103 protein-coding genes and 1 riboswitch (2 of these 104 cut by a window edge) are annotated in these 113,163 nt (G+C 71.1%); of the genes, 41 read left to right on the top strand and 62 right to left on the bottom strand.

Translation table 11 applies throughout. The features are described from left to right. A protein-coding gene (locus tag QSK36_RS30045) for a hypothetical protein (protein WP_285784681.1) crosses the window boundary here: on the bottom strand, window positions 1-265 show its 5' end (the start). The gene continues 335 nt to the left of window position 1, outside the view; 265 of the gene's 600 nt are visible here — the first part of the coding sequence; it begins with the start codon at window positions 263-265; the stop codon falls past the left edge of the window. Between the two features lie 154 nt (window positions 266-419). Further along, window positions 420-1,868 carry an amidohydrolase family protein gene (locus QSK36_RS30050; protein ID WP_285784682.1) on the bottom strand — a complete coding sequence of 483 codons (1,449 nt, stop codon included), beginning with the start codon at window positions 1,866-1,868 and terminating at the stop codon, window positions 420-422. A gap of 253 nt (window positions 1,869-2,121) precedes the next feature. On the opposite strand from QSK36_RS30050, the gene QSK36_RS30055 reads away from it, so the two are divergent. The 5 genes from QSK36_RS30055 to QSK36_RS30075 all read left to right on the top strand — a co-directional run bounded on the left by QSK36_RS30055 (window position 2,122) and on the right by QSK36_RS30075 (window position 6,486). Next, on the top strand, window positions 2,122-3,303 hold the full coding sequence (locus tag QSK36_RS30055; protein ID WP_285784683.1) for a CaiB/BaiF CoA transferase family protein: 1,182 nt from the start codon (window positions 2,122-2,124) through the stop codon (window positions 3,301-3,303). Next, window positions 3,296-4,141: a citryl-CoA lyase gene (locus QSK36_RS30060; protein ID WP_285784684.1), complete on the top strand. Its 846-nt coding sequence runs from the start codon at window positions 3,296-3,298 to the stop codon at window positions 4,139-4,141. The genes QSK36_RS30055 and QSK36_RS30060 overlap by 8 nt, the downstream gene beginning before the upstream one ends. Beyond that, window positions 4,134-4,997, top strand: coding sequence for a DODA-type extradiol aromatic ring-opening family dioxygenase (locus QSK36_RS30065; RefSeq protein WP_285784685.1), 864 nt, complete (start codon window positions 4,134-4,136; stop codon window positions 4,995-4,997). The genes QSK36_RS30060 and QSK36_RS30065 overlap by 8 nt, the downstream gene beginning before the upstream one ends. Next, window positions 4,994-5,353, top strand: a complete 360-nt coding sequence (locus QSK36_RS30070; protein WP_285784686.1) for a hypothetical protein — start codon at window positions 4,994-4,996, stop codon at window positions 5,351-5,353. Before QSK36_RS30065 ends, QSK36_RS30070 begins: the two co-directional genes overlap by 4 nt. Before the next feature lie 158 nt (window positions 5,354-5,511). After that, window positions 5,512-6,486, top strand: coding sequence for a quinone oxidoreductase family protein (locus tag QSK36_RS30075; RefSeq protein ID WP_285784687.1), 975 nt, complete (start codon window positions 5,512-5,514; stop codon window positions 6,484-6,486). 11 nt (window positions 6,487-6,497) lie between these two features. Here QSK36_RS30075 and QSK36_RS30080 read toward each other — a convergent pair whose 3' ends face one another. Next, window positions 6,498-7,298, bottom strand: coding sequence for an IclR family transcriptional regulator domain-containing protein (locus tag QSK36_RS30080; RefSeq protein WP_183537097.1), 801 nt, complete (start codon window positions 7,296-7,298; stop codon window positions 6,498-6,500). Between the two features lie 236 nt (window positions 7,299-7,534). Then, window positions 7,535-8,365: an ArsR/SmtB family transcription factor gene (locus QSK36_RS30085; RefSeq protein ID WP_285784688.1), complete on the bottom strand. Its 831-nt coding sequence runs from the start codon at window positions 8,363-8,365 to the stop codon at window positions 7,535-7,537. A 311-nt stretch (window positions 8,366-8,676) separates the two neighbouring features. On the opposite strand from QSK36_RS30085, the gene QSK36_RS30090 reads away from it, so the two are divergent. After that, complete coding sequence (locus QSK36_RS30090; RefSeq protein WP_285784689.1) at window positions 8,677-10,449, top strand: M48 family metalloprotease; 1,773 nt, start codon at window positions 8,677-8,679, stop codon at window positions 10,447-10,449. Between the two features lie 43 nt (window positions 10,450-10,492). Beyond that, window positions 10,493-11,152 carry a hypothetical protein gene (locus QSK36_RS30095; protein WP_285784690.1) on the top strand — a complete coding sequence of 220 codons (660 nt, stop codon included), beginning with the start codon at window positions 10,493-10,495 and terminating at the stop codon, window positions 11,150-11,152. A gap of 203 nt (window positions 11,153-11,355) precedes the next feature. On the opposite strand, the gene QSK36_RS30100 is transcribed toward QSK36_RS30095, so the two are convergent. The 3 genes from QSK36_RS30100 to QSK36_RS30110 form a co-directional block, all read right to left on the bottom strand. Continuing rightward, complete coding sequence (locus QSK36_RS30100; RefSeq protein WP_183537090.1) at window positions 11,356-12,135, bottom strand: CHAP domain-containing protein; 780 nt, start codon at window positions 12,133-12,135, stop codon at window positions 11,356-11,358. 167 nt (window positions 12,136-12,302) lie between these two features. Next, window positions 12,303-12,445, bottom strand: a riboswitch (cyclic di-AMP (ydaO/yuaA leader). Between the two features lie 301 nt (window positions 12,446-12,746). Continuing rightward, window positions 12,747-13,469: a GNAT family N-acetyltransferase gene (locus tag QSK36_RS30105; protein WP_221263677.1), complete on the bottom strand. Its 723-nt coding sequence runs from the start codon at window positions 13,467-13,469 to the stop codon at window positions 12,747-12,749. Between the two features lie 330 nt (window positions 13,470-13,799). After that, window positions 13,800-16,391, bottom strand: coding sequence for an MXAN_6230/SCO0854 family RING domain-containing protein (locus QSK36_RS30110; RefSeq protein ID WP_285784691.1), 2,592 nt, complete (start codon window positions 16,389-16,391; stop codon window positions 13,800-13,802). Between the two features lie 329 nt (window positions 16,392-16,720). Here QSK36_RS30110 and QSK36_RS30115 point away from each other — a divergent pair, with 329 nt between their 5' ends. Together QSK36_RS30115 and QSK36_RS30120 are read left to right on the top strand one after the other, a co-directional pair. Then, window positions 16,721-17,197 (top strand): NYN domain-containing protein, encoded by a 477-nt coding sequence (locus QSK36_RS30115; protein WP_285784692.1) that lies wholly within the window; start codon window positions 16,721-16,723, stop codon window positions 17,195-17,197. A 579-nt stretch (window positions 17,198-17,776) separates the two neighbouring features. After that, a complete protein-coding gene (locus QSK36_RS30120) occupies window positions 17,777-18,334 on the top strand; it encodes a DUF421 domain-containing protein (protein WP_285784693.1) in 558 nt (185 codons plus the stop codon). Between the two features lie 72 nt (window positions 18,335-18,406). Here the strand turns inward: QSK36_RS30120 and QSK36_RS30125 are convergent, their stop codons facing one another. The 4 genes from QSK36_RS30125 to QSK36_RS30140 all read right to left on the bottom strand — a co-directional run bounded on the left by QSK36_RS30125 (window position 18,407) and on the right by QSK36_RS30140 (window position 23,076). After that, the gene (locus QSK36_RS30125; RefSeq protein ID WP_183537080.1) at window positions 18,407-18,877 is read right to left on the bottom strand and encodes an SPW repeat protein; all 471 of its coding nucleotides are present in this window, start codon (window positions 18,875-18,877) and stop codon (window positions 18,407-18,409) included. Window positions 18,878-19,001: 124 nt separating this feature from the next. Beyond that, window positions 19,002-20,777: a glycoside hydrolase family 15 protein gene (locus tag QSK36_RS30130; protein ID WP_285784694.1), complete on the bottom strand. Its 1,776-nt coding sequence runs from the start codon at window positions 20,775-20,777 to the stop codon at window positions 19,002-19,004. 57 nt (window positions 20,778-20,834) lie between these two features. Beyond that, entirely contained in the window at window positions 20,835-22,184 is a 1,350-nt protein-coding gene (locus QSK36_RS30135; protein ID WP_285784695.1) for a D-arabinono-1,4-lactone oxidase, read from the bottom strand. 196 nt (window positions 22,185-22,380) lie between these two features. Further along, window positions 22,381-23,076: a peroxiredoxin gene (locus QSK36_RS30140; protein ID WP_139575094.1), complete on the bottom strand. Its 696-nt coding sequence runs from the start codon at window positions 23,074-23,076 to the stop codon at window positions 22,381-22,383. Window positions 23,077-23,317: 241 nt separating this feature from the next. Between QSK36_RS30140 and QSK36_RS30145 the strand changes: the two genes are divergently transcribed. Further along, window positions 23,318-23,953, top strand: a complete 636-nt coding sequence (locus QSK36_RS30145; protein ID WP_285784696.1) for a class I SAM-dependent methyltransferase — start codon at window positions 23,318-23,320, stop codon at window positions 23,951-23,953. Between the two features lie 9 nt (window positions 23,954-23,962). On the opposite strand, the gene QSK36_RS30150 is transcribed toward QSK36_RS30145, so the two are convergent. Both QSK36_RS30150 and QSK36_RS30155 read right to left on the bottom strand, forming a co-directional pair. After that, entirely contained in the window at window positions 23,963-25,222 is a 1,260-nt protein-coding gene (locus QSK36_RS30150; RefSeq protein WP_182899095.1) for an MFS transporter, read from the bottom strand. Between the two features lie 616 nt (window positions 25,223-25,838). Then, the gene (locus tag QSK36_RS30155) at window positions 25,839-26,882 is read right to left on the bottom strand and encodes a LacI family DNA-binding transcriptional regulator (RefSeq protein WP_285784697.1); all 1,044 of its coding nucleotides are present in this window, start codon (window positions 26,880-26,882) and stop codon (window positions 25,839-25,841) included. Window positions 26,883-27,189: 307 nt separating this feature from the next. Here QSK36_RS30155 and QSK36_RS30160 point away from each other — a divergent pair, with 307 nt between their 5' ends. Together QSK36_RS30160 and QSK36_RS30165 are read left to right on the top strand one after the other, a co-directional pair. Beyond that, window positions 27,190-29,547, top strand: a complete 2,358-nt coding sequence (locus QSK36_RS30160; protein ID WP_285784698.1) for a beta-xylosidase/alpha-l-arabinosidase — start codon at window positions 27,190-27,192, stop codon at window positions 29,545-29,547. A 178-nt stretch (window positions 29,548-29,725) separates the two neighbouring features. Then, window positions 29,726-31,972, top strand: a complete 2,247-nt coding sequence (locus QSK36_RS30165; RefSeq protein WP_285784699.1) for a glycoside hydrolase family 3 C-terminal domain-containing protein — start codon at window positions 29,726-29,728, stop codon at window positions 31,970-31,972. Between the two features lie 180 nt (window positions 31,973-32,152). Here the strand turns inward: QSK36_RS30165 and QSK36_RS30170 are convergent, their stop codons facing one another. Then, complete coding sequence (locus QSK36_RS30170; RefSeq protein ID WP_285784700.1) at window positions 32,153-32,746, bottom strand: dihydrofolate reductase family protein; 594 nt, start codon at window positions 32,744-32,746, stop codon at window positions 32,153-32,155. A gap of 90 nt (window positions 32,747-32,836) precedes the next feature. Here QSK36_RS30170 and QSK36_RS30175 point away from each other — a divergent pair, with 90 nt between their 5' ends. Continuing rightward, the gene (locus QSK36_RS30175) at window positions 32,837-33,289 is read left to right on the top strand and encodes a winged helix-turn-helix transcriptional regulator (protein ID WP_285784701.1); all 453 of its coding nucleotides are present in this window, start codon (window positions 32,837-32,839) and stop codon (window positions 33,287-33,289) included. A gap of 221 nt (window positions 33,290-33,510) precedes the next feature. Here the strand turns inward: QSK36_RS30175 and QSK36_RS30180 are convergent, their stop codons facing one another. The 5 genes from QSK36_RS30180 to QSK36_RS30200 all read right to left on the bottom strand — a co-directional run bounded on the left by QSK36_RS30180 (window position 33,511) and on the right by QSK36_RS30200 (window position 40,911). Next, the gene (locus tag QSK36_RS30180; protein ID WP_139575103.1) at window positions 33,511-34,476 is read right to left on the bottom strand and encodes an ABC transporter permease; all 966 of its coding nucleotides are present in this window, start codon (window positions 34,474-34,476) and stop codon (window positions 33,511-33,513) included. After that, window positions 34,473-35,423 carry an ABC transporter permease gene (locus tag QSK36_RS30185; RefSeq protein WP_139575104.1) on the bottom strand — a complete coding sequence of 317 codons (951 nt, stop codon included), beginning with the start codon at window positions 35,421-35,423 and terminating at the stop codon, window positions 34,473-34,475. Before QSK36_RS30185 ends, QSK36_RS30180 begins: the two co-directional genes overlap by 4 nt. Further along, window positions 35,416-36,945 carry a sugar ABC transporter ATP-binding protein gene (locus tag QSK36_RS30190; RefSeq protein WP_285784702.1) on the bottom strand — a complete coding sequence of 510 codons (1,530 nt, stop codon included), beginning with the start codon at window positions 36,943-36,945 and terminating at the stop codon, window positions 35,416-35,418. The genes QSK36_RS30185 and QSK36_RS30190 overlap by 8 nt, the downstream gene beginning before the upstream one ends. 119 nt (window positions 36,946-37,064) lie before the next feature. Next, the gene (locus QSK36_RS30195) at window positions 37,065-38,135 is read right to left on the bottom strand and encodes an ABC transporter substrate-binding protein (protein ID WP_183537060.1); all 1,071 of its coding nucleotides are present in this window, start codon (window positions 38,133-38,135) and stop codon (window positions 37,065-37,067) included. A 226-nt stretch (window positions 38,136-38,361) separates the two neighbouring features. Further along, entirely contained in the window at window positions 38,362-40,911 is a 2,550-nt protein-coding gene (locus QSK36_RS30200) for a PA14 domain-containing protein (protein ID WP_285784703.1), read from the bottom strand. 342 nt (window positions 40,912-41,253) lie between these two features. Between QSK36_RS30200 and QSK36_RS30205 the strand changes: the two genes are divergently transcribed. From QSK36_RS30205 to QSK36_RS30220, 4 genes are all read left to right on the top strand, one after another. After that, complete coding sequence (locus QSK36_RS30205) at window positions 41,254-42,054, top strand: DeoR/GlpR family DNA-binding transcription regulator (protein ID WP_205825793.1); 801 nt, start codon at window positions 41,254-41,256, stop codon at window positions 42,052-42,054. A gap of 66 nt (window positions 42,055-42,120) precedes the next feature. Beyond that, window positions 42,121-43,617, top strand: coding sequence for a sugar ABC transporter ATP-binding protein (locus QSK36_RS30210; RefSeq protein ID WP_285784704.1), 1,497 nt, complete (start codon window positions 42,121-42,123; stop codon window positions 43,615-43,617). A 141-nt stretch (window positions 43,618-43,758) separates the two neighbouring features. Next, window positions 43,759-44,169: an effector-associated constant component EACC1 gene (locus QSK36_RS30215; protein ID WP_183537056.1), complete on the top strand. Its 411-nt coding sequence runs from the start codon at window positions 43,759-43,761 to the stop codon at window positions 44,167-44,169. 3 nt (window positions 44,170-44,172) lie between these two features. Beyond that, window positions 44,173-47,175 carry a caspase, EACC1-associated type gene (locus QSK36_RS30220; RefSeq protein ID WP_285784705.1) on the top strand — a complete coding sequence of 1,001 codons (3,003 nt, stop codon included), beginning with the start codon at window positions 44,173-44,175 and terminating at the stop codon, window positions 47,173-47,175. A 2-nt stretch (window positions 47,176-47,177) separates the two neighbouring features. Here QSK36_RS30220 and QSK36_RS30225 read toward each other — a convergent pair whose 3' ends face one another. From QSK36_RS30225 to QSK36_RS30250, 6 genes are all read right to left on the bottom strand, one after another. Further along, on the bottom strand, window positions 47,178-48,329 hold the full coding sequence (locus QSK36_RS30225; protein WP_285784706.1) for a sulfotransferase family protein: 1,152 nt from the start codon (window positions 48,327-48,329) through the stop codon (window positions 47,178-47,180). 145 nt (window positions 48,330-48,474) lie between these two features. Continuing rightward, window positions 48,475-49,251 (bottom strand): SDR family oxidoreductase, encoded by a 777-nt coding sequence (locus QSK36_RS30230; RefSeq protein ID WP_285784707.1) that lies wholly within the window; start codon window positions 49,249-49,251, stop codon window positions 48,475-48,477. Next, window positions 49,251-50,420 (bottom strand): hypothetical protein, encoded by a 1,170-nt coding sequence (locus tag QSK36_RS30235; RefSeq protein ID WP_285784708.1) that lies wholly within the window; start codon window positions 50,418-50,420, stop codon window positions 49,251-49,253. The genes QSK36_RS30230 and QSK36_RS30235 overlap by 1 nt, the downstream gene beginning before the upstream one ends. Window positions 50,421-50,562: 142 nt before the next feature. Then, window positions 50,563-51,036 carry a nuclear transport factor 2 family protein gene (locus QSK36_RS30240; RefSeq protein WP_285784709.1) on the bottom strand — a complete coding sequence of 158 codons (474 nt, stop codon included), beginning with the start codon at window positions 51,034-51,036 and terminating at the stop codon, window positions 50,563-50,565. Between the two features lie 76 nt (window positions 51,037-51,112). Next, on the bottom strand, window positions 51,113-51,988 hold the full coding sequence (locus QSK36_RS30245) for a TIGR03619 family F420-dependent LLM class oxidoreductase (protein ID WP_285784710.1): 876 nt from the start codon (window positions 51,986-51,988) through the stop codon (window positions 51,113-51,115). Between the two features lie 54 nt (window positions 51,989-52,042). Then, the gene (locus QSK36_RS30250) at window positions 52,043-52,228 is read right to left on the bottom strand and encodes a hypothetical protein (protein ID WP_182899112.1); all 186 of its coding nucleotides are present in this window, start codon (window positions 52,226-52,228) and stop codon (window positions 52,043-52,045) included. 134 nt (window positions 52,229-52,362) lie between these two features. Between QSK36_RS30250 and QSK36_RS30255 the strand changes: the two genes are divergently transcribed. The 3 genes from QSK36_RS30255 (at window position 52,363) to QSK36_RS30265 (ending at window position 54,496) form a co-directional block, all read left to right on the top strand. Beyond that, window positions 52,363-52,674, top strand: a complete 312-nt coding sequence (locus QSK36_RS30255) for a PadR family transcriptional regulator (RefSeq protein ID WP_285784786.1) — start codon at window positions 52,363-52,365, stop codon at window positions 52,672-52,674. Further along, the gene (locus QSK36_RS30260; protein WP_285784711.1) at window positions 52,671-53,543 is read left to right on the top strand and encodes a hypothetical protein; all 873 of its coding nucleotides are present in this window, start codon (window positions 52,671-52,673) and stop codon (window positions 53,541-53,543) included. Before QSK36_RS30255 ends, QSK36_RS30260 begins: the two co-directional genes overlap by 4 nt. Before the next feature lie 98 nt (window positions 53,544-53,641). Further along, window positions 53,642-54,496, top strand: coding sequence for an SAM-dependent methyltransferase (locus QSK36_RS30265; RefSeq protein WP_285784712.1), 855 nt, complete (start codon window positions 53,642-53,644; stop codon window positions 54,494-54,496). A gap of 6 nt (window positions 54,497-54,502) precedes the next feature. On the opposite strand, the gene QSK36_RS30270 is transcribed toward QSK36_RS30265, so the two are convergent. Then, window positions 54,503-56,350, bottom strand: coding sequence for a CheR family methyltransferase (locus QSK36_RS30270; protein WP_285784713.1), 1,848 nt, complete (start codon window positions 56,348-56,350; stop codon window positions 54,503-54,505). 9 nt (window positions 56,351-56,359) lie between these two features. Next, the gene (locus tag QSK36_RS30275) at window positions 56,360-57,376 is read right to left on the bottom strand and encodes a chemotaxis protein CheB (RefSeq protein WP_285784714.1); all 1,017 of its coding nucleotides are present in this window, start codon (window positions 57,374-57,376) and stop codon (window positions 56,360-56,362) included. Between the two features lie 119 nt (window positions 57,377-57,495). Here QSK36_RS30275 and QSK36_RS30280 point away from each other — a divergent pair, with 119 nt between their 5' ends. Beyond that, a complete protein-coding gene (locus tag QSK36_RS30280) occupies window positions 57,496-58,182 on the top strand; it encodes an STAS domain-containing protein (RefSeq protein ID WP_285784715.1) in 687 nt (228 codons plus the stop codon). 105 nt (window positions 58,183-58,287) lie between these two features. Here the strand turns inward: QSK36_RS30280 and QSK36_RS30285 are convergent, their stop codons facing one another. From QSK36_RS30285 to QSK36_RS30300, 4 genes are all read right to left on the bottom strand, one after another. After that, complete coding sequence (locus QSK36_RS30285; protein WP_285784716.1) at window positions 58,288-59,535, bottom strand: ROK family transcriptional regulator; 1,248 nt, start codon at window positions 59,533-59,535, stop codon at window positions 58,288-58,290. A gap of 124 nt (window positions 59,536-59,659) precedes the next feature. Next, a complete protein-coding gene (locus tag QSK36_RS30290) occupies window positions 59,660-60,232 on the bottom strand; it encodes a hypothetical protein (RefSeq protein ID WP_285784717.1) in 573 nt (190 codons plus the stop codon). A 183-nt stretch (window positions 60,233-60,415) separates the two neighbouring features. Further along, window positions 60,416-60,673 carry a hypothetical protein gene (locus tag QSK36_RS30295; protein ID WP_285784718.1) on the bottom strand — a complete coding sequence of 86 codons (258 nt, stop codon included), beginning with the start codon at window positions 60,671-60,673 and terminating at the stop codon, window positions 60,416-60,418. 403 nt (window positions 60,674-61,076) lie between these two features. Then, complete coding sequence (locus QSK36_RS30300; RefSeq protein WP_285784719.1) at window positions 61,077-61,490, bottom strand: YchJ family protein; 414 nt, start codon at window positions 61,488-61,490, stop codon at window positions 61,077-61,079. Window positions 61,491-61,971: 481 nt separating this feature from the next. On the opposite strand from QSK36_RS30300, the gene QSK36_RS30305 reads away from it, so the two are divergent. Continuing rightward, window positions 61,972-66,318 (top strand): carbohydrate binding domain-containing protein, encoded by a 4,347-nt coding sequence (locus QSK36_RS30305; RefSeq protein WP_285784720.1) that lies wholly within the window; start codon window positions 61,972-61,974, stop codon window positions 66,316-66,318. An 80-nt stretch (window positions 66,319-66,398) separates the two neighbouring features. Here the strand turns inward: QSK36_RS30305 and QSK36_RS30310 are convergent, their stop codons facing one another. Then, entirely contained in the window at window positions 66,399-67,415 is a 1,017-nt protein-coding gene (locus QSK36_RS30310; protein ID WP_285784721.1) for a LacI family DNA-binding transcriptional regulator, read from the bottom strand. Between the two features lie 167 nt (window positions 67,416-67,582). Here QSK36_RS30310 and QSK36_RS30315 point away from each other — a divergent pair, with 167 nt between their 5' ends. The 4 genes from QSK36_RS30315 to QSK36_RS30330 are packed head-to-tail and all read left to right on the top strand — an operon-like array spanning window position 67,583 to window position 73,133. Continuing rightward, window positions 67,583-68,860, top strand: coding sequence for a sugar ABC transporter substrate-binding protein (locus QSK36_RS30315; RefSeq protein ID WP_285784722.1), 1,278 nt, complete (start codon window positions 67,583-67,585; stop codon window positions 68,858-68,860). Continuing rightward, entirely contained in the window at window positions 68,857-70,500 is a 1,644-nt protein-coding gene (locus tag QSK36_RS30320; RefSeq protein ID WP_285784723.1) for an ABC transporter permease subunit, read from the top strand. Before QSK36_RS30315 ends, QSK36_RS30320 begins: the two co-directional genes overlap by 4 nt. Beyond that, the gene (locus tag QSK36_RS30325) at window positions 70,500-71,333 is read left to right on the top strand and encodes a sugar ABC transporter permease (RefSeq protein ID WP_285784724.1); all 834 of its coding nucleotides are present in this window, start codon (window positions 70,500-70,502) and stop codon (window positions 71,331-71,333) included. The genes QSK36_RS30320 and QSK36_RS30325 overlap by 1 nt, the downstream gene beginning before the upstream one ends. Before the next feature lie 3 nt (window positions 71,334-71,336). After that, a complete protein-coding gene (locus tag QSK36_RS30330; RefSeq protein WP_285784725.1) occupies window positions 71,337-73,133 on the top strand; it encodes an alpha-amylase family glycosyl hydrolase in 1,797 nt (598 codons plus the stop codon). Between the two features lie 294 nt (window positions 73,134-73,427). Here the strand turns inward: QSK36_RS30330 and QSK36_RS30335 are convergent, their stop codons facing one another. The 9 genes from QSK36_RS30335 to QSK36_RS30375 all read right to left on the bottom strand — a co-directional run bounded on the left by QSK36_RS30335 (window position 73,428) and on the right by QSK36_RS30375 (window position 82,635). Continuing rightward, a complete protein-coding gene (locus QSK36_RS30335; RefSeq protein ID WP_183536987.1) occupies window positions 73,428-73,910 on the bottom strand; it encodes a hypothetical protein in 483 nt (160 codons plus the stop codon). A 591-nt stretch (window positions 73,911-74,501) separates the two neighbouring features. After that, on the bottom strand, window positions 74,502-75,701 hold the full coding sequence (locus QSK36_RS30340) for a YncE family protein (RefSeq protein WP_285784726.1): 1,200 nt from the start codon (window positions 75,699-75,701) through the stop codon (window positions 74,502-74,504). Window positions 75,702-76,097: 396 nt separating this feature from the next. Beyond that, entirely contained in the window at window positions 76,098-77,039 is a 942-nt protein-coding gene (locus QSK36_RS30345; protein ID WP_285784727.1) for a ribokinase, read from the bottom strand. Window positions 77,040-77,080: 41 nt separating this feature from the next. Continuing rightward, window positions 77,081-78,022 (bottom strand): nucleoside hydrolase, encoded by a 942-nt coding sequence (locus QSK36_RS30350; protein ID WP_182899125.1) that lies wholly within the window; start codon window positions 78,020-78,022, stop codon window positions 77,081-77,083. 1 nt (window position 78,023) lies between these two features. Further along, on the bottom strand, window positions 78,024-78,773 hold the full coding sequence (locus QSK36_RS30355) for a glutamine amidotransferase (RefSeq protein WP_139575127.1): 750 nt from the start codon (window positions 78,771-78,773) through the stop codon (window positions 78,024-78,026). A gap of 31 nt (window positions 78,774-78,804) precedes the next feature. After that, on the bottom strand, window positions 78,805-79,863 hold the full coding sequence (locus tag QSK36_RS30360; protein ID WP_285784728.1) for a phosphotriesterase family protein: 1,059 nt from the start codon (window positions 79,861-79,863) through the stop codon (window positions 78,805-78,807). Continuing rightward, the gene (locus QSK36_RS30365) at window positions 79,860-80,861 is read right to left on the bottom strand and encodes an ABC transporter permease (protein ID WP_285784729.1); all 1,002 of its coding nucleotides are present in this window, start codon (window positions 80,859-80,861) and stop codon (window positions 79,860-79,862) included. Before QSK36_RS30365 ends, QSK36_RS30360 begins: the two co-directional genes overlap by 4 nt. Continuing rightward, window positions 80,858-81,637 (bottom strand): ATP-binding cassette domain-containing protein, encoded by a 780-nt coding sequence (locus QSK36_RS30370; RefSeq protein WP_183536973.1) that lies wholly within the window; start codon window positions 81,635-81,637, stop codon window positions 80,858-80,860. Before QSK36_RS30370 ends, QSK36_RS30365 begins: the two co-directional genes overlap by 4 nt. A 17-nt stretch (window positions 81,638-81,654) precedes the next feature. Then, window positions 81,655-82,635 (bottom strand): substrate-binding domain-containing protein, encoded by a 981-nt coding sequence (locus QSK36_RS30375; RefSeq protein ID WP_139575131.1) that lies wholly within the window; start codon window positions 82,633-82,635, stop codon window positions 81,655-81,657. Between the two features lie 201 nt (window positions 82,636-82,836). Between QSK36_RS30375 and QSK36_RS30380 the strand changes: the two genes are divergently transcribed. The 3 genes from QSK36_RS30380 (at window position 82,837) to QSK36_RS30390 (ending at window position 86,277) form a co-directional block, all read left to right on the top strand. Continuing rightward, complete coding sequence (locus QSK36_RS30380; protein WP_285784730.1) at window positions 82,837-83,853, top strand: LacI family DNA-binding transcriptional regulator; 1,017 nt, start codon at window positions 82,837-82,839, stop codon at window positions 83,851-83,853. An 18-nt stretch (window positions 83,854-83,871) separates the two neighbouring features. Beyond that, window positions 83,872-84,960, top strand: coding sequence for a M20 family metallopeptidase (locus tag QSK36_RS30385; RefSeq protein ID WP_285784731.1), 1,089 nt, complete (start codon window positions 83,872-83,874; stop codon window positions 84,958-84,960). Between the two features lie 135 nt (window positions 84,961-85,095). After that, on the top strand, window positions 85,096-86,277 hold the full coding sequence (locus QSK36_RS30390) for a cytochrome P450 (RefSeq protein WP_183537496.1): 1,182 nt from the start codon (window positions 85,096-85,098) through the stop codon (window positions 86,275-86,277). Between the two features lie 107 nt (window positions 86,278-86,384). Here the strand turns inward: QSK36_RS30390 and QSK36_RS30395 are convergent, their stop codons facing one another. Both QSK36_RS30395 and QSK36_RS30400 read right to left on the bottom strand, forming a co-directional pair. Then, window positions 86,385-87,344: a quinone oxidoreductase family protein gene (locus QSK36_RS30395; protein WP_285784732.1), complete on the bottom strand. Its 960-nt coding sequence runs from the start codon at window positions 87,342-87,344 to the stop codon at window positions 86,385-86,387. Beyond that, entirely contained in the window at window positions 87,341-87,601 is a 261-nt protein-coding gene (locus QSK36_RS30400; protein ID WP_285784733.1) for a hypothetical protein, read from the bottom strand. The genes QSK36_RS30395 and QSK36_RS30400 overlap by 4 nt, the downstream gene beginning before the upstream one ends. Window positions 87,602-87,682: 81 nt before the next feature. Here QSK36_RS30400 and QSK36_RS30405 point away from each other — a divergent pair, with 81 nt between their 5' ends. The 3 genes from QSK36_RS30405 to QSK36_RS30415 all read left to right on the top strand — a co-directional run bounded on the left by QSK36_RS30405 (window position 87,683) and on the right by QSK36_RS30415 (window position 90,852). Next, window positions 87,683-88,315 (top strand): TetR/AcrR family transcriptional regulator C-terminal domain-containing protein, encoded by a 633-nt coding sequence (locus QSK36_RS30405; protein WP_285784734.1) that lies wholly within the window; start codon window positions 87,683-87,685, stop codon window positions 88,313-88,315. A 339-nt stretch (window positions 88,316-88,654) separates the two neighbouring features. Next, entirely contained in the window at window positions 88,655-89,773 is a 1,119-nt protein-coding gene (locus tag QSK36_RS30410; RefSeq protein ID WP_285784735.1) for a cellulose-binding domain-containing protein, read from the top strand. 452 nt (window positions 89,774-90,225) lie between these two features. Further along, window positions 90,226-90,852 (top strand): hypothetical protein, encoded by a 627-nt coding sequence (locus QSK36_RS30415; protein WP_285784736.1) that lies wholly within the window; start codon window positions 90,226-90,228, stop codon window positions 90,850-90,852. A 64-nt stretch (window positions 90,853-90,916) separates the two neighbouring features. Here the strand turns inward: QSK36_RS30415 and QSK36_RS30420 are convergent, their stop codons facing one another. Genes QSK36_RS30420 through QSK36_RS30440 form a run of 5 tightly spaced genes read right to left on the bottom strand, consistent with a single transcriptional unit; the run spans window position 90,917 to window position 95,915 of the window. Beyond that, window positions 90,917-91,804 (bottom strand): N-acetylglucosamine kinase, encoded by an 888-nt coding sequence (locus tag QSK36_RS30420; protein ID WP_285784737.1) that lies wholly within the window; start codon window positions 91,802-91,804, stop codon window positions 90,917-90,919. Further along, a complete protein-coding gene (locus tag QSK36_RS30425) occupies window positions 91,801-92,802 on the bottom strand; it encodes an SIS domain-containing protein (RefSeq protein ID WP_285784738.1) in 1,002 nt (333 codons plus the stop codon). Before QSK36_RS30425 ends, QSK36_RS30420 begins: the two co-directional genes overlap by 4 nt. A gap of 24 nt (window positions 92,803-92,826) precedes the next feature. Then, the gene (locus QSK36_RS30430; protein WP_285784739.1) at window positions 92,827-93,672 is read right to left on the bottom strand and encodes a carbohydrate ABC transporter permease; all 846 of its coding nucleotides are present in this window, start codon (window positions 93,670-93,672) and stop codon (window positions 92,827-92,829) included. Continuing rightward, window positions 93,669-94,616 (bottom strand): carbohydrate ABC transporter permease, encoded by a 948-nt coding sequence (locus tag QSK36_RS30435; RefSeq protein WP_221263669.1) that lies wholly within the window; start codon window positions 94,614-94,616, stop codon window positions 93,669-93,671. The genes QSK36_RS30430 and QSK36_RS30435 overlap by 4 nt, the downstream gene beginning before the upstream one ends. 3 nt (window positions 94,617-94,619) lie before the next feature. Beyond that, window positions 94,620-95,915 (bottom strand): ABC transporter substrate-binding protein, encoded by a 1,296-nt coding sequence (locus tag QSK36_RS30440; RefSeq protein ID WP_285784740.1) that lies wholly within the window; start codon window positions 95,913-95,915, stop codon window positions 94,620-94,622. Window positions 95,916-96,020: 105 nt separating this feature from the next. Between QSK36_RS30440 and QSK36_RS30445 the strand changes: the two genes are divergently transcribed. After that, entirely contained in the window at window positions 96,021-97,163 is a 1,143-nt protein-coding gene (locus QSK36_RS30445) for an ROK family transcriptional regulator (RefSeq protein WP_285784741.1), read from the top strand. Window positions 97,164-97,181: 18 nt separating this feature from the next. Here the strand turns inward: QSK36_RS30445 and QSK36_RS30450 are convergent, their stop codons facing one another. Together QSK36_RS30450 and QSK36_RS30455 are read right to left on the bottom strand one after the other, a co-directional pair. Further along, entirely contained in the window at window positions 97,182-98,531 is a 1,350-nt protein-coding gene (locus tag QSK36_RS30450) for an ammonium transporter (protein ID WP_285784742.1), read from the bottom strand. An 80-nt stretch (window positions 98,532-98,611) separates the two neighbouring features. Then, entirely contained in the window at window positions 98,612-99,397 is a 786-nt protein-coding gene (locus QSK36_RS30455) for a dienelactone hydrolase family protein (protein WP_221263668.1), read from the bottom strand. Between the two features lie 74 nt (window positions 99,398-99,471). Here QSK36_RS30455 and QSK36_RS30460 point away from each other — a divergent pair, with 74 nt between their 5' ends. Continuing rightward, window positions 99,472-100,308 (top strand): helix-turn-helix transcriptional regulator, encoded by an 837-nt coding sequence (locus QSK36_RS30460; RefSeq protein WP_285784743.1) that lies wholly within the window; start codon window positions 99,472-99,474, stop codon window positions 100,306-100,308. 27 nt (window positions 100,309-100,335) lie between these two features. On the opposite strand, the gene QSK36_RS30465 is transcribed toward QSK36_RS30460, so the two are convergent. Then, window positions 100,336-102,597 (bottom strand): catalase, encoded by a 2,262-nt coding sequence (locus tag QSK36_RS30465; RefSeq protein ID WP_285784744.1) that lies wholly within the window; start codon window positions 102,595-102,597, stop codon window positions 100,336-100,338. A gap of 299 nt (window positions 102,598-102,896) precedes the next feature. After that, the gene (locus QSK36_RS30470) at window positions 102,897-103,520 is read right to left on the bottom strand and encodes an NAD(P)-dependent oxidoreductase (protein ID WP_285784745.1); all 624 of its coding nucleotides are present in this window, start codon (window positions 103,518-103,520) and stop codon (window positions 102,897-102,899) included. A gap of 103 nt (window positions 103,521-103,623) precedes the next feature. Here QSK36_RS30470 and QSK36_RS30475 point away from each other — a divergent pair, with 103 nt between their 5' ends. Genes QSK36_RS30475 through QSK36_RS30485 form a run of 3 tightly spaced genes read left to right on the top strand, consistent with a single transcriptional unit; the run spans window position 103,624 to window position 104,721 of the window. Further along, window positions 103,624-104,010: a winged helix-turn-helix transcriptional regulator gene (locus QSK36_RS30475; protein WP_183536945.1), complete on the top strand. Its 387-nt coding sequence runs from the start codon at window positions 103,624-103,626 to the stop codon at window positions 104,008-104,010. 33 nt (window positions 104,011-104,043) lie between these two features. Further along, a complete protein-coding gene (locus tag QSK36_RS30480) occupies window positions 104,044-104,298 on the top strand; it encodes a hypothetical protein (RefSeq protein ID WP_285784746.1) in 255 nt (84 codons plus the stop codon). A 12-nt stretch (window positions 104,299-104,310) separates the two neighbouring features. Further along, window positions 104,311-104,721 carry an Imm10 family immunity protein gene (locus QSK36_RS30485; protein WP_285784747.1) on the top strand — a complete coding sequence of 137 codons (411 nt, stop codon included), beginning with the start codon at window positions 104,311-104,313 and terminating at the stop codon, window positions 104,719-104,721. Window positions 104,722-104,895: 174 nt separating this feature from the next. Here the strand turns inward: QSK36_RS30485 and QSK36_RS30490 are convergent, their stop codons facing one another. From QSK36_RS30490 to QSK36_RS30500, 3 genes are all read right to left on the bottom strand, one after another. Next, window positions 104,896-105,345, bottom strand: a complete 450-nt coding sequence (locus QSK36_RS30490; RefSeq protein WP_183536941.1) for a thioesterase family protein — start codon at window positions 105,343-105,345, stop codon at window positions 104,896-104,898. Then, on the bottom strand, window positions 105,338-105,898 hold the full coding sequence (locus QSK36_RS30495) for a TetR/AcrR family transcriptional regulator (RefSeq protein WP_183536939.1): 561 nt from the start codon (window positions 105,896-105,898) through the stop codon (window positions 105,338-105,340). Before QSK36_RS30495 ends, QSK36_RS30490 begins: the two co-directional genes overlap by 8 nt. Before the next feature lie 118 nt (window positions 105,899-106,016). Continuing rightward, window positions 106,017-106,427, bottom strand: a complete 411-nt coding sequence (locus QSK36_RS30500) for an organic hydroperoxide resistance protein (RefSeq protein ID WP_183536937.1) — start codon at window positions 106,425-106,427, stop codon at window positions 106,017-106,019. A 238-nt stretch (window positions 106,428-106,665) separates the two neighbouring features. On the opposite strand from QSK36_RS30500, the gene QSK36_RS30505 reads away from it, so the two are divergent. Beyond that, the gene (locus QSK36_RS30505) at window positions 106,666-107,259 is read left to right on the top strand and encodes a TetR/AcrR family transcriptional regulator (RefSeq protein ID WP_183536935.1); all 594 of its coding nucleotides are present in this window, start codon (window positions 106,666-106,668) and stop codon (window positions 107,257-107,259) included. A 111-nt stretch (window positions 107,260-107,370) separates the two neighbouring features. Then, window positions 107,371-107,883: an isochorismatase family protein gene (locus QSK36_RS30510; protein ID WP_285784748.1), complete on the top strand. Its 513-nt coding sequence runs from the start codon at window positions 107,371-107,373 to the stop codon at window positions 107,881-107,883. Here the strand turns inward: QSK36_RS30510 and QSK36_RS43580 are convergent. From QSK36_RS43580 to QSK36_RS30520, 3 genes are all read right to left on the bottom strand, one after another. After that, the gene (locus QSK36_RS43580; RefSeq protein WP_352241171.1) at window positions 107,820-108,176 is read right to left on the bottom strand and encodes a type II toxin-antitoxin system HicA family toxin; all 357 of its coding nucleotides are present in this window, start codon (window positions 108,174-108,176) and stop codon (window positions 107,820-107,822) included. The two genes, QSK36_RS30510 and QSK36_RS43580, sit on opposite strands and share 64 nt — an antisense overlap. 37 nt (window positions 108,177-108,213) lie before the next feature. Further along, window positions 108,214-108,435 carry a type II toxin-antitoxin system HicB family antitoxin gene (locus tag QSK36_RS30515; RefSeq protein ID WP_285784749.1) on the bottom strand — a complete coding sequence of 74 codons (222 nt, stop codon included), beginning with the start codon at window positions 108,433-108,435 and terminating at the stop codon, window positions 108,214-108,216. 65 nt (window positions 108,436-108,500) lie between these two features. Continuing rightward, on the bottom strand, window positions 108,501-108,707 hold the full coding sequence (locus QSK36_RS30520; protein WP_285784750.1) for a hypothetical protein: 207 nt from the start codon (window positions 108,705-108,707) through the stop codon (window positions 108,501-108,503). A gap of 115 nt (window positions 108,708-108,822) precedes the next feature. Here QSK36_RS30520 and QSK36_RS30525 point away from each other — a divergent pair, with 115 nt between their 5' ends. Further along, a complete protein-coding gene (locus QSK36_RS30525) occupies window positions 108,823-109,128 on the top strand; it encodes a hypothetical protein (protein ID WP_285784751.1) in 306 nt (101 codons plus the stop codon). A gap of 428 nt (window positions 109,129-109,556) precedes the next feature. Here the strand turns inward: QSK36_RS30525 and QSK36_RS30530 are convergent, their stop codons facing one another. The 4 genes from QSK36_RS30530 to QSK36_RS30545 form a co-directional block, all read right to left on the bottom strand. Next, window positions 109,557-110,312 carry an FkbM family methyltransferase gene (locus QSK36_RS30530; protein ID WP_285784752.1) on the bottom strand — a complete coding sequence of 252 codons (756 nt, stop codon included), beginning with the start codon at window positions 110,310-110,312 and terminating at the stop codon, window positions 109,557-109,559. A 116-nt stretch (window positions 110,313-110,428) separates the two neighbouring features. Further along, window positions 110,429-110,662 (bottom strand): hypothetical protein, encoded by a 234-nt coding sequence (locus QSK36_RS30535; protein ID WP_285784787.1) that lies wholly within the window; start codon window positions 110,660-110,662, stop codon window positions 110,429-110,431. Further along, a complete protein-coding gene (locus QSK36_RS30540; RefSeq protein ID WP_502883365.1) occupies window positions 110,611-110,766 on the bottom strand; it encodes an MbtH family NRPS accessory protein in 156 nt (51 codons plus the stop codon). The genes QSK36_RS30535 and QSK36_RS30540 overlap by 52 nt, the downstream gene beginning before the upstream one ends. A gap of 874 nt (window positions 110,767-111,640) precedes the next feature. Continuing rightward, complete coding sequence (locus QSK36_RS30545; RefSeq protein ID WP_285784753.1) at window positions 111,641-112,111, bottom strand: hypothetical protein; 471 nt, start codon at window positions 112,109-112,111, stop codon at window positions 111,641-111,643. A gap of 954 nt (window positions 112,112-113,065) precedes the next feature. On the opposite strand from QSK36_RS30545, the gene QSK36_RS30550 reads away from it, so the two are divergent. Beyond that, window positions 113,066-113,163 carry the 5' portion of a hypothetical protein gene (locus QSK36_RS30550; RefSeq protein ID WP_285784754.1) on the top strand. Its footprint extends 82 nt past the window's final position, so 98 of the gene's 180 nt are visible here — the first part of the coding sequence; its start codon is at window positions 113,066-113,068; its stop codon lies beyond the right edge, outside the window.

The following is a 113,163-nucleotide window of genomic DNA, read 5'->3' on the forward strand; positions in this document are numbered from 1 at the left end:
CGTCACCGGCAGAATCGGCGGAACCGCCGTCCTGGGCGGGGGCCGACTGCCGCACGCCGCCCGCGGCGGGCGGGTCCGCGGGGCCCGAGCCGCCGCGGAGCGCGACGCCCGCTCCCCCGGCCGCCAGCACGGCCACCAGGGCCGCGGCGGCGATGACGACGGGCTTCCTGTTCTTGGTGGTGGGGGGCGGCTCCTCCTCGCTGGAGAGGATCTCCTGCCGGAACCGATCATCCTGGCTCGTCTGTGACGGGACGCGCCCTTGCATGTGAGACAACTCCCAGCGGTCGTTTCGGGGGAAACCTCCACGGCTTCCGCGGGTGGCTGCCCACATTAACCCCACTGGTGTCCTAATCTCACAAATACCTGCAAACAATCATGAATCTCCCAGGGTTTCCCTCGGTCGCGCCCTGCGTACCACGTCAACGGCTGTGCGTCGCGGCGCTGTGGTAGTCGGTGTACGTGTAGGGGTTGTCGAGGATCTTCGTCTCGGGGATGTCGGGGTTCATCCCCTTCTGCCACGCCTCCTCGCCCAGCGTCGAGCGCAGGTACTCGACGGTCCGCTCCACCTCGCGGCGCGCCGCGGCGAGGTCCACGCCGACCAGGCGGTGCTCGTACTTCACCACGCGGCCGTTCACGAGGACCGTGTGCACGTCGCCGCGCTGCGCCTGGAACGCGACGTGCCCGTACGGGTTGAGCAGCGGGAACGACACGGGCGAGGCGTCGTTCTTGATGAGCACGATGTCGGCCTTCCTGCCCGCTTCGACGCTGCCGAGGTCGTCGCTCCGGCCGATGGCGCGGGCGCCGCCGCGCGTCGCCCAGTCCACCACCTGGTCGGCACGGAGGCTGCAGTGGGTGATCGTCTCCCCCCTGGCGTGCGCCTCCATGTGCTCGCGGGAACGGTCGGCGCCGAGCGTGGTGCGCATCGCCGAGAACAGGTCGCCGCTCCACCAGACGCTGGTGTCCATCGACAGGGAGACCGGGATGTCGTGCGCGCGGATGGCCCAGGTGGGCGGGTAGCCCTGGCCCGCGCTCTGCTCGCTCTCGGTGGAGACCGAGATCGAACCGCCGGTGGCGGCGATGCGGTGGTAGGAGTCCGCCGACAGCGAGGCGGCGTGGACGTAGACCGTCTCGGGCGTCATGAAGCCGTGCTCGTACATGAGGCGGATGCCGTCGTCGCTGGTCGCGCCCCACACCCCCGCATGGGTCGTGACCGGGACGCCGAGCTCGCGGGCCACCTCGAAGGCCGGCTTCTCGGGAAAGGCGGGGTCGCCGGTGACGTCGAAGGCGATCTGGAAGCCCAGCATGTCGTCGCCCGTGATGCGGCGCCGGACGAAGTCGCGGAACTCCGGCGCGCCGGTCCACTCGGCCGGCGGTGCCTGGATGTTGCCGTAGGCCAGCACGAACCGGCCGGGCACCGCGTGCAGCGCGTCCACGGCCGCGTCGGCGTGGTCCACGGTCCGCAGCCCGTGCGACCAGTCGACGACCGTGGTGACGCCGGCGTCGATCGCCTCGATCGCGGCCAGCAGGTTGCCCGCGTGCACGTCCTCGGGCCGCCACAGCTTGCCGTACTCGAGGTAGTACCAGACGAAGTACTGCGTCAGCGTCCAGTCGGCGCCGTAGCCGCGCATCGCGGTCTGCCACATGTGCCGGTGAGTGTCGATCATGCCGGGCATGACGATGCCGCCGGTGGCGTCGACGACGACGGCGCCGTCCGGTGTGGGAAGGCCGGGCCCCACCTCGGCGATCCGGTCGCCGACGACGAGGACGTCGGTGTGAGGGAGCACGCTGTGCCCGTCGTCCATCGGCAGCACCGTGCCGCCGCGCAGCAGCACGGGCCGGTCCGGTCCGAAATCGGTCGGCTCGTTCATCGTCGAACTCCTCACCTTCCTACTGGCCGAGCGCGCTCAGCGATGGCGAACAGTTGTCCGCTATACGGTCAGCACTGCTTCCGCTGTTACTTTCCCGAGCACCGCCCCTGCTGTCAACCATGGGTTTCCCACCTCGTCCTACCACGAAGAGCCGGTCGAGCATTTGACGAGTGGACCGCCTGTGCCAGAATCGGCCTCACGGACTTCTGTCCGTTCAGCGGACATTGCGGTAACACCAAGGAGGGGGAGCCGGATGACAGACGACACCGCGCCCGAGCGGGGCGGCGGGCCGCTGTCCGGCGTGCTGGTGGCCGACTTCTCGCGGGTCCTGGCCGGGCCGTACGCCACGATGCTGCTGGCCGACATGGGCGCCGAGGTCGTCAAGGTCGAAGGTCCCAAGGGAGACGACACCCGCACCTGGATGCCGCCGGTGCGCGGCGACGTGTCGACGTACTACCTGGGGGTCAACCGGGGCAAGCGGTCGATCGCGCTCGACCTGCGGGACTCCGGCGACGCGAAGGCGGCCCGGGAGCTGGCCCGCCGCGCCGACGTGCTGGTGGAGAACTTCAAGCCGGGCGGGCTCGCCAAGTACGGCCTCGACTACTCGTCGGTGAGCGCGGCCAACCCCGGCGTGGTGTACGCCTCGATCAGCGGATTCGGCTCCGGCGCGGGCCGCGACGTGCCCGGCTACGACCTCATGGTGCAGGCCATGTCGGGGCTGATGAGCCTCACCGGCGACCCCGGCGGCCCGCCCTACCGCGCCGGGATCTCGGTCTTCGACGTCATGGCGGGCAACCACGCCGCCATCGGCATCCTCGCCGCCCTGCGCCACCGCGACGCGACCGGGCAGGGGCAGCACGTCGAGGTCAACCTGCTGTCCTCGGCGCTCACCGGCCTGCTCAACCACAGCTCCGCGTACGTCGCCGGCGGTGTCGTCCCCTACCGCATGGGCAACGCGCACCCCAGCGTCTTCCCCTACGAGCCGCTGCCCACCGCCGACAACGACATCATCGTCGCGGCCGGCAACGACGGCCAGTTCCGCAAGCTGTGCGAGGTGCTCGGCATCCCGGAGATCGCCGACGACCCGCGCTTCGCGCGCAACGCCGACCGGACCGCGCGCCGCGAGGAACTGCGGCCCATCCTGGTCGGACGGCTCGCCACGCGCGGCGCGCTCGAGTGGTTCGAGCTGCTGGTCGCGGCGGGGGTGCCGTGCGGGCCGATCAACACCATCGACGGCGGGTTCGCCATGGCCGAGCGCTTCGGGCTCGACCCGATCGTGGAGGTGGGCGAGGGCGACCGCGCGGTCCCGACCACCCGCCACCCCATCCGGTTCTCCGCGACCCCCGCCGCCTACCGGCTGCCGCCGCCGGAGCTGGACGAGCACGGGGACGAGCTGCGCGAATGGCTGACTCAGGAGGATGACGACGATGTCTGACGGGCCGGAGATGATCGAGCGGCCGTCGTATCCCACGGCGTTGGGGGCGTCCTCGCTCAGGTCGATCACCCTGCTGGGCTGCGACCTCGCCGAGGACGTGATGGGAAAGGTCGGCTTCGGCGAGCTCGCGTTCTGGCTCGCCGCTCAGCGGCGGCCCACGCCGGGCGAGACCCGGGTCTTCGAGGCCGTGCTCGCCGCGCTGGCCGACCACGGGTTCACCCCGACCGCGATCGTCACCCGGCTGACGTACCTGTCGGCGCCCGACTCGATCCAGGGCGCGCTCGCGGCCGGGCTGCTCGGCGGCGGATCGCGCTTCCTCGGCGTGACCGAGGACTGCGGGCGGTTCCTGCACGATGTCCTGGCGGCGCACGACGGGCCGCTGCCGCCGGACGACGCCGGCTGGGACGCGCTGGCCCTGGAGACCGTGCGGGCCCGGCGGCAGGCGCGGCGGTTCATCCCCGGCCTCGGCCACCACGTGCACAAGGAGGGCGATCCCCGCACCCCCCGGCTACTGGAGATCGCCGCCGAGGAGAACCTGGTCGGGCCGCACCTGTCGCTGTTCGCCGCGATCGGCCGCGTGCATCCCGAGGTGCTGGGCAAGAAGCTGCCGCTCAACGGCGCGGGCGTCTGCGGCGCGGCGCTCGCCGACCTCGGCCTGCCGCTGGAGTTGCTGCGCGGCTTCGCCCTGCTCGCCCGTACGGCGGGCCTGATCGGCCAGCTCGCCGAGGAGCTGCGCCGCCCGGTGGCGAACGAGATCTTCCTGTCGGTGGACCTCAACAACCGGTCCGTCGATCCCGAGCCCTACGCCCCTGACGCCACTGGAGGTTCGCATGGCTGAACTGGTCGCGGTGATCGCGTCCACCCATCATCCGTTCTACTACCGCGCCAGCACGGCCACCGGCGAGGACCGCCCGCCGTTCGCCGACGAGTGGGTGCGCAAGGTCGAGGCGTTCCGGGAGACGCTGACGAAGGCACGGCCCGACGTGCTGGTCATGGTCGGCTCCGACCACTTCCACCAGCTCTGGCTCGACAACATGCCGCAGTTCCTCGTCGGCAAGGCGCCCTTCTACGACGCGAACTGGTACAACGAGGAGCGCGAGTTCGGCCTGCCCCGGATGTTCTTCACCGGCCAGGAGGACCTGTCGTCGTACATCCTGCGGGAGGGCCTGGACGCGGGCTTCGACCTGGCCTTCTCCAACGAGCTGCGGATCGACCACTCGATCACGTGCCCGATCATCACGCTGCGGCCGCAGAACGACCTGCCGATCGTGCCGATCTACACCAACATCTTCGCCCCGCCGCTGCCGCGGCCGAAGCGGTTCGTGCAGCTCGGCCGTACGATCCGCGAGCTGGTGGAGTCGTGGCCGGCGGACAAGCGGGTGGCGGTGATCGGCACCGGGCACCTGTCGCTGGAGCTCGGCGGGCCGCGCCAGTTCGGCCCGCACGGGCCCGATCCCGAGTTCGACCGCAAGGCGGTCGAGTGGATCTCCTCCGGCGACATCGAGGGCTGCCTGTCGGAGGTCACCCTCGACAGCCTCCACCTGCCCGGCAACGCCACCCACGGCTTCATGGACTTCATGCTGATGATGGGCGTGGCCGGCGAGGGCGCCAAGGCCGACTACGTCGACACCTACGACCTGTTCCACACCATGGAGGCCTACTTCACCTGGTACCCCAACGGAGGCGCGGCGTGAGCAAGTACCTGCTGAACAAGTTCCTGTTCACCGTCGACCGCGATCCGGAACTGGTCGAGCGCTACCGCGAGGACCCCCGGGGCACGGTGGAGTGGTGGGAGGCCGAGCACGCCAACCGGCTGCTGAGCTGTCACGGCGGGGAGGCCTCGACCTGGCTGCGCTTCGAGGACACCGAGCGCGAGGCCCTGGCCGGCCACGACTACCCCCGGCTGTTCGAGCTGGGCGCGCACCCGTTCCTCACGCTCACGCTGTTCATCGCGATGTTCGAGCGCGACCACGAGCCGCTGGGCTTCCAGACCGAGTACGCCCGGCGGCTGGCCCACATGACGATGCCGTACCCCGACATCGCGACGTGATCTGACCTGCCCGCCTCTCGAAGGCGGGCCGGGCGGCGAGGCGCCGGGCACGCCGTGCGGGGCGTGCCCGGCGGCTGCCGCCGATGACGACGTGCCTCAGCAAGATGTGCTTCAGGCAGATGTGCTTCAGGGAGATGTGCTTCGGCGAAAGGTGGAACATGCGGGCAGCGCAGATCGTGGAACCCGGCAGGCCGCCGCTGGTGGCCGACCTGCCCGTGCCCGTCGCCGGGCCCGGCGAGACGCTGGTCGAGGTCGGCGCCGCGCCCGTCACGCCGCTCGACCTGCTGTGCGCGACCGGCACGTCCTACTTCGGCAGGCCGCGCACGCCGTACGTGCCGGGCGTGCAGGGGGCCGGCGTCGCGGACGGGCGGCCGGTGTGGTTCGCGACCTCGGCCGGAATGGCCCCCGGAGACGGCAGCATGGCGCACGTGGCGGCCGTGCCCGCGCGCGACCTCGTCGAACTGCCGGCGGAGGCCGACCCGGTCGCGGTGGCCGCGCTCGGGCTGTCGGCCGTCGCCGCGCACATGGCGCTGACCTGGCGCGGCGAGCTCGCCACCGGCGAGCAGGTGGTGGTGCTCGGGGCGGGCGGCGTCGTCGGGCAGGCCGCCGTGCGGATCGCGCGCATCGCCGGCGCCCGCAGGGTCGTCGCGGGCGCCCGCTCCCCCGCCGCCCGCGAACGCGCCCGGCAGGCGGGTGCGGACGCCGTGGTGGCGCTCGACACCGGCGACGTCGCCACGCTGGCCGCCCGCTTCGCCGAGGCCTGCGACGGGCCCGCCGACCTGGTGCTCGACCCGCTCTTCGGCCCTGCGGCCGCCGCCGCGGCCCGTGCCCTGCGCCAGGGAGGCCGGTGGGTCAACCTCGGTTCCTCGGCGGACGAGACCTGCCCGATCGAGTCCTCCACGCTGCGCGGCAGGTCGCTGCGGCTGCTGGGATACACCAACAACGAGCTGACCCCCGAGCAGCGGGCCGCCTCGATCGTCTTCGTCGCCGAGCAGGCGGCGCTCGGGCGGCTGACCGTCGCCCACGAGACGGTCCCGCTGGAGGAGGCCGGCGCCGCGTGGCGGCGTCAGGCGGCCGGAACCGCCTCCGGCAGGATCGTCCTGATCCCCGGGGCGGCCCCTAGGAAGCCGTGACCCGCGGATTCCTAGGAGGCCGTGACCTGCGGGACCGACTCGTAGAGCGCCCAGTCGGCGCTGATCGCCCCGGCGGTCTTCAGCAACAGCGGCAGGTGCTCCTCGGTCAGTTTCTCCAGCGAGGTCTCGGCGGCGTGGCTGTTGACGTTCACGGCCGCGATGACGGCGCCGGAGCCGTCGCGCAGCGGCGCGGCCACCGACCGGATCCCGAGGGCGAGCTGCTCGTCTGTCAGCGCCCAGCCCTTCGCCCGCACCTCGCGCAGCATGGCGTCGCGCTCCCGCGGATCGGGCCGCCAGCGCGGCTCGATGCCCGACCGGCTCGGCTCGGCCAGCACCCGCTCCAGCTCGTCCGGCGGGAGCGCGGCCAGCAGCACCTTGCCCAGGGACGTCTGCATCGCGGGGAACCGCGTCCCGATCTGCACCGAGAGGGCGACGATCTTCGGCACGGCCACGCGGGCGACGTACACGATGTCGGACCCGTCGAGCTGGGCGACCGACGACGACTCGTGCGTCTGGGCGACCAGCCGTTCCAGGTGTGGCCGGGCCACCTCCCACAGGCCCATCGAGCGGACGTAGGAGACGCCGAGTTCGAGCACCCGCGGAGTAAGGGCGAAGCCGCCCTGCGCCGAGCGGGCGTACCCCAGCTCCTGCAAGGTGAGCAGGATGCGCCGCGCCGTGGGCCGGGCCAGGCCGGTCGCCGCCGCCACCTCGGTCAGGGACATGACCGGGCGCCCCGGCTGGAACGCCCTGATGACATCGAGGCCGCGCGCGAGCGCCTCGATGAAGTCAGGTCCGGTGTCGCCTCGTGCCATGGACGCCTCTTCCGCTCGAACTCGCCGAGTCAACTTTAGACCCTGCTCGCGGTTCACTGTCCGCCTGACGGCGGTCCGCGTAGTCCGATAGGCCCAGCTTCGCATCACCGTGACGGGGTGGCCGGTGAGGACACGTCCTCGACATGACCGCTCAGCGGACTGCTGTCCGTTCAGGCGGCACCCTACGGCGCTGAGCAGGACCGGCCGCGGCGGCCGGGCGGGGCGCGGCCCGCGCGTCAGGCGCTCCCGGCCGGCAGGGGCTCGCCCGTCTCCAGCAGGGTCTTGAGCGCGGACAGCACCTGGGGCCAGCCCTCGCCGACCATCTCCCGCACGGTGCTGCCGGGATCGAAGCCGTCGTGGACGACCGTCAGCTTGACCGTCTCCCCCACCGGCTCGATCTCGAACGTCACCCGTGACCTGCGCTCCGTCTTCAGCCTGGCGAGCACGTCCTCCCCCAACCCGACCGCCTCCGCCCACTCGGGCGTGAAGGAGTGCCAGGTGTACGAGAGACGGCGGCCGGGTTCGGATTCGATGACGACCTGCTCGGGATCGGCGATCGCCACACCGCCCTGATGCCACGTCATCGGCGCCCCCGCTCGCCAGTCGGTGTCGAAGGACAGGCCCCAGTAGCGCCGGGTGAAGCCGGGGTCGGTCAGGGCCTGCCACAACCGCTCGGGCGTGGTCCTGATGTAGGTGGTGTAGACGAACTCGGGGTTGCCCATCGGTTCCTGCTCCAATGCGTTCTTGAGATCGGCAAGAGCACGGGCCCGCTCGCGGTCGAACCTGCTCATCCAGCGGTCCGCGATGGCGTTGATGGGCACGGCGTTGAGGTAGTGCAGTTTCTCCCGGCCACGCCACACCGTGGTCACGAGGTCCGCCGCCTCCAACACCGCCAGGTGCTTGCTGACCGACTGCCGCGCCATGTCCAGCCCCGCGCACAGTTCACGCAGCGTCTGGCCGTTGCGGGCGTTCAGGCTGTCCAGCAACCGGCGGCGGCTGACGTCGGCCAGCGCCTTGAACACCTCGTCCATCTTCCCCATCCCGAACATGCAGCCTTGTGGCTGCATGAACCATATGCAACCGCATGGCTGCATGTCAACGCCTCCCACTGACCACTCGCGGGCGCTCAGCGGACAGGGACGCGTACCGCTCCGCCGCCTCGACTTTCCCCACAAAAGGGGTGAATACGGCATCAAGTGATGTTCTATCTTTATGCCGCGCTTTGGAATTAGTCGGTCATTCTCCGTCCCGGCCACCATTATTGGCGCCGCCATATCCGAATCGACACAGGGCGTGACCAACCGTGTATGCACACGTCATTGGTCGGACGGCAATGGTCTTTTACGGTGAGGTTCCCGCCGTCCCGTGGAGGCATTCCGTGGAACTCGTCGGAGCGTGGTCCCGGCGCCTCGCAGAGCGTCTGACACCTCATGAGATCGATTTCGCCGCAGAGGTCGGCGCCGCCTATGCCGAAGGCGGGGAACGCCGCCGCCGTCTTTTCACCACCGGAGACGGCGGTGAAACCGGGGGATTCGCGCCCGGCGCGGGAATAGGCGAGCTCCCGGCCATTCTCGACGCACTGCGCGCCGCCGCCGATCACCTGCACACGTTTCTCGCGGACGGAATGATCGGGAACACGCTCGCCGTGTACGCCCTCATCGAGGCGCGGCGTAGCGGCAAAACCCCTTCGCTTGAGCGAACCGCCGCCACCGGCGGCCCCTCGTCGCCTGCCCGGATGAACCCCGGCCAGGGGCGCCTGCTCGACCAGGCGATCGCCGTCCTGATGGAGCGCCTGATCGCTCACGGTCTCAGCAGGGAGAGGGCCGAGCAACAGACCTACCGGCTCCTGGAGACGGTCTTCGAACCGGGCAACACCCCGGAGGAGATCCAGGCGCTGCTCGCCGCTCTTCTGGCCACGTCCCCCGCGCTGCCTCTGCCGGAACACCGGCTCGGCGGGCCGACGCGTTCCTGGATGCTGCCGCCGTGGCTCTGGTTCTACCTGATCGCCTACCTTCTGGTCGGAGTGCCCGGGTTGATCGGCGACTGGATCCGCCAGGCCACCGACTACCGGACCCTGATCACGAACAGCCCTATGGGCGTCGCCCGCACGGCGGGCATCGTGCTCGGTGTCGCGAGCATCGCCCAGCTCTTCCCCGCGCTGATCCTGCTTGGGGCGATGGCGAGCCTGCTGCTGCCGGGGTTCCGCGGAAGAAGAGTGGAGCGGCGGCACGATCTGAGAGTCAGCGACAATCCGGTCATCGAGGAGATCGCCGCGTTCGTACGGCGGCAGGACCCTTCCATCGAGATCAGGTTCAGCGAGAGTAACCGCATGCCGGCGCGCGTCTATCCCGTGGGCTGGAAGCAGGCGCGGATCGCCGTCTTCCTCCCGCTGACCGTCCTGTGGCGGGCCGACCCCCAAGCGGCCGAGGCCGTACTGCTGCACGAGATCGCCCACCGTCGTCAACGCGATCACCACGTCGTCGGTCTCGCGAGCCCGTTCACCTGGCTGGTGCGCGTCTGGGGCCCGATCTTCGTAGTGGTCGGGCTGCTGCCGATCACCCTGTACGTCACGCTCGGAGGCGCGGCCGGGCGCCTGCTGACCGGGCAGCTCCTCGTCCACGCCGCCGTCGTCCCGAGGATGCTGCTCCTGCCGGTCGTGGCGCTGTGGCTGGCGGAACTCAGCGCGGATCGGCTGGCGGTCCGGCAGTGTGGCGCCGACGCGCTCATCCGGGCACTGGCCGTCGAACGGACCCTTCCCGGCGGCCGGCTGAGACGTGTCGGCAGAGTGCTCACCCACCCGCCGGCCGCGTTGCGCCGGAAGGTCGCCGGGGGGCGCTTCTGCGGCCTCACGGGGCTGGCCGTGGCGTGGCCCGCGACCTTCGTCGTCCGGCTCGTGCTGGTGTCGGCCCTCGCTCTGCCCGCGTTCATGCTCACCGGTGAGGACATCGGCGCCGCGATCGCCCACGTGTTCCAGAGCATCGTCAAAGGGCTCGCCTTCGACCGGCTCCTCCTGGGTGGTAGCGCGGTGCTGCTGGTCGTCTGGCCGTGGATCGTACGGACACGACACGCCGACGATCGCAATTCTCAGTTCGCTCCCTATGCACTGGCCGCCATCCTTCCTCTGGCGCTCTATATGACGAGTTTCATCTGAAACACGGCCCTTGATCGACGGTACGACAAGGAGGGAATTCCTCATGAGCAGAAAAGCACGGAAACGCGGATCAGCGGCGGCCGTGTCGGTGACCGCGGTGCTCGGGGCGGTGATTCCGGCCGGCCCGGCGACCGGCGCGCAGTCCGCGCTACAGATCTATCGCGGCACCGCCACCGTGGTGGTCGACTCATACGACTACTGCGGAGGTCCCCTCTCGGGCGAGCACCGGTTCATCGGCACCAGCCGATACAGGATGGCCGCGAAATTCATCACCGGCCCACGCAAGTCCGCCGCGGGCCGGGTCGAGCGCAACCCCTTCTACTGGGAGTTCTACGTGGGGGACATCGGAGCCGTCGGATCTTTCCAATTCGGCTCCGCCCACGTCGTCACCGCGTCGGCCCGCGATCTCGGCGGCAACGTACGCGACCCGAACCTCTTGCTCGGCTACTGGGTCACCGGCCGATCGGGCACCTCCTGGTCCGGCAAGCTGGTCGACAGCCATCGCGCCGAGGGGGCCACGTTCAACCACTTCTACGGAGAGAAGACCATCGTCCCTTGCCGTAATCTCGGCACGTCTCCCTTCCTCTACGCCGTCGACGCCGGGGCGACGGTCTCGGGCCGAGTGAGCTCGGGGAGCGCAGCGTTCACCATCCGCGGCTCGACCTACGGCGACAACTACCGGTTCCGGATCACGTTCAGCTGACGGAACGTTCCGCGGGACGGGGTACGACAAGCCAGGGCCCCACCACGCCCGGGCGTACGGAGGTGTCGGCGATGAAGGGACTCGGCCGAGATCAGGGAGATGAAGGGCCTGCTGGGTTAGCACGGCCCGAGTCGACGACATGCCACGGTGATCCGCCGCTCCGGAAGGCGGCGGGACGTGATCGTGGGGGTCGTCGTGGGAGGTCATCGCTTGCGGTGCCGTCCGCCGGACGTCGCCGCCGCGGCCTTGAACCGGAGGCCGGTCACGGCGGTGGAGACCACCGCGAACAGCAGACCGGCCGGCAGGACGGCGTCGCCGGGCGACCACACGACGTCGAGGGACTTCCCCTGCGTGGCCGCCATGTTCCTGGTGGTGGGCGCCGCGGCGCGCTGGACGCTCGCGTTGACGGCCGCCACGGGCTGGATCGTCACCGGCGCCTTCGGCGCCACCTTGACCTTGCGCGGCAGGCCGTACCCCACGATCTTGCTTTTGTCGCGCACCTTGCGCTTCAGCCACACGCCGTCGACGTTGCCCTCGATCGTGTGGACCTTCCCGCCGGCGACCTTCTCGACGATGCCGACGTGGTCGATGTCGCCGATCTTCTTGGACCCCGACCAGTCGAAGAAGACCACGGCGCCCGGCTCGGGCTTGTCGCTCCAGGCGTGGTGCTTCTTGAACCACTTGGCGTGCCGCGTGGTCAGCGCGAACTCGCCGACGTGGCCCTGCACCCCGGCCCGGTCCGCCGCCCAGGAGACGAACATGTCGCACCAGGGGGCGGTCTTGAAGTCGGAGTCCTTGGCGATGTTGTCGGCGTACCACTCGCCGAACTTCGTGTGTTTCCCTGCTCGTTCGCGGTAGCCCAGTTCGGGGCGGACGGCGTCGAGCAGCTGTCGAGCTATCGGATCGGTGGAAATCGGAGGCTCCTCATGGCGCGCTTCGAGACATGACGAACCGGCCCGCGGGGCGTGGCGGCATGACGGCATGACCGTCCGAGGACACGGCCGCGGCGGGGCGGAATCAGAAACGGGAAATGTGGCAGCCCGTCACGGGCGCGCCATCACCCCGGAAGCCTGGAGACGTTCCAGGGCGGGCATGTGGTCCGGCGACACGACGCGGACCGGGTGGGCAGGTGGAGCCGACACTCCACGCGCTCTCCTCTCCTTGGCCGCCTACCGGGTTAGCTGACGGGTTCGGGCCAGGAGTAGCCCTACCGGATGGTCCGGATTCACCCCAAGAGACGTGGGTCCCCGGTTCCCGGGATCGATGACTTCCGGGATTCGGCGGTCGCCGGTCGTCCTCGGGTTGAGGACCGCTCACCGGCGAGACACACGGGAAGCTTAATAGATAACAAGTAAGACACGACCAAAAACCCGGCAAAGGGCATCATTCTGGCCGCCGCCGTTCCGTGCTTCCGCAGGTCCTCACGGTCGCGGGCCGCCCGCGGTGAGATGCGCCACACAGCGCCGTACGGGCATGAGCGCCCGTCCGGCGGGCGGGCGGGTCGAAGACGACACGGCCATGCGGCCGTCCCCCGGACACGCCGTCGCGCCCGGCGGGCGGCGCTCCCCCGCCGGGCGCGATCAAGCGGCGCGCGTCAGACTTCGAGCGACATGTACAGGCGGGTGCCGGCCGGCCGGAAGCCCACGCGTTCGTAGACCCGGCGGGATCCCTCGCCGCCGTACTCCAGCCACACCGACCGTGCTCCCCTGGCGAGCATCGCCTCGGCGAGCGTGGCGGTGACCGCGGCGGCGATGCCCCGCCCACGGAAGCCGGGGCGGGTGCCGACGCCGGCGAGTTCCGACGTCTCCACGGCCGGAGCGGAGCACATGGCCGCTCCCGCGCAGCCGCCGCCGGGCGCCCGGACGAACCGGACCGCGCCGCCGCTCTCCTCCGTACGGCGCAGCCGGGCCGCGCCCTCCGGCGACGAGGCGAACTCCCCGCTGAACGCCTCCGACAGGGCGGCGTCGATCGCCGTGTAGTCCTCGTCCGTCGACGGCGTCTCCACCGGGAGAGCGGTTCGCGGCCTCGTCAGCGTGGCCGGGATGCAGACGAGGTAGTCGTGCACCGCCTCGACGGTGAACCCCGCCTCGCGAAGTGCGGGCTCCACGGCGGGCGCGGCGTCCGGGGCGAACTCGAGACGGGGCTTGAGCCCGCGCTCGCGGAACGCCCCGATCAGCGCCGCGACGTCCCGCCCGCCCGGCCGGGCGCCGGGCAGGGGTGTCGCGTAGTTGACGTACGGGCTGGTGGTGCCGGGCTCCACGCCGAGGACGAAGCCCCCGATCTCGACGACTTCGGGACGACGGCGAAGGTTGGCCACGGCGAAACTCTGGACATCGATGCCCACGGTGATATCGACCTCACGAATGACAAGGTGGAACGGTTCGCCCGCCACGCGGAGCGGAGGGTGAACTCGCATTTGAAGCCATCCCGGACGGGATGGAGAAGGTGCGCAGGGCACCGTCACGTGGGGCCGCCGTGAGACGGTGAAGGCAGTGAGCCGATGACGCGGGAGGCGTACCGGTCAGTGCCGACGGCGGCCGCTGTGGGACGCCGAGAACATAGGCTTCATTCCTTCGCTGTTACTTGTGTGAAGCACGCTCACTTTCCCATGCGGTCAGTGAGCGCGCAAACCGTTATTTCCGGCCGGTCAGCGCGTCGCGGGGGCGAGCATGCCGACGAGGTCGGAGGCGTCGAGAGGGCGGATCACGGCGGGGTCGAGACGGGCAGGGTGCAGGGCGTAGACCTGTGCCCCCTCGCTCACCCGCACGTCGTCCTCCAGCACCACGGCGAGACCCGCTTCGGCCGCGCCGGCCTCCGCCGCGGGATCGGCCGCCTGCCGTACGCCGAGGCGGGACGCGAAGGCGGCGGCGTCCTCTCCGGGACGACGCGCGTGCCGGCTCACGGCGCCGTCGCGGTGCCGTACGACGACCTCGCGGGCGCGGGCGGCGGCGTGCCAGCAGGCGACCTCCCACAGGGTGACGCGCTCGCCGAGGCCGTAGGCGTCCTCGGCGGCCGCGCCCAGACGGGCGAGTTGCTCCTCGTGTTCGTACACGTTGTGGAACCCGCCGAACGCGGACACGTTGAGGTCCACCCAGCGCATCGTGCGCGACCAGAGGTCGGCGACGAGCGGGACGAGGATCTTGGCCGGGCCGGTCAGGTCGAAGCGCTGCCGTACGGCGAGCGGGTCGAACAAGCCATCCGGATCGTCCATGAATCCGGCGAAACCGCGGGCCAGTTCGTCGAACGGCACGTCGTTGTAACTGAACACGACGGGCACCGCGTACCGGCCGCCGGTCGCGCGCAGCGCGGCCACGTCGAGGTCCACGAACTCCGACGCGCCCAGCGGCTCGGGCGCGGAGGTCAGATCCCCGGAGTGGACGGCGGCGCTCGCGCCGAGCCGCAGGTTCGTGTAGTCGCACAGCCCGACGAACTCCCACCGCGCGTCGAACACCGCCACCGACAGGTCCAGGTCGACCACGCGATCCGCGGGCTCCGCCCAGTGCAGGAACAGCCGGATCCGCGCACCGTCCGGCAGCGGCCGGACGCTGCCGCGCGGCAGCCGTACCAGCGAGGCGGAGGCGGACCGCTCGGCCTCCGGCGCGAGCAGGTCGGCCAGCTCCTCGTCCAGCAGCGCGGTCTCGACGGGCGGCAGCGCGGCGGCCCGGCGCAGCATCTCGCCGGTCAGCACAGCGGACAGGGCGGCCACGGCCTCGGGGGCGAGCTCCTCGCGGGCGTCGGGCTCGGCCCAGATCCGCGCCGCTCCCCCGCGCGGCAGGAACATGCGGGTCCCGCCCGGTGGCGTGCGCAACCGGCCCAGGGTGGCGATCAGCACGGCCGGGGAGACGTGCGGCGCGGCGGCGCGCAGGGCCTCGGCGAGGTCGGCGGCGGGCAGGCGGCGGGCGAGATCGGCGGTGCGCCGCAGCAGCTCCCCCGGCCGGCGCGCCAGCAGGGCGAGGGCCTCGCGGGGATCGGTCCGCAGCGCGGCCTCGAACCGCCCCGCGAACGTTCGGGCGCGCAGCCGTACACCGTCGAACGACAGCAGGTCCCCGTGGGCCGCCGCGCGCTCCAGCAGGACGTCCGCCATAGGCGTGCCCTTCCGCAGCGGGGTGCCGCGCAGCACGGCGAACGCCAGGGCCGCGTCCGGGTGACGCCGGTGGAACTCGTGCGGGTGCAGCACCTCCGCCATGTGCCGCCACTGGCCGGGGTAGCGGTGCAGGTCCTCGATCAGGTACGGCAGCGCCTGCCGGTCCAGCGCGGCGAGGAGCGCGCGGCGCACCGGCCGGGACAGGCTCGTGCGGCGCGGGAGGCGGGCGCGCAACCCGGGGTCGCCGCCCATGAGGGCGTGGAGCAGCCGCAGCACGTCGGTCGCCGTGTCGGCGTGCCGCGTGAGCAGGGCCAGGTCGCCGTGCCGTACGGCGGCGGCCAGGACGACGGCACGGGTCTCGCGGGCCGGGATCCGCTCGGGAAGCCAGCCGGCCGACTCGGGCCAGAAGCGATCGACGATCTCGGCGACGACCGCCCTGTCCTCCGCGCGCGGCGCCGCCTGCCGGGACAGCAGCGGACCCAGCAGGTCGCGGGCCCGGGCGGCGGGGTCGTCGCACAGCCCGAGCAGGGTCAGCGTCTCCGGCACCCGGCCGCTCCACCTGACGGCCGGGGCGTAGACGTCGTCGGCCGGGCGCAGGAAGGGATCACCGGGGTCGATCCGGCGATGGCAGATCGGGCAGGCGCTGTAGTCCGCGCCGTCCCAGCACGCGCGGCAGACGAGGTGCGCGCACGGCGACACCGGATGGACGGCGGCGACCTCCCCGCACAGCACGCACGGCTGCTCCGGCCGCTGGAGCAGCACGGAGAACACCCTGCGGACGAACAGCTCCACCGTGTCGGCGGGGACCGACTCCGGGAAGCGGCGGAACAGCGGCGTGTGCACGACGCGCCCGCCCAGCTGGGCCGACAGGGCGGAGACGAGCGCGCGGCCCGCCTGCCCGAGACCCCCGGCGTCCAACTCGGCCATCCGGGCACGCAGCGGCGCGCTCAGCACGTGCCCGAGCTGGAGCAGGTCGGCCTCCAGCGCGACCACCCCGTCGGCGACGGTGGCGAGGGGCCGTTCCCGGCGGGACGAGCGCGACGAACGGCCGGCGCCCTCGGGGCCCGGGACGACGGCTTCCCGCTCGACGGCGGGGACGAGAAGGTCGGGGGCGACCAGCCGCTGCCGCAGCAGCAGCTCCGCCAGCCGGTCCACGGGCATCCTCCCTGTGTACGAGCGATCGGACGGGCACCGGGAAAGTGAGACGGGGCGGAGAACGGACGCACTAAAGCGATTAAAGATCGAGAAGGAAGCACGTCCAGGAGCCGCCCCTTGGCCCGCCACCCTAGCCCGCCGCCCGATCTTGTGTCGTCCCCTTTTCCCCGTACGCCAGGGCCGGCGACCGCGACGCACGTGACCGCCTATGGGGCGGAAACAAAAAATGCGGCCCCTTGCGGGGCCGCCCAGTTGGCCGTAACCAACTTCGTGTGGCTCCATGCTAGCTACGATCGGCCAGGTTGGCCAATGCCGGGAGGAGCTTGCGGGTGGACGTGGTCGCGTACGTCGACGGCTTCAACCTGTACCACGGGTTGAAGAGCAAGTACGGTCGCGCGTACTTGTGGCTCGATGTCGTCGAGTTGGTACGGCAGCTCCGCAGGCACGATGTAGTGATCAAGGTCAGGTACTTCACCGCGATCGTCAAGGGCGAACCTGACGCGGCGCTGAGGCAGGAGACCTACCTTGCCGCCCTTGCCGCCTACCGACCGGAGGTGGAGATCATTCGCGGCCACTTCAAGAAGAAAACCGCGCGGTGCAGAGACTGCGGTTCCCGATGGACGTGCGCCTGTGATCCTGCCCAGACATTCCATACGTACGAGGAGAAGTTGACGGATGTGGCGCTGGCGGTGGCTATGACCGTCGACGCGGCGTCCGGTTATGGCGACATGTCACTCCTCATGTCGACTGACACTGATTTCTGTCCTGCGATCGAAGCGTCGCTGCAACCCCCACACGGCAGGTGATGATCGCCTGTCCGCCCGGTCGCGTTGGCCCGAAGCATGATTTCTCGGAGCAGGTGATTTCGTTTGCGATTCCCGAGAGGCATCTACAAACATCGCTACTCCCTGAGTCCGTTCCTGGTGTAGATCGAAGGATTTACCGGCGCCCCGATAAGTGGAGCGGGTGACATCAGTTCTCCCGCGTTCCCAGCCCATCGCCTCGACCGGGGGCCGCCGTCGGTACAGCTCCGCCGTCAGGCAGTTGTCGACGCCGGTGCCGGGCCGCGTCGCGCACCCGCTGGTCCGCCGCGTCCCGCGCTTGGAATTCGGCGCCCTCGGCGGCTCCTTTTTGTTTCCGCAGGTCCGCCTCGACCGGCGCATCCCCCCATCGCCGACCTGGTCGTCCTGGACCGCGACCCGTTCGCCGCCTCCGTCGAGGAGATCACGGCGGCCCGCGCGGCGCTCACGTACGTCGCGGGACGGCAGGTGTACGCGGCCGGTTCTTGCCCTACCCTCGGGGATGGCGGCCGGAAGGCGGGGAAGGGCCGGCGAGAGGACGGCGCGACGGGATGCGCCGTCGCGCCTCCGCATTGGAGGGAAGCCATGTCCCCGCTGTCCGTAGTCTCGCCGCCGCCCGGGGTGTTCCTGCTGTTCGGGCAGGCCGCCGACCTGGGCTGGGTCGCCGTCAAGACACTGCTCCTGTACGCGACCGCCGTCGCCGGGCTGCGCCTCACCAAGCGGCGCATGATCGCCGAACTGTCGCCGTTCGACTTCGTCGCGGCGGTCGCGGTGGGCGCGATCGTGGGCCGCACCGCGACGGCGTCCGACACCTCGTATCTCACCGGGGCCGCCGCCCTGCTCACGGTGATCGCCGTCCACGCCGTCGTGACCCAGGTGAGGTTGCGGTCCCCGTCACCGCACTGGTTCGACCACAAGCCCCGGATCCTGGTGAACGAGGGCGAGATCCAGCGGCGGCAGCTGCGGCGGTGCGGGCTCACCGAGCCCGACCTGTACGTGATCCTGCGCCAGCACGGCGTCGCCTCGCTCTCCTCGGTCCGATACGTGATCTTCGAGCCGAAGGGGGCGGTGAGCGTCGTCACGAAGGATCGTCCGGTGGGCGACGTCACCCACCAGGGGCTGCGGCACCCGCCGCGCGCGTGACAAGGTGGACACGGCGGGGCGAAGGATCCCCCGCCGGTCACCTGCCGTACGCCGCCTGCCGAGGCACGGCGGCTACCATTCGCCGCCCGGTGCGCCGACCCCCCGTCGCCGGCCGCCGTGCTCGTGCTGCCGGTAGTTCGCGGCGAACGCCAGCGCGCCGAGGCCGAACAGGAAGATGATCGCCCCGGTGACCACGTTGTCCCAGATGGTCGCCGTGGTCGCCGGCTGGCCGCTGATCACCCACGGCGCGATGATCGTCCAGACGCCGAGCACCGGCACCACCCAGCTCACGCCGTACGTGCGGCCGAAGGCGGACGCGCAGCTCATCGCGAGCGCCGCGACCGTCAGCCCGACGATCAGGTTGTTGATCGCCAGAGCGCCGAGACCGCTGAAGCCCACGATCCACGGCGAGATGGCGAGATAGACCCCGGCGAGGAACGTCACTCCATCCATGACCTGCGCGGGCGCGGTCGATCCCGCGCGGTCGTACGTCTGGCGCAGCTCCGTAACGTCCGGGCGGCGTGCCAGACCTGGTCGCACCATGTCGCGTCACCTCTTCTCCCAGACGGGCCGGGCGAAGACCCGGACCCCTCGGTTGCATCATCCAACGCCGCAGGTGGCGGAGGGGAGGTCGCGAGATGCGCAGGAAACAGATGGACGATATCTGTCAGTCAGATGTCCCCGGCGGGGCCAGCGCCCGGGCCGCGTTCACGATGGAGACGTGGCTGTACGCCTGGGGGAAGTTGCCGGCTTGACGCCCCTTGCGGACGTCGTACTCCTCCGACAGCAGGCCGACGTCGTTGCGCAGGGACAGCAGGCGTTCGAACAGGCGCCGCGACCGTTCGCGCCGGCCGAGCAGGGCGAGCGCGTGGGCGAGCCAGAAGGAGCAGGCGATGAAGACGCCCTCCCCGCCCGGCAGTTCGTCCACGTCGTCGGCCTCGGGCCGGTAGCGAAGGACGAAGCCGTCCTCCGTCAGTTCGCGGCACACGGCGTCGACCGTGCCCGCCACGCGAGGGTCGTCCAGGGGCAGGAAGCCGAGCCGGGGAATGAGCAGCAGCGCGGCGTCGAGGCCCTTCGACCCGTAGAACTGGGTGAAGGTGTTGCGGTCGGGGTCGTAGCCGTGCGCGCACACGTCCCGGTGGATCTCCTCGCGCAGGGCGCGCCAGCGGCGGGCGGGGCCGTCCTGGCCCTGCGTCTCGACCGAGCGGACCATGCGGTCCGCCGCCACCCAGGCGAAGATCTTGGAGTGGACGAAGTCGCGGCGCGGGCCGCGCACCTCCCACAGCCCGTTGTCGGGCTCCCGCCACGCCCCCTCCAGATACTCCATGAGCGCGCACTGCAGGTCCCACGCCTCCTCGTCCGGCCGCAGGCCCGCCTCCTTGGCCTGGTAGAGGCAGTCGATCACCTCGCCGTACACGTCGAGCTGGAACTGCCGCGAGGCGGCGTTGCCGATCCGCACCGGCCGCGACCCCTCGTATCCCGGCAGCCAGTCGACGGTCCACTCGGGAATGTGCCTGCTGCCGTCGACCGTGTACATGATCTGCAGGTCGGCCGGGTCTCCGGCGACGGCCCGCAGCAGCCAGTCGCGCCAGGCCGTCGCCTCGTCCGCGTATCCCGCGCCCATCAGCGCCTGGAGGGTGAACGACGCGTCCCGCAGCCAGCTGTAGCGGTAGTCCCAGTTGCGCGGCCCGCCGATCTGCTCCGGCAGCGAGGTCGTGGGCGCCGCGACGATGCCGCCGGTGGGGGCGTACGTGAGGGCCTTGAGCGCGAGGAGGCTGCTGCCCACGGCCTCGCCGTACCTCCCCTGGTAGCCGCACCGGCCGAGCCACTGCTTCCACAGCCGGTCGGTGGCGGCCAGCTCCTCGTCCGCCTCCAGCCGCCGCGGCCGGCCCTGCCACGACTGCTGCCAGGTGAGCACGAACGGCACCCGGTCTCCCGCCGCGACGGTGAAGGAGGCGGTCGTCCCGCGGAGGCGGGAGTCGTGGGTGAGCTCGACGGGCGACTGGAGCCAGGCGGCGTTCGGACCGGCGACGACGGCCAGCTCTCCCTCACGGTGCCGCACCCAGGGGATCACGGCGCCGTATTCGAAGCGCAGCAGCAGCTCCGTGCGCATCTCCACCCGGCCCCGCACGCCTTCCACGATCCGCACGAGGTCGGGCGCCTCCCCGCGCGGCGGCATGAAGTCGAGGACCCGCACGCACCCGCCGGGCATGTCCCAGGTCGTCTCCAGGACCAGCGTGCCGTCGCGGTAGCGGCGCCCGGTGCACGTCCCCTCGCCCGCCGGGGCCAGCAGCCAGCGTCCCGCCGGGCGGCCGCCCAGGAGCGCCGCGAAGCAGGCTCCGGAGTCGAACCGCGGCAGGCACAGCCAGTCGACCGAGCCGTCGCGGCCGACCAGGGCGGCCGTGTGCATGTCGCCGATGAGCGCGTAGTCCTCGATGCGCATCGTCCTCCCCCGTGATCCCCGGGGACTTACCCGGTCATCATGGGACGAACCGGGCGACTAGCGGCCGAGGACGTACCGCTCGACGAACTCGTTGGCGAAGACGCCGCGCGGGTCGTAGTGCCGCGCCAGCGCCGCGAAGTCGTCCAGGCGCTCGTAGCGGGAGCGCAGGACGTCCGCGGGAAGGGTGAACAGCTTCCCCCAATGGGGCCGCGCGCCGAACGGCGCCAGGCACTCCTCGATCGCGGTGAGCACAGGCGTCACGGCGGCGGTGTCCTTGATCCAGGTGAAGTGGAAGGCCACGGTGTCGCGGCCCTGGCTCGGGCTCAGCCACAGGTCGTCCGCGGCGATCGTGCGGATCTCGGAGATCTGCAGGACCGGGGCGATGCGGTCGCGGATCCCGTCGAGGGCGTGGAACGCCGCGGCCGCGTGCCGCCGGGGCACCATGTACTCCGCCTGGAGCTCCTCGCCGCTGCTGGGGGTGAAGTCGGGCCGGAAGTGCGGCAGGCGCTCGAACCAGGGGCCGGGGACGCCCATCTGGGCCGTGCAGTGCACCGCGGACATGCCGGGCACGGGGTGCCTCGGGCCGTCGGCCGGCGCCGCCCCGAAGAAGCCGCCGCCCGTCTCGGCGTCGTAGAGCCCTCCGGCGGCCGTGGCCCCCTCCAGGCCGCCCGCGGCCGCGTCCCCCGCGAGCCCGCTCACCGCCGCCGCCTCGGCGGGGTCCGCGCCGGTCGCGCCGGCCCGCTCCTTCACCCAGACCTGGTTGATCCGGGAGGTCCGCCAGTCGGTGAACAGGCTGACGCTGTACGCGGCGGACATGACGGCGTCGAACTGGTCGTCCAGCACCTCGGCCGGGAGGCCCTCGTACACGCGCTGGCGGACGTCGAACGACGGCACGACGTCGAGCGTCATGGCGACGACGACGCCGAGGGCGCCCAGCGCGACGACGGCCCCGGCGAACCGGTCGCCGTCCGCGTCGCGGCTCAGCGTGACGAGGTCGCCGTCCGCGGTCACCATCTCGATCGCGCGTACGGAGGTGGCGAGACCGCCGTTGGCGTCGCCCGAGCCGTGGGTGCCGGTCGCGCAGGAGCCCGCGACCGAGATGTGCGGCAGGGACGCGAGGTTGGGCAGGGCGTAGCCCTTGTCGTGCAGAAGGCGGCCCAGCTCGCCGTACCGGACGCTCGCGGCGACCCGCACGGTGGACGACCCGCCGTCGATCTCGATCTCCGGCGGCAGCGCGTCGAGCGAGATCAGCGCGCCCGGGGAGTCGGCGATGTGATTGAAGGAGTGGCCGCTGCCCAGCACGCGGGCCTTCTCGCTGCGCGCCACCAGGGCGCGCAGCTCCTCGACCGAGGAGGGCCGCTCGACCGCCGCGGCCGCGAAGGTGATGTTGCCTGCCCAGTTTGTCACCAAATGAGTCACAGAGGAGTTCTACCGGAACATCGCGTCCGCGTGCCGGTCAGATGCCCACCTGCGTGCGGTTCACCTTCCCGGTGGCGTTGCGGGGCAAGGGCTCTGTCCTGATCGTCCAGCGCGACGGCACCTTGTGTCGGGCGACGCCGGCGGCCGTGTGCTCCCGCCGACCGGAACTCTGCGGGGCGTACGGTCAGGCGCCGCGGCCGGGGAGGCTGGCGAGATACCAGTCGACGAGCTTGAGCCGCTCGTCGGCCAGCCTCGCCTCCACCTCGGCCTGGGTCTTCGGCGCGCCCAGCAGCACGTCGTCGCCCGGTCGCCAGTTGGCCGGGCAGGAGACACCGTCACGGTCGGCCGTCTGCAGCGCGTCCACGAGCCTGAGGATCTCGGGGACCATCCGCCCCGCGTTCATCGGGTAGTAGAGGATCGCACGGACGACCGACTCCGGGTCGATCACGAACACCGCGCGGACCGCCGCCGTCGCCGACGCCTTCGGGTGGAGCATGCCGTACGCGCGGGACACCCGCGTGTCGAGGTCGGCGATGATCGGGAAGGGGATCCTCACGCCGAGCCTGTCCTCGATCGCCCGCGTCCAGGCGAGGTGGCTGTGCACGGAGTCAACCGAGTTGCCGAGCAGGGCGACGTCGCGGGCGGCGAACTCCTCTGCCAGCTCGGCGAACGCGACGAACTCGGTGGTGCACACCGGGGTGAAGTCGGCCGGGTGGCTGAACAGCACCAGCCACCGCCCGGCGTAGTCGGCGAGCCGGACCGGCCCGTGGGTGCTCTCGGCCTCGAAGTCCGGCGCCCTGTCGCCGATGAGCGGAAGCCGGGTGGGTTCCGCCTCCGGCGTCGCCGTGGGGTTCACCGCAGAGGTCGCGGCAGAGGTCATGGTCGTTTCCTTTCCGCGTCACGCCGCCCGAAGTGGGGCCGGCCCGCGAGTGCCGGCGCGGATGCGAGGCGGTCGCCGCTCTCGTCGCGGCGTCCACGCGTTCGTTCACCGCGTCGTCCAACGGGCCCGTACCCGCGAAGACCGGTGGCGACCACGACCGTTTCGCCCCAATTCGGTAATGCCGCAGGTCATGAGGGTCCGTTCCGGGCGGGAATGAACGAGGGACGGGAAGGGGGACGCCATGCCGACGACCGGGGTCAGCCATCCGCTGTTCGCCCGCTTCTACACGTGGTTCAGCCAGGTGCTCGACCGGCAGGGCATGTCCGGGCGGCGCGAGACGCTGGTGGCGGGGCTGTCGGGCCGGGTGATCGAGGTCGGCGCGGGCAACGGGCTGAACTTCGCCCACTATCCGCCGTCCGTCACCGGCGTGCTGGCCGTCGAGCCCGAACCGCGGCTGCGGGCGGCCGCCCGCCAGGCGGCCCGTGAAGCGCGGGCGCGGATCGAGGTCGTCGGCGGCCTGGCCGACCGGCTCCCGGCCGCCGGCGGCGGGTTCGACGCGGCGGTGGTGTCGTTCGTGCTGTGCTCGCTGCCCGATCCCGTCGCCGGGCTGCGGGAGATCCGCCGCGTGCTGGCCCCGGGCGGGCGGCTGCGCTTCCTCGAACACGTCCGCGCCGGGCCCACTGGCTGGGCCAGGGCGCAGGACCTGCTGGACGCGACCGTGTGGCCGTGCCTGACCGGCGGCTGCCACACGGGCCGCGACAGCGTGGCGGCCGTCGAGGAGGCCGGCTTCACCGTCGAGTCGCTGGAGCGCTTCGTCTTCCCCGCCCGCGTCCGCAGCCCCATCTCCTTCTGCGTACGCGGCGAGGCCCGGTCCTGAGACTGGGGTTCAGCGGGTGTCCGGACGGCTCGCCAGGGCGTCGTACCGCCGGAAGGCGGACACGCCGAAACCGGTCACCAGGACCAGCAGGGCGCACACCAGGCCGCCGCCCGCCCAGGAGGGCACGAGCCCGAAGGCGTCCGCGGTGGCGCCCGCCCGCAGGTCGCCCAGGCGGGGCCCGCCCGCGACGACGACCATGAACACCCCCTGCAGGCGTCCGCGCATCTCGTCCGGGGCGTAGGTCTGCAGGATCGTCTGCCGCCAGACGGCGGAGGCGAGGTCGGTCGCGCCGCCGATCGCCAGCAGCGCCACGACCAGCCACAACGGCTGCGCCAGCGCCGCGGCGGCCACCGTCACGCCCCACAGGGCGATCACGAGCGTGAGCGCCACCCCCTGGCGGCGTACGCGGCCGACCCAGCCGGAGAAGACGCCGGCGACGACCGCCCCGATGGCGATGCTCGCCGACAGCCAGCCGAACGCCACCGCCGACCCGCCGAAGCGCTCGGCCGCCATCTCCGGGAACAGCGCCCTCGGCATCGCGAACGCCATCGCGATGATGTCCACCACGAACGACATGAGCACGACGGGCCTGCTCACCACGTATCTGAGCCCGTCGACCACCGAGCGCAGGCCCGGCCGGGAGATCTCGCCGACGGGCGCCAGCGTCGGCAGCCGTACGGCCGCGTAGAAGCCGGCGCCGAACAGGACGGCGTCGATGAGGTACGCGGTGGCGTACCCGCCCTTGGCGAGCACCACCCCGGCCAGCAGCGGCCCGACCACCGTGCCGATGCTGCTGACGAGGAAGTTGAGGGTGTTGGCCGCGGGGACCCGCTCGGTGGGCACGATGCGGGGAATGATCGCCCCGCGCGTGGCCGAGGTGACGGCGAAGCCGATCGACTGCAGGGCGATGACGGCGAGGATGAGATAGACGCTGCCGAGCCCCGACCAGGCGTGCAGCAGCAGGGCGACGGTGGACAGCCAGGCCACCACCGAGCCGGCCAGCAGAAGCCGGCGGCGGTCCATCGCGTCGGCGACCGCGCCGCCCCACAGGCCGAAGACGACCAGCGGGACGAGGCTCACCGGCCCGAGCAGGCCCACCCACAGGGACGACCCCGTGAGGTTGTACACCTGCCCGCTCACGGCCACCGAGGTGAGCTGGAAGCCGATGAAGGAGACGCCCTGCCCCACCAGCAGCCGCCGGTACGCCGGAATGTTCAGGGGCCGGGTGTCGAGGGCGACACGCTTCAGGACTGCCTGTACCCCCGCCACCCTCTACCTCGCCGATCTGGGCATATAGAACATTCGGGGTACTTTACTCTGGCTGCCTGCGAGGCCCGCAGCGGGCCGCCGCCTTCCTGATCAACCAGCGGGGAGCGATCTGATGAGCGCGGCGATGGCGTCGAGGACGCGGTCGGCCCTCGTTTGCTCGCACGGCTCGGCGAGCGGACGAGCGCCCGGCTCCGCTACGCACAGGGCAGGGGTCACCCCTCGGGACCCCTCGACGAGCACCGACGGCAGCAGAAATATTTAGGCTTTGCGCCGAATGTTTCTGCCGAGAAATGCGCGCCGGGAGGGGGACCGGTCAACGGGCCCGTACCGGCTGGGCGCTCACGCGCATCCGCCCGGCGACGCGACCGCCCACACGTCCCGTATGTCGGGACCAGGATGCCCGGTCGTCTCGCCCGCCATGACAGCAGGGGGGTGTCGCGGGCCACGGCACCTGGAACTTCCAGCGCGAACAGCCCGCACCCGCGGCGCACCTCACCGCGCCTCAGCCGGGCAGCGGACGTGGCCGGCGCCGCCGGCCATGGGTGCCAGGAGCCGAAGGAAGGGCTTCGGCACCAGAATTTCTGTCTGTGTTCCGAAACTTCAGGTCACGATAAGGTCACGCCACGAGCGGGGCGGTGCTGCCGCGCACGACGAGGCCGGTGGTGAGCTCCAGGCGGTTCTGCGGCGGGGATTCCCCGCGGGCGATGGCGACCACCATGGTCGTGGCGGCGGCGGCCATCTCGGTCAGCGGCTGGCGGACCGTGGTCAGCGCGGGGATGAGCCACTGCGCCATCGGCAGGTCGTCGAAGCCGACCACGCTCAGCTCGTCGGGGATGCGCAGCCCCATCTCGTGGGCCGCCTGGTACACGCCCATGGCCTGCGCGTCGTTGAAGGCGAACACGGCGGTCGGGGGCCGGGGCAGCGCGAGCAGGGAGCGGGCGTTCGCCAGGCCGTCCTCCGCGCTGAAGTCGCCCTGCCGGACGAGCTCCGGATCCGTCGGCACGCCCGCGGCGTCCATGGCCGCGCGGAACCCGTCGAGCCGCGCGCGGCTGGAGAGGGCGTGGGCGGGACCGGTGATGAGGGCGATGCGCCGATGTCCCAGCTCCAGCAGGTGGCGCGCGGCCGACAGACCGCCGCTCCAGTTGCCCGCGCCCACCGAGGGCAGCTCGTGCCCGGGATCGCCGGTGGGATCGACCAGCACCACGGGGATGTCCCGGGTCCTGAGCTGCTCGTGCTGGGCCCGGGTGAGGCCGGAGAAGACCACGATCACGCCGTAGGGACGGCGGCCGATCACCCCCTCGATCCAGCCACTGGCGGGAGGGTGGTGGTCCTGCAACTCGGAGACGACCACCGCGAGGCCGTGCTCGCGCGCCACCTGATCGACCCCCTTGATGACCTCCATCGCGTACGCGCCCTCCAGCTCGTTGAAGACCAGTTCGATGAGAGGAGCCGCGGTGGGGCGCTTCTTCTGCCGGCGGTACCCGTGCTCGCGGATCAGGTCCTCCACCAGGGCGCGGGTCTCGGGGGCGACCTCGGACCTGCCGTTGACGACCTTGGAGACGGTCGCGGGGGACACCCCCGCCAGCTCGGCGATCTGGGCGATGGTCAGCGGCCGGGAGGGCGTGCGGTCCGGCGGTGTCGGCTCCCTGGTCGTCGTCATGGCCGCAGTTTAGCCCGAACTTTCGGACACCAACCCGAATGTTTCGGATGTCTCACCGCCCGATCCTTGACGGCCTCCAACGCACCGGCCTAGAGTCCACATAAACTATCGGTCCTGATTCGGAAACTTTCGGACCACAGTTTCAGACGACAGTTCGGATGAGCAGGGGGCGCTCGATGCGGTTGCTCGCGTACCGCCGTCTGCCGCCGCCGCGGCGCGGGTACGGCCGGGCCGATCGTCCCCTGGGTCCCGTACGGCGTCTTCCGGGGCCGAGGCCCACGCGACGGATCGACAAGCAAGGGATGTCATGACATTCGTAGACGCGCCGGGGCTCGCGCCCTGGCGGGACGGCGACCGGCCTCTCGACGAGCGCGTGGACGCGCTGCTGGCCGAGATGACGCTGGAGGAGAAGGTCGCCCAGCTCGGATCGGTGTGGGTCGACATCTCGCCCGCCGGCTCGGAGGGGACAGGCGGCAACGTCGCGCCGCTGCAGGACCTGTTCATGAAGGACGGCGCGGACCTCGCCGACCGGATGCGCGACGGGGTCGGCCATCTGACCCGGGTGTACGGCACGGCGCCGGTGAGCCCGGCGGAGGGGGCGGCCGGGCTGCGGAAGCTGCAGGAGCAGGTGATCGCGGCCAACCGGTTCGGCATCCCCGCCATCGCGCACGAGGAGTGCCTGACCGGGTTCGCCACCTACGGCGCGACCGCCTACCCCACCCCGCTGGCCTGGGCCGCGACCTTCGACCCCGCGCTGGTGGAGCGGATGGCCCTGGCCATCGGCGACGACCTGCGCGCCGTCGGCGTCCACCAGGGCCTGTCGCCGGTCCTCGACGTCGTGCGCGACTACCGGTGGGGCCGGGTCGAGGAGACCCTCGGCGAGGACCCCTACCTGGTGGGCCAGATCGGCGCGGCCTACGTGCGCGGCCTGGAGAACGCCGGGATCATCGCGACGCTCAAGCACTTCGCCGGATACGCCGCCTCCCGGGCGGGCCGCAACCACGCCCCGGTCAGCATCGGCCCCCGCGAGATGGCCGACGTCATCCTCCCGCCGTTCGAGACGGCGATTCGTGACGGCGGCGCCCGCTCGGTCATGAACTCCTACACCGACATCGACGGCGTGCCCGTCGGCGCCAACGCCGGCCTGCTGCGCGGGGTGCTGCGCGACCAGTGGGGATTCGACGGCACGGTCGTGGCCGACTACTGGGCGGTGCCGTTCCTGGCCATGAACCACCACGTCGCCGCCGACGAGGCGCACGCCGGCGCGATCGCGCTGCGCGCGGGCATCGACGTCGAGCTGCCCGAGACGGTCGGCTACGGCACCCGCCTGGTCGAGCAGGTGCGGGCCGGCCACGTGGAGGAGGCCCTGATCGACGAGGCCGTGCGCCGGGTGCTGCGGCAGAAGATCGAGCTGGGCCTGCTCGGCGACGGCCCCCTCGTCCCCGAGGACGCCGGCGACGTCGACCTGGACAGCCCCCGCAACCGCGACCTGGCCCGCACCGTCGCCGAACGCTCCGTCGTGCTGCTGAGCAACCCCACCGGCGCACTGCCGCTGGCCTCCGGGACGACCGCCCGCATCGCCGTCATCGGCCCGTGCGCCGACGACCCGCAGACCCTGCTCGGCTGCTACGCCTTCCCCAACCACGTCCTCGACCGCTTCCCCGACCACGGCATGGGCCTGCCCATCGCGCCCGTCCTGGACCTCCTGCGGGCCGAGTTCCCCGATGCCGACCTGCGCTACGCGCGGGGCACCGACGTGTCGGGCGACGACACCTCGGGCATCGCCGAGGCCGCCGCCCTGGCCGGACAGTCCGACCTCGTGCTGCTGTTCGTCGGCGACCGGGCCGGGCTGTTCGGCAACGGCACCTCCGGCGAGGGCTGCGACGCCGCCCACCTCGCCCTGCCCGGAGTCCAGCCGGAGCTGGTCGAGGCGGTCCTGGCCACCGGCACGCCGGCCGTCCTGGTCGTGGTGTCCGGCCGCCCGTACGCGATCGGCGCCTACGCCGACCGTGCCGCCGCCGCGCTCCAGGCGTTCCTGCCGGGCGTGGAGGGAGGCACGGCGATCGCGGGGGTGCTCAGCGGCCGGGTCGAGCCCTCGGGCCGCCTGCCCGTCCAGATCCCCGGCTCCCCCTTCGTCAACCCCTCCACCTACCTGCAGCCGCCCCTGGGGCTGCGCACCGACGGCATCTCCGTGTCCGACCCGACCCCGGCCTTCCCCTTCGGCCACGGGCTGTCGTACACGACGGTCACCTACGACGCGATGGCGACCTCGGCGGATCGGTGCCCCACAGACGGCACGGTCGAGGCGCGGGTGACCGTCACCAACACCGGTGCCAGGGCGGCGGAGGAGGTCGTGCAGCTGTACGCCTCCGACCCGGTGGCGCAGGTGGCCCGTCCCGTCGCACAGCTCGTCGGCTTCGCCCGGGTGCCGCTCGCGCCCGGACAGACCCGCGAAGTGGTCTTCGAGATCCCCACCGACGCCTTCTCCTACACCGATCCCGTCCTGCGCAGGATCGTCGAACCGGGCGTCATCGCGCTCACCGCCGGCCCGTCCGCCGCCGATCGCCCCCTGCGATCCGAGATCCTGCTGACCGGCGACACCGTCGTGCTCGGCCGGGCCCGGCGGCTCACCACCCACGCGCGGGTGCCGGAACCGGCCTCCTGACCGTGACACGCGTGCGGCGGGCGGCCGGGCCGCCCGCCGCACCGCCGTCCCGCCGCCGCGCTCGGCGACCCCCGCGTCCCCCGGCCGGGGGAAGACATGCCCCACCGCTCCTGTCCGCCGCTGCTCCCCTCCGGGGCAGGAAACAATGTGAACCACCCCCGTGAAAGGAGCCTCCCCGATGGCCCGGACCGACTTCGACGCGCTCGCGCTGAACGCGCTCACCCTGGAGCAGAAGGCTTCGCTGCTGTCGGGCCGGGATTTCTGGACGACCAAGCCGCTTGAGGAGGCCGGGATTCCGTCCATCACGCTGTGCGACGGGCCGCACGGCGTACGCCGCGAGGCCGGCGGCTCCGACCACCTCGGCATCAACGAGAGCATCCCCGCCACCTGCTTCCCGCCCGCGGCGGCGGTCGGGTCGAGCTGGGACCCCGAAGTGGCCGCCCGGATCGGCGCCGCCGTCGGCAGGGAGGGCCGGGCCCTCGGCGTGGCGGTCGTGCTCGGCCCCGGCGTGAACATCAAGCGCTCGCCGCTGTGCGGGCGCAACTTCGAGTACTACTCGGAAGACCCCCTGCTCTCGGGCGTCCTGGCGGCGGCGCACGTCGCCGCGCTGCAGGCCGAGGGACCCGGCGCGTCGGTCAAGCACTTCGCCGCCAACAACCAGGAGACCGAGCGCATGCGGGTCAGCGCCGACGTGGACGAGCGCACGCTGCGCGAGATCTACTTCCCCGCGTTCGAGCGGGTGGTCACCCAGGCCCGGCCCGCCACCGTGATGTGCTCCTACAACCGGGTCAACGGCGTCCACGCCTCACAGAACCGGTGGCTGCTCACCGACGTCCTGCGCCGCGAGTGGGGCTTCACCGGCGTGGTCGTCTCCGACTGGGGCGCGGTCCAGGACCGCGTCGCCGCGCTGGCCGCGGGACTGGACCTCGAGATGCCGGGGACCGGCGGCGCGAGCGACCGGCGCATCGTGGACGCGGTCCGCGCGGGCGAACTCGACGAGGCCGTCGTGAACGCGAGCGTGCGCCGCGTCGTCGCCCTCACCGAACGCCGCGGCGGGGTCGCCGGCGCGTTCGAGACCGACGCCCACCACGCGCTCGCCCGCGAGCTCGCCGCCGAATGCGCCGTGCTGCTCAAGAACGAGGACGGCACGCTCCCCCTCTCGGCGGAAGCCCGCATCGCCGTGATCGGCGAGTTCGCCGTCAGGCCCCGGTTCCAGGGCGGCGGCAGTTCCCACATCAACGCCACCCGGGTCGACGCGGCGCTCGACGCGATCCGCGCCCTCGCCCCGGACGTCGCCTACGCCCAGGGGTTCTCGCTGGACGGATCGGGCGACGCGCGGGAGCTTCGCGAGGCGGCGGCCGAGGCCGCCGCCTCCGCCGACGTCGCGGTCGTCTTCGCCGGCCTGGGCGAGCGGGAGGAGTCGGAGGGCTTCGACCGGGAGACGATCGACCTGCCCGCCGTCCAGGTCGAGCTGATCCGCGCCGTCGCCGCCGCGGCCCGCCGTACGGTGGTCGTCCTGTCCAACGGCGGCGTCGTCTCTCTGGAGGGCTGGCACGACGACGTGGACGCCGTGCTGGAGGGCTGGCTGCTCGGCCAGGCGGGCGGCTCCGCCGTCGCCGACCTCCTCTTCGGCGCCGTGAACCCCTCCGGGCGCCTCGCCGAGAGCATCCCGATGCGGCTGAAGGACACGCCGAGCTACCTCAACTTCCCCGGCGAGGCCGGGCACGTGCGCTACGGCGAGGGCGTCATGGTCGGCTACCGCTACTACGAGACGGTCGAGCTGCCCGTGCGTTACCCGTTCGGCCACGGCCTCAGCTACACGACGTTCGCGATCGGCGGCCTCACGGTCGTTCGCACGGGCGACGACAGGGCCACCGTCACCGTGAGGGTGACCAACACCGGCGATCGGGCGGGCAAGCACGTGGTGCAGGTCTACGTGTCCACCGCCGCGGGTCCCGTACGGCGGCCCGTTCGGGAGCTGCGGGCCTTCAGGAAGGTCTCCCTCGCCCCCGGCGAGTCGCGCACGGTCACCCTTCCTCTCGACCGGCGGGCGTTCGCGTACTACGACGTCCCGCTCGGCCGGTGGGTCGTCGCGGAGGGCGACTACACGATCCAGATCGGCGAGAACGCCTCGTCCGTCGTGGCCGAGACGACGATCAGTCTCGGCGGCGACTCACTCGTCCCCGTGGTGTCGCTCGACTCGACGCTCGGCGAGTGGCTCTCGCACCCGCTCGCCGGGCCGGCTCTCCTGCGGGTCCTCAGCGGCGGGAAGGGCGCGCGGCCCGAGGAGGACGACGAGAACGGGCTGCGGATGGCCTCGTCGATGCCGATGGGACGGTTCCTGACCTTCGCCGGCATCGACATCCCCCACGCGACCCTGCGGGAACTGGTGGAACTGGGCGGGTCGGACGGCGCCGCGGCCTGAGGCCGCGTCGCCCTCGAGCCATTCGACGGCCTTCCCACGGACGACGACGGGCTCGAACGGGTTGTCCACGGGCGCGATGGACAGTGCCAGCCGGGGGTCGCGGCGAAGGTTGCGTGCCTTGCGCGTACCCGGGCTGGTGAAGAAGACGCCGGCGACCGCCTTGGACGGTGATTACGAGGGTCATCGGGCCACTTCGTAGCGGAGGTGGGTCACGCCGGGGGCCGGGACGGCCTCCAGCAGACGGAGGCGCACGTGCTTCGGGAGCTCCTGGAAGAAGCGGTGACCGGCGCCCAGCAGAACGGGCACCTGGTGGAGGATCACCTCGTCGACCAGGCCCGCTTCCAGCGCGGACGTCAGCACGCCGCCGCCCATGAGGGCGACGTCCTTGCCCCCGGCGGCCTCGCGTGCCGCCGCGATCGCGTCCTCGATGCCGGTGGTGATCAGGGTCTGCGTCTCGCCGATCTCGGGCGCCGCCCGATGGCTGAGGACGAACAGCCGGGCCATCGGGTGCGGGCTGCCGCCTCCGAAACGGTCGGAGTCCTCGTAGGTGTTGCGCCCTGCCACGACCGCACCCACACGTCCGGCGAGGGTGTCGAAGATCCGGGCACTGGGCCCGCTCAACGTGAACCCGTCGAACACCCCGCTGGGCGTGTCGCCGTCGAAGTACCAGTCGAACAGCATCGTTCCGTCGCCCAGCCCGCGCCCGGCCCCCGGGTCGCGCCCGGTGATGTAACCGTCGACCGACACCGCGTGGGCGCTGAAGACCTTGCTCATCTCGCCGACTCCCTTTGAGTTCCTTGAAGAGACTCCATGAGAGTAACAGCCCAAGTTCCTTGAGGGAACTCCGATTGCTAGACTGTTCTCATGCAACGCACGAAGTTCGGGGAGATGGCCTGTTCCATCGCGCGCACCCTCGACGTGATCGGAGAGCCCTGGTCGCCGCTGATCCTGCGCGATGTGTGGGTGGGCATGACTCGGTTCGACCAGCTCCAGGCCGACCTCGGGATCTCGCGCAAGGTGCTGACCGAGCGGCTCACCTACCTCGTCGACCAGGGCGTGCTCGAGCGCCGCCCCTACGACCGGCGGCCGCGCTACGAGTACCACCTGACAACCAAGGGCTCCGAGCTGGTCGACCTGCTCATGGTCATGACCAGCTGGGGGGACCGATGGCTCGCGGGCGAGGCCGGGCCGCCGGTGCTCTACCGCCATCACGCGTGCGGTGAGATCAGCCATCCCGAGCTGCGCTGTGCCCACTGCGGCGAGCCGATGCACGGCGGCGACGTCGATCCGCTGCCGGGCCCGGGCGCGGCCGTCTGACCGAGGCGGGTCCGGAACTCCCCGGGCGCCGCGTCGTGCCAGGTGGCGCGGACGGGGTCGCCTCCTTCGTGCACCGCGCGTTCGCGTTCGGCCAGCATGTGCACGATGAGCAGGCGGCTCACGTCCGCGCGCTCACGGCGTACGGGCTCGGGCAGTGTTCGCGGTGGTCTCGTGCCCCGCGACCAGCAGGCCCTGTCCCGTGGCCGTCAGCAGCATCTCGGTCAGCCGAGCCGTTGGGCTCTGCCGAGCAGCCGCTGGGCCACCACGACCAGGGCGAGGAACAGGCCGCTGACCACCTGCTGGAAGGCCGACGTCAGGTTGCCCACCTGGTTGATCAGGCTCTGGATCACCCCGAGCAGCAGCACGCCGGCGATCGTGCCGGTGATGCCGCCCGCTCCCCCGGTCAGCAGCGTGCCGCCGATCACCACCGCGGCGATCACGTCGAGTTCCAGGCCGATGCCGAGGATCGTGACGCCGGAGGAGAGCCGGGCCGCGTTCAGCACGCCGGCGAGGCCCGCGAGCAGGCCCGACATGAGGTAGACGTAGACCTTCGTCCGGGCCACCGGCACGCCCATCAGCGCGGCCCCCGGCTCGTTGCCGCCGACCGCGTAGACGTTCTGGCCGAAGGCCGTCCGCTGGAGCAGGACCATGGCGGCCACCGCCAGGAGCGCCGTGATGTAGACCGGCCAGGTCAGGCCGAACACACCGCCCTGCCCGAGCCGCGCGAACGCGGAGTCCTTCACGAGGTAGGTCGTGGCGCCCTCGTTGGAGATCGCCAGCATCAGCCCGCGCACGCCCAGCAGCCCGGCCAGGGTGACGATGAACGGCGCCATTCCCGTCCTGGCGATGAGCAGCCCCTGGAGGAGCCCCACCAGCCCGCACGCGGCGAGCGGCAGCACCAGCGCGACGAACAACCCGTACTGCGAGCCGTACGCCGCGAGGACCCCGCCGAACACGAACAGCGACCCCACCGACAGGTCGATGCCGCCGCTGATGATCACGAAGGTCATGCCGATGGCGATGATCGCGGTGAAGGAGGAGGAGACGAGAACGCTTGCGGCGTTGCCCGCGGTGGCGAAGGAGTCGAAGGCGACGCTGCCGACGACCACCAGCGCCGCCAGCACCATCAGCGCGCCGTGCTGCTGGAGGACGCGGCTCACCTGCTCGCGTCCGGGCGATCCGGTCATCGGGTTCCTCGCTCCCTGGTGGCGTAAACGGCGGCCAGGATGATGACCGCCTGCACGATCTGCGTCCACGACTGCGGCAGGTTGTGCTTGATGAGGGTGGCCGACAGCAGCTGCATGAGCAGCGCGCCCATGACCGTGCTGAGCACCCGGATCCGTCCGCCGCTCAGCGGCGTGCCGCCCACCACCACCGCCGTGATGGCCGACAGCTCGATGAACAGGCCGAGCGAGGTCGGATCGCTCGCCTGCAGCCGCGCGGTCGCGAGCACCCCGGCCAGCGCGGCCAGCACCCCGGAGATCACGTAGACCAGCAGCAGCACCCGGCGGACGGGCAGCCCGGACAGCTCGCTGGCCGCGCGGTTGCCGCCGATCGCGACCACCTGCCTGCCGAACGTCGTCCTGCGGACCAGGAACGCCATCAGCAGGGTCAGCACGGCCGCGATGACCACGATGACCGGCACTCCGGACAGCGAGCTGCTGCCGAGCGCGATCAGGTCGGGGTTGCGGAACTCGACGAGCTGCGGCACGAGCACGTTGGCCAGGCCCCGGACGCCGACCAGCAGCGCGAGCGTGGCCACGATCGGCTGCACGCCGACGTAGGCGACCAGCGCGCCGCCCGCCGTCCCGGCCACCGCGCCGCCGACGAGGGCGACCAGCAGCGCGGGCCACGCGCCGTACCCGAGGTAGAGGGCGACGAGGGCGGCGGCCAGCGACATGACCGAGCCGACCGACAGGTCGATGCCCTGGGTGCCGATGACCAGCGCCATGCCGAGCGACACGATCACGATCGGGGCCACCTGCACGAGCTGGGTGCGGAAGTTCGCCACATCGAGGAAGTGGGGGGTGAACAGGACGTTGAACAGCAGGAGGACGCCGACCGCGGCGTAGACGCCGTACTCCTGGGCCCAGGCGAGCACCCGCCGCCCGGGCGGTGCGACCGCTTCAGCCATCGGACTCCGCTCCTCGTTCGGCGATGGACGCCATGATCTTGTCCTCCGTGACGTCGTCGCCGGACAGCTCGCCGACGACGGCGCCCTCGCGCAGCACCAGGATCCGGTCGGCGCCCTCCACCAGCTCCTCCAGGTCAGACGAGATCAGTAACACGCCCAGGCCCTCCTCGGCCAGCTCGTCCACGAGTGCCTGCACCTCGGCCTTGGCGCCCACGTCGATGCCGCGGGTGGGCTCGTCCAGCAGGAGGATCTTCGGCCGGATGGCGAGCCACCGCGCGAGCAGGACCTTCTGCTGGTTGCCGCCGGACAGCTCCTGCACCGGCTGGTGCGGCGAGGCCGCCTTGATCCTGAGCCGGCGCATGAAGACCTCGACGACCTTGTCGATCTTCGCGTCGGAGACGACGCCGGCCCGCGACAGCGACGGCAGGGCGGCGAGCGCGATGTTCTCCCTGACCGACAGCGCCGGGATGATGCCCTCGGCCTTGCGGTCCTCGGGCAGCAGGCTGACCCCGGCCCTGATCGCCGCCGTGGTCGAGCCGGTGCGCAGGGGCAGGCCGGCCACGAGCACCCGGCCCGCGTCCAGCGGGAGCGCGCCGACGATGCCCTTGGCCGTCTCGCTTCGGCCCGCTCCCAGCAGCCCGCCGAGGCCGACGACCTCCCCCGGCCACACCGAGACGTCCACCCCGCGCAGCACCTGCCGCCGGGTCAGCCCCTCGGCCCGTACGGCGGGCGCGGCGCCGTCCCGCTCCCGGGCGTGGCGGCGGTCGCGGGAGAACCTGGTCAGGCCGCCGGTCCTGACCTCGTCGAGGTCACGGCCCAGCATCAGGGCGATGAGCTTCAGCCGTTCGAGCTCGGCGAGCGGGCCCGTGTGCGCGACCCGGCCGTCACGCAGCACGGTCACCCGGTCGCACACCTCGTACAGCTCGTCGAGGCGATGGCTGACGTAGACGACGGCGATGCCGTCGTCCCTGAGCTTCCTGATCACCGAGAACAGCGTCTCGACCTCGCGCGGCTCCAGGGACGAGGTGGGCTCGTCCATGATGACCACGCGGGCGTCGATCGCCACGGCCCTGGCCAGGGCGACCATCTGCTGGACACCCATTCCGAGGGTGCGCAGCGGGCGCCGTACGTCGGTGACGACGCCGTATCCGGCGAGGATCCGCTCCGCCTCGCCGTACATCCTGGCGGTGTCGATGACGCCAAGGCGGCCGCGCGGCTCGCGCCCCAGCATCAGGTTGCGGGCCACGCTCATCATCGGGACGAGGTTGACCTCCTGGTAGATGGTCGAGATCCCGGCGCGCTGCGCGTCGAGCGGCGTCCCGAAGGCCGCCGGCGAACCGTTGTAGATCAGCTCACCGCCGTCCGGGCGGTGGACACCGGTGAAGACCTTGATCAGCGTGGACTTGCCCGCGCCGTTCTCGCCCACGAGGGCGTGCACCTCGCCGGGGAGGAGGGCGATGGACACCCCGTCGAGGGCCACCACTCCGGGAAAGCGCTTGCTGATCTGCCTGGCCTCGAGCACCGGTGCAGCGGACTGGCTCAATGAGTTCCCTTCCTCGCGCGGGCCTCCGCGCGCGAGTGCGTGCGGAGGCCCGGGACGCACGCGGGCTTGCGCGGGCGTCCGTGACGGGCTGTGGCAGGTCAGTAGGCCTCGCCGAGGGACGACTCGGCGTTGGAGCCGTCGTATTCGCGGTCGGAGATGATGACCTTGTCGGGGATCGGCTGGCCGTCCAGGAACTTCTGCGCGGTCTCGAAGGCGAGCGGCCCGAACCTGGGGTTGGACTCGACGACCGCGTGCAGCCAGCCGTCGGCGATGGCCTGGACGGCGCTGCGGGTGCCGTCGACTGAGACGATCTTTATGGCGCCCGGCTCCTTGCCCGCGCCCTTCAGCGCGGTCACCGCGCCCAGCGCCATCTCGTCGTTCTCGGCGTAGATGCCGTTGATGTCGGGGTTGGACTGGATGAGCTGCTCGGTGACCTGCTGGCCCTTCTCCCGGGCGAACTCACCGGTCTGCTCGAAGGAGATCTGGATGTCGGGCGCCTTCTCCTTGATCCGGTCCTTGAAGCCGTTGGTGCGCTCGGTGGTGACGTTGTTGCCCGGCGCGCCGAGCAGGATCGCCACCTTGCCCTTGCCGCTCAGCGCGGTGATCATCTGGTCGGCGGCCCGCTTGCCCTGCTCGTAGAAGTCCGAGCCGATGAACGTCAGGTAGTCGCTGCAGGGGTTGGCGTTGATCTTGCGGTCGACCGTGATGATGGGGATCTTCTTGGCGGCGGCCTGCTGGAGCACCGGCTCCCAGCCGTCGGAGTTCAGCGGCGCGATGACGAGCAGCTTCACGCCCTGGGCGATGAGCTGCTGCACGTCGGTGATCTGCTTGGAGAACTGCGACTGGGCGTTGGTGACCTTGAGGTCGGCGATGCCGAGCTTGGCCGCCTCGTCCTTGATGGACTTGGTCTCCGCGATGCGGAACGGGTTGGCCTCCTTCTCCGACTGGGAGAAGCCGACCGTGGCGGTCTTCAGGTCGAACTTCGTGCCGCCGAACTGGTCGAGCGTGCAGGTCGGGCCGGCCGAGCCCGCCGGGGTCTGCACCACCTGCTGCTGCGCGGACGCCGCCTGGCTGGGGCCCGCCGTGGCCTGGGTCTCCGACTTGGCGCAGCCGGCCGCGCCGAGCAGCACGGCGAGGGCGACGACGGCCCCGCGGGGATATGACTTCATGGTGATCCTTCTTCCGATCGGGGGGTGCCACGGCGCGTCCGGCGGTCAGGAGGACGACACGCCGTGGGGGGTGGGGGGTGGCGGCCCGGATGTGCTGTCCGGGCCGCCGCTGTGCCGAGCGGGTCGGCGGTCGGTCATGGCCGTGGGAGGCCGCAATCAGGCCCAGGCCGTGGGAGGCCTCAATCAGGCCCGGGCCGTGGGAGGCCTCAATCAGGCCCGGGAAGAATCAGGCACAGACCGGAAGGATCTCTCCGGTGAGCGCCGTGTTGGCGTCGTGGAGGCGCTTGACGTCCGGCTTGGTCACGGCCCTGTCGTAGGTCATCAGGCCGTTGATCTCGGTCTCGACGTCGGTCGTCTGGGTGTAGACGGCCGCGCTCAGGCCGTTGCAGGCGTGCAGCGTGCGCAGGGCGTCGTCCATCTCCAGGAAGCGCTTGGTCAGCGCCTCGCCGTCGGTCTCGACCGCGTAGCCCCAGCCGCCGCCGGTCCAGGTGTGCCCGATCACCGGCAGGGCGAGCCCGCCGTACTCACCGAGCACCGACGCCCGGAAGAAGCCGGGCTTACCGGGGCTGCCGGGTCCGGGATAGATGTGGTAGTCCATCACGTCGCCGTTGCCGCCGTCCTGGGCGCCGCAGCAGTTGATGCCGCTCATGTTGTCCACGAGCCGGGAGGGGTCCAGGCTCTCCACGTAGTCGGCGATCCTGGAGATGTCGTACTGGCCCCAGCTCTCGTTGAACGGCACCCACATCACGATCGACGGGCTGCTGCGATGCTCGTCGACGATCTCCTTCAGCTCGCTCTCGAACTGCGTCTTGTCGGCCGCGCTCGCCGCACCGAACATCGACGGCATGTCCTGCCAGACGAGCAGGCCCAGCTTGTCGGCGTAGGCGTACCAGCGGTCCGGCTCCACCTTCATGTGCTTGCGCACCATGTTGAAGCCGAGCGCCTTGGTCTGCTCCAGGTCGTACCGCAGGGCCTCGTCGGTCGGCGCGGTGTAGATGCCGTCCGGCCAGTAGCCCTGGTCGAGCGGGCCGAACTGGAAGACCGGCGCGCCGTTGAGCAGGACCCGGGTCGTGCCGTTCACCCTGCCCACCGAGATGGAGCGCATGCCGAAGTAGCTCTCCACCTTGTCGCCGCCCTTGAGCTCGACCGTGAGGTCGTACAGGTAGGGGTCGTCGGGCGACCAGAGGTGGGGGTTGGGGATCGGCACGGCCAGCTCGGTGCCGGTCGGGCCGGAGACCTTCCCGATGACGCGCTTGCCGGCGCGGGCGGTGACGACGGCGGTGGCGTCGCCGCTCGCCCTGACCTTCACCCGCAGGGACTGCCCGAGCACCTCGGGGATCGTGTCCACGGCCTCGATGTGGGTCGTGCCGACGGGCTCCATCCAGACGGTCTGCCAGATGCCGGAAGCCGGGGTGTACCAGATGCTGCCCGGGTTGAGCCGCTGCTTGCCGATGGGCTGGCGGCCGTTGTCGGTCGGGTCGGTCACGCCGACGACCAGCTCCTGCGGGCCCTTTCGGGTGAGCGCGTCGGTCACGTCCACGGTGATCCTGTCGTAGCCGCCCTTGTGCGTGCCGACCTGCTTGCCGTTGACGTAGACGACCGACTCGTAGTCCACGGCGTCGAGGTGGAGCAGGACGCGGTCCTTCTTCCAGGAGGCCGGCACCTCGAAGGTGCGGCGATACCACATGCGGTCCTCGTGGCGGCCGATGCGGGACAGGCTCGACTCCACCGGGTAGGGCACGACGATCCGCTCGCCGAGGTCGCGGCCGAAGGGCGGCGCCTCACCCTCCTTGGCGGCGGCGAACTGCCAGGTGCCGTTGAGGTTCTGCCAGCGGTCGCGGACGAGCTGGGGGCGGGGGTACTCGGGCAGCGGGTTGTTCGCGTCCACCTTGTCGGACCAGCGCGTCTTCAGCACGTAGGTGGACCCGTTGGACACCGGCACCCAGGTGAACGCCTCGATCGCGGTGCCGTCCGCCTTGGCGAGGCCGCCCTTGCCGTCGTAGGAAGCCCGGATGTCGGCGGCGAGGCGCGGGATGGGGAAGGCGAGCTTCAGCGTGACCTTCGTGGTCCCGTCGAGGGCGGCCGACGCGACCTGCCACTTCGTGCCGGCCACCGTCAGGCCGAAGTGCTCGGCGGCGCCGGCGGGCAGCGCCGCGAGCGCGGTGTCGCCGAAGTCGAGGGTGGCGGTGTCGCCCGCCGCGTCGACGGCGGCGCCGGCCGGCCCCGGCGGGTCGAAGCCCTCGGGCAGGTAGAACGCGTCCGCCGGCACCGCCTGCTTGGGCTGGCTGGCGCTCTGCCAGCGCAGGTGGAGGTTGGCGCCGCCGAAGTGCTCGAAATACTCGACCTTGATGTCGTACTTCTGGCCGGCCTGCAGGGTGATCGGGGTGCCGGTCTGCTCCTTGTCCCAGTCGTCCACCCAGTGGTCGACGACGAGCGTGTTGTCCACCCAGAGCCGGAAGCCGTTGTCGCCGATGACCGAGAAGGTGTACGCCTCGGAGTACGCGGGCTGGATGCGGCCCGTCCACCGCACGGTGACGTCGTCCTCCCGCCCGGTCAGCGAGGTGAAGACCGGGTTGAGGTCGGGCAGCTCGAGATCCGGGTCGATCACCGTGGCCTTGAGCTGGGCGAAGTCGAACTTCCCTGCTGCCGAGGACAGGTAGTAGTCGCCGCGCAGGCCGTGCCGCTCGGCGCCGGCGGCGGTCGCGGGGCCCTGCCCCGCGACCTGCCAGACGGCGCCGAGAACGACGGCCAGCAGTAAGAGGATGGGCTTTCTCACAGGGATCCTTTCCTGCGGGCAGGGGGCGGGCGGACGCGCCGTACGGCGTGGCCGCGTGCGGCCGGCGCGGCGATGCGCTCCGCACGGCGCGCCGGCGACCACCTGCCATGACGTGGGGGGAGGGTCGAGATCGGACCCGCGGACGTGAGGCACGCGGGGAACGCGCCTTCCGAACGGGACCGATCAGATTCGGACAGGATCGAGTCGGTTATCGCCCTCAAATAAGCATCGCGGATGCTATCCGGTCAAGAGATCAGATCAGATTCGTTCATTTCCGGTCAGCGCTGCGGCACTTTGGCTGGTCGACTATGATCGGATCCGGTCACAGCGGAGGGTGGGGGCGTGGTCGACACGGACAGCGACGGGCGCCGGCCCGTGTTCGCGGCCGAGCGCCGCCAGCGCATTCTGGAGTTGGTGCGGGCCAACGGCGCCGTCTCGCTGCGCGAGCTCGCCCAGGCGGTGCAGTCGTCGGAGGTCACCGTACGCCGCGACCTGCGCGCGCTCGAGTCGGAGGGCCTGCTCAACCGGCACCACGGCGGCGCCACCCTCCCGGGCGACCTGAACAGAGAGGCCAGCTACGTCCAGAAGGTGACGCTCTCCTCGGCGGAGAAGTCCGCCATCGCGGACCTGGCCGCGTCGCTGGTCGAGGACGGGGACGCGATCGTCATCGGCCCAGGGACCACCACCCAGGAGTTCGCCCGCAGGCTGAGCAGGCACGCCGAGCTCGCCGTGGTCACCAACTCGCTGCTGGTCGCCCAGGCCCTCGCCAACTCCCCGCGCATCGAGGTGATGCTGACGGGCGGCACGCTGCGCGGGCCGATCCTCGCCCTCGTCGGCAGCGCGGCCGAGCGGTCCCTCGCCGGGCTGCGCGTGCGCCGGGCCTTCATCTCCGGCAACGGGCTCACCGCCGACCGCGGGCTGTCGACCCCGAACATGCAGGTCGCCTGCGTCGACCAGGCCCTGGCCGCCGCCGCGGAGGAGGTCGTCGTGCTCGCCGACCACACCAAGATCGGCATCGACGCGATGGTGCAGACCGTGTCCGCCGAGCAGATCGACCACCTGGTCACCGACGACGCCGCCCCGCGCGACGTGCTCGACGAGCTGGGCGGCAAGGGCGTACGCCTGCACGTTGCCCACATTTGATCGAATGTGACGGCCTCGTTACGGGTTTGTTTCCTGCCGGGCTCACCATTCGAGGCGGAGGCAACCGTGCTGCAGGCCGCAGGTATTTGCAAGAGCTTTCAAGGCGCGCCCGCGCTCGACCACGTCACCCTGGCCCTGCGGGCCGGGGAGGTCCACGCGCTCGTCGGCGGCAACGGCGCGGGCAAGTCGACCCTGGTCAAGGTGCTCTCGGGGGTGTGCAGGCCGGACGCCGGCCGGTTGCGCTACCTCGGGGAGGAGATCGCCCTCTCCTCCCCCACCGAGGCGGCCCGGCTCGGGATCGCCACGATCCACCAGGACGCCGGGCTCGTCCCCACGATGAGCATCGCCGCCAACCTGTTCCTCGGCCGGGAGCCGCGCGGGCGCTTCGGTCTGATCGATTTCGCGGCCATGCACGCACGGGCCGCCGAACTGCTTTCCTCCTACGGCCTGCGCGCCGACCCGCGCCGGCCGCTCGGCTCGCTCGGCGACGGCGCGCGTCAGCTCGTCGCCCTGGCCCGGGCCGCGTCCGCGGACGCGCGGCTGGTCGTCATGGACGAACCCGCCTCCGCGCTGGAGCGCGACGAGCTGGACGTCCTGTTCGGCGCGATCTCCCGGCTCCGCGACGAGGGCCGGGCGGTGTTGTACGTCACCCACCGGCTCGACGAGCTCTACGAGATCTGCGACCGGGTGACCGTGCTGCGTGATGGGCGGGTGGTGCACACAGGACCGCTCGCCGGCCTCGACCGCCGCAGGCTGGTCTCGCTCCTGCTCGGCAGGCCCTTCCACGCCGAGGGGGCGGACGCCGCCGTCACCGGCGAGTCCGCAGGCCCGCCCGCCGACGAGCCCCTGCTCGAAGCCCGGGGGCTGACCCGCCGCCACGTGCTCCGCGACGTCTCCCTCGCCCTGCGTACGGGGGAGGTGGTCGGCCTCGGCGGGCTGCGGGGCGCGGGGCGCAGCGAGACCGCGAAGGCGATCGCGGGCGCGCTGCGCGTGGACGCCGGCGAGGTGACGATCGCGGGCGCGCCCGCGGGCAAGTGGTCGATCAGGAACGCGATCCGCGCCGGTGTCGGGCTCGTGCCGGAGAACCGCCGGGTGGAGGGCATCGTGCCGACCCTGTCGGTCCGCGACAACATCGCGCTGGCCGCGCTGCCCCGCCTGTCCCGCGCGGGGATCGTCTCCGACGCGCACCTGGACCGGATCGTCTCCACGTTCATGCGGCGGCTGGGCATCCAGGCCGTGTCGCCCCGGCAGGCCGCCGGGGAGCTGTCCGGCGGCAACCAGCAGAAGGTGCTGCTGGCCCGCTGGCTGGCGATGCACCCGAAGGTGCTGCTGCTCGACGAGCCCAGCCGGGGTGTCGACATCGCGACCAAGCTGGCCATGCGGTCGCTCCTCGACGACCTGGCGGTGGACGGGCTGGCGATCCTGCTGATCTCCTCCGACGTGTCGGAACTGGTGGAGAACTGCGACAGCGTCGTGGTCCTCCGTGACGGCGCGGTCGTCGGCGAGCTGGCCGGGCCCGAGATCAGCGAGGACCGCATCATGGGGGCCCTCGCCGCCGGCTGAGCCCTCGCCGCAGAACCGGTGGCCGCCGCGTGCTCCGACAAGGACGTGCTGTAACGGCGCGTGTTGTAACGGCAGCAGGGGCGGACGACGATAGCAGGGCGACACGGGCTCCGCCCGCGCGGCGCGGGCGAGGGGGCGGGGATGAACGGAAGTCCGGAGGCCGGCGGCGTGATCGGCATGCGCGTGGAGCTGTTGCCGGACGCGGACGTGGACATGGACGCCGACCTGCACGACCGGCTCACCCGGAGGCTCCGCCGGGAGCTGAGCGAGGTCGGCGTCGAGTCGATCCGGACGGCGCCCGGCGGCCCGGCGCCCGTGGGGGCGAAAAGCCCCGACCCGGTCACCGTGGGCGCGCTCCTGGTGGCCTTCAGCGCCTCCGGCGGCGTGTTCACCGCGCTGGTCGGCGTGCTGCAGGACTGGCTCGACCGGCAGGCGGCACGGCACCGGATCGTGGTCACCGTCGACGGCGACTCCCTCGAACTCGAGCGGGCCACGGCCGCCGAGCGGCGCGAGCTGATCGGCGCCTTCATCCGGCGGCATTCGGGCGGATAGCGCATGGGCCGCCGGTTGGCGCTGCTGATCGCCACCTACCTGTACGACGACGCGGGTCTGCGTCGCCTGACGGCTCCGGCCCACGACGCCGAGACGCTCGCCGCCGTGCTCCGGGATCCGGAGATCGGCGGCTTCGAGGTCACCACGCTGGTGAACGAGCCGAATCACCGGGTCGGGGAGGCCATCGCCGACCTGTACCGCGACCGGCGCGGCGACGACCTGACGTTGCTGTACTTCACCGGTCATGGCCTCAAGGACGACGACGGCCGGCTCTACCTGGCCACGCGCGACACCCGGCGGGACAGTCTGATCTTCACCGCCATATCCGGCGAGCAGATCGACTACGCGATGGAGGGATGCGCGTCACGCCGGAAGGTCCTCATCCTCGACTGCTGTTACAGCGGGGCCTACCCGGCCGGACGGCTGGCCAAGGCCGGTGACGACGTGCACGCGCTGGACCAGTTCCGGGGGCGCGGCCGCACCGTCCTCACCGCCACCGACGCCACCCAGTACGCCTTCGAGGGCGACCGGGTGCACGGAGAGGCTCCGCGATCGGTGTTCACCCGGCACCTGGTGGAGGGGCTGCGCACCGGCCGGGCCGACCTGGACGGCGACGGCGACATCACGCTCGACGAACTGTACGGCTACGTCTACGACCGCGTCGTGGCCGAGATGCCGCAGCAGCGGCCCAAGCGCCAGGACAACGTCGAAGGCCGCACCGTCATCGCCCGGAACGTGAACTGGTCGCTGCCTCCGCACGTCGGCCACGCCCTCACGAGCCCCATGGCCGGGGACCGGCTGAACGCCGTGGACACGCTGGACCACCTCTACCGGGTCGGCAACGGCCTGGTCAGGGCCCGGGTACGCGAGGCGCTCCTGCGGCTGGCCGACGACGACAGCCGCATGGTCTCGGCGGCCGCCGCCGCCAGGCTGCGCGCCCTCGGCGCCGACCCGCCTGCGTCACCGGAACCGCCCGAACCCGCCGAACCGCCGGAGCGGCCCGAACCGGCCGAGCCGGCCGGCGCGCGCGCCCTCGGCCCCGAGCCGCCCGCACCGGCGGCACCGTCCGAGTCGCCCGAAACGGAGGCCGGGGGCTCCGCTGCGACGACGGCGACCGCGACGGCACCGGCCTCGTCGCGGGCGGACGCGCTCACCCCGCCGGAGGCCTCCGGGCCGCCGCCTGTGCCCCCTCGCGTCCCTGTCGCCGAAGAGCACGCCGCCGCGCCTGGTCGTCAGGCGGTTTCCCCGGCGGCCGAGAGGTCCTCCCCGGAGGCGTCCCCACCCTCCGGAGAGCCGGTGTCCGGACGAGTGGCGGCAGGCCGGCCGACGCTCGCCTTCGCCGGATCCGCGGCGGCGGCCGTCCTGAACACGCTGTTCGGCGTGGCCGCGCTGGTCGGCGCGATCACCTACGGGAACAGGGACTTCTCCGCCGCGTACGACACGTCCGTCAGCATCGCGGCGGGTAGCTGGCTGCTCTCGCCGGCGGCGCTCGTGGCCGCCTTCTCGGGATTCGTCCCGGCACGCACCGGCCTGGTCCGCGCCGGCCTGAGCCCGGGTCGGCGGTTGCCGTTCCAGCTCGGCATCGCCGGGCTGCTCGCCGCGGCGGTCGCCGGGCCGCCGGTCGCGGCGCGCACCGGACTGTTCGGAGACATCTGGATAATCCTGTTGCTGTTCGTCGTCCTGCTCGGCGTGACGCTCTTCGCCGTGGCGGCCTGGCGGATCTCGCTGTGGCCCGCCTGGGCGGCGGCGACGGTGGGGAGCCTGCCAGTGATCTGGCTGGCCGAGCTCCTCACCCGGGGCGCCCTGCTGGGCCTGCCGGAGTTGGTCGTCCACGTCGAACTGATGAGGATCGCCTGGTACTTCCGTCTGCGGGCCTCCTACCCGCTCCCCGCCGGACGGGGCATGCTGACGCGGCGCATGCTGCTTCTGGCCGGGCTGGCCGTGGCCTCGGCGGCCGTCACGAAGTGGGCGGCCTCGCTCGCTTCGCAGGGCGGCTCCTCCTCCGCCCACGCCAACGATGCGGTCACCTCTGTGCTCTTTCTGGACGATCTCCTGATCACCGCCAGTTACCTCGAACCGCAGGCCCGGGTGTGGGATCCCGCATCCGGCCGCCTGATGCGGATGATCCCCGGCTCCATGGTGGAGGAGCACGACAGCGGGATCTTCTCCATGGCGCTGAGCCCGGACCGGAAGCTTCTGGCCACGGGGCACGGCGACAACAAGATCCGGCTCTGGGACGTCGCCACCGGCCGTCTCGAGAACACCTTGGTCGGCCACTCACAGGGACTGGAGACTCTCGGCACCGGCCCCAGCCCCAGCGTGGCCGGGGTCAGCTCCATCCCCGCGCTGGCGTTCAGCCCGGACGGCACGATCCTGGCCAGCGGTGGCGTGGACACGACGGTCAGGCTCTGGAACCCCCGGACCGGCGACAGCCGTCAGGTCCTGAACGCTCACAACGGCTTCGTCGAAGCGGTGGCGTTCGACACGGACGGCACGACTCTGGCGAGCGCCGGCCTCGACCGGACCGTCGAACTCTGGGACGTGAAGACCTCCCGCACCACCGGGTCCCTGACCGGGCGGTTCGGTGACGGCGGCCCGCTTTCGGGCGTCACCCGGGCCGTCTTCCGCCCCCGGCACGACCGGACGATCGCGACGAACAGCCTGGCCACCACCACGGTCCTGATCTGGGACACCTCCACCCGTGATGTCGTGACGACCGTAAGCGGTCACACGGCGGGGCACGTGACCGCCCTGTGTTACAGCCCGGACGGCACGATCCTGGCCAGCGGCGGGTACGACCACACCATCGTGCTCTCGGACGCCGCGAACGGCCGGAAGATCCGCACCCTGACGGGCCACTCCGGGGAGGTCGCCGCGCTCGCCTTCAGCGGGGACGGCAAGGTCGTGGCGAGCGGCGGCTACGACGGCACGGCCCGGCTCTGGGACGCGGCCACCGGCCGCGCCCTCGCCGTTCTCTCCACCCCTGTCTCGCCCAGCCCGAGCTGACGTCAGCGGGCGGGGCAGCCGGCGAAGCGCGCCTCGACCTCCTCAGGGGTCAGCCCGAAGCCGGACAACTCGTACCGGTGGGACGGCCGGGCCTCCCCCGAGCGGCTCTCCTCGTGCAGACGGGCCATGGCCGTACGGGCGGCGTCGCCGAGCGGCAGCCCGAAGTGGGCGTAGACGGCCTCGACCGTGCCGAGCGGGTCGCGGACGAACTCCTCGTAGCGCACGTCGAAGAACCGCGCCGGATCCTGCCGGGCGCGGGCGGCGCGGAAGCGATCGAGGCCCCGGCTCCACAGGTCGAGCTGGTCCCGCCCGATCACCGCGCCGGTGAACGCCTCCGACCATCCGGCGGTCGCCTGCGCGGCGAGGCTGCACATCGACGCCATGGCGGTGAACGGGTCGCGGTGGGTCTGGACGACCAGCGCGCCGGGGTAGACCTCCATGATCGCGTCCAGGGCGAACAGGTGGCTGGGGTTCTTCAGCACCCAGCGCCGGCCGGGGTCGCCCAGCCCGACGAGCTGGAGGATCCGCCGGTGCCGCTCATAGGCCGGCGTCCAGTCCTGCGCCGCCAGCCAGGCCGAGTACGCGGGCAGGTGGGCCAGGCACTCGAAGGAGACCGACCGCATCGACTGCTGGAGCAGCCGCCAGCACTCCTCGACCATGTCCGCCGACATGTAGTGCACGCCCATGAACTCCGGATGGCGCACGTGGTGCCGCTCGTACGCCGCCTGGGCGGCCCGATACTCCGGGTCGCCCGCCCAGGTCTCGCGCGGCGGCCTCGGCCGGGGCGAGTCGGTCAGCCACAACTCCAGCCCCTGGTTGGCGGGGTCGGCGGTCAGCAGCCGGTGCAGGGCGGTGGTGCCGGTGCGCGGCAGGCCGGTGACGAAGATCGGCCGCTCGACGGGCAGGGCCGCGTGCTCCGGGTGCCGCCGCCACGCCTCCTCGCACCGCAGCCGGGCGGTCAGCGCGCCGCGCAGCATCGCGCGGGCCGCCCGGGCGCCCTGCGGGCTGAGCGCCGCGTCGTGGGCGTACGACTCGAGCAGCACGCCGAGGCCGTCGAGGTAGGGGTCGTCCCCGAAGCCGGTCAGCCCGGTGGCGCCGCTCGCCCAGGCATGCAGGGCCTCGATCGTCCCGACGCCGTCGCGTCCCGTGCTCATCGGTCTCCTCCGCGGGCTGATCGGAACTGCTCGGTGCTGATCGAACTGCTCGGTGCTGATCGAACTGCTCGGTGCTGATCGAACTGCTCGGTGCTGATCGAACTGCTCGGTGCTGATCGAACTGCTCGGTGCTGATCGAAACTGCTCAGTGGTGCCATTCGCCGCAGTTGACGTCGAGGCACTGGCCGGTGATCGCCCGCGCGAGCGGGGACAGCAGGAACACCGCGGCGTCGGCGATCTCGTCGGGCTCGGGCAGCCTGCGCAGGTCGAGCGTGGCGGCCGTCTCGTCGTACACCTGCCGCACGGGGACGCCGCGCCGCCGGGCCAGTGCCTCGAAGTAGCGCTTCAGGTTGTCCGCCCAGATGTAGCCGGGTGCGACGCTGTTGACCCGCACGCCGCGCGGCCCGAGCTCGGTCGCCAGGCTCTGGGCGAGGGCGAGCAGGCCGGCCTTGGCCATCTTGTACACCCCGAAGGTGCGCCGCGAGTGCCGCAGCACCGCCGAGTTGATCATCACGACCGAGCCCGCGTGCTCGGCGAGCGCCGGCGCGAAGAGCTGGGTGAGCCGCAACGCGGCGAGCACGTTGGTCTCGAAGGCGGCACGCACCGCGTCGAGGTCCACGTCGACGAGGTCCGTCATCGGCGGCATCGCGAAGGCGTTGTTGACCAGTCCGTCGACGCGGCCGCAGGTCTCCAGCGCCGTCGCGACCAGCCGCCGCCGCGACGCCTCGTCGGTGACGTCGGCCGGCACCTGCACGGCTCGGCGGCCGAGCCGTGCGACCTCCTCCGCCACCGCGGCCAGCCGCTCCTCGCCCCGGGCGGCCAGCACCACGTCGGCCCCGGCCGCCGCGCACCGCAGCGCCAGGCCGCGCCCCAGCCCCGGCCCGACCCCCGAGATCACGACGACCCGGTCCTTCAGCGGCATCAGCCCAGCATCCTTCTGGCGACGGCGGTCTGCCGGGCGGCGATCCGGGCCGCCCACTCCCTCGGGGTCACCCGCTGCCGATCGTGGTAGGGCAGCCGGGACGGCAGGTCCTCGAACCGCATCACCTCCACCTCGGGGCCGTCCGCGGGTCCGAGTGGGCGGGTGAGCCGCTGCCAGCGGATCTGCAGGTAGCCGCGGCGGTGCCCGGTGCGTTCGAGCCAGTTGGCCAGCCCGGGATCGCGCTCGCCGACCACGTAGCGGATCTTCCCGTCGGGGTCGTGGCGGGCCTGGTCCGCGGTGAGGCTGGTCTGGTGGTTGACGTAGTCCAGCGAGACGTACCACATGCTGCCGAGCTGGAACCCTTGGTAGGGCGCGACGTCGCGGCCCGCCGCGGGCACGGTGACGACCATGACCTGGTCGTCGTCGAGGTCGTAGTGGCCGACGGACGAATACTGCGTCGCGAGGCCGCCGGGCGTGGGCCGCGGCTCGGTCATCGTGTTGACCTGCAGCGTGAGGTAGTGCCGCTCCGGGAACGCGAGGAAGGTCCGCAGCCGCCCCAGCAGCATCTTCGCGGCCACCTCGTAGCGCCTGGCCATCCTGTCGACGGCCGGGGGCGGGGGCGCCGACCCGAGCGTGTCGGCGCGGTGGACGCGGATCTCGCCGGGCCGCTCGGCGTCCCAGTGGGAGAAGACCTCGCGCACGATCAGCATCGCCGCGCCGGGCCCCAGCGTGAAGCGGGCCCCTGTGCCGGGCGGGCCGAAGCGCAGCTCGTACGACCCGTCCGGGGCGATCTCGATGTCGCGGTCGTCGAAGGCGGTGAGGCTGTCGGGCGACCGCGCGGGCGAGTAGTCGCCGTTGAGCACCTGGAAGCTCAGGTCGGCCGTGGTGCCGCGGCGGCCGGTGACCACGTATTCGGCGTCGTCCCGGATGTAGGCGTGGAAGTAGAGCGTGTCGGGGTTGTCCAGGCCGAGCTTGGCGTACGGGCCGGTGGAGGCGGCGAAGAAGGGGAAGTCGCGGTCGTAGGCCCACGTCATGTGCAACGCCGCCTTGATGCCGCCCGCCAGGTAGTCGAGGCCTTCGGCCAGGTCCTGCTCGGTGCGCACGTGCGGCGCGGAGCGGATGATCTCCTCGGCCTCGGCGATCGCCCGGGCGAACGGTTCCGTGGCCATCGGACTCCCTCGGATACGCGGAACAAATATGGACCGAAGCGGTAGTCTTTTCCCACCGCGAGAGTAGAACCCGTTCTAGGAGTGGTCAATGGCCGCGGCGCGGTCCCCGGCGGAACGGCGGCGCGCCCCGCCTCCGGGAAGGTCAGGACGCGGCCCAGCGGTTCGCGGTGAACCGCAAGCTGGGCAGGTCGTCGAGGGACACCGTGTACTCGTACGTCCGGCGGTAGCCGGTGCCGCTGATCCGCCAGCGCCCGTCGGAGCAGCGCCGGTAGGTGTCCTCGTAGTAGGCGGATCCGCGGATCATCAGGCGGTGGCGTGGAATGAGCACGGTGTCGTCGAGGCACCAGGTGCCCCTCGCGTCGTCGCCGTCGATCTCGATCTCGGGGTGACCCGCGAGATGCGTCGTGATCACCCCCGGCCCCAGGCTGGCGCGCATGTAGCCGACGATGGCCTCGCGCCCGTCGAACCGCAGCGGGTCACCGGCGACCGGATTGTCGTAGGCCGCCACGGCGTCGCCGGTGAGCGTGTCGGCGAAGTCGTCCCAGCGCTTGAGGTCCAGGCAGCGCAGGTAGCGGTACTTGGTCTGGCGGATCTCCTCCAGCGCGATCAGATCCATGCGCCCCAGCATGCGCGAGCGCGGAACGGCTTGCAAGAACGCGTTCTACCCACGGCGGCGGCCGGAGACCCCACCGCTAACCGGCCTTGGCGATCACCGTCTCGGCGAAGCGCTCCAGGTGCTCGATCTTCCGGCTCAGCGGCTCGGTGTCGGGCCCCTTCACGTACGGCCTGCGGAAGCCGACGATCACGTCGGTGACGCCCTTGTCGGCCAGCCGCCTCACGCCGTCCACGCTGTAGGCGTCGGGGGAGATCACGTGGATCTCGAAGGGCCGGTCGGCGGTGCCCTCCTCGGCGCGCAGCGCGGCGAGCCTCGTGAGCAGCGCGTCCAGTTCTGCCGGCTCTCCCCCGCCGTGCATCCAGCCGTCCCCGAGCCTGGCGGCGCGGCGCAGCGCCCCCTCGCTGTGCCCGCCGACCAGGATCGGGATCGGCTCGGCCGGCACCGGGGACATCTTCACCGGCGGCAGGTCGTAGAACTCGCCGTGGTATTCGAAGTAGCCGCCGCGCGTCAGGCCGCGGACGATCTCGACGGCCTCGTCCATGCGCCTGCCCCGCCGCGCCCACGGCACGCCCGTCACGGCGTAGTCCTCCGGCCAGGGGCTCAGCCCGACGCCGAGGCCGAGCCGGCCCCCGGTGAGCCAGGCGATCGAAGCGGCCTGCTTGGCCACCAGCACCGGGGGACGCACCGTGAGCTTGAGGACGAACGGCGTGAACCGGATCGTCGACGTCACCACCCCCATCGCCGCGATGAGGACGAACGTCTCGATGAAGCTCTTGTCCTCCAGGAACTCCCGGTCTCCGTCCGCCGTGTACGGATACCTCGCGTCCGACTCCCGGGGGTAGACCAGGGAGTCGGCCACACTCATGCTCGCGTACCCCGCCGCCTCCGCGGCCCGGGCGAGCGGCAGGTAGTACGACGGGTCGGTCATGGCCTCGGCATAGGTGAAACGCATACTCCGGAGCGTACGAGAACGCGTTCTATTTTTGAATGCCCCGGATATCCTTCCTCACCGCCCGGCCCGCCGGCGGACCACCACGACGAAGTCGGCCGCGGCGACGATCGCGAGCACGGTCGCGACGACCGCCGGCACGACCAGCCCCGCCGCGTACGCCGTGATCGCGATGAAGCCGCAGACGGCCAGCCCGAAGGTGGCCAGCACCATACGCAGCCCGAGGGCGCCGCGCGGCTCCATGCCGTCACCTCCCTCCCCCATCGAGCCCCTACCCACTCGGGCTCGCCCCCCGGCATCGCCAGGTCCTCGGCCGGCCCCACCGCGAACGCTGGACCATATATCGGCACCCGATATATGGTCCCTCCGTGACCAAGATGACGGAAGCGACGTACTTCATCCTCGCCGCGCTCCTACAGGCCCCCCTTCACGGCTACGGAATCATCAAACGCGCAGGTGAGCAGTCGGCCGGACGGGTGAAGATCGCCGTCGGCACCCTGTATGGGGCGCTCGACCGGCTCGAGGAGGCGGGCCTGGTGACGGTCGACGGAGAAGAGGTCGTCGACGGACGGCCGAGACGGTACTACCGGATCACCGACGACGGCGTCGCCGCCGTCCGCGAGGAGGCCGCGCGACTCCAGCAGGCCGCCAGGGTCGTCACCGCGCAGATCGGGATGGTGAGCGCATGAACGCCGAGCACGCCCTCGAACGGCGCTACCGCCGCCTGCTCCGGGTCTACCCGAAGGTCTATAGAAAGTGGCACGGCGAGGAACTCATCGGCACCCTGATGGCGGCGTCCGGCCCTCACACCCGCCGTCCGCCGCTCCGGGAGGTGCTCGCTCTCATCGCCGGCGGGTTCGCCGCCCGTGCGCGGAACGCCCGGGCCAGGGGCGTGCCCTGGTGGGCGGACGGGCTGCAGCTGGGCGTGCTCGCCGTCGCGACGACCACGTTCGCCATGAAGATCGAGGTGCTGCCGCACCTCGTCCGGCCGATCTGGACCCTCGGCGCGGTCGCGCTGATGGTGGCGATCATCCGCGGATGGGCGCGCGTGGCTCTCGCCCTGTCGCTGATCGCGGCGCTCGAGTCCAGCCGCTTCCTGGTCCTCCACGGCGACGCGTTCACCATGGCCGGCTTCGGCCCCGCGTACGTCGAGGTGTCGAGCATGGCACCCTTCTGGGTGATCGTCGCCGGCCTGGCCGTACTCGCGGTGCGACCGGGGAAGGGCCTTCCCGCCCGATCGTGGTCGTGGCTTCTCGTTCCCGCGTTCTGCTGGGGGCTGCAGTTCCTGCTCGGCCTGTCCTACCCGGAGACGCTGCCCTGGATGCTCGCGCGGGCGGGCGTGGAGGTGCTGGCACTCGCGGCCGCGCTCTGGGCCACCGTCTCGGTCAGGGACGCCAGATGGGCGCTCGCGGCGGCGGTCTACCTGATCCCCGGCCTGACCTATCTGGGCGAGAACCTCTCCATGCACGGCAGGAAGGGCCTCGCGTACTGGGGCCTGCTCACCCTGCTCGTGATCTCGTCGTTCGTCGTGGCCAGGCGGACCAGGCAGAAGGTCTGACACCGGAAGCGGACCCGCCGAGGAGACATCTGACATTGCCGATTGTCGGATCAGAGGGTCAGAATCGGCACTCGTGTCCCTAGGATGGACGTCGTCCCATGGAGCGGACCGACACGAGCTGTGGAGGGCAGAGCGTGCACGAGGAGCAGGCGCCCGCGTGGGTGGTGGACCCCGGCACGCCGAGCGTGGCCCGGATGTACGACTACTACCTGGGCGGCAAGGACAACTTCGCGGCCGACCGCGAGGCCGCCGAGAAGATCATCTCGATCCTGCCCAACGCCCGCGAGGTCGCCCGGACCAACCGCGCCTTCCTCGTGCGGGCCGTACGGCACCTGGCGCGCTCGGGCATCCGGCAGTTCCTCGACATCGGCACCGGGCTGCCGACGCAGGAGAACGTCCACCAGGTGGCGCAGGCCGAGGCGCCGGAGTCCCGGGTCGTCTACGTCGACAACGACCCGATCGTGCTCGCCCACGCACGCGCCCTGCTCGCCGACAACCCCCGGTCGATCGTCATCGACGGCGACATGCGCAAACCGGAGTCGATCCTCGATCACCCCGGCGTCCTCACCCACCTCGACTTCACCCGGCCGGTCGCCTTGATCATGCTGGCCGTCCTCCACTTCGTGACCGACGACGCGGAGGCGGCGCGCGTCGTCGGCGCGTTCCGCGAGCCGCTCGCCCCGGGCAGCCACCTGGTGGTCTCCCACATCACCCAGGGCGACCTGGACGAGGACGCGGTCAGGCGGGGCAGGGACGTCTACACCGCGACCACCGCGGGCGGCATCGTGCCTCGCACCGCGGCCCAGGTCCGCGGCTTCCTCGACGGCCTCCACGTGCTGGAGCCCGGAGTCGTGCCGCTGGACCGGTGGCGGCCCGAGACCGTGGAGTTCGAGTGGAACGGCATGCCGGGAGGCGACATCCTGGGCGGAGTCGGCCTCGTTCCCGGCCCCTGACGTGCGTCAATTCCCGGTCATGACCAGGATCAGGCCCTCGACGGACGCGTCGCCCTCGTGGAGCGGCGCCAGTGTGACCGCGAGCCGGACGGGCCGGCCCCGCCGGTTGACGGCCTCGACGCTGGCCGCGTCTGCCTGACCACCCGCGACCGGGTCGCCGTCCAGCACGCGCCGCATCGCAGGCAGCAGCGGGTCGAGGGGCAGGCCGATGTCGAGTGCGGGCAGCTCGCGGCCGTGAGCCTCGTCGGCGCGCAGCCCCCACAGCTCCTCCGCCCCCGGGCTCCACAGCAGCACCCGCAGGTCCCGGTCGACGACGACGACCACGTCGCCGAGCGAGCGCACCACTGAGGCGACGAACTGGTTGGCCCGGTCGAGCTCCGATGTCCGGGCGTTGAGGGTCTCGTTGATCTGCTGGAGCTCGTCGTTGCTGGACTGGAGCTCCTCGTTCATCGTCTCCAGTTCCTCGTTGGTCGACTGGAGCTCCTCGTTGGTGGTCTCCAGCTCCTCGTTGGTCGACTGGAGCTCCTCGTTGGTGGTCTCCAGCTCCTCGTTCAGCGACTGCAGTTCCTCGTACGCGTGCTCGAGCTCCTTGTTCGCCTGTTCGAGCTCGTTACGAAGCCGCCGATAACGGGTGACGTCGTGGAAGTTGATCGTGACGCCGACGAGTTCGCCCGCCCTGTCCATGAGCGGGACGACGGCGACGTCGAAGATGCTCGGCTCCTGCATGCCGGGGCGCTGCCAGGCGACGTCGTGGAGCTCGACCGTACGCAGGTCCAGCTCGGCCTGCTCGATCAGCGACCTCAGCTCGACGGGCCGGTAGGACACCTCGAGATCCTGGAACGGGCTGCCCACGTCACGAGGCCGCAGGCCGAACAGGACCTCGGCGCGGGTGTTGAGCAGGGCGAGCCTGCCCGACGCGTCGAGCGTGATCTGGGCGACCGGGCCGGAGGCGAGCGCCGCGCCCTGCAGCCGCGGAAGCCGCGCGTTCTCCTCCGCGTGCGGCGGCGGCGAGTCCCAGCCGATCCGCGCCCCGCCCAAGGGCTGGGGGATCTTCCTGAACAGGCGCACGCGCAGGTCCACCGGCTCGAACTTGTCGCCGTGGTTGAGCAGCATCTCCGCCTTGCCCAGGAACAGGTAGCCGGGGTCGGCGAGGGCGAAGTGGAACTTGCGGACGATGTTGAGCTGCGTCTCGGCGTTGAAGTACATCATCGTGTTGCGCGCGAGCAGCAGGTCCACCTGGGAGATCGGGGCGTCCCGGGTGAGGTCGTTGCGGCCGAAGATGAGCTGACGGCGCAGGTCACGGCGGAACGCGAACCTGGCATCCACCGGCTCGAAGTACTTGTCCCGCAGCTTGGGCGGCATGTCGGCGAGCTTGCGCTCGTCGTAGACCGCCGTACGGGCCACGTGCAGGGCCTTCTCGTCCAGGTCGGTGCCGTAGATCTTGACCCGCTCCCGGAACTCGTCCAGCCCCAGTTCCTCCGCCAGGGCGATGGCGAGGCTGTAGGCCTCCTCGCCGGTGGCGCACCCGGCGCTCCAGGCCCGGATCGCGCGGCCGCCGCCCTTGGCCGCGCAGATCGTGGGAATCGCCCTCGCGCGCAGGACCCGCCAGGCCTGCGGGTCCCTGAAGAACCCGGTGACGTTGATGAGCAGGCTGTCGAAGAGGATCGCGAACTCACCGGGCTCCAGCTCGAGGTAGTCGCGGTACTCACCCATCGTCTCGAGCTTGAGCGTCTCCAGCCGCCGCGCGACCCTGCGCTGGAGCGTGCTGCGTTTGTACCCGGAGAAGTCGAACCCCCGGGTCTCCTTGAGCATCAACAGGAGGTCGTCGAACTCGCGCTCCTCGCTGGCGACCATGGGTCCACGCTAACGCCGCTCGTCGCCGTGGGTGACCGGGGCCGGTGCCTCGCGGCCGATCCGGCTCTGCAGGTGACGCAGGGTCTCAAGGGCGTCCCGGTCCCGCTCCGTCTGCTGCCGCAGGCGGCGTGCCACCAGGGCCTGCCCGCGCTCCTCGGCGTTGCCTTGCATCCGCGTCAGGAGCCGCAGCCGCTCCTCGATCCGCAGGATCGCCACCCAGAAGGCCCGCTCGACGGCCTCCGACTGCCCGTCGACCATGCTCTCCATCGACCAGGCGTGACCCACCATGCATTGATAGTGCCCGTTCGGGGGTGATGCCACCTCGTACAGCGGCCCGTTGCAGTCGGGGCAGCTCAGGGCGCTGAACCGGCCGGGCGGCGGGTCGGGCACACCTGCCGAGAAGAACGCGTCCAACTCGTGCCGGAGCTTTCGATCGACCTCGATCTCCCGTGGAGGAGACGCGGTTCCTTCGCATTCCCGCGCGATCCATTGCGCGATCTCCCGTACGGAGGACACCATCGGCCGCGTCGTCGCGGCGACGGCCGCGCGCGGCATGCCGTCGAAAGGGGCCTCCTCGGGGTCCTGCACGGCCACCAGCCCGCCGCGGCGCTCCACCTCCGCGCATCCCCGTGCCCCGTCGTCGAGGGTCCCGCTCAGGACGACGGCGAGGGTCCGCGACCCCGCGAAAGCCGCCGCGCTCATGAACAGCGGATCGGCGGCCGGGCGGTGCCCGTTGTGCCGGGGCCCCCGGGACAGCCGGACGTTCTCGCCGTCCAGCAGCAGATGGAGATCGGGAGGGGCCACGTAGACGCGCCCGTGCAGCAGCGGCTCGCCGTCCTGCGCCGCCGCCGACTTCAGCGGCCCCGCGCGGTCGAGGATGCCCGGCAGGGCGCTGCCCGCCCGCGGCGAGATGTGGAGGACGACGAGCACGGCGGCCCGCAGGCCGGCCGGGAGGTTGCCGAGCAGCGTCCGCAGGGCCTCGATGCCTCCCGCGGAGGCCGCGACGACCACGACATCCCGCTGCATGAGCACACCCACAAGCGCCCCATATCCTTGAAGTGCGGGAGTCATGCGGAGCGCTCGGAAAGGAAATTCGATCGCCCGTTGCCCGTCTCCCCGTCTCAGGCGGGGTAAGGAGGTCACCCATGGAACTGTGGGTGAGAGTGACGCAGCGTGAATCGGACTCCGCCGTGGTGAGCGTCAGCGGAGAGATGGACCTTTTCAGTTGCGCGCAGCTCGAAGGGGCCGTCGCAGCGCTCCTCGCGGACGGCTGCGTGCACCTGGTGCTCGACGCGGTCCGCCTGAAGTTCTGCGACCTCGCCGGGGTGCGCGCGCTCGAGCGCGTGCACGCCGCCGCCGCCTCGGCATCGGGAGGTCTCATCGTCTGGGCGAGCCGGCCCCTGGGCCGCCTGCTCGCTCTTCTGTGGCCGGAGGGACGGCCGGGACGCCCGACCGTCGTACGCGCCACGCCCATGGCGCCCCTGGAACGGCGCCTCGTGCTCCTGCCCGGCCGGCGTGAAGAGCCGGGCCTGCGCCCGGTGGCGTCGGTACGCTCCGGCGATACGGCACGCCGCATGTCGGACTCGGGCGGCCGGGAGGCGCTACTGGAGCACTCGCGGCTGCTGCGCGAGCAGGCCCGTACGCACATGGCGACCATGCGCGAGAGGGCGCAGTCGCTCTGCACGCGCCTGGCGGACGTCCAGGAGCGCCTCGCGGTCCTTCACAACGCGCTCGCGGAGCGGCCGTGTCCCGGCCTGTCCTGCGACGGTGACTCCCACCGGGTCAGGGCGGACGGCTTCCGCCGCCAGGCCGAGACGTTCGCCGCCCGCTGAACCGTGTACGTGAAAGCGCCCACCTGAAAGCGTGACGCTGAGCCGTGCCGCTGAACCACCTGCCGCTCAACCCCGTGCCGCTCAACCCTGTGCGGCGCGGCGCCGTCAGAGTGCCAGCGCGCGCTTCCGGGGCGCGGCCCGGTGTGCCGTACGGCGCCGCATCTCCGCGAGCACCTCCAGGGGACTGGCCAGGAGCCTGGAGAAGGCCAGCTCCGCGGCACCGACCAGCGTGACGTCGTCGCCGAGCGCCGACACCCGCAGCCGCACCTGCTCCCGGGAGATCACCATGGCGTTCGCCTCCACCCTGTGGCCGACCTGCGCCGCCGAGCCCGGGTAAACGTCCCGCAGCATCCCTCCGAAAATCACCATGCCGGGGTTGAAGAGGTTGATCAGGTTCGCCACGCCGATGCCCAGCCAGTCGCCGATCCGTTGCAGCGCCTCCTCGGCCGCCGCGTCCCCGCGTCCGGCGGCCTCCACCACCGCGCGTACACCCTCGCGGCCGCTCAGCTCGCCCGAGCGCCCCGCGGCGTCGATCAGGGCGTGCTCGCCGACCTCGGCCTCCAGACAGCCGCGCGAGCCGCACATGCAGGGCCGCCCGTCGTACGGGTTCACCACCATGTGCCCCAGCTCGCACCCGTAGCCGCCGTCGCCGCCGAGCAGCTTGCCGCCGACGATGATCCCGCCGCCCACACCGACGTCGCCGTGCAGGTAGATCAGGTTGTCGAAGCCGCGGCCCACGCCGCGGTCGCGCTCGGCCAGCGCGCCCAGGTGGGCCTCGTTGCCCACGAGCACCGGCAGCCCCAGGCGGGAGCCGAGCTCGACGCCGAACGCCTGGTCCACCCACCCGACATAGGGCCCGTACCGCACCGTGCCGTCGTCGGGCCGGATCATGCCGCAGTAGGCCGCGCCGACTCCGACGCACACCGAGCCCGGCCGGGCGCCGCGCCGCAGCTCGCGGCCGAAGCCCGCGAGCACGCCGACGACGTCCTCCAGGTCCGCGCCCGCGCGGGACCTGACCGCCTCCCGGCGGTCGAGGATCTCACCGCCCAGTCCCACCCGTGCCGCCACCAGGCGGTCGACGCGGACGTCGAAGGCCAGCACGTGCGCACGGTCGCGCTCCGGGCGGACCACCAGCGACGGCCGGCCCGCCCTGCCGGTGTCTCCGGGCAACTCCTCGCTGACCAGGCCCGCCGCGGACAGCTCGGCGGTCAGCGCCATGATGGTGCTCCGGTTCAGGCCCATCCGGTCGGCCAGCTCGGAACGGGAGAGCGCGCCGGCCAGGTGCACGTGCCGCAGCAGATCGCCGAGGTTGCGCCGGCGCATCTCCTCTTGGGACCGACCGGCTTTCGACATGGTGTGCAAATCCTGACGACTCGGAGGAGTTCCTCGTTGGCGGGCCGTGGACAGGAGGGCAGGGCCGCGACCCCTTCCTCATCTTGAGATTACCAACGGAGGCGTACGCAGCGGAGCCCCGCGTTCACCGGCGCGCCCGCTCGCCCTCATCCCCCGATACCGCGCGCCCGCGGATCCGTGCCGCCTGAAGGCCGGTCCCCCGCCGGCCCGCGGAGACCGCCGCATGCCGGGAGGCCGCCCCCGCACGGGGTGCCGCTCCCGCACGGGTCCCCGCCCCTCCACGATTCGCCGCTCCCGCACGGGCCGCCGCTCTCGCTTTGGGCGACGCCTGCGGAGCCGGGGCGGGCGAGGCGCCCGCGTAGGGCGTGCCGAGCGCCTGCGCGATGTCGCACGCCCGGTTACCCCTGCACATCGCGTTCTGGATGCCGGTCCCGCCGTTCGCGACGTTGATGGTGATCTGCTGCGTACCGCGGTTGGTCGTGGGACTCGTGGCGGTGAGCCCGGGCTGGGCGGCGTCCCTCTCGGGCCGCGCGGGCCGGAGCCCGGACTCCTGGTGGCGTGGTGTCTCCCGGCCATGGGTGCGCGTGGCCCCGGCGGCGGGGCCCGCGGCGGCCAGCGCCGCCACGACCGACGCGCAGGCGAGCAGACCGAGACCGATCTTCCTCATGGCCGTCCCGCCGTACCGCTGACACTTCATCGCGCGCTCCCACCAGTCGCCGCCGCAATGCTCCGGACGGCACCTTTTCGCCCGGGCCTTTTCAGGCTAGCGACCCGCTGGTTTCCCGTGCCCGGCGCGCGCGGCGTCTTACGGCATCATTGCCATATCAGTCAGCGCGACCCGCATTCGCGGAATCCACGGCCGGTGCGTATTCGAACGCGATCACCAGCCGCCGGCGCTGATGGGCATGTTCTGCCAGATCTTGCACTTCCTCGGGCCGGGACCGCAGAAGGCGCCCTGGGTGCTGATGCGCCCGCCGTTCGTGATGCCGGTCTGCTGCTGGCCGATCATGAAGGTCGGGGCGAACACGCCGTTGAGATTCTGGTTGAACTTGCCGTTGCCCGACTTGAGCTGCCGGGCCGTGGCCGTCCCGCCCGCCGCCACCTGGCCCCCGCCTCCGCCGTGGCCGGTGACCCTCATGGGAGCACGACCGAGGGATTGCGCGCCGGCGCTCGCCTCCTGGGCCGCAGCGCTCCACGCGATCGCGGCCACGAGAGTGGCCAGCGTCAGGCGACGGGCCGTCAGAGCCCGAAACGGTCGGGAGCGGGACGTACAGCGGCGAGACATCGTGAAACGCACCTACCTACCAAGGCCATGCGGCAATGGGCTTTCGTCGCGGACATAAGCAACGATGACCTCATACCCCGCACCATGCCCTCAGCCCCGCGCATGCCAAGCGCGGCATGGATGATGACGCATTTTTTGTCGCTATGCCTTCTGAACGGACATCACACGTTAATGCCCTCAAATGCCACTATCGGCTTAAATCCGGAATGACAAACATTTGTGTCGAGTCCGGGTCTCGGTCCGGTCTTCGCGGGGCTCATTCGCCGACGGCGTCGAGGTAGACCCAGGCGCCTTCGTGGCGGACGAAGCGGCTCTGCTCACGCATCTCGCCGGGCTGTCCCCGATAGTCGTACAGGGCACGGAAGGTGACGGTGCCGTCGGCGTGGATCGGGCTCCCGCCGGTGGCCGCCTCGATCTCCAGTCCGGTCCACCGCATGCCCCGGTCGAAATCGACCCGCGCCGGACGGGTGGAGGGATGCCAGGTCCGCAGGAGGTACGCCTCGTCCTCGGCCGCGAACGCGGAGAAGCGCGAGCGCATCAGCGCCTCCGCCGTCGGCGCGGACTGCCCCGCGTGGAACCGGCCGCAGCAGTCGCCGTAGACGGCCGGCAGGCCACAGGGACAGGGCTCGCCGGCGCGCGGCACACGGCGGGAACGAGAGGTACGGCTCACCCCGCGAGGCTATCGCCCCGCCCGAGCGCACGCTCCGCCGTCCCAGCCCTTCGCATGGACCGCACGGACGTCACTCCGAGCGCCTTTCGGACCGTCCGAATTCGACGAACACTCATTCCTTCCGCACGACACCGAACAATATTTCTGAAACTTGCTGCAAGGTATTGCATGGTTCAGGTCCGGTGAGTAACTTCCAGGCAACACCTCGGAAACCCGACGGAGGCCCCGATGGTGTGCCCCTCTCCTGGCGGCGCGAGGGCGCCGCCCCCGCCTCGTCCGTGTCGGGCTCCCGCGTGACGTCCGGTCCTCCGCCGGCTCCGGCCGTCGGTCCGTCCCCCGTCCGCGGCCGCCCGAGAACCACTGCGAACCCGCAGCATCCGTACGCCTCTCACCAGGCGTTTCACATGGAAGCGGGCCGAGTGTCGGCTCCACCCGGCCCGCGTTCACGGGATCCCGATCTCATGTCCAGGAGACCCGCTCTATGAGACTGTACAAAGCGATCGTCGTGGGCGCGCTGACCGCGACCGCGGCGACCGGCACCGCGGTGACGCTGCCCGCGCTCACCGAGACCGCCGCCGGCGCCGCGTCCGGCCCCGGCGTGACCGCCAACCTGTGGAACTGGAACTGGAAGTCGGTGGCCAAGGAGTGCACCGACGTCCTGGGCCCGGCCGGGTACGGCTCGGTCCAGGTGTCCCCGCCCGCCGACTCCATGTCCAAGGGCGGCTCGGTGTGGTGGGACGTCTACCAGCCCGCCCGCTATGTCCTGACCAGCAAGTTCGGCGACGAGACCGCCTTCAGGAACATGATCGGCGCCTGTCACGCCGCCGGCGTGAAGGTCCAGGTGGACACGGTCGTCAACCACATGACCGGTCAGGGCGCCACCAGCTACGGCGGCTACGGCTTCAGCAAGTACGACTACCCCGGCCTCTACTCCTCCGCCGACTTCCATCAGCCCACCTGCGGCATCACCGACGCCGACTACGGCGACAACGCCTGGCGGGTGCAGAGCTGCGAGCTCGTCGGCCTGGCCGACCTCAACACCGGCTCCGACTACGTGCGCGGCCAGATCGCCGCGTACATGAACAAGCTGACCGACCTGGGCGTCGACGGCTTCCGCATCGACGCGGCCAAGCACATCAGCCCCGACGACCTCGCGGCGATCAGGTCGAGACTCGAGGGCACGCCGTACATCCACCAGGAGGTCATCTACGGCGCCAATGAGGCGGTCCAGCCGAGCCAGTACACCGGCGTAGGCGACGTGGACGAGTTCGTCTACGGCCGCAAGCTCAAGGAGCAGTTCACCGGCCAGATCAAGTGGCTGCAGACGTTCGGCCAGAGTTGGGGCCTGTCGGTGGGCGGCGACAAGGCCATGGTGTTCGTCGACAACCACGACACCGAGCGCAACGGGTCCACCCTCAACTACAAGAACGGCGCCGCCTACACGCTGGCCAACGTCTTCATGCTGGCCTGGCCGTACGGCAAGCCCAACGTCTACTCCTCCTTCACGTGGAGCGACGGCGAGGCCGGGCCGCCCTCGGCCAACGGCGGGTTCGTCACCGACACCGACTGCTCGGGCGGCCGGTGGACCTGCTTCGACCGTCAGATGGCCGGCATGGTGGGCTTCTACAACACCGTCGCCGGCACCTCCGTCGGCAACTGGACCGACAACGGCGGCAACCTGATCGCCTTCAGCCGCGGCGACAAGGGCTGGGTGGCGATCAACAACGAGAGCGGCAGCGTCACCCGCACCTTCACCACCGGCCTGCCCGCCGGGACGTATCCGAACGTGGCGGGCAGCGGCTCGGTGACGGTGAACTCCGGCGGAACGGCCTCGGTCACCGTCCCGGCCAAGAGCGCCGTCGCCATCCGCGTCGGCACGTCCGCCTCGCCCTCGCCCACGGTGACGCGCACCGGCGGTAACACCGCCACCGTTTACTACTTCACGGGCTGGAACCCGGCCGACATGCACTACGGGATCGACGGCACCTGGACCACCGTTCCCGGCGTGGCCATGGACACCGCCTGCACCGGCTGGAAGAAGAAGACCGTCGACCTCGGCACGGCCACCACCTTCCAGGTCACCTTCAACAACGGCTCGGGCACCTGGGACAACAACAACGGCGGCAACTACACCATCGGCACCGGCATCAGCACCGTGAAGAACGGCGTGGTCACCGGCGATGCCGCCGACCCCTGCGTGACGGCCACGCCGTCCCCTTCCCCCTCACCCTCGAGTGGGGGCAAGGCGACCGTCTTCTACTTCAGGAAGACCAGGGGCTGGAGCTCCGTGAAGATCCACTACCAGCCCACCGGCGGCTCGTGGACGACGGTCCCGGGTATCGACATGGACGAGGAGACCTGCGCCGACTGGGCGAAAAAGACGATCGACCTCGGCAGCGCGACGGGGCTCAAGGCCGCCTTCAACAACGGCGCGGGCACCTGGGACAACAACAACGGCGCCGACTACGCCATCGGTCTCGGCACCACCACGGTCAAGGACGGCGTCGTACGCGCGAACGCCCCGGAGCCCTGCGCGCCCGAGCCGCCGGACACGGCCGCGCCCACCGTGCCCACGGGCCTGGCCGCGAGCGCGTCGGGCACGACCGTCACGCTCACCTGGACGGCGTCGACCGACAACGTGGGCGTCAGCGGTTACGAGATCAGCCGGGCCAAGGGCGAGCAGACCCCCGTCGTCCGCTCCGCCTCCGGCACGTCGTACAAGGAGTCCGGGCTGGACGCCAAGACGACCTACACCTACAAGGTGCGGGCGCTGGACGCCGCGGGCAACGAATCCCCCTACACCGATGCCGTCTCGGTCACGACGGGCGACGGGCCGCCACCGGCGACCCAGGGCATCCCGCTCGGCGGCGACCCGCGCAAGGACTCCATCTACTTCGTGATGACGGCGCGCTTCTACGACGGCGACACCTCCAACGACAGGGGCGGAAGCCAGAACATCAGGTCCGGTAACGCGGCGAACGACGACCCGATGTTCCGCGGCGACTTCAAGGGGCTCATCGAGAAGCTGGACTACATCAAGGCCCTCGGCTTCTCCGCCGTCTGGATCACTCCGGTCGTGCTCAACCGGTCCGACTACGACTACCACGGCTACCACGGCTGGGACTTCTACCGGGTGGACACCCGCCTGGAGACGCCCGGATACACCTACCAGGACCTGATCAACAAGGCGCACGCCAAGGGCCTGAAGATCTACCAGGACGTCGTCTACAACCACAGCTCCCGTTGGGGCGCCAAGGGACTGTTCGTCCCGCCCGTCTACGGCGTCCGCGACGAGCAGTGGAAGTGGATGTACAGCAAGAAGGACGCGGGCCGGGAGTACGACCCGATGGCCGAGCACCAAGGCGACGACCCCGACATGACGGCCGCGCAGAACCAGATGGCCAAGGGACGGCCGTACAACGGCGACCTGTGGTCGACCGAGGAGCCGGCGGGCAACACCTGCCGCAACTGGGGGACACCGACCCAGTACTACAGCCCCGAGGGATACCGCATCTACAACTGCCAGTGGCCGAGCCCGACTTCGGGGATGTTCCCGGCGAAGTACTACCACCAGTGCTGGATCGGCAACTGGGAGGGCGAGGACTCGCGCAGTTGCTGGCTGCACGAGGATCTGGCCGATTTCAACACCGAGAACGCCGAGGTGCAGAAGTACCTCATCGACGCCTACAACCGGTTCATCGACATGGGCGTCGACGGTTTCCGCATCGACACGGCCGTCCACATCCCCCGGGTCACCTGGAACCGCCGCTTCCTGCCGGCGATCTACGACCGAGTCAAGGAGAAGTTCGGCGAGGAGAAGGCGAAGGACTTCTACGTCTTCGGCGAGGTCGCCGCGTTCGTGAACGACAAGTGGAACCGCGGCTCGGTCAACCACTCCGCGCAGTTCTACACCTGGAAGGAGCGCAAGGACTACAACGCCGACGACGAGAAGGCCGCGATCGAGCAGTACAACTACGAGGAGCAGCTCGGCACCGGCAGCCAGCCGACCAGCACGAACGCCTTCCTCAACGGGAACGCCTACCACGCGCCCGACCACACGAAGTTCTCCGGCATGAACATCATCGACATGCGCATGCACATGAACTTCTCCGATGCGCAGAACGCCTACAACAACGGCAAGGACTCCGACGACAGCGTCAACGACGCCACCTACAACGCCGTCTACGTCGACTCGCACGACTACGGGCCCAACAAGTCCGGCTTCCGCTACGCCGGCGGCACCGACGCCTGGGCCGAGAACATGAGCCTGATGTGGACCTTCCGCGGCATCCCCACCCTCTACTACGGATCGGAGATCGAGTTCCAGAAGGGCAAGCAGATCGACTGCGGGCCCACCTGCCCGCTCGCCACCACGGGCCGCGCCTACTACGGCGACAAGATCGAGGGCACCGTCACCGCGAGTGGCTATGGCGAGGTCTCCGGCGCGTCGGGACCCGTCGCGACGACGCTGAGCCAGCCGCTGGTCAAGCACCTGCAGCGGCTCAACCAGATCCGCCGGGCCATCCCGGCGCTGCAGATGGGGCAGTACTCGACTGAAGGCGTGTCCGGCTCGATCGCCTACAAGCGCCGCTACACCAGCGGGTCCATCGACAGCTTCGTCCTGGTGACCGTCTCCTCCGGCGCGACCTTCACCGGCATCCCCAACGGGAAGTACGTGGACGCGGTCACCGGGGACACGCGGATCGTCACCAACCAGACCCTGTCGATCGGCCTGAACAGCAAGGGCGACATGCGCGCCTACGTGCTCGACCAAGCCGGCAACCCGGCTCCGGGCAAGATCGGCACCGACGGGCCGTACCTCAAGTAGTCCCTTTGACAAGTCGGGGTGGGGAGTGCGCTCCCCGCCCCGACCGGCGTCGCGGGGCCGGCAACAAGCCCCCACAGTCCCTACCGCGAGCCAGGGTGGCAGGGACCTGTCGAGTCGCGAATGACCAGCTCGGGGTCGAAGAGCTGCTCGCCGCCGCCGTCGCCGCGCCCCTTCACCTGGTCGGCCAGCGCCCGCGCGGCGGCCGCGCCGATGGCGAGCACCGGCTGGCGCACCGTCGTGAGGGCGGGGTCGGTGAACGACATCAGCAGCGAGTCGTCGGCCCCCACGACCGAGACGTCCTCCGGCACGCGCAGCCCCCGGCGGCGGACCGCCCGGATCGCGCCGAGCGCCATCAGGTCGCTGCCGCACACCAGCGCCGTCGCGCCCCTTTCCAGCAGGCGTGCCGCGGCGGACTGGCCGCCCGCGACGTCGAAGGAGGCCAGCTCGATCAGGTCGCTCGTTCCCGGCCCGCCGAGCCGCCGCATGGCGAGGCGGAAGCCCGCCAGCCGCCGCTGCACGGTGGAGTAGCGCTCGGGCCCGCTCAGGAACCCGACGCGGCGGTGCCCCAGCCCGGCCAGGTGCTGCACGGCGAGCCGCGCCGCCAGGGCGTCGTCGGACGACAGGGACGGCACACCGAGACCGGGCACCTGCCCGTTGACCAGAACGAACGGCACCCGCTGCCGGGCCAGGTCCTCGTAGCGGGAGCGGTCGATCCTGGTGTCGGCGTGCAGGCCGGAGACGAAGACGATGCCGGAGACCTTGCGGTCGAGCAGCATTCCGACGTACTCGTCCTCCCCCGAGCCCTCCGGCGTCATCGTGCCGAGCATGGCCGTGAACCCGTGCCTGGCGAGGTTGGTCTCGATGACCTCGGCGTACAGGGGGAAGATCGGGTTCTGCAGCTCGGGGACGATGAGCCCGACGAGCCCGAAGCTGCGCGGGCGCATGGTGCTCGGCCGCTCGTAGCCGAGCGCCTCGATCGCGGCCATGACGGCCGTGCGGGCCCGCACGCTGACCCCCGGGCGCTCGTTGAGCACCCGCGAGACCGTCGCCTTGCTCACTCCCGCCTGCCTGGCGATCTCGTCGAGCCGTGCTGCCATCGTCGCTGTTTCCGATCAGTCGCTGGAACGCCGCAAGGCATCTTGAAACAAAGCAGCAATTTTCTGCAACGTCTTCCAGGTGCGGAAACTCGCTGTTAACTTCGGGCCACGCCGCGCGGTTACCCCCCTTCTCCGGGCCTATGGCCCCTCTCACCTGGAGCGATCCTGTGCGCAGATCATTTGTCGCGCTGGCCGCCTGCCTCACGCTGACGGCCTGCGGTGGCGGAACCGCGTCCGAAAAGACACCCGGCACGACGGACGCGTCACCGGCCGGGCAGGCCGCCTCGTCGGCCACCCTCACCATCTGGGCCGACCAGATGCGGTCGGCGACCCTCAAGCCGTTCGCCGAGGCGTTCGCCAAGGAGAACGGGATCAAGGCCGAGGTCGTCGTGGTCGCGCAGAACCAGCAGCAGACCTTCGTCACCGCCTCTCAGGCGGGCAAGGGCCCCGACGTCCTCGTCGGCGCGCACGACTGGATCGGCAACCTGGTCCAGAACGGGCTCATCGACCCGATCCAGATGACCGAGGACCAGCGGTCCGGCTACGTGGACGTGGCCCGCAAGGCCGTGACCTACGACGGCCAGGTCTACGGCGTGCCGTACGCCGTGGAGAACCTGGCGCTCTACCGCAACACCGACCTCGCCCCCGCGGCTCCCAAGACGTTCGACGAGCTCGTCGCCACCGGGCGCACGCTGAAGGAGGACGGCAAGGTCAAGGAGATCGTGGGCTACCCGGTCAGCCAGCAGAACGGGCAGTCGGGCGACACCTACCACATGTACCCGCTCTACACCTCCGGCGGCGGCCACCTGTTCGGCACCAAGCCCAACGGCGACCCCGACCCCGCCGACCTCGGCGTCGGCACGCCGGCCTCGGTCGCCGCGTTCGAGAAGATCGCCGAGCTCGGCGAGAGGGGCGCGGGCGCGCTGAAGCGCTCGTTCACCTCCGACAACTCGGCCGCCATGTTCGCCGAGGGCAAGACCGCGTTCATGGTGTCCGGGCCCTGGCGCCTCGCCGACGTCCGCACGGCCGGGGTGAAGTACGACGTCACTCCGGTGCCGCCGTTCAAGGGCGGCGAACCGGCCCGCAGCTTCGTGGGCGTCCAGGCCTTCTTCGTGGCCAGCAAGGGCAGGAACAAGGCGCTCGCGCAGGAGTTCGTCACCAACACGCTCGCCTCCGACGAGGTCGCCAAGGCGCTGTTCGACACCGAGCCGCGCATGCCCGCGCTCAAGACCGCGCTGCAGTACGCCTCCGCGAAGGACCCCGACGTCGCCAAGTTCGAGGCCGCGGCCGAGGACGGCGTCCCGCTGCCCGCGATTCCGCAGATGGTCGCGGTGTGGCAGCCGTTCAACGCGCTGATCCACTCCGTCGTCAAGGGCGACCCGGTCGAGCCGGCGGTCAAGGCGGCGGGCAAGGCCATCGCCGAGCAGCTCGGGCAGGCGGGATGACCGTGACGCAGGGCTCGGGGCTCCGGCCCGGCCGGCGCGGCTCCCCCACCGGCTCCGGCGGCGCCGCCTCCGGGGGCGGAGGCGCCGGGCCCGGAGCCGGACGGCGCACCGCCGCCGGCCCTGGCGCCGGGCCCGGCTCCACGGCCGCCACGCTGGGCCGGGTGCTGGCCCTCGGCCTGATCGCCGGTGTGGCGGTGTGGGCCGCCGCGCCGCTGGTCTCCGCCGGCAACTGGCTCGGCGTCGGGATCGTCGCGGTGGTCACCGCGGCGGCCCTGTACGTCTACCTGTCGCCGCGCCGGCTGCCCGCGAAGTATCTGCTGCCCACCACGCTGCTGCTGCTCGCGTTCCAGGTGTTCCCGGTCCTGTACACGATGTCGCTGGCGCTGACCAACGTCGGCGACGGCCACCTCGGCACCAAGCAGGAGGCGATCGCCGCCATCGAGGCGTCGTCCGTACGCCGGGAGGCCGGCTCGGCCGAATATCGGCTGACGGTGGCGGAGAAGGGCGGCGCGCTCGTCTTCCTGCTGACCGACCCCGCCAGGCGCAGGGCGTACGCCGGGACCGAGGACGGGCTGCGCGAGATCGGCGGCGCGACCTTCGGCCCCGGAGGGCGGGTCGCGGCGGCGGAGGGCTACACGGTCCTGACGCCGGCCCAGGCCGCCGCCCGGGGCGAGGAGGTCGGCGTCCTCGCCGTGCCGGTGGCCGGAGGGGCGATCCGCGCCCAGGGCCTGACGCGGGCGTACGAGGGCAGGGCGACGCTCGCCTACGACGCGGCCTGCGACTGCGTGAAGGGCGAAGGCCGCGTCTGGCGGGCCGACGACGAGCACGGCAGATTCACCGCCTCGGACGGCACCGCGCTGCCGCAGGGCTGGAAGGTCGGCGTCGGCTGGTCCAACCTCACCGCCGCGGTGACCAACCCGAAGATCAACACGCACTTCCTCGGCGTGTTCGCCTGGAACCTCTTCTACGCGGTCGCGGTCGTCGGGCTGACCGCCGCGCTCGGCGTGGCCGCGGCCCTCGTGCTGCACCATCCCCGCATGCGCGGGGTCAGGATCTACCGGACCCTGATCGTGCTGCCCTACGCCATGCCGGCCTTCGCGATGCTGCTGGTCTGGCGGGACATGTTCAACACCGACTTCGGCCTGGTCAACCGGCTGCTCGGCCTCGACGTGGACTGGCTCGGCACGCCGCTCACCGCGCGGGCGTCGGTGCTGCTCGTGCAGCTGTGGCTGGGCTTCCCGTACATGTTCCTGGTGGCCACCGGCGCGCTGCAGACGATCCCGGCCGAATACCTGGAGGCGGCGCAGGTGGACGGTGCGAGCGCCTGGCAGCGGTTCCGGAAGGTCACCCTGCCGCTGCTGCTCCTCGCGCTCGCGCCGCTGCTGGTGTCGTCGTTCGCGTTCAACTTCAACAACTTCAACGGCGTGTTCCTGGTGACCGCCGGAGGCCCGTTCCCGTCGGACAACCCGACGGTCGGGGCGACCGACCTGCTCATCACCTACACGTTCCGGCTCGCCTTCGGCCAGCAGGGCGCGCAGTACGGCCTGGCCTCCGCGATCTCCATCTACGTCTATCTGATCGTCGCCCTGATCTCGATCGCCGGGTTCCGGCGCACCCGGGCCTTCAAGGAGGTGAGCTGATGCGCGGTCTCGCCGCGCGGCACGCCGCCGCGATCACCGTCACGGCGTTCGCCGTACTGCCCATCGTGTTCGTGGTCTCGGCGGCGCTCGACCCGATCGGGACGCTGAACTCGGCCACCCTCGTCCCGCGCGGGGCGGGGCTCGACAACGCCGTGAAGCTGTTCACCACTACGCCCTTCTGGACGTGGTATCGCAACTCGGTGGTCGTCTCCGGGCTGACCGCCGCCCTGTCCGTCGCGGTCTCCGCGCTGGCGGCGTACGCCTTCAGCAGGTTCCGCTTCGCGGGCCGGCGCGTGGGACTGGTGAGCCTCCTCGTCATCCAGGCGTTCCCGCAGTTCCTGGCCATCGTGCCGCTGTACGTGATCTTCAGTGCGATCAGCGACAACTGGCCGGAGTTCGGGCTCGACAGCGTCTGGGGCGTCGTCCTGCTCTACATCGGCGGGCAGGTCGGGGTGAACACCTGGCTCATCAAGGGCTTCTTCGACTCGATCCCGAAGGAGCTGGACGACGCCATGCTCATCGACGGGTGCAGCCACACCCAGGCGTTCCGCCGGGTCGTGCTGCCCCTGGCGGCCCCGGTGCTGGCGATCAGCGGCCTGCTGGTCTTCATCGCCACCATCAACGAGTTCCTCATCGCGAGCGTCTTCCTGACCGGGGACGACGCGCGCACCCTGGCCGTCGGCCTGTTCGGCCTGCTCGCCGACCAGCGCAACGCCAACTTCGGCATGTTCGCCGTCGGCACCCTGCTCACCGCGATACCGACGGTCGCCGTCTTCCAGTTCCTCCAGCGTTACATCGTCCACGGGCTCACCGCGGGCGCAGTGAAGGGATGACAGTTGCTCGATCGGGGATTCCACCACGACGGCTCCGCCGACCACGTGAGCACGCTAACGCCGGAGCCCGGCGAGACCGTGACCGTGTTCCTCCGCACCCCGAAGGACCACCGTACGGGGGTGCACGTACGGTCGACGCCGGACGGCGAGCCGCACTTCACCGAGGCGGTGCCCGACCGGGAGACACCGGACGAGATCTGGTGGCGGGCCGACGTGGTCGTCCGCAACCCGGTGACCCGCTACCGCTTCCTGCTGACCGGCGACGGCGGCTACCGCTGGCTCAACGCCGCCGGCCTGCACCACCACGACGTGCCCGACGCCGCCGACTTCCGCCTGCTCTCGTACGCGCCCCCGCCGGCCTGGGCCGCCGACTCGATGGTGTACGAGATCTTCCCCGACCGCTTCGCCCGTTCCGGGGCGGACCGGACGTACCCGGCGTGGGCGGTGCCGGCGGGCTGGGACGACCCGGTCACCGGGGCGGGCCCGGACACGAGCGTCCAGATCTTCGGCGGCGACCTGGACGGCGTGACGGCGCGGCTCGACCACGTCACCGGCCTCGGCATGAACACCCTTTATCTGACGCCGGTCTTCCCCGCGCCGTCCAACCACCGCTACAACGCCTCCTCGTTCATGGATGTCGATCCGCTGCTGGGCGGCGACGCCGCCTACCGGGCGCTGGTCGACGAGGCGCACCGGCGCGGCATCCGGATCCTCGGCGACCTCACGACGAACCACTGCGGCTCCACCCACCCGTGGTTCCTCGCGGCGGCTCGGGACAAGGACGCCGCGGAGCGGGAGATGTTCCACTTCGGCGACGACGCCCTCGGCTACGAGGCGTGGATGGGCGTGGCCTCCCTGCCGAAGCTGAACTGGACCGGCGAGCGCCTGCGCCGCCTGATGGCCGGCGACGCCGACTCGATCGTCCGCAGGTGGCTGCGCTTCGGGCTGGACGGGTGGCGGATCGACGTCGCCAACATGACCGGGCGCCTGCGGGAGATCGACCTCACCCGGGAGGTCGCGGCCCTGATCAGGCGGGCCGCGGCGGAGGAGAACCCGGAGGCGCTGCTCGTCGCCGAGCACGCGCACGACGCGTCGGGCGACCTGGACGGCGACGGCTGGCACGGCACGATGAACTACGCCGGTTTCACCCGGCCGGTGTGGTCCTGGCTGCGCGGGCCGGACGTCCGCCTGCCGTTCCTCGGCGTGCCCGCGCCCATCCCGCGGCTGGGGGCGGACCGGATCGTGCGGACGATGCGCGCCTTCGCCGCCCGGACGTCATGGCGGTCCCTCGTCCACTCGTGGTCGATCCTCAGCTCGCACGACACGGCCCGTATCCGTACGGTGTGCGGAGGGGACGAGGCGCTCGTGGAGGTCGCCGCCGGCCTGATGTTCACCCTGCCGGGCGCCCCGATGGTCCTCGCCGGGGACGAGCTCGGGCTGGAGGGCGCCTGGGGCGAGGACGGCCGCCGTCCCATGCCCTGGGACCGGCCGGATCGGTGGCGGACCGCGACCCTGGACGCCTACCGCGGGCTCGCGGCACTGCGCCGGGACGAGCCCGCCCTGCGACGCGGCGGGCTGCGCTGGCTGCACGCCTCCGCCGACGCGCTGGCCTTCGTCCGGGAACGGGCGGGCGAACGGCTGCTGGTGCTCGCCGCCCGCGCGTCCCACGAGCCCGTACGGCTGCCGCTCGGGACGGCCGGGACGCCGTTGTACGGAGGGGCCGCGATCACCCCCGGCCCGGACGGCACGGTGGTCCTGCCCGCCGACGGCCCCGCCTTCCACGTGTGGCGGCTCGGGTAAGAACCGACGCCCATCGGCGGCACGGCACTCGGCCCGGCACTCGGCACGGCATTCGGCACGGGGCGGCCGAGACCGGCGGAAGCTCGCGGCCTGCCGCGTCGCCGAACGGCGACGAGGTCTCCGGCATCGGCGGTCCTTCGTGAACCGCCTGCCAGAGACCTCGCCGTTCAGCCGTCCGCGCCGTTCAGCCGTCCGCGCCGTTCAGCCGTCCGCGCCGTCGCCGGCGCGAGCCTCAGCCCGCCTCACCGGGTCCCGGGTCGTCGCCCAGGTCGGCGCGTGCCGCGCCGAAGCGGCTCAGTTGTAGGGATTGTCGTAGGTGCCGGTGCTCTTGGTGCGCGTCTGGTACTGGCCGTTGCTGCCGAACCACCCTCCGGTCACGTCGAAGCGAACGTTGCTGACGGTGCTGCCGAAGTTCACTTCGCCGCTGTACAGGAACGCCTGCTGGCACCCGGCATAGGACGTGGTGCCGGTCTGGGTCGGCCAGGACGAGCTCGTACCGTTGACGTTGATCAGGAAGTAGGGCGCGGGGTAGGCGTGCTGCCAGCACAGCCGCAGCGAGTAGCGGTACTTCGTGTTGCCGTCGTCGAACGCCACCGTGCCGTCCAGGAGAGCCAGCTGCGTCGCGTTGCCGTCGTTGCTCACCAACTGGAGGTAAACCGGCTGGTCCGCGCCGTACGCCGCGTGCGCGGGGCTGAGCGGCAGGAGCGCGGCGGCCATCGCCGCGATGGCCATGGCGATCGACGTCGTCAGGCGACGTCCTCGCGAGCGTGCGGTCAATTCACACCTCATCCGTTGCAGGAGTGCCGAGTGCCCGGAGGGTATTGCGACATTCACGGACCGATCCAGCGCGGCGATCGCGGGGCTGGATCCGGTCAGGCGTTAACGACGCACCCCAGGGGACCTTGGGAACACCGTTCCGCCACAACCAGGACAGAGAGGGCGGCGAACCCGGTCGAAATCCCGCTGTGGCCGCTGAATGTTTCACGCCGCGCCGGGGAGGACCAACCGGCCCCCGGCGGTACTCCGCCGGGGGCCGGTCACAGATCCGGCCGCGTCAGCAGATCTTGTAGTCCTGCCTCGAGGAGTTGTACGCGCAGGAGTCGACCAGCGCGCCGGAGACGTTCCGCAGGTACGCCTTGTCCCTGGCCTGGTTCCAGATGTAGGCGAGCGTTCCCCCGCTCCTGCCCCACGGCGACCACGCCGGCGGCCACCGCTGCGGCCGCCGGCAGAGATCGGGTACGCACAGGGATGCTCCTGGGTTGGGGGGTCATGATCGGTATCGATCATATTGACCGCCCTTGATGCCGATTGACCGTTCCCGTCTCGGTTCGGCATTCGATAGAGCGTCCTGCGACGGAGATCAGCGGGTCAGCGGAAGATGCCCGTGTGGCCGAGGGAGTAGCGGCCCGGCTGCGGATACACGCACAGCCCGTGCGGCCCGGCCCCGACGGGGATGGTGCGCACGACCCTGCCGTCCCGGGTGTCAAAGACGTAGACGACGCCGTGGTAGCGGCCACTGAGCCACAGCTTCGTGCCGTCGGCCGACACGCCGCCCATGTCGGGCGAGCCGCCGCCGGGGATCCGCCAGACGTCCACCACCTTCCGCTTCCGGAACGACACGACCGACACCGATCCCTCGCCCCGGTTGGACACGTACAGACGGCGCGAGTCGCGACTCACGTACAGGCCGTGCGCGCCCCGGCCGGTCGGCAGGAACCGCATGACCTTGTAGGTCGCCGCGTCCACCAGCCACACCCCGTGCCGTTCCATGTCGGCGACGTAGAAGACGGTGCCGTCGGGCGACAGCTTCACGTCCTGGGGCATGCTCATGTGGCCCAGGTGGATGTGCCGGATCACGCTCGGCGTGCGCCAGTCGAGCACGACCAGGTCGCCGCTGAACTCGCAGCTCGCGAGGAACACCGAGCCGTCGGCGGTGAAGTCGCCGTGGTTGATGCCCCGGCAGGGCAGCGACAGCGAGCGCAGCAGCTTCATGCTGTGCGGGTCGCGCAGGTCGAGCTGGTTGTTTCGCTCCGCCATGACCAGCGCGTACTTGCCGTCCGGCGAGAAGTACAGGTTGTAGGGATCCTCCACCGGCACCGGGCGGCCGGGCCTGCCCGTGCGGGGGTCGATGGGGGTCAGGGAGTTGCCCCGGTTGTTGTTCACCCACAGCGTCTTGAGGTCCCAGGACGGCACCACGTGCTGCGGCAGCGCCCCGACCGTGAAGTGCCGCACGATCCGGTAGGTCTCCGGGTCGATGACGTCGACCGTGCCGCTCTCGCTGTTGGGCACGTACACGAGGGAGCGGAAGCCCTTGACGACGGGGCTGAGCATCCCCGGCCGGTCGGCCGCGTAGACGTCGACCTGACCCCGGCTCCGCGCCCCGAGCGACGCGGCCGCGTCCGGCGACGGCGAAGCGGACGCCGGCGGGGTGCTCGTGCCCCGCGACGGCACGGCCCCCGATGGCTCGGCACGCGGTGCGGGCGGCCGCGCCCCACAACCGGCCAGGGCGAACCCTCCGAGCATCATCAGCACCACGGTCACGGCACCGGTTCCACGCGCTCGTCCCACGCCTGCCCCTTCGTCGCGGCGGGCTGCGCCCGGCCGGCCCCCGTACGGTCACGACGACCGGCCGCGGACGCGCGCGGGAGCGGCGCGGCGCGACGGGTCGGCGAGACGCTAACGCCCGCCGAGTGCGGTCCGAGGGCGGCTTTGCCTGCTCTTGCACGCGGGCTTTGCGCGCTCTTGCACGCCTGCTTCTGCGCACTCTCGCACGACCAGCCGCCTCCACCCCTCCTGCAAGGAGAGGACGTACGCGGCCCCGGCCAGCGCCCCGCCGCCGTCAGAACGGCGGCCCACCACCAACGCGATCCGCGCCGACGCGGTTACCACGACACGGGGCGACACGGTAGCGGCCCCCACCGACAGCGGACGCCTGCCGCCGCCGGCTCTCGAGATCGGGGCGCCTCAGCGAGCGGCTCCCTCAGCCACGGCGTCGAGCAGTTCGTCCACCGCCTTGCGGTCGGGCAGCGAGGGGCTGGCGCCGGGCAGGGTGGTCGCCAGGGCTCCGGCGGCCATCCCCCGGCGGATGGCCGTGGCGGTGTCGAGGCCCGCCGCGAGGGCCGCGCCCAGGGAACCGGTGAAGGCGTCGCCCGCGGCGGTGGTGTCCACAGGGGTGACGGGGTAGGCCGGGAAGTGCCGGGTACGCTCGGGGGTGACCGACAGGGCGCCGGCCGATCCGAGCGTGATGAGCGCGTGCCGCACGCCGCGGTCGAGGAACCAGGCCGCGGCCCGCTCGGCGGACGCGACGTCGACGACCTCCACCCCGGTCAGCGCGGCGGCCTCGCTCTCGTTGGGGGTGACGACGGCGACGTGCGGCCACACCCGGTCGGGCAGCGGCTGCGCGGGCGCGGGGTCGAGCACCACGGTCAGCCCGGCCCGCGCACCCGCCTCGGCCGCGTGACAGGCGACCTCCGCGGGGATCTCGAGCTGGAGGAGAAGCACGCTCGCCTTGCCGCGAACGGCCCTGATGCTCTCGTCCACCATCTCGGCGCTGAGGTCCGCGTTGGCGAGAGGAGTCATCACGATGTCGTTCTCGCCCGACGCGTCCACCCTGATGTGCGCGACGCCCGTGCGGTCGCCGACGGATCGGACCTCCGTAAGCGCCACGCCGTGGGAGCGCAGCGCCGACGTGACGATCTCGCCGAACGGATCGGTGCCGACGCAGCCGACCAGCCAGGTGGGCGCTCCCGCACGGGCGGCGGCGACCGCCTGGTTCGCGCCCTTCCCGCCGAGGACCAAGGTGACGTCGTCGCCGAGAACGGTCTCTCCCCGGCGCGGGAGGCGGCGGGTGAAGGCGGTGACATCCGCGGAGATGCTCCCGACGACGACAACACCTTTCGGTTCCATGGCGTTCCTCCTGTTTCAGGCTGTCAGTGCTACGGCGATGCTCAGGAGGCCCGGCCGAGCGTCTCGATCGCGCCGATCATCAGATCCCAGAACCGGTCGCGGTCCAGTCCGATCCCGACGTTCGCGTTGGGCTCCCAGTCCATGCGCCGGTGGAGGTCGGCCACGGTCGCTCCCCGGGTGTGCCGGCCGTCCAGCTCGATGCGCAGGCCCACCCGCTCGTACGTCAGGACCGTGGGGTCGATGAGGTACGCCACCGTGATCGGGTCGTGCAGCGGCGGAGCGGGGAACCCCCAGGTCTCGTGATAGGTCGAGCCGAAGAACGTGAGCAGTTCCACGCAGACGCGGGCCAGTGGGGTGCCCAGCGCCTCGATCCTGGCGAGCACGTCGGCGGTCACCAGCGCCTGGTGGCTGACGTTGAGTCCCACCCACGTCGTCGGCACGCCGCTGCCCAGCACCTCCGCCGCCGCCTCCGGATCGGCGTACACGTTGAACTCCGCGTACGGCGTGTGGTTGCCGCGATCGGTGGAGCCGCCCATGATCACGACTTCCCTGATCCGCTCGCGGTCCTCCGGATGACGGCGGAGCAGCGTGGCGATGTTCGTCAGCGGGCCGATGGCCACCACGGTCACCGGCTCGGCTGCGGCCGCCAGCGTGTCGTGGATGAGGTCCACGCCGTGGCGGGGGTCGAGCGGGACGCTCGGCTCCCCGAACGCCGGGCCGTCCAGGCCGCTCTCCCCGTGCACGTAGTCGCCGATCTCCAGCGGCGCCGCGAGCGGGCGGTCGCAGCCGGCGGCGACCGGCACGCCGGTGACGCCGGCCAGGCTCAGCATCCGCCGCGCGTTGAGCGCGGTCTTCTCCACCGTCTGGTTCCCCGCGACCGTCGCGACCGCGCGCAGGTCGATCGCCGGGTGGGCCACCGCGAGCAGGATGGCCATGGCGTCGTCGTGCCCGGGGTCGCAGTCGAGGATCACCGGGATCGGCATGTCAGAGCTCCTTCGCGAGCCAGCGGACCGCCCGGGTGAACAGGGTGCGGTAGCCGTCCCAGGAGACGAACTCGTCCGGGCACCAGTGCGGCGCGATGTCGGAGGCCCAGGCGAGCGTGCGCCCGGCCCCGGCCTGCCGTACGGCGAGCAGGGGGTCGCCGGCGACGGTCGCGAGCAGCGTGGCGTCCTCGGGCAGCGCGAACCGGTTGTAGCCGAGCAGGTCGGGCCACTGGGCGGGAAGTCCGGCCACGATGGGGTGCGCGTCGTCGGCGAGCAGGCCGGGCACGCCCTGCGGGGTCTCGACGCGGTCGTCGTAGCGGGAGATCCGGGCGGGGAGCACCCGCTCCACGGCCGTACCGGCGAAGGCGGCCTTCGCCTCGAAACCCTGGAAGCTCAGGTAGCCGCCGGCCATGGCGAGGCCGCCGCCCTGCTCCACCCAGTCGGCCAGCAGGTCGATCCGGTTGACGGTCTTCTCGCTGGCCAGCCAGGTGGCCGGGTGCAGCAGGATGCTGTTGGCCCCGATGTCGGAGAGCACGATCACGTCGTAGGCCGCCAGCGCCTCGGGCGTGCCGGGGAACAACGCGGGCACGTCGTGCGCGGGCAGGTGGTCGACCTCGATGCCGTCGGCGACCAGGACGTCCCGCAGCGGATCGATTCCGGTGTGGTAGGTGGTCGTGGTGAACGAGTCGAAGCCCTTGAAGTGGGTCGACTGGCTCACCCACGATTCGCCGGCGACCAGCACACGGGTCATGGAAATCGTCTCCTTCTGTTCGTGTGTGTGATCAGTGGCCGCGCGCGGCGGCGAGGAAGAGCTCACGCGGGTTGTCCGCGAGCAGCCGGGTGGTGTCGTCGGCGGTCAGCCCGTGCCGGTGCAAGCGCGGGACGAAGTGCGTGAGGATGTGGGCGTAGCCGGTGCCGCCGTAGCGGACGAGCATCGTCTTCAGGAACACGTCCTGGGAGAGCAGGACGTGGTCCCCGAGCCCGGCGCGGACCAGCCAGGCCACCGCGGCGGCGTTCTCCTCGTCGCACGGGGACTGGCCCTCGCCCGGATAGAGGTAGTCCATGCCGCACATGTCGTAGCCGAGGTAGGCGCCGCGCAGGGCGAGGGACACCTGGTAGTCGCGGTCCGCCCCGCTGGGGTTCAGGTGCGAGAGCACGGTGCCGGCGAGCAGGCCGCCCTCCTCGGCGACGACGTCGAGCACGCGGTGGCCGTGCCGCACCCAGCCGGGGAGGTGGACCGAGAGCGGCACGCCGGTGCGGGCCTGCGCCCGGGCCGCGCCGCGCAGCACCTTCTCCTCCTCGGCGGTGAAGTCCGGCGAGACGCCGATCTCGCCGATCACACCGGAGCGGACCCCGTCCACACCTTCGGTCAGGTCGCGCTCGATCTCGTCGGCGACGTCCGCCGCGGTCATCGAGCGGACCCGGGCCGGATGGGTCTTCTGCAGGTAGAAACCGCAGCCCATGACGATGTTGAGGCCGGTGGCGCGGGCGATCGCGACCAGCTCGGCGTGCGCCCGCCCGATCCCCTCGGGGGTCACCTCGAGCAGCGTGCGCCCGCCGTGCTCGGCGAACCTGCGCACCTCCTCGATGGCGGTCCCCGTGTCGTCCAGCGACACGTTGTCGCGGGAGAGGTAGGGGTCGTTGCGGAGCCTGCCGAGGAACTCCATCCGCACAGGGTCGCGGGCGATCAGCTCGCCCTCGGCGTCGCCCTCGGGCGCGGGGTGCCAGGCGCGGGCGCCGTCGTTGCGCAGGTGCTCGTGGCAGAGCGTGATCCCGAGGTCGTCGGCGGACACCGGGCCGAGCACGGTCGTCACGTCCGGAGGCCGGGCTGCGGACGTCATTTCCGGATCGCTCCGAACTTCGCCCACACCTTGCTGTTGGCGAAGATGGCCAGCAGCAGGATGCCGCCCTGGACGATCTGCACGTAGAACGGCGAGACGTGCAGCAGCACCAGGCCGTTGGCGATCACGCCGAGCGTGAGCGCGCCGAGGATCGTGCCGAGCATGCTCGCCCGGCCGCCGAAGAGGCTGGTGCCGCCGAGCACGACGGCCGTGATGACCTCCAGCTCGAAGCCGGTGCCGGCGTTGGACGAGCCGGAGCTGAGGCGGGTGGCGATCAGCACGCCCGCGATCGCCGCCGCCAGGCCGGTGAGCACGTAGACGGTCAGCCCGACCTTCCGCGTGTTCACACCGGTGCGGCGCAGCGACTCGCCGTTGGAGCCGAGGCCGATGACATAGCGGCCGAACGGCGTCCGGGTGAGGACGAGCCATCCGACGAGCGCGATGATCACGGCGAGGATGGCCGGGACGGGCACCCCGGCGATGCGGCCCTGGCCGATCTGGACGATCCAGAGGTCTCCGTCGATGGGGGTCGAGTAGCCCTCGGTGGCGCGCAGCGCCGTGCCCCGCATGATCGACAACATCGCGAGCGTGACGATGAACGGCGGGATGTTCTGGTAGGAGGAGAACCACCCGTTCACGAACCCGATCAGTGCGCCGAGCGCGAGGATCGCGACCAGGGCGAGGGTGGGGTTCCACCCGTGCTGCAGCACGATCGCGAGCAGCGACCCAGACAGCGCGACCGTCGAGCCGACCGACAGGTCGATGCCGGAGGTGCTGATCACGAAGGTCATCGCGGTCGCGACGACCAGCGTGGGGGCGATCTGCCGCAACAGGTTGAGCAAGTTGCCCGTCGTGGCGAACCGGTCGGCGGAGAACGCGAAGAAGATCAGTAGGACCACCAGCACGACCGCGATCGCGATCGTCTGCGCGTGCCGGCCGATGTGGGCGTTGGCCCGGGCCGACCTGGTGGTGACGACCCGCTCACTGGTGACGGTCACCGTCGCCTCCCCTCCTTCTCTCCCTCGTCGTGGGCGACGATCTCGGACACGAGCCGTTCGAGGCTGGTGCTCCGGGCGTCCAGGTCGGCCCTGAGCGTGCCCTCGTACATGACGCACAGCCGGTCGCAGACCCGGAAGAGGTCCTGCAGGCGGTGCGTGATGAGGATCACCGAGACGTCCTGCGCCGAGACCGTCTTGATCAGTTCGAGGACGGTCTCGACCTCGGCGACGGCGAGCGCCGCCGTCGGCTCGTCGAGGATGAGCAGCTTGGGCCCGAAGGTGACCGCCCGGGCGATGGCGACCGCCTGCCGCTGGCCGCCGGACAGCCCTCCGACGGGGATGTCCGTCAGCGGGATCCGGATGTTCAGCGCGTCGAGGTGGCGACGGGCGTCCGCGTGCATCTTGCGCACGTCGAGCATCATCCCGCCGGCCTTGCGCGGCTCCCTGCCGAGGAACAGGTTCCCGGCGACGTCGATGTCGTCGCAGAGCGCGAGGTCCTGGTAGACCATCTCGATGCCCAGCTCGCGGGCGTCCTTGGGGCTGGCGAAGGAGACCGGCCGGCCGTCGAAGACGATCTCGCCGGAGTCCGGCACGACGGCGCCGGCCAGCACCTTCATGAGGGTGGACTTGCCGGCCGCGTTGTCGCCGACGAGCCCCACCACCTCTCCCGGGCCGACGCGCAGCGTCACGCCGCGCAGCGCGTCGACCATTCCGTAGCGCTTGCGGATGTCGCGCATGACCACTCGATCAACGCGACCCGCCTCTTGGTCCGTCATGCGAGTCCCTTCGCCGCTCACTTGAAGGTGGCGCGGTACGGGTCGACGTTGTCCTTGGTCACGATCGTCACGGGCACGTCGATCTTCTTCTTCGCCTGGGCGCCGCCGATCAGGGCCTTGGCCTCCTTGACGGCCTCGTAGCCCTCAGTCTTCGGGTCCTGCTGGACCACTCCGGCGACGAACCCCTCGTCGATGCCGCTGATGGCCTCCTTGGTCAGGTCCCAGCCGAAGACCTTGACCCGGTCGCCCGCGTTCTGCGACTTCACCGCGGCGACCGTGCCGAGCAGGGCCGGCTCGCCGGTGGCGTACACGATGTTCATGTCGGACCGGGAGGTGAGCAGGTTCTCCGCGGCCGTCATCGCGGCCTCCTGCTTGTTCTGCCCGTCGACGGTCTGCACGATCTTGGCGCCGGCGCCCTCGACGGTCTTGTTGAAGTCGTCCTTGCGGATGTTCTGGATGAAGGAGTTCAGCGCGCCCACCACGCCGATCTTCGGCGCGCTCAGGCCCTGCGCCTGGGCCCACTTGTTGACGAAGTCGCCCGCCTGCTGGGCCGCCGCCGCGTTGTCCACGCCCACCTGGGTGTCCACGGCGGGCGAGTCGACGATGGCGTCCACGGCGACGACCTTCAGCCCGGCGTCCTTGGCGATCTTCACGGCGGGCTTGATGCCCTCGACGTCGATGGCGACCACGATGACCGCGTCGAACTGCTGCTGGACGAAGTTGTCGATGGCCTCGTTCTGCTTGGCCGGGTCGTCGTTGGCGTTGAAGATCGTGAGGTCGACGTTCGCCTCCTTCGCCGCCTGCTGGGCGCCGGCGTTCATCTCGTTGAAGAAGATCGCCTGCTGGTTGATCTGAACGATTCCGACCCGCGGCCGGTCTCCGCCGGAGCCTCCGGAGGCGCCGGAGTCGTCCGAGCCGCCACAGGCCGCCGCCAGCAGGCCGGTGGCCAGGATCGTCGTCGCCGCTGTCAGGCGGATGAGTCTCGTGGATCGAGCCATGAGATGAGCCTTTCGGGGGGCCGGGAGGGATGAGATCGATTGGGTAATCGATTACCCGAGTTTCGGGCATGCTAGTGGGACCAAAAAAGCACCGTCAAGGTGCGGTTTCCTCACAGAACCTCTATCGTTCCTTGTGATCCTGGCATCACAACGGTCGTCAAGGTCGATCGTTGGCAAAGATCAAGGGAAATCGATTACACGATGGGCGTGACGATTCACGACGTGGCACGAGCGGCCGGCGTCTCCGTGGCCTCGGCCTCCCGTGCCCTCTCTGGGCGGCGCAAGGTCACGCCCGAGATCGCCGAGCGGGTGGCGCGCGTCGCCGCCGAGCTCGGTTACCAGCCGAACGCGGTCGCGAAGGCGCTGCGCGACCAGACCACCGGCACCATCGGCATGGTCGTCCCAGGCATCGGCAACCCGTTCTTCACCACGATCGTCGAGGCCGTGGAGCGCGAGCTGCAGAACTCCGGCACCGACCTGCTGCTGTGCGCGTCCCAGTACAGTCCGCAGGTCGAGGCGCGCAGGCTGGAGACCCTGCTGGCCCGGCGGGTGGACGGGTTGATCATCAGCCCGTGCGACATCGAGGCCAGCGTCCCGGCGGTGCTCGACGCGGCCCGCCGGGTGCCGCTGGTGCAGCTCGACCGCTACATCGAGGGCGGCGGGGCCGACTGGGTGGGCGTGGACGACGAGGCCGGGCTGGCCCTGGCGGTCGATCACGTGATCGCGGGCGGGGCCCGCTCGGTGGTCTTCGCGGGCAGCCGGCTGGTGAGCTCCTCCGCCCGGTTGCGGCTCAGCGGGTTCGAACGCACCGCGGCGCGGGCGGGCGTGGAGGTTCTGCCGCCGCTGCTGGGCGAGTTCACCCTCGAATGGGGCGTCGAGGCCGGGCGCAGGCTGCTCGACGCCGGCCGGCTGCCGGACGCGGTCGTCTGCGCGAACGACGAGATCGCCGTGGGCCTGGTGCGGTCGCTGCGGTTCGGCGGAGCGCGCGTCCCCGAGGACGTGGCGGTGGTCGGGTTCGACGACGTGGGACACGCGACGATGTGCGACCCGCCGCTCAGCACCGTGCGCCAGCCGGTGGAGGAGATGGCGGCGGAGGCCGTGCGCCTGCTCGGCCAGGTCAAGGCCGGCGACCCCCGGCCCGCGCAGCGCATCGCCATCGCTCCCAGGCTCGTCGTACGGCAGACCAGCCGACCGGTGGCGGCCGGCGTCGCAGAGTAAGTGAGGGAAGGAGGCCGCGTGAACGAGGCGGTCGAGCTGGCACGCGAGCTGATCAGGATCGACTCCGTGGGCGGGGGCGAGGCCGCGGTGGCCGAACCCCTCGCGAGACGGCTGTCGGACGCCGGTTTCGCGGTGCGCACGCACGAGCACGCGCCCGGCCGCACCGGGCTGGTCGCCCGCTGGGGAACGGGCGAACCAGTGACGCTGACCGGGCACCTCGACACGGTGCCGCTGGGCGGGCAGGCGTGGCGGCACGCGCCGCACGGCGCGGAGATCGACGGCGACCGCCTGTACGGGCGCGGTTCGAGCGACATGAAGGCCGGCGTCGCCGCGCTGGTGGTCGCCGCCGAGCGGCACGTGCGCCGCACCGGGCCGAAGGCCGCTCTGGAGATGGTCTTCACCGTGGGCGAGGAGACCGGCTGCGAGGGCGCGGCCGGCATGGTGGCCGCGGGCCTGGTGGGCAGGTCGCGCGCCCTGCTGGTGGCCGAGCCGACCGCCAACCGGGTGCTGCTCGGTCACAAGGGCGCGCTCTGGCTGGAGGCCACGACGCGAGGCACGACCGCCCACGGCTCGATGCCGCACCTGGGCGACAACGCGATCTACAAGCTCGCCCGCGTGATCGGCGCCGTCGAGACGTTCGACCCCGGGGTGCCGGACCCCCCCTGGCTCGGCCCGTCCACGGTGAACGTGGGAACGGCACGCGGCGGGATCAACGTGAACTCCGTGCCCGACCTGGCCGTCGCGACCATCGACCTGCGCACCGTCGCCGGCCAGGACCACGGACGGCTCCGCGAGCGGTTGCAGGCCGCGCTCGGCGACGAGGCGGCCCTCGGCGTGCTCGTGGACCTGCCCGCGATCTGGACGGAGCCGGACGACCCCTTCGTCCGGGCCCTGGTCGAGGCGGGGGCGGGCGCGCCCGGCGACCGCCCGGCGGCCAGCTACTTCACCGACGCCTCGGTCCTCGCCGCCGCCTGCGGCGGGGCGCCCACGGTCGTCTGCGGACCGGGCGAGCCCGAGCAGGCGCACGTCACCGACGAGTACTGCCTGGTCCACCGGATCGAGGAGGCCGTCGAGATCTACACCGCCGCCCTCGGGCGGTTCGCCTGATCAGGTGACCGGCCCGGCGACATGGCCGCCACAGTCGTGTCACGATTGTCCACGGCGGACACCGGACGGTTATGGTCGGATTGTGGCAAGTCGATCATCACACTGCCGGTGACCCGAGGAGGTCGCGTGCGCGACATGTCCCCGCCCCTGCACATGCGACGGGACGGATTCCATCCCGTCCCGGAGCTCTCCGCGCTGCGGGACGACGAGGGGGTAGCCCGGATCCGCACCATGTTCGGCACCGACGCCTGGCTGGTGACCAGATTCGAGGATGTCCGTACGGTGCTGAGCCATCCCGAGCTGTTCAGCAACGCGCTCGTGCCTCCGCTCCGGCCGCCCGGCGCACCGCCGGCCACTGCGGAGGAGACCGCCGCGATGCGCGCCGGCAACCTGCTCGGCTCCGACCCTCCCGAGCACACCCGGCTGCGCCGGATGCTCACGGCCCAGTTCACCGTCCGCCGTATGCGCCGGCTGGAGCCCAGAGTCCAGCAGATCGTCGACGACCATTTGGATGCCATGGAGCGCGGCGGACCACCCGCCGATCTGGTGACGGACTTCGCCCTCCCGGTTCCCTCTCTGGTGATCTGCGAACTGCTGGGCGTGCCGTACGCCGACCGGGCCGGCTTCCAGGGAACGTCCAAGCGGATCCTGGACGTGTCCCTGCCTCCGGACGAACGCGCGGCCGCGGCGGCGGAGGCTCGGGCGTACATCGCAGGCCTGATCAAGGCCATTCGGCACGATCCCGGTGAGGACCTGCTCGGGATGCTCGTACGCGAGCACGGCGACGAGTTGAGCGACGCCGAACTCACCGGCATCGGCACCCTGCTGCTGCTCGCCGGGCACGAGACCACGGCCAACATGCTGTCTTTGGGCACACTCGCCCTGCTGCGGCACCCCGGCCAGCTCACGCTGCTGCGCGACGAGCCGGACCGCGTGGACGCCGCCGTCGAGGAACTGCTGCGGTGGCTGAGCATCGTGCATTCCGGAACCGTCAAGATCACTACGGCCGAGGTCCGGCTGGGCGATCAAACCCTCGGCCCCGGCGAGACCGTCATCTGCTCCCTTCCCGCCGCCAACCGCGATCCGGGACTCGTCCCGAACCCGGACGACCTGGACATCCGCCGGGATTCCATCGGCCACGTCGCGTTCGGACACGGCGTCCATCATTGTCTCGGCGCTCCCCTGGCCCGCATGGAGATGCGCATCGCGTTCCCCGCCCTGCTGCGCAGGTTCCCCGGCCTGCGACTGGCGGGCGAGCCCCTGTTCCGCTCCTTCACCGTCGTACACGGCCTCACCACGATGCCGATCACCTGGTAGGCGTCCCGCTCACCGCCGAGCACCCGGCCCTCCGGCGCGCGATGCCGAGGGCCGGCCCCAGGAACGCTGACCGCTGATCATGGCTGGTGTGTCGTGGGCGTGGGCCGTCATGGCATCACGACGAGTCGCCTGCCTTTGAGGTCGGTTCGCTGCCAGGCGGTCTCGATGTCGCTCAGCGGGACCTTCTCCACGTCGAAGGTGAGCTCGCCGGACCGCGTCCACGTCACGATCTGCTGGTACGCCCCGTCCATGGTCTGCGGGTCGAGGCCCTTGGCCGCACCGTAGATCTCCACGCCGGAGGTGCGCAGGCTCGACCCGGCGAGGGTGAGCTCAGTGCCGGCCGACTCGCCGATCTGGACCACGCGGGTCGGCTTGCCGAACGCGAACGACCGCGGCACCAGCGCCCGCAGCAGGATCTCGCTGGGCCTGCCCCACAGGTAGTCCACGACGACGTCGTAGCCGTCCCCCCTGGCGTCGAGGTACGCCTGCGCCAGCGCCTCGTCGGAGACCGCGGTGTTGATCACGGTGTCGGCCCCGATGGCCTGTACCTCGCGCAACCGGTTGTCGTCGCGGCCGGTGGCGACGATCCGGCCGGCGCCCAGCAGCCGGGCCACCTTGACCGCGAGCCGCCCGGCGACCCCGGTGGCACCCTGCACCAGCACCGTCTCTCCGGGAACGAACCCCGCGGCCGCTTTCATCGACATCGCGGTGATGGCCGAGGCCATCACGGTCACCACGGCCGGGTCGATGCCGTCGGGGATCGGCACGTAGGAGCCCTGGGGCACCACGGCCTTCTCGGCGAGCGCGCCGTAGGGCGGGCGGATGTCGCCGAACCCGACGAGCGTGCCGTCTGGGAGGGCGCCGATGCCGTCGAAGGCAGGGATCGCCGGAAACCGGCCGATGTACTTCCCGCCGGCGTAGTGCGTGCCGGCCGCGATCGCCTTGTCGACGTTCTCGACGGCGACCGCCTTGACGTCGATGATCACCTCGCCGTCGCCGGCCACCGGATCGGGGAAGTCCTCATAGCGCGGGATGCCGCCGGCCTCGTGGAGGACCGCCGCCTTCATCCCCGCTCCTGACCGAACAAGTGGGCGATCCGCGTCTGCCACGCCGCCAGGACGCGAGGCGGACGGGCCGGAGAGTGGTTGAACCCGTGGTGGTGCGAACGGTGGTGCGAACGGTGGTACGTGAGCGAGTGCCGCCACCCATGGCCGTGGCGGGCCTGGCCCTGGTGCCCGGCTGACCGCTCGGTGTGCGCGGGAACCCCCGGAATGCGATGGGTCGCCCAGTGCAGCAGGTCACGGAGCGAGTGTCGGTGCTTCATCGGTGCCTCCTCTGGCGCGCTGGTCTCTATCACCGATAGAGAACTCTATCACTGATAGGGTGCGAAAGGGAGGTGCCGGAATTGGCTCTGGACAAGCAGCGGATCGTCACCGAGGCCGTCGCGCTACTCGACGCCGAGGGTCTCGACGGCGTGACCACGCGCAAACTGGCCGCCCGGCTCGGCGTACAGTCGCCGACTCTCTACTGGCACATCCCGAACAAGGCGGCGCTGGTCACCGCGATCGCAGAGGCGATTCTTGAGCAGCAGTTCCCCGAGCCGGCGTCGCCCGCGCCGGAGGAGTGCTGGCAGGACTGGCTGATCGGCCTGGCCGAGCGGCTGCGGCGCGCGTTGCTGGCCCACCCGGACGGAGCCCGGATCATCTCGGCCTCCCAGCTGTCCCTCAAGATGGCCGCCATCTCCGAACTGGCGATGAGCACGCTGGTCGGGCGGGGCATTCCCTTGCGGCACGCTCGCCTGATCGTGTTGACGGTGTTGCGCTTCACCGTCGGCTACGTCCTGGAGGAACAGGCCGGCCCCCCCGACGCGGACGCCCTGGACGGCTTCGACATGGCCGCGTACGCCGCGGCGTACCCCACCGTGATGGCCGGCGTGACAGAGTACTTCCAGCCTGGCCGCACCGTCGATGATCTGTTCCGCGATTGCCTGGAACAGATCGTCCATGGTCCTGCGGCGCAGTCCGGCCCCACGTCCTGACCGGTCAGCCGCTCCGCGGGCGAGTGAGCCCTGGCCGGGCTCGTCCTCTGACACGTGGTCGCATGAATCAGATATTTACAGCACCGAAAACTTTTCGGGCCTGTGGAAATGTCTGGCACCCCTGTCTGAAACTTTCCAGGCACGGGCCGCGTTTTTCCACGTTCCCCGCGAATTTCGATGCGATCCATTGACAGAGCCGATCGCATTCCTCACCGTTCGCGGTTGTTAGCGTTCACAACTTCGTGGTTCGCGCGCCCGGGAGCGCATTCATGGTTGTTTCCGGACGGTCGTGGTCAACCGCGATGTCGTGAACAACGGCGTCCGCGATGGAGGCATCAGATGCATCAACGGCGATTACGCGCAGTCCTGACTCCCCTGGCCCTGGCCGCCTGCCTGGCCGGCGCCGCCGCGGGAACCACGGTCGCGGCTCACGCCGCCTCGGCCGCCTGCCGGGTCACCTACACCGTCGGTTCCCAGTGGAACGGCGGGTTCAGCGCCAACGTCGCGATCACGAACCTCGGCGATCCGGTCTCCGGCTGGACCCTGCGCTGGGCCTTCGGCACGGGGCAGAGCGTCATGCAGGCGTGGAGCGCGAACGTGACGCAGAGCGGCAGTGCCGTGACCGCCGCCAACGTGAGCTGGAACGGCTCCCTGGCGACGGGCGCGAGCACCGCGTTCGGGTTCAACGGCACCTGGAACAACACCACCAACCCCGTGCCGGCCGGGTTCACGCTCAACGGCGTCGCCTGCACGGGCGGGCCGGCCGCCTCCCCCAGCGCGAGCCCGTCCACGTCCCCGTCGCCGTCACCGTCGCCTTCCGCGTCACCGACCAAGTCGCCGTCGGCGTCGGCGTCGCCTTCGCCGAGCACTCCCCCGGCTCGGACGGTGCGCGTCTTCTGGCTCAAGCCCTCCGACGTGGCGTACGACCAGCGCTACCCGGACGGCATGGCCAAGGTCGTGCAGGAGGCGCAGCGCTTCTTCGAGCAGGAGCTCGGCAAGACGTTCACGCTGAACAGCACGGTCGTCGAGGTCGTCAACGGCGACCAGCCGCGCAGCTGGTACGAGAACACCCCGAAGTGCGGTGACAAGTACTGGTGGGCGGTGTGCAACATGCAGGAGGAACTGCGCCGCAAGTTCGGCCTCGGTGCGCCCGACAGCCGGTGGATCAACGTCGGCGAGGTCAGCGCCGAGGGCGACGGCGCGGGTGGCGGCGGCGGCAACGGCTGGGTCATCCTCAGCGGCCACGACGCCGACGGCGCGGCCGGCCTGAACGGCCCGATGAACCGGTGGTACGGCGGCATGGTGCACGAGCTGGGCCACGCGTTCGGCCTTCCCGACGCCACGTCCACCGACGGAACGTGCATGTCGGCGTCCCTCTACGACTATCCGAACTGTCACTTCAGCCAGGCGCAGAAGACCGCCATCATCAACGGCCCGTACGGAGGGTTCCTCTCCTGACGGCGGGCACGGGCGGCGCGGCCGGCGGCCGCGCCGCCCGGCACCTTCCTTTATCGGCACCCGCCCTATTTCCTTTCGGGAGGCCGAAACAAAATCCGGTCCCTGTGGACAATGAAATTTACATCACCGGTCCGGTGTTTCCCCGGCTTCTGTGGTCGCGTCCTTTCCACGAAACCCGCGTGGTGCCTATTGTTGCGTGCCCCTTTCCCCTCGGCCAAAAAGGACACGGTGATGCGACCGACTCGGCTCTTCCTGGGGATGGTGTCCGTCCTCGTCCTGGGCGCCACACTGGCGTTCGGAACGGCGACCCCCGCCGGGGCCGCCGCCGCCTGCACGGTGACCTACAGCACCGACGACTGGGCGGCCGGCTCCGGCGGGGGCGGCTTCACCGCCTCCGTCACCATCCAGAACCCGGGCGACCCGGTCAACGGCTGGACGCTCGGCTTCACATCATGGCGGGCCGCGGGAGCATCAACTACTGCGTCCGGTGGGACTCCTCCGCCACCGTGTCGGCCTCCCTGCGCGACCGCGTCCAGGCGAGCCTCGCCCGCTCGTTCAACAAGTGGATCGACAAGCTCGAAGGCTGGAACGGCTGGCCGTACCCGGACGTGAACGTGAAGGTCGTCGGCTGGGCCGTACGGGACCGGAGCCGGCTGCAGTGGACCGACAGCTCGGTCGACGTCTACGTGGGTGACATCAACGAGGGCGCCCCGCAGTGCAGCCCGCCCTGCGGCCGGTTCTTCCACCAGAACGGCGACTACTCCGGCTGCCCGGGCGGCGCGGCGCACCACTACGACATGTCCCTGTGGCTCACCGCGGGCATGACCGGCGGCGCGGGCGGCGACTGGGGCCAGCGGATCGGCAGCGAATATTACGTGGGCGCGCTCGACAGCGAGAACATCCACATCCTCCTGCACGAGATAGGCCACGGGTTCGGGCTCGACGACTTCTACGACTGGACGCCGACGGGCGTGTGCTGCTTCATCATGAACGCCGGCTCCGCGACGCAGATCACCGAGTTCGACACGTGGATGCTGCGCGACTGGTGGCGCCACCTCAAGAGCCGATACGGCTACTGATGCCGTCCGGGCCGAGGGGCGAGAGCGGCGGACATGCCGCTCCCGCCCCGCGGCCGGGGCCCGGTCAGGCCGCCGGAGCGGCGAGGAGCTCCCGGGCCAGCCGCACCGCGCCGTCCACCGGATCGGCGTCGAGCAACGTGACGGGGAGGTCCGGGTGGCTCTTGCCCAGCGCGTCGGCCAGGGCGGTGAACAGCCGGGGTTGCGTCGTGAGCACCCCGCCCGCCGCGACCACCGCCGTGGCCGAGGCCCCACGGGACATCAGCGTCTCGACCAGCTTCGCCAGCGCCCGTCCCCCCTCCTCGACGACCTGCAGCGCGACGCCCGATCCCTGCCGCGCCGCCCGGAAGACGACCGGAGCGTGACGGCCCCACTCCTCCGCGCTGGGCGAGCGGGTCAGCGCGTGCGACAGCCCCGGCACCTCGTCCGCGTGGAAGGCCGCGAGCAGGCCCAGCGCCAGCTCGTCGGGCGGGAGGCCGGCGTCGTGCCGCAGGCAGGTGGCGCGCACGGCCTCGCGTACGAGCCCGGCGGCCGATCCCTCGTCACCGAGCGCCCATCCCCAGCCGCCGGCGAGGAGGGGCTCGCCGCCGGGACCCGTGCCCGCGGCGACCGACCCCGTGCCGGCGATCACGCCGATCGCCCCGGGGACGCCGGCCGCGTACGGCAGGAGGTGGGCGTCGTTGACCACCCGCACCGGGACCGCGAGCCGCGCGCTCAGCAGGTCGCGCAACCTCCGACACAGGGACGCGCTGTCGCATCCGTGCGCGCCCACGCCCAGGGCGGCGTACGGCACCCCCCACTCGCGCAGGTCCGACACCAGCCACTCGGCCAGGTCGTCCATGTCCGAGCCCAGGTCGCTGGGCACGACGCGGTCCGCGACGTGGCCCTTCTCTCCGGCCGCACGCCAGTGGGTCTTCGTCCCGCCCACGTCGACGCCGACGGCCATGCGGCTCATGCGGTCCCCGCGGCGAGGGTGTCCACCTTCGTGTCGCTCATCGAGAACAGGAACTCGCCGACCGGAACGTTCCGCGCGGCGGCCACCTTGGCGACGAGCCGCTGGAGCACGCTGTTCTCGACGATCGCGCGGGCCACCGGGGCGAGTCGCGGGATCTCCACGTGCGGGACCGGCGCCGCGCGGGGGCCCACGTAGAGCACCCGGTGGCCGGCCTCGGCCAGTTGCAGGGCCAGCGCGGCCTCGCGCTCGTCCCCGATGACGATGTGCGCGGTGCGGCCGGCCGACTCCATCGGCCCGTGGAGATACTGCCGGGTCTCGTACGCGGCGGCGGGAAGCCGGCAGGCCTCCCGCAGCATCAGCGCGCCCTCCTCGGCGGCGGTCAGCGACGCCCCGGCTCCGACGACGTCGGCGGCGACGCTATCCGCGACGCCTTCCAGGAGGCCGTCCACGGTGTCATCCGCCCGCTTTCCGGTCTCGTCCAGGTGGTCCGCCAGGGACTCCCAGGAGTCTGCCGGCGCGCCGAGCGCCCACGTGTCGGCCAGCATCCCGAGGGCGGCGAGCGTGACGGTGAAACCTGAGGTGGACACCTTGGAATCGGGCACTCCCCCACAGCTCAGCACCGTGCCCGCCAGTTCGGCCAGCGGCGATTCCGCGATGTTCACCACGGCCAGCCGCCGCTCCGCCTCCACCTCCCGCAGGGCGTCGATCGTCTCCGCGCTGCGTCCCGACTGGGACACCCCCGCCACCAGGTCGACGTCGGCGGCCGGGACGGACGCCGGGATCTCCCCGTATCCGGCCCTGCTCGCCCAGATGCCGTACGCGCGCAGTTGGTGCACGCAGGCCGCGAGCGCGGCGTGGCTGGCGCCCATGGCCACGAACAGCGGGCGGCGCGGCGCGGGCCAGGAGCCCGTGAGCTGCTCGCGCAGGGTGCGCACCGCGGAGGCCAGCGCCTCGGGCTGCCGGTCGAGCGCGTCGGACATGGAGATGTCGTGGGACATCGAACCTTCTCTCACAACCGAGGGTTACTTGACAGCACCCGCGGCCAGCCCGCGGGTGATGTGCTTCTGGAAGATCAGCGCGATGAGCACCGGCGGCACGGCGGCGAGCAGGCCGCCCGCGGCCATCAGGCCGAAGTCGAGGCTGTAGCGGCCGGTGAACTCGGCCAGCGCCACGGGAACCGTCTTCGACGCCGGGGACGAGGTGAAGATGAGCGCGTAGAAGAACTCGTCCCATGCCATGAGGAACGCCAGGAGCCCCGCGGAGATGAGGCCCGGACGCGCCACCGGCAGCACCACCCGGATCAGCGCGCCGACCCGGCCGCACCCGTCGATGCGGGCGGCCTCCTCGAGTTCGGCCGGCAGGGCGCGGAAGTAGCCGGACAGCAGCCACAGGACGAAGGGCGTGGTGAAGGAGCAGTAGACCACGACGAGCGAGGTCCGCGTGTCGAGCAGGCCGAGCGCGGCGCCGGTCATGTACATGGGCACCACGAGGGCCAGCGGCGGCATCATGTACGTCAACATGAAGACGAACAGCACCAGTCTGCGCCCGGGGAACCGCAGCCGCGCGAACGCGTAGGCGCCGAGCACGCCGGTCACCAGGCTCACCGCGACGCTGCACCCGGCGACGACCAGCGAGTTGACCAGGGCCACGCGGAAGTCGCCCGCCACGCCGCCCGCCGCCTGCGTGAAGATCGCCGCGTAACGGTCCGGCGTGGGCGAGTCCGGCCACAGGTCGGGCGGCTTGCCGAGCAGGCCGGCCTGCGGGGACACGCTGGCGAGCAGCAGCAGGGCGAACGGCCCGAGGACGACGGCGGCCAGCAGCGCCCCGCACAGGTACATCGAGGGGCGGTAGAAGCGAGAGGGTCTCACGCCGTTCCCCCCGAGTCGGTGCGGAGCATGCGCAGGTACACCAGCGAGAGCACGAAGATGAACAGCACGGTGAGGTAGGCGGCCGCCGAGCCGAGGCTGAACTCCTGGTTGGAGAAGGCCTTCAGGTAGGTGTAGAAGGCGATCGTGGTGGTCCCGGAGTCGGGGCCGCCCCTGGTCATGATGTAGATGATGTCGAAGACCTTGAACGCCTCGATGGTGCGCAGCACCAGGACGACCGCGATCGCCGGCTTGAGCATCGGGATCGTGATGGACAGGAACCGGCGCACCGCCCCCGCGCCGTCCATGGCCGCCGCCTCGTAGACGTCGTCGCCGATGGTCTGCATCGAGGCGAGCAGCAGGATCGCCACCAGCGGCGTGGTCTTCCACGCGTCGACCAGCGCGACCACGAACAGCGCCTGCGTCGGGCCGCCGACCCAGTCCTTGTACGAGTCGAGCAGGCCCAGGTTCATCAGAAGGCCGTTGAGCGCGCCGTACTCGGGGTGGAGGATCCACCGCCACATGTTGGCGCTGACGATGGTGGGCAGCGCCCACGCCAGGACCACGAGACTGCGGAAGAACCACTGACCGCGGATGCGCTGGTTGAGGAACTGCGCGAGCAGCAGGCCGACCACGAGTTCCACCGCCGTGGAGAAGACGGTGAACACGGCGGTGCGCCACACCGTGGCCCAGAACTCGGAGTCCGACAGCAGCGCCGTGTAGTTCGACAGCCCGGAAAACGAGAACGCGGTCTGCAGCGCCGAGGTGGCGTCGACGAGGCTGAGCACCAGCGTGCGGCCCATGGGATACAGGACGACGCCGAACACGACGATCATCGCCGGGGCCAGCAGCGCCAGGGCGAGCGGCCACTGGCGTTCGACCTTCCCTCGTCTGGCCCGCGCCGCCGGCGGCGCCGTGCTCGCGGGGCGTCGCAGTGTCAGGGACACCGGTCAGCCCCCGATGACGCGGTCGACCTTGGCCGCGGCGTCGGAGAGCGCCTGGGCCGCGGGCGTGCCGCCGACCAGGCAGGACTGCAGCCCGGCCTGGATCTCCTGGCTCACCGCGTTGTACTGCACGACCTGGGGGCGCTCGATCAGCGAGCCGTACTGGGCCTTGTCGGCCGCCACCAGCGGTGCCTGCGCCCCGCTGGTGAGCTTCGGGTCCTCGTAGGCGCTGTTCCACACCGGCAGCGACCTCTCGACGTACTGGAGCTGGTTGTCCTTCCCGCACAGGAAGGCGACGAGCTGCCACGCGGCGTCGGGGTGCTTGGAGGTCGCGGTGACCGACAGGCCCATCGACCCGTCGACCGCCGGCCCCTGACCGCCCGGCCCCTTGGGGCTGACCGCGGGCTTCAGCTCTCCGACGATCTTCGACTGCTTCGGGTCGTTGGACTCGCTGTACATGTAGTCCCAGTTGAGCGCGATCGCCGCGTCGCCCTGGACGACGACCTTCTTGACGTCGTCCTCCAGGAGCTTCGTCGACGAGGGCGCACTGAGCCCTTCGTCGAGCGTGCGCCTCATCCACTCCAGCGCCTGCAGCCCGCCCCCCTGGTGGAAGGCCGCCTTGCCCGCGTCGTCCAGGAAACGGCCGCCGAACGCGCCGAGGAGCTGCGCGTAGTCGCAGATCATCGCCTCGGCGTGCGCCCAGCTCCACACCAGTGGATGCTCGACGACCTTCTTGGCCTTCAGCGTCCTGGCCGCCTCGAGCACGCCGTCCCAGGTCGACATCGCCTTCTCGTCGACCCCGGCGTCCTTGAGCATCCGGGTGTTGTAGAAGAAGATCTTCCCGCCGGGGATCCACGGCATCCCGTACCTGCGGTCCTTGTACGTGACGGAGCCGAGCGTGCCGGGCAGGATGTCGTCCAGCCAGGCCTGCTGGTAGCGGTCGGTGACGTCGAGCAGCATGTTCTTGCCGGCCAGCTCCGCCGGCCAGATGCAGTCGATCAGCACGACGTCGTACGTGCCGGCCGGCGCCGAAATGACGATCTTGTCGTGCAGGGCCTCGTACGCGACGAAGGTCGGCTGGACCGTGATGTCCGGGTGGGCCTTCCGGAACGCCGCGAGCATGCCGCGGATGTCGTCTTCGCTGTAGCTGGCCTGCTTCATGAACAGGGCGTTCAGCGTGACGGGGCCCGAGGAGCCGCCGTTGCCGCGGGAAGGCCCGGACACGGCGCAACCGGGCAGGACCGCGGCCGCGCCGAGGACCAGCGGCAGGCTCAGGAGCCTCCGGCGTGAGATCGAGTGCATAACCAGCCTCCAGTTAGTTAGGTCATTTACCTAACGAAGTGAGGTAGGATATGTCAAGGGCAGGTCCGAAAGGATCAAGTGGAAGCGGGAGCTGCGGGGTTCCGGATGACATCACTGAGCACGAGTGCACGGGCGGTGCTGGCGGAGCTCACCCGGCGCGGCCGGGCCACCCGGCCCCAGATCAGCCAGGCGCTGGGCCTGTCCAAGCCCACGGTCTCCACGGCGATGTCCGAGCTCGAGGAGCTCGGCCTCGTGCGGGAGGACGGCTCCGTCCAGGGGCACACCGGCCGGTCGGCGCTGCTGTGGCGCGTCGGCGAGGGGGCCGGTCACGTGCTGGGCGTCGACGTCGGCGTCACCCGCACGCGCATCCACGCGCACGCGCTGAGCGGCGAGCGACTGCTGGGGGTCAGCCGCGACGTCACGTCCCCGGCGTCCCGGTCCGGCGCGGCGGATCTGACGGCCAGCGCCGACGCCGCGGGCGCGCTCCTGCGCGAGACGCTGCCGCGGCTCGGCGACAGCGGGCCGCTGCGGCAGATAGTGATCGCGCTCCCGACCGTCGTGACCGACAGGGACCCCGCCGCCGCCTCGCAGTCGCCCGAGGTGCACGACATGCTCAAGGCGCTGTCCCTCCCCCCGGCCCCGCTGCTCCTGGAGAACAACGTCAACTGCGCGGCCGTCGCCGAGGGGAACCTCGGCGTGGCGCAGGAGGCCGCGCAGTTCGCGTACGTGCAGGCGGGTGTGCGGATAGGAGCGGCGCTGGTCATCGGCGGACGTTTGCTGCGCGGGGCGTCCGGCTGGGCCGGCGAGGTCGCCCACCTGCCCTTCCCGTGGGACGCCGGCCGGGACCCCGTCCCCGAGGGCCTGGAGCGCTTCCTCGGAGCCGAGCACCTGTTGCTGCGTACGGCGGCCGCGTGGCCGGCGTCGGAGGGCGCCCCGCCCACGAGCGCCGAGGAGCTGTTCCAGCGGGCCGGCGAGGGCTGCCCGCCGGCGCAGCGCGCCGTGACCGAGCACGCCACGCAGGTCGGGCGGCTGGTCGTCGCGGTCGTCGCGCTACTCGATCCCGGCCTGGTGGTCCTCGGCGGCGGGGTGGGCTCCAACCCGCTCCTCGTGCAGGGCGTCCAGGAGACCCTGAGCACCCTGTCCATCCCCGTCGAGATCCGCCGGAGCGGTCTTGGGGCGACGGCCACCGTCGAGGGCGCCGCCGTGCTCGCCCGCGAGCAGGCTCTGCACCGCCTGATCCACGCCTGACCGGCCGGTGACGTCCGATCAGGTCGTGGGACGCGGATCGGGCTGCGCCGGCGCGGGGCGGTGGGTGCGCAGCCGGACGGCGTGGTCGAGCACGCCGTGGTCGTAGGCGGTCTCGGCGTGCAGCGCCAGATCGACGCCGGACACCTCGTCCTCCTCGCTCACCCGGAAACCCATCAGCCGGTGGATCAGCTTGCCGATCCCGTAGGTGACCGCGAAGGCGTACAGCGCGACCACCGGGACCGCCATCGCCTGCTTGCCCAGCTGGGCCAGCCCGCCGCCGTACAGCAGGCCCCGGGGACCGTCGGCGCCGGTGAGCGTGCGGGTGGCCAGCAGCCCGATGAGCAGGGTGCCGACGACGCCCCCGACCAGATGCACGCCGACCACGTCGAGGGAGTCGTCGTAGCCGTGCCGGAACTTCCAGCCGACCGCCTGCGAGCAGACCATGCCCGCGACCAGGCCGATCGCCAGCGCGCCCAGCACGTCGACCGAGCCGCACGACGGTGTGATCGCGACCAGCCCGGCCACGACGCCCGAGGCGACCCCGAACGTGGTGGGGTGGCCGTCACGGCGCTGCTCCACCAGCAGCCAGCCCAGCAGGCCGGTGCACCCCGCGGCCAGGGTGTTGAGGAAGACGGCGGCGGCGGTGCCGTCCGCGGCCAGCGCGGAACCGGCGTTGAATCCGAACCAGCCGAACCACAGCAGCCCGGCGCCGAGCAGCACCAGGGGCAGGTTGTGCGGTCGCATGGCCTCGGCCTTGAACCCGATCCGCGGCCCGAGCACCAGCGCCATGGCGAGCCCGGAGGCGCCCGAGGTGATCTCCACGACCAGGCCGCCCGCGTAGTCGAGCGTGCCCATGGCGTGGATCCAGCCGCCGGGGCCCCACACCCAGTGCGCGATGGGGGCGTAGACCGCGAGCGCCCACACCGGGACGAAGACCAGCCAGGCCGAGAAGCGGGCCCGGTCGGCGATGGCGCCGCTGATCAACGCCGCGGTGATGATGGCGAAGGTGAGCTGGAACGTCGCAAACAGCAGCGTCGGCACCTGCCCGGTGACCGACCCTGTGGTGATGTCGTGCAGCCCCACGTGGGCCAGGCCGCCGATCAGTCCCCCGATGTCGGGGCCGAACGCCAGGCTGTATCCGGCGGCCAGCCAGACGAGGGTGACCAGGGCGATCGAGACGAAGCTCATCATGATCATGTTGAGCACGCTCTTGGCCCTGACCATCCCGCCGTAGAAGAAGGCCAGGCCCGGCGTCATCAGCAGGACGAGCGCGGTACAGGCCAGGAGCCAGGCGGTGGCACCGCCATCTACCTTCACCGGCATGATCGCCTCACACTCCTCACGGTGGTCGTCCGCAGGTTCCGCCACGGGCGCACCATGAGACTCACCGTTGGCCGTTTCATGGCGTATTCGGGAGTGTTACTGCGATGTTTCTTATTGCGAGGGCGTTACCGGCTCCTCACCGAACCATGCTCGACCAGTTCTTCGGCCAGGAGCTCCCGTACGCGCCGCCACGCGTCATCGGCCGCCGTGGCGTCGAACGTGTCGCGGCGGTCGCAGAGGAACCCGTGGCCGACGCCGGGATATTCGACGATCTCGTGGCGTACGGCGGCGGCCCGCAGCGCGTCCGCGATCATGCGGCGATGGTCCGGCGGAACGACGTGGTCCTCGGCGCCCACGAGGACCAGCACGCGCCCGGTGATGCCGGGGGTCAGCGCGAGCGTCGGTTCCGGGCGGCTGAGGGGGATGTCGGTGGCCGGGATCCAGCCGCCGTAGGCGACGGCCACCGCCGCGAGGTCCAGGCGGGTGGCCGCGAGGTAGGCCACGTGGCCGCCGAGGCTCAGGCCGACCATGCCGACGCGCACGCAGCCGCGCGCACGCAGGTGCTCCATGGCGGCGCGCACGTCGTGCACCACCTGATCCCGCGTCAGCCGGTGCAGCAGATCGAAGCCGCGCTCGCGGCCCGCCGCGTCGTGCGGGAGCTCGATCCCGGGGGCGTCGCGGTGATAGAGGTCGGGCGCCAGCGCGACGTATCCCTCCGCGGCGAGCCGCTCGCAGACGTCGCGGACGTGGGCGCTGACGCCGAAGAGCTCCATCGCCACCAGCACGCCGGCAAAGGGCCCGGGGCCGGCCGGGCGGGCGAGGAAGGCGCCCATCCGTGACCCGTCGGCGACGGTCACCTCAGCCGACTCGGTGAGGATCCGGTGCGGAGCGCGCGAAGATCGTGTAGTCACGGAACGACGCTAACGTCACCCCATAGGCGTAACCACAGGACGTTCATGCTAGTAACCGCAGTATCAGGATCACCATGACCGATGCCGTCGATCCCGCGCGGCTGAGGGAGCTCGGCGATTTCCTGCGCTCCCGGAGGAACCGCCTGCGCCCCGCCGACGTCGGGCTTCCCTCGGGCGCCCGGCGCCGCACCCCCGGCCTGCGGCGGGAGGAGGTCGCCACGCTCGCGGCGATCTCCCCGACCTACCTCGCCTTCCTGGAGCAGGGCCGGGACGTGCGCCCCTCGCGTCAGGTCCTCGACGCGCTGGCCGGCGCTCTGCGCCTCGGCACGGCCGAGCGCGCGCACCTGCACGAACTCGTCCACCGCGCCGCACCGCCGGTCGTCGCGCCCGGCGGGGAGACGCTTCCACCCGCCGTCGCGGCGCTCGTCGACCGGCTCGATCCGTGTCCCGCCTACGTCACGGGACGGCGCTGGGACGTGCTCGCGGCCAACCGCGCCGCCCGCGCCCTGTGGACCGACTGGCTCCTGCTGGCGCCCGACGCCCGCAACATGCTGTGGTGGATGTTCACCGACCCGGCCGCGCGGACCGTCTTCGTCGAGTGGGAGCAGGAGGCGTCCGCGCAGCTCGCGCGCTACCGTTCCGCCGCCGCCCGCCACCCCGGCGACCGCGGCTTCGCGGAGTTGACCGCACGGCTCAAGGCCGCCAGCCCGGAGGTGCGCGCGTGGTGGCCGCGGCACGACATCGCGCCGCTGAGTTCGGGCACCAAGAGACTGCGCCATCCGCTCCTCGGCGAGCTCGAACTGCGGCACGTCGTCCTTCTCACCGCCGACGACGTCGAGCAGAAGCTCGTCGCCTTCCTCGCCGCGAATGCCGACCAGGCGCGGATCGCAGAGCTGATCGCCGCCGGGTAGCGGCCCTGCGTCCTCCTCCCCCGAGCGTCAGGCCGCCGAGGCGGGGAACCGCTCCCAGACGCGGTGGGCGGCCATCAGCCGCTGCACAGCGGTGAAGACCTCCGTGGCGGAGTCACCGGAGACCACGCCCGGTGTGCCGGAGACTCCGGCCTGCGCGAGCAGCTTCGCGCCCGCGCCCCAGGCGCCGATCGCCTTGGCGTGCCGCCAGCACTCCTCGATCATGAGCGTCACCCGCGGGTCGACCGCGACGGAGCCGCCGGCGCCCGCCTTGGCGTCGCGCGCGGGCAGGGCGTCGGGGGCCGGTGCCGGCGCGGCCGCCACCAGCAGGGCGTCGAACTCGATCGACCGGGCGGTGGCGAAGGTCCGCTGCACGGACAGGTCGCCCAGCATCCCGCCGTGCGGGGCGATCAGCAGCGGCACCATGCCGGCGGCGAACACGGCCCTGCGCAGGTCGCGTACGCCGTCGAGGTCGGCGCTGTCGTCCACGACGATGCCGACCATGCGGCCGTCGGCCGGCCACTCCTTGCCCACCTGCGAGAGCGCGGGGCTCGGCGCCGGGTCGGCGAGCGGCAGGGCCGGCTCCGGCGCGGGCAGGCCCAGCCCGGTGGCGACCTCCCGGCAGAGCACCGGGTCGATGTTCGCCAGGCACTGGAGCTGGCGCTCCTTGATCGCCTGCTCGTAGCACTTGCCCAGCTCGAAGGTGTAGGCGCGGATGATGTGCTCCTTCTCCACGGGCGACATGCTCAGCCAGAACAGGCGGGCCTGGCTGAAGTGGTCGTCGAAGGAGACGGGGTTGGCGCGGACCTTCCTCGCCCGGGCGATCTCGACCGGTGTGTCGACGAACGCGTTCTCCGCGTCACCGGCGACGAACGGGTTGCCGCCGTCCAGGGAGTTCGGCCGGTACGGCGCGACCCCGGCGTGCACGGCGTGCTGGTGGAAGCCGTCCCGGAGCATGTCGTTGACCGGGCAGTGCGGCCGGTTGATCGGGATCTGCGCGAAGTTCGGGCCGCCCAGCCGGGTGATCTGCGTGTCGAGGTAGGAGAACAGCCGCGTCTGCAGCAGCGGGTCGTTGGTGACGTCGATGCCCGGCGGCAGGTGGCCGACGTGGAAGGCGACCTGCTCGACCTCGGCGAAGAAGTTCGTGGGCGTCCGGTTGAGCGTCATCCGCCCGATGGGCTGCACCGGCGCGAGCTCCTCGGGCACGATCTTGGTCGGGTCGAGCAGGTCGATGCCCTCGAACGTCTGGTCGGGGGTGTCGGGGAACACCTGGATGCCGAGCTCCCACTCGGGGTAGGCGCCGGCCTCGATCGCGTCGTACAGGTCGCGGCGGTGGAAGTCGGGGTCCATGCCGCCGAGCATCTGCGCCTCTTCCCAGGTCAGGGAGTGCACGCCGAGTTTGGGCTTCCAGTGGAACTTGACCAGCACCGTCTCCCCGGCCTCGTCGACCAGCCGGAAGGTGTGGACGCCGAAGCCCTCCATCATGCGGAAGGAGCGCGGGATTCCCCGGTCGGACATGTTCCACATGGTGTGGTGCTGCGCCTCGGTGTGCAGGGAGGCGAAGTCCCAGAACGTGTCGTGGGCGCTCTGCGCCTGGGGGATCTCCCTGTCCGGGTGCGGCTTGCCCGCGTGGATCACATCGGGGAACTTGATGCCGTCCTGGATGAAGAACACCGGGATGTTGTTGGCGACGAGGTCGAAGGTGCCCTCGTCGGTGTAGAACTTCGTCGCGAAGCCGCGGGTGTCGCGGACCGTGTCGGCCGACCCGCGCGAACCGAGGACGGTGGAGAACCGCACGAAGACGTCGGTCTTTCTCCCCTTCTTGAGGAAGCCGGCCCTGGTCACCGCAGAGGCGGTGCCGTACGCCTCGAACACGCCGTGGGCGCCGGCGCCCCGGGCGTGGACGACCCGCTCGGGGATGCGCTCGTGGTCGAAGTGCGTGATCTTCTCGCGCAGGTGGTGGTCCTGCAGCAGGGTCGGGCCGCGCTCGCCTGCCTTCAGCGAGTGGTCGGTGTCGCGCAGCCGCGCCCCCTGCGCGGTGGTGAGGTAGGCGCCCTGCTGGCCCTTCGACGTGGCGGGCGCGCCGGTCTCCGCTCCGGTCGGCGTGACGGTCGCGGGAGCGCCCTGTTCCTTCTTCGGCGGCAGCGGGGCGCGCGGCGTCGCCGGCTCCTCGACGGTCGCCGGGGCACTGCCCGGCGAGTCGGGAACGTCCGGCGTCAGGAGGTCGGCCACCTTCTCGGCGGTGTTCTCCACGACGTCCTTGACGGCCTTGGCAGGCTTGCTGGCATCCATTCGGCGAGTACCTCCATGGAGCGGCACGGGCAGGTCCGCGGCGCAGTACCCGCAGGTGGGAGGCCGAAACATCGGCCCGCGCCGCCGGGTGCCCGGGCCGACCCGGATCGCCGTCTTGTCTAGGTCCACCCGACGAACCGGATCGACGGCCCGGCTTGCGACGTCGCGCAGCGCGCCGGTTCTCCGGCTCCGGGTCGCTGGCAGCAGGTCGCCGGCGGCAGGTCGTCCGCGGCCGGCCGTGGCCGGCCGCCGGTCTCCTCGAAGCGGCGGATGTGCTCGGCGACCCAGGGGCCCGGCGGTCACGCCTCCCGGATGCTGACGGCGGCGCGGTGGTGGCGTGGCGCCTCGACCTCGTCGAGCAGCGCGATCGCGAAGTCCGCGTACGTGATCCGGCTGGTCATGTCGCCGTGATCGGCGAGCAGGTACCGGCCGGTGGGCGTGCCGCCATGGTCGAAGTCGCCTGCGGGTGCCACGTACGCCCAGTCGAGGTCGCAGGTCCGAAGCTCGTCAAGGCCTGCGGCGTGGCCGAGGGAGAAGTCGCGGTACTCGTTGGGGTAGCCGGGCTCGTCCATCAGGGGAGCGCCGGACGCCCCGGGCAGGACCGATGCGAGACCGACCACCACCAGGCGGGGTACGCCCGCCTTCGCCAGGCCGGTGGACAGGGCGCGGGCCGACGCGGTGAAGAAGTGGTGCGGTGCCACGGACAGATCCGCGGCGGCGCTGATGGCGGCGTCATGCCCGGCGGCCGCACGCTCGATGCTCGCCGGGTCCGTGACGTCGCCCGCCACCACCCGCACGTCGCCCAAGTCGCTGTGGCCTGCGGGGTCGCGCACCACGGCGGTGACCTGATGACCACGCCGGCGCGCCTCCGCGACCGCCCGCCGCCCGGCCCGGCCACCCGCGCCGAAGACCACGATGTTCATGGCGAACCACCTCTCACCAGGGCCGGAGCCCGTGTGCCCGGCCGATGCCCCGGACGCTATCCGGAGCCGCGGTTACCACCGGGATACCGGCTATCGTGAGGCCATGAGGGAACCCCTGCCCGCCGACATGTTCGACGAGCTGTGTCCGTCCTCGCTCAATCCGATCCGATTCGGTGACAAGTGGGCGCCGCTCATCATCCGCTGCCTCGAGCACGGGCCGCGCCGGTTCTCCGAGCTGCGCATACCGCTGAACCGCGTCACTCCCAAGGTCCTCACCCAGTCGCTGCGGTCCCTCGAACGGGACGGTCTCGTCAAGCGCACCGTCTACGCCGAGGCCACCCCGCATGTCGAGTACGAACTGACCCCCCTCGGCCGCAGCCTGCTCGAACCGTTGGCGGCCGCCTGCGCCTGGGCGGCGGAGCACTGGGACGAACTGCTCGACGCCCGCGAGTCGTACGACGACACCGCCCGCCTCGACCGCGCCGGCTGACGCCGGTTGGCGCCTGTAGGGCACCGTCTGGTGGTGATCGAACTACGTGTCCTGAGCGAAGACGACTGGCCGATCTGGCGCGAGCTGCGGCTCGCCGCGCTTGCCGAGGCGCCGCACGCGTTCGGCTCGACGTTGTCCATCGGAGAGCCCGGCGAGCTGCTGCGTGACGGCGTGGGCCGGAAACAGGTGCCGGCGAAGACCCTGAGAGGCAGATCGCTCGGTCCAGACGGTTATGGGCAGATCTTCCATCCTTGTCAGCGATCGGGCACGAGTGAGCCGGCCGACTGATATAACCCCTGCGTGACCTACCGATTCACCGCCCGCGCGGCGGGCGGAGACGAAGAGTTCGATGAGGATTGCCGCAGCGCGGGAGTAGCAGAATTCGAGGATGGCACGGGCTTCATCCTGATCTTCATGAGTGGCATCGAAGAGGCCGACGATCAGGACGTGGATCTCGGCCACGACACTCACTGCCTGGTCACCGCCGACCAGGGAACCGCCTACGGCTGCGTTCGGGAAGTCGCTGTTCGCGATGACACACTGCGCGTTGTGCTCGACCCCGCTGCGCTGCAGAATCTCGGCCTGGACGACCCGGTGATCGAAGCGGTGCTGGACGTCTCCGAGGCCGAGGTGCACCGGCTGTGTGAGATGCTCCGCAGCATATTCAGCTATGGAAGAGCAGACGCCAGACCGGTGCTTGTCGACCTGTGAGATCGGCCGGGCGGTGCACGGCCGTTGTCACTCGGTTCGTCACTCACCGGTGATCCGACCATCGTCACGTGCCGCTTCGTCTCGCCGTCAGCCCGCCCACGTGGCATCGGGGATCGCGACGAGCTCGTCGGCCTCGTCCATTTCGAAGTACGGAACGCCGATCCCCGAAGGTGGTCACGCGGAATTCGGGCTCGTCCCTGTAGAGGGCGCGCGCACCCCTTTGCTCAGAACGCGCCGGGTGAAGCGGGCCGCGTCGATCAGGGCGCGCTCGTGGGTTCCGGTGCTGATCAGGTCCTGGCCGTCGTGGGCGGTCACCTCGAAGCTCAGGCGCCGGCCGTCGATGTCGCTCAGCCGGGCGTGGCAGGTGACGCTCAGGCCGGGCGGGGTGGCCGCCTGATGGCTGACGGCGATGTGCGTGCCGACCGTCTGCTCGCGCGGCCAGTCCAGGTAGGGCATCAGCGCCCGTACGCATGTCCACTCCAGCAGCCCGACGAGAAATCCGGTGGCCAGCACCGGCGGCATCGTCGCGAACTCCGGCGACTCGGGGTACAACGCCGCGACGATCTTGGTGTGCGGGATCTCGAAGGTGAACTCGTGCTCCAGCCCGATCGGCACCTCACGCATCATCCACTCCTATCAGCCGGGCCGCGGCCTCCTTGGCCCGGAGCATCGCCTGGCGGTCGTCGTCGACCACCACCCGGGCGTTGGCGCCGTCGATGAGCAGCAACAACGCGTAACCCACCTCCTCCGGCCGGTGCAGGCCGGCCCGCTCGGCCAGTTCGGTCAGGGTCCGGCGCAGCCAGTCCTTGTAGGCGGAGATCACCGCGCGGGCCGGATGGCCGGGATCGGGCAGTTCGACGGCGGCGTTGGTGAACGGGCAGCCCCGGAATCCCTCGCGCCCGTGTCCCTGCGCCAGCCAGTCGAAGACCGCCAGCACCGTCTTGGGGTCATCGGCACGGCATTCGGCGAGGAAGGCGGCCAGGGCGGCCTGCCGCGATCGCCTGCGCCGGTCGAGCACAGCGGCCACCAGGTTCTCTTTCGACCCGAACTGGGCATACAACGTCGGCTTGGACACCTGGGCTCGTTCCACCAGGGTGTCGACGCCGGTCGCTCGGATGCCCTCGGCGTAGTAGACCTCAGCAGCCACTTCCAGCAGTCGCTCCCCGCTGGGACTCAAGAGGCGATCTTCCACAGTCGGATACTGACAGGTCAGTAAACCGAACACAAGAGCCCGGAGCCGGCCCCATACGTACTGCCCGGCGGACTTTCGCCGGCCGGGCCGTACGTCGGGCTCGTTACTCGACGAGCAGTTCGACGGGCATATTGCCGCGGGTGGCGTTGGAGTACGGGCACACCTGGTGGGTGGCGTCCACGAGGTTCCGCGCCTGCTCCTCGGTGAGATTCCCGGGCAGTTCCACGTGCAGGACGGCGTCCAGCTCGTAGCCGCCCTTGCCGTTGGGCGAGAGGCCGACCTCCGCGGTGACCGAGGCGTCGGACACGTCGAGGCCCTGCGTACCCGCCACGAGTTTCATGGAGGTGGCGAAGCAGGCGGCGTAGCCGGCGGCGAAGAGCTGCTCGGGGTTGGTGCCGTCACCGTTGCCGCCCAGCTCCTTCTGCAGGGCGAGCTGGACGTCCAGCCGGCCGTCCGAGGAGACCGCCCGGCCGTCGCGGCCTTGCGCGGTGGCGGTGGCAGTGTAAATCCGCATGGGTTTCCCTTCATGAATGTCGGGTTCTCGCGCCCAGGACCGACAGCAGCGTGACGGCCAGGGTCACGACGGTGACCGTCCAGAGGCCGGCCCGATAGCCGCAGCGGCGATGGTGCGCGCCGGATAGACGGCGGCGAGCACTCTTTACGGACCGATCGGTCCGGACCGATCGGTCCCAATACTGAGGGCAGGGCGGTAGGCTGTCAACCAAGATTGCTCAACACGGGAAGGACAGACGGTGACGCGCAGACCGGCCCCCGGCACCCGGCGACGCATCCTCCAGACGGCAGCGCGCCTGTTCGGCGAGCAGGGCGCGCGGGCCGTGGGCATGCAGCAGATCGTCGAGGAGACGGGGCTCGGTAAGAGCGTGCTCTACCGCGAGTTCACCGGCAAGGACGACCTGGTGAAGGCATGGGTGGGCGAGTTGCACGACCATGCCTGGTCACAACTCGACAGTGCGATCGCTCGCCATGAGGGCGATCCTGCCCGCCAGCTCCTGGCCATCGTGGAACACGCTCAGGAGACCGCCCGGACCTCAGACGCCCATGGCTGCACCTTCTACAACACCTCGGCGGAGTATCGCGATCCCGACCATCCCGGCCGCCGGGAGGCCGTCGCCCACCTCGACCAGCTACGCGAACGGCTGCGCGCCCTCGCCACCACCGCACGCGCCACCGACCCCGACGCCCTGGCCGACATGCTGATGCTCATCATCTCCGGCCTGTACGCCAACGCGGCCACGCTCGGCCCCTCCGGCCCTGTCGCACGTTCCGTCGCCGCCGCCCGCATCCTCATCGATCAGCACATTCCGGCACACGCCAGCGCATCGTGAGGTTCAGGACGGTCGCGTGGTCAAGAACCGCCGGTCGACACCACGACTGGCCGCCCGGAGCGACGGCGACCGCCATCCGGTGAACGAATCCGGATCGCTACCATGCCGATCATGGAGAAACTGGATCCTCGCCGCACCGCATTGCTCCTCATCGATCTCATGACGCGCATCGTCGAGCAGCCCACGGCACCGCATGCCGGATCCGCCGTGGTCGCCCGCTCCCTCGCGCTGGCCGACGCAGTGCGAAAGGCAGGAGGTCTCGTCGTCGCCGTGCGGGTCGAGCGGCCAGGCGTTACGGAGCAGCCACCGGGCAGCGAACTGGTGGAAGGAGTGCTCGGCGACCTGGAGATCGTGAAGCACACCTGGGGCGCATTTCACAACACCGGGTTGGAGGAGGCGTTGCGTAGGAACGCCGTCGACACCCTGATCATCACCGGGATCGCCACGAACTTCGGCGTCGAGCAGACCGCGCGCTTCGCCGACGAGTTCGGCTTCAAGGTGATTCTGCCCGAGGACGCGGTCACCGCACTCGACGCACACGCCCATGAGTTCGCCTTCGACTACATCTTCCCGCGCATCGCCACCGTCAGCACCAGCGCCGAGGTCGTGGCAGCACTGGAGTGAGACCAGTACGGACTTGAAACTGCTGGAGCGCCGGCAGCGGCGTGAATGGCAGGCAGGGCGAGGGCGGACGGCCTGAGTGGCCTGAATGATTCGACCGCATGATCACAGCAGGTCGCGTAGCCGATCGGAAGTGAGACCAGCCTGCCGCACGATGGAGGCGAGCGTACCGACGGCCAGAGCGTCGTGCTATGCACGATTACTGTGCGAGTCTCGTCTTCGGCGACCTGGCGCAGCTTGCAATGGCTGCCTCTGGTGGCCACGACCTCAAAACCACACTTCTCCAGCGCGCGCACGACGTCAGGCCGGAGCAGACCGGAAACTGGCGCGGGCTCATGCCGAGCGACGGATCTCGATCGGCGCCACGATCGGCTGCCGCGGAGTCTGGGGAAGGGGCTCGTCCTCGAAGTAGAGCTCTATGGCGTTGCGGAGGCTGGCCAGGGCCTCGTCAACCGTCCGGCCCTGACTGGCCACCTCAACCTGGACGCAGCGCGCGACGTACCAACCCTCTTCGTCGGGGGTGACGGTCGCGGTCAAGGTGACGGTCTGGCTCATGCCGTCAGCGTACGCCAACGCTCTACGCCGGACCCGCCGGTAGGAACAAGCCGCCCTTCGCGACCTCAAAGGTTCTCGACTTGCGCAAGGACGATCACGCACCTGTAGACGTCGAGGCCCTCCTTCTCGATCGTGACTCGCAGGTCCGCGCCTGCGGAAACGAATTGGCATGCCGTGAGGGCGCCTGGGCGGGTGGAGCCAAGGCCGCGGAGGGCTACCTGTGCCGGGTGGTCGCCGACCTTGACCGGATCCCCGAACTGGTCGTCGAGCACGCGGAGTTCGCACGCTACGGCTCCGGCTACGCGTCGTTCGTGGACGTTTTCCTGACCCGGCGTAAACGGATCCGCCCGTCACGTCGGTCCAGACGGCTCTACGACCGTTCAAGGATTGCCGCTGGCGTTGTGCCGCCTCGCCCCGATCGCGTGCATTCTGTCGCCCGGCGAGCGCTCCCATCATCCCGACGGACACGGGTACCACTCCATGCCATGGCTCGAGGCCGTCACCGAAGCGCCGATCCCCGGATGGGAGGAAGACTGCGAACAGATCTCCCAGGTCCTGGATCGACACCACATCACTCTCGTCGGCCCTCGCCTCCTCAGCCGGCCGGCCTCGCCACACCTGAAGATCGACACGAACCTCGGCGACGGGCCGCCCCACTCGATCTTCGATGTCTGGTTCCACTGGGCCGACTGATAGCGCAACCGATCCACAGAACACTGGAACGGCAGTTACCCAGGCGAAGCGAAAGGCCGACCCACTGAGTAGCGGACCGGCCTTCTGAACTGCGCGAACATGGTGGACGATACGGGGATCGAACCAATGACCTCTTCGGTGTGAAGCAGATCGGCCACATCGCTGACTTGCTATGAAAGCGGCCTTGACCTGGGCCGACAAACCACGGACGTCCGTACAGATCTACGGATGTACGTGGCCGTTGTCACCCAGTTGGTCACTCTGCCGAAGAGGCTTCCTCCTCGCGTGCACGCGCGTCGACTCACCGTCTGCCCTGACTACAGCGCCGGGCACGGCGCCAGCGGAGACCGCTGGTATGCCTGGGCCAGGCGCGATTACCGCGCCCGCCGGTGTGTCCCGACCGGAGGGGCAGCCGGGACGCACCGGGGTCAGGCGCCGCGCTGCGCCAGCAGCAGGTAGGTCAAGATCTCCGGGTAGACCATCGGGGACGGCTGGATCTCGCAGCGGAAGCCGCGCGCCTCCAGCAGCTCCCTGATTTCGGCCATCCGGCCGTGCAGGTCCTGGACCTCCATCACCACGTTGTCGATGCGGTCCCACTGGTCGTCGGCGATGCCGCGCAGCACCTCCAGCTCTGCGCCCTCCACGTCGACCTTCAGGAGGTCGATGTGCGCCAGGCCGGACAGGTAGCTCTCCAGGCGGCGGACCGGCACGGTGAGGTACTCGGGCTCGTACTGCGCGGTCACATCCCAGTCGGGATGCCGCTGCCGGACCACGCTGACCTGCAACTCCTTGTCCTCGGGATAGCGCGTGGAGTTGCCTGGCATGTTCGGGTAATGCACGAAGGACGTGTCCTCGACGCGCTCACCGATGGCCTCCCGGACGACGCGGACCCCGGACAGCCCGTGCAGCTCGATGTTGCGGCACAGGTAGTCGGCGGTCCGCGGCACCGGCTCGAAGGCAAGGATCGAGGCGCCCGGCCACTGCCGCTTGGCGAAGACCGTGAACAGGCCGATGTTCGCGCCGACGTCGACGATCGTGGGTCTCTCTGAGAGGGAAAACTGGTCGTAGCATTCGTGCTCGAAGATTTCCTGGTACTGGAAATTCGCCTCGTGCTCGACCGGGGCGTACAGCTTCAGCTCTTCGTCGCCCAGCACGAGCAGGTCGTTGGCCCTCACGATGTCCACTGGTCTCTCCCGGAGTGATGGGTGGGTGATTCCACCGGCCGGAGCTCTCAGAAGAGCCGGCTGGAGGGGGCGTACGCCGCGGAGGCGGCGAACTGTTCGAGGCGGTGAAGGAAGGTCTACGAGGGGCGTCGATGCCCAGGAAGGTCAGGCCCGGATGGGTGAGCAGGTGCGCGGTGACGGCGGCGGCTCGCGGGTTGCCGCCAGTTCAGCGGGTCGCGCAGCAAGTCCATCGGCGGCACGAGGCCGACGGTCGTGATGCCCACCCACAGGTTCGCGGTCAGGGCGCCGTCGGCGGCCGTCACGCCCTTGGGGGTGTTCGCCGAGCCGGAGGCGTGCTGGAGGAACGCCATCCGTCCGGCACGGCACCGAACGTCTGAGGCCAGAGCGACTGCTGACTCTCGTCATTGATGAGGACGAGAAACGTGCCATCCTCGTCGTCAAACGGGGTGATCATGGTCGCTCCCACTTCCTTGAGTCGATCGGGCGACGCCCCGCTACTGTTTCCCGGGGGCGTTGGCGGGCTCGATACTCCACCGAGCCGACGACCCGGATCTGCGTGAAGGCTTGACACACAGATGATCAACTCAGTTGAATTTGGTGTCAAGGGCGCATCTATCGACACCCTTTGGTCGCAACTCCGAACAGCCCTAGCATTGGTTGGCTGGAGATACACCCGAGTTTCGCCGTTCGCGGGCGCATGAGCCTTGATCACGTGGGATCACGTGGTGTGGCCGCTGGTCAGCTCCAAGGGCAAGGAGGAGCGTCCATCCAAATCGCTCACCTTTGATCAGCACCGCGGCCACCCTCGGGCCACCCGGAAGATCAGAAGAGGCCACCCGCGTGGTGGCGGATGGCCTCTGGGCTGTGTGGGCGATACTGGGATCGAACCAGTGACCTCTTCGCGTGAACGCGGATAGCCCTTCCGTCTAAGCTGCAGCGGATCCCGTTCCGTGTCGTTCAGTGCGGCTGGGATCTCGACTGGTGCGCCGTCAGATGGTCCTCGATCAAGCCGCTTGCTGACTTCTCGCTGACTCCCGCGCCACCGGCCCGGCCTTCCCTCCACGCGCGGCGACCGCTCGACTCGCCGCAACACCGAGGGCGCCGACGGCGGCCGGGGGGATGGCACTCGGCGCCGGGCTCCTCGCCCTGACCTCCTACCGTCCGGTGCTGTACGCGGCGGCGATCGCCGGCGCGCTCGCCGTTGCGTGCGGCCTGCGCCCTGGGCTCCTGAGGTCAGACGGAGCGCAACGACCATCGGCGGCGGTCACGACGAGCTCCCGGTCGCCTGACGCCGGCCGATAGGACTCCCGAGCCCTGCCGAGCGGACATCAGACACAGATCACGTAGACCTTGCCCCTGGCCTTCCTGGCGACGACCAGCCAGCCCGTCGGCGTGCCCTCCTTGGCCACGAAAGGAACACTCGCGATGATCTCCCGGCCGTTCTCCCCAAGCTCGTCGAAGAAGAATCCTCCACCCGTCGCGGTCTTCCCGTCGGGGCAGTAGACGAACTTGTTCCCCGAGCCGGGGAAGTTGAAGTCCGCAGTCTTGACGCTCGCCTTGACCGAGTCGGCCGGTCCCTGCGAGAGGTTCTCGTTCCACGAAAGCTGGCGTTCGCCGGCCCTGCACGTGGTCGTCTCGGCGACGATGCGTACGTCGCCCGACTTGTTCTTGACGCAAGCGTGGATGACATCGGAGTCCGAGGACGCAGCGGCGATGCCGCCCGCCGCGAAGAGGGACCCGGCGAGCACACCGACGGTCAAAGCAGCGATCGTGCGTCCACTGGAAGACTTGATGGCCATGGGATACACCTCTCCTGAGAAACCCGCATTCGCCGCGTTCACCGGCGAGGGCAGTCTGGGACGGGCCTCTTGCAATCGGCTTTCAGGGAGGTTGCGCTTGTCCGCCGCCCAAATCGCGGCAGACGTGGAGGCCGGTCAGTACGCCGGGTCTCGGTAGAGGCCGCGCTTGTTGATGTAGCGCGCACGGCTCCGCTCTGACCAGCGCTCACTCTCGTTGAGCTGGTGAGGGCGGCTTTCGTGCTTGCAGCGTTTTTCATCGATCTCGGCCGGTTTTCACGGGCATGTGCCCTCGATGTGCCCTGTGCGGCCCCGCACATCTCGCCCCTGCCCTGATCACCTCGTACGCCGTCGACCCACCGCGGAGCGGCAGCGGGCCGGGGACGGAGGTGCAAGGCCGGCCTCGCGTGTACGTCAACGTGGTCGCGGTTCCTCGGTCATCGGATGCCATCGGTCACGGCCGGCCTTGAGCCGGAGGAGCCGGTCTGCTGGGCTTGCCTGGGTTGATGGCGGGCGAGGCGATCAGGCTCCTCAGCCACCCACGAACCTCGGTTTGAGCACCGTGATCACCTCGAGGCCGGAGATCCCCGCCGGAGGCAAAGAAAGACCTCAGCCCGCTACGGCGCGTCCGTCTGGTCGCGGCGGTCGGTGTCGTGCTCGTCCTGGTGGTCACGCTTCCTGCGGCGTCATGCGTCTGTCTGGGATCGGGCGCGGCTGGCGTCGGCGCGGACGGGGACCGGCCCGAAGAGGCCGCACGCCCGGCCGCGTCCGGACGCGCCGCGCCACCGCCGCCCGGCACGGGCGGCGGCTTGAACCCGTAAGGCAACTTGTAACCACCCTGGGCCTGCGGGTGCGGCCCACCTACACGAGGTGCACGCCGACGTGCTCGCAGATCGCGGGTGCTCCGTGTGCAGGCCGTCGAGGATTCTCACGGCGAAGGCCTCGCTGACCATCTGCTTGACCTCTGCGGGGGTGGCCCATCCCCGCGTCCCTGGCCGCTACCGGGCGCTCGTCGGCCTGGCCGCCGGCACCGGCCTCCGCTGGGGCGGATGCGT

Source organism: Microbispora sp. NBRC 16548 (genome assembly GCF_030268985.1).
Taxonomy (GTDB): domain Bacteria; phylum Actinomycetota; class Actinomycetes; order Streptosporangiales; family Streptosporangiaceae; genus Microbispora; species Microbispora catharanthi.

Bases quoted from the DNA above. Each gene is read 5' to 3' on its own strand.
- QSK36_RS30050 (WP_285784682.1), bottom strand. From the start codon at position 1,868: ATGAACGAGCCGACCGATTTCGGACCGGACCGGCCCGTGCTGCTGCGC.
- QSK36_RS30055 (WP_285784683.1), top strand. From the start codon at position 2,122: ATGACAGACGACACCGCGCCCGAGCGGGGCGGCGGGCCGCTGTCCGGC.
- QSK36_RS30060 (WP_285784684.1), top strand. From the start codon at position 3,296: ATGTCTGACGGGCCGGAGATGATCGAGCGGCCGTCGTATCCCACGGCG.
- QSK36_RS30065 (WP_285784685.1), top strand. From the start codon at position 4,134: ATGGCTGAACTGGTCGCGGTGATCGCGTCCACCCATCATCCGTTCTAC.
- QSK36_RS30075 (WP_285784687.1), top strand. From the start codon at position 5,512: ATGCGGGCAGCGCAGATCGTGGAACCCGGCAGGCCGCCGCTGGTGGCC.
- QSK36_RS30080 (WP_183537097.1), bottom strand. From the start codon at position 7,298: ATGGCACGAGGCGACACCGGACCTGACTTCATCGAGGCGCTCGCGCGC.
- QSK36_RS30085 (WP_285784688.1), bottom strand. From the start codon at position 8,365: ATGCAGCCACAAGGCTGCATGTTCGGGATGGGGAAGATGGACGAGGTG.
- QSK36_RS30095 (WP_285784690.1), top strand. From the start codon at position 10,493: ATGAGCAGAAAAGCACGGAAACGCGGATCAGCGGCGGCCGTGTCGGTG.
- QSK36_RS30100 (WP_183537090.1), bottom strand. From the start codon at position 12,135: ATGCCGTCATGCCGCCACGCCCCGCGGGCCGGTTCGTCATGTCTCGAA.
- QSK36_RS30120 (WP_285784693.1), top strand. From the start codon at position 17,777: ATGTCCCCGCTGTCCGTAGTCTCGCCGCCGCCCGGGGTGTTCCTGCTG.
- QSK36_RS30125 (WP_183537080.1), bottom strand. From the start codon at position 18,877: ATGGTGCGACCAGGTCTGGCACGCCGCCCGGACGTTACGGAGCTGCGC.
- QSK36_RS30130 (WP_285784694.1), bottom strand. From the start codon at position 20,777: ATGCGCATCGAGGACTACGCGCTCATCGGCGACATGCACACGGCCGCC.
- QSK36_RS30140 (WP_139575094.1), bottom strand. From the start codon at position 23,076: ATGACCTCTGCCGCGACCTCTGCGGTGAACCCCACGGCGACGCCGGAG.
- QSK36_RS30145 (WP_285784696.1), top strand. From the start codon at position 23,318: ATGCCGACGACCGGGGTCAGCCATCCGCTGTTCGCCCGCTTCTACACG.
- QSK36_RS30155 (WP_285784697.1), bottom strand. From the start codon at position 26,882: ATGACGACGACCAGGGAGCCGACACCGCCGGACCGCACGCCCTCCCGG.
- QSK36_RS30160 (WP_285784698.1), top strand. From the start codon at position 27,190: ATGACATTCGTAGACGCGCCGGGGCTCGCGCCCTGGCGGGACGGCGAC.
- QSK36_RS30165 (WP_285784699.1), top strand. From the start codon at position 29,726: ATGGCCCGGACCGACTTCGACGCGCTCGCGCTGAACGCGCTCACCCTG.
- QSK36_RS30170 (WP_285784700.1), bottom strand. From the start codon at position 32,746: ATGAGCAAGGTCTTCAGCGCCCACGCGGTGTCGGTCGACGGTTACATC.
- QSK36_RS30175 (WP_285784701.1), top strand. From the start codon at position 32,837: ATGCAACGCACGAAGTTCGGGGAGATGGCCTGTTCCATCGCGCGCACC.
- QSK36_RS30180 (WP_139575103.1), bottom strand. From the start codon at position 34,476: ATGACCGGATCGCCCGGACGCGAGCAGGTGAGCCGCGTCCTCCAGCAG.
- QSK36_RS30185 (WP_139575104.1), bottom strand. From the start codon at position 35,423: ATGGCTGAAGCGGTCGCACCGCCCGGGCGGCGGGTGCTCGCCTGGGCC.
- QSK36_RS30195 (WP_183537060.1), bottom strand. From the start codon at position 38,135: ATGAAGTCATATCCCCGCGGGGCCGTCGTCGCCCTCGCCGTGCTGCTC.
- QSK36_RS30215 (WP_183537056.1), top strand. From the start codon at position 43,759: ATGAACGGAAGTCCGGAGGCCGGCGGCGTGATCGGCATGCGCGTGGAG.
- QSK36_RS30220 (WP_285784705.1), top strand. From the start codon at position 44,173: ATGGGCCGCCGGTTGGCGCTGCTGATCGCCACCTACCTGTACGACGAC.
- QSK36_RS30225 (WP_285784706.1), bottom strand. From the start codon at position 48,329: ATGAGCACGGGACGCGACGGCGTCGGGACGATCGAGGCCCTGCATGCC.
- QSK36_RS30230 (WP_285784707.1), bottom strand. From the start codon at position 49,251: ATGCCGCTGAAGGACCGGGTCGTCGTGATCTCGGGGGTCGGGCCGGGG.
- QSK36_RS30235 (WP_285784708.1), bottom strand. From the start codon at position 50,420: ATGGCCACGGAACCGTTCGCCCGGGCGATCGCCGAGGCCGAGGAGATC.
- QSK36_RS30240 (WP_285784709.1), bottom strand. From the start codon at position 51,036: ATGGATCTGATCGCGCTGGAGGAGATCCGCCAGACCAAGTACCGCTAC.
- QSK36_RS30245 (WP_285784710.1), bottom strand. From the start codon at position 51,988: ATGCGTTTCACCTATGCCGAGGCCATGACCGACCCGTCGTACTACCTG.
- QSK36_RS30250 (WP_182899112.1), bottom strand. From the start codon at position 52,228: ATGGAGCCGCGCGGCGCCCTCGGGCTGCGTATGGTGCTGGCCACCTTC.
- QSK36_RS30255 (WP_285784786.1), top strand. From the start codon at position 52,363: ATGACGGAAGCGACGTACTTCATCCTCGCCGCGCTCCTACAGGCCCCC.
- QSK36_RS30260 (WP_285784711.1), top strand. From the start codon at position 52,671: ATGAACGCCGAGCACGCCCTCGAACGGCGCTACCGCCGCCTGCTCCGG.
- QSK36_RS30265 (WP_285784712.1), top strand. From the start codon at position 53,642: ATGGAGCGGACCGACACGAGCTGTGGAGGGCAGAGCGTGCACGAGGAG.
- QSK36_RS30270 (WP_285784713.1), bottom strand. From the start codon at position 56,350: ATGGTCGCCAGCGAGGAGCGCGAGTTCGACGACCTCCTGTTGATGCTC.
- QSK36_RS30275 (WP_285784714.1), bottom strand. From the start codon at position 57,376: ATGCAGCGGGATGTCGTGGTCGTCGCGGCCTCCGCGGGAGGCATCGAG.
- QSK36_RS30280 (WP_285784715.1), top strand. From the start codon at position 57,496: ATGGAACTGTGGGTGAGAGTGACGCAGCGTGAATCGGACTCCGCCGTG.
- QSK36_RS30285 (WP_285784716.1), bottom strand. From the start codon at position 59,535: ATGTCGAAAGCCGGTCGGTCCCAAGAGGAGATGCGCCGGCGCAACCTC.
- QSK36_RS30290 (WP_285784717.1), bottom strand. From the start codon at position 60,232: ATGAAGTGTCAGCGGTACGGCGGGACGGCCATGAGGAAGATCGGTCTC.
- QSK36_RS30295 (WP_285784718.1), bottom strand. From the start codon at position 60,673: ATGAGGGTCACCGGCCACGGCGGAGGCGGGGGCCAGGTGGCGGCGGGC.
- QSK36_RS30305 (WP_285784720.1), top strand. From the start codon at position 61,972: ATGAGACTGTACAAAGCGATCGTCGTGGGCGCGCTGACCGCGACCGCG.
- QSK36_RS30310 (WP_285784721.1), bottom strand. From the start codon at position 67,415: ATGGCAGCACGGCTCGACGAGATCGCCAGGCAGGCGGGAGTGAGCAAG.
- QSK36_RS30320 (WP_285784723.1), top strand. From the start codon at position 68,857: ATGACCGTGACGCAGGGCTCGGGGCTCCGGCCCGGCCGGCGCGGCTCC.
- QSK36_RS30325 (WP_285784724.1), top strand. From the start codon at position 70,500: ATGCGCGGTCTCGCCGCGCGGCACGCCGCCGCGATCACCGTCACGGCG.
- QSK36_RS30345 (WP_285784727.1), bottom strand. From the start codon at position 77,039: ATGGAACCGAAAGGTGTTGTCGTCGTCGGGAGCATCTCCGCGGATGTC.
- QSK36_RS30350 (WP_182899125.1), bottom strand. From the start codon at position 78,022: ATGCCGATCCCGGTGATCCTCGACTGCGACCCCGGGCACGACGACGCC.
- QSK36_RS30355 (WP_139575127.1), bottom strand. From the start codon at position 78,773: ATGACCCGTGTGCTGGTCGCCGGCGAATCGTGGGTGAGCCAGTCGACC.
- QSK36_RS30360 (WP_285784728.1), bottom strand. From the start codon at position 79,863: ATGACGTCCGCAGCCCGGCCTCCGGACGTGACGACCGTGCTCGGCCCG.
- QSK36_RS30370 (WP_183536973.1), bottom strand. From the start codon at position 81,637: ATGACGGACCAAGAGGCGGGTCGCGTTGATCGAGTGGTCATGCGCGAC.
- QSK36_RS30375 (WP_139575131.1), bottom strand. From the start codon at position 82,635: ATGGCTCGATCCACGAGACTCATCCGCCTGACAGCGGCGACGACGATC.
- QSK36_RS30380 (WP_285784730.1), top strand. From the start codon at position 82,837: ATGGGCGTGACGATTCACGACGTGGCACGAGCGGCCGGCGTCTCCGTG.
- QSK36_RS30390 (WP_183537496.1), top strand. From the start codon at position 85,096: ATGTCCCCGCCCCTGCACATGCGACGGGACGGATTCCATCCCGTCCCG.
- QSK36_RS30395 (WP_285784732.1), bottom strand. From the start codon at position 87,344: ATGAAGGCGGCGGTCCTCCACGAGGCCGGCGGCATCCCGCGCTATGAG.
- QSK36_RS30400 (WP_285784733.1), bottom strand. From the start codon at position 87,601: ATGAAGCACCGACACTCGCTCCGTGACCTGCTGCACTGGGCGACCCAT.
- QSK36_RS30410 (WP_285784735.1), top strand. From the start codon at position 88,655: ATGCATCAACGGCGATTACGCGCAGTCCTGACTCCCCTGGCCCTGGCC.
- QSK36_RS30415 (WP_285784736.1), top strand. From the start codon at position 90,226: ATGGCGGGCCGCGGGAGCATCAACTACTGCGTCCGGTGGGACTCCTCC.
- QSK36_RS30420 (WP_285784737.1), bottom strand. From the start codon at position 91,804: ATGAGCCGCATGGCCGTCGGCGTCGACGTGGGCGGGACGAAGACCCAC.
- QSK36_RS30425 (WP_285784738.1), bottom strand. From the start codon at position 92,802: ATGTCCCACGACATCTCCATGTCCGACGCGCTCGACCGGCAGCCCGAG.
- QSK36_RS30440 (WP_285784740.1), bottom strand. From the start codon at position 95,915: ATGCACTCGATCTCACGCCGGAGGCTCCTGAGCCTGCCGCTGGTCCTC.
- QSK36_RS30445 (WP_285784741.1), top strand. From the start codon at position 96,021: ATGACATCACTGAGCACGAGTGCACGGGCGGTGCTGGCGGAGCTCACC.
- QSK36_RS30460 (WP_285784743.1), top strand. From the start codon at position 99,472: ATGACCGATGCCGTCGATCCCGCGCGGCTGAGGGAGCTCGGCGATTTC.
- QSK36_RS30465 (WP_285784744.1), bottom strand. From the start codon at position 102,597: ATGGATGCCAGCAAGCCTGCCAAGGCCGTCAAGGACGTCGTGGAGAAC.
- QSK36_RS30470 (WP_285784745.1), bottom strand. From the start codon at position 103,520: ATGAACATCGTGGTCTTCGGCGCGGGTGGCCGGGCCGGGCGGCGGGCG.
- QSK36_RS30475 (WP_183536945.1), top strand. From the start codon at position 103,624: ATGAGGGAACCCCTGCCCGCCGACATGTTCGACGAGCTGTGTCCGTCC.
- QSK36_RS30490 (WP_183536941.1), bottom strand. From the start codon at position 105,345: ATGCGTGAGGTGCCGATCGGGCTGGAGCACGAGTTCACCTTCGAGATC.
- QSK36_RS30500 (WP_183536937.1), bottom strand. From the start codon at position 106,427: ATGCGGATTTACACTGCCACCGCCACCGCGCAAGGCCGCGACGGCCGG.
- QSK36_RS30510 (WP_285784748.1), top strand. From the start codon at position 107,371: ATGGAGAAACTGGATCCTCGCCGCACCGCATTGCTCCTCATCGATCTC.
- QSK36_RS30515 (WP_285784749.1), bottom strand. From the start codon at position 108,435: ATGAGCCAGACCGTCACCTTGACCGCGACCGTCACCCCCGACGAAGAG.
- QSK36_RS30535 (WP_285784787.1), bottom strand. From the start codon at position 110,662: ATGGCGTTCCTCCAGCACGCCTCCGGCTCGGCGAACACCCCCAAGGGC.
- QSK36_RS30540 (WP_502883365.1), bottom strand. From the start codon at position 110,766: ATGATCACCCCGTTTGACGACGAGGATGGCACGTTTCTCGTCCTCATC.
- QSK36_RS30545 (WP_285784753.1), bottom strand. From the start codon at position 112,111: ATGGCCATCAAGTCTTCCAGTGGACGCACGATCGCTGCTTTGACCGTC.